104 protein-coding genes, 1 tRNA gene, 3 pseudogenes, 1 riboswitch and 1 other annotated feature (1 of these 110 only partly in view) are annotated in these 115,343 nt (G+C 67.0%); of the genes and pseudogenes, 66 read left to right on the top strand and 42 right to left on the bottom strand.

The genetic code is table 11. The annotated features are described in order from the left end of the window. The first annotated feature begins 38 nt into the window (after window positions 1–38). Window positions 39–857: an MBL fold metallo-hydrolase gene (locus BLU62_RS21260; protein ID WP_074851960.1), complete on the top strand. Its 819-nt coding sequence runs from the start codon at window positions 39–41 to the stop codon at window positions 855–857. 101 nt (window positions 858–958) lie between these two features. Here BLU62_RS21260 and BLU62_RS21255 read toward each other — a convergent pair whose 3' ends face one another. Both BLU62_RS21255 and BLU62_RS21250 read right to left on the bottom strand, forming a co-directional pair. Then, entirely contained in the window at window positions 959–1,633 is a 675-nt protein-coding gene (locus BLU62_RS21255; protein ID WP_005194565.1) for a Crp/Fnr family transcriptional regulator, read from the bottom strand. 233 nt (window positions 1,634–1,866) lie between these two features. Then, window positions 1,867–2,139 carry a hypothetical protein gene (locus BLU62_RS21250; RefSeq protein WP_074851959.1) on the bottom strand — a complete coding sequence of 91 codons (273 nt, stop codon included), beginning with the start codon at window positions 2,137–2,139 and terminating at the stop codon, window positions 1,867–1,869. 323 nt (window positions 2,140–2,462) lie between these two features. On the opposite strand from BLU62_RS21250, the gene nth reads away from it, so the two are divergent. From nth to BLU62_RS21230, 4 genes are read left to right on the top strand one after another with little or no spacing between them, the layout of a single operon-like run. Then, a complete protein-coding gene (nth, locus tag BLU62_RS21245; RefSeq protein ID WP_244278378.1) occupies window positions 2,463–3,152 on the top strand; it encodes an endonuclease III in 690 nt (229 codons plus the stop codon). Further along, window positions 3,149–3,889: a TlpA family protein disulfide reductase gene (locus BLU62_RS21240; protein WP_074851957.1), complete on the top strand. Its 741-nt coding sequence runs from the start codon at window positions 3,149–3,151 to the stop codon at window positions 3,887–3,889. Before nth ends, BLU62_RS21240 begins: the two co-directional genes overlap by 4 nt. Beyond that, the gene (locus BLU62_RS21235) at window positions 3,886–4,695 is read left to right on the top strand and encodes an NUDIX hydrolase (RefSeq protein ID WP_074851956.1); all 810 of its coding nucleotides are present in this window, start codon (window positions 3,886–3,888) and stop codon (window positions 4,693–4,695) included. The genes BLU62_RS21240 and BLU62_RS21235 overlap by 4 nt, the downstream gene beginning before the upstream one ends. After that, a complete protein-coding gene (locus tag BLU62_RS21230) occupies window positions 4,695–5,888 on the top strand; it encodes a MarP family serine protease (protein ID WP_074851955.1) in 1,194 nt (397 codons plus the stop codon). Before BLU62_RS21235 ends, BLU62_RS21230 begins: the two co-directional genes overlap by 1 nt. Here BLU62_RS21230 and BLU62_RS21225 read toward each other — a convergent pair. The 3 genes from BLU62_RS21225 to acs form a co-directional block, all read right to left on the bottom strand. Next, complete coding sequence (locus BLU62_RS21225; protein ID WP_074851954.1) at window positions 5,803–6,867, bottom strand: alpha/beta fold hydrolase; 1,065 nt, start codon at window positions 6,865–6,867, stop codon at window positions 5,803–5,805. The genes BLU62_RS21230 and BLU62_RS21225 overlap by 86 nt on opposite strands. A 3-nt stretch (window positions 6,868–6,870) precedes the next feature. Then, on the bottom strand, window positions 6,871–7,407 hold the full coding sequence (locus BLU62_RS21220) for a phage holin family protein (RefSeq protein ID WP_074851953.1): 537 nt from the start codon (window positions 7,405–7,407) through the stop codon (window positions 6,871–6,873). Between the two features lie 167 nt (window positions 7,408–7,574). Then, a complete protein-coding gene (acs, locus tag BLU62_RS21215) occupies window positions 7,575–9,518 on the bottom strand; it encodes an acetate--CoA ligase (protein WP_074851952.1) in 1,944 nt (647 codons plus the stop codon). A gap of 421 nt (window positions 9,519–9,939) precedes the next feature. Between acs and BLU62_RS21210 the strand changes: the two genes are divergently transcribed. The 9 genes from BLU62_RS21210 to BLU62_RS21170 all read left to right on the top strand — a co-directional run bounded on the left by BLU62_RS21210 (window position 9,940) and on the right by BLU62_RS21170 (window position 17,127). Further along, complete coding sequence (locus BLU62_RS21210) at window positions 9,940–10,695, top strand: Fic family protein (RefSeq protein ID WP_074851951.1); 756 nt, start codon at window positions 9,940–9,942, stop codon at window positions 10,693–10,695. Between the two features lie 1,019 nt (window positions 10,696–11,714). Beyond that, window positions 11,715–12,773: a septum site-determining protein Ssd gene (ssd, locus tag BLU62_RS21205; RefSeq protein WP_074851950.1), complete on the top strand. Its 1,059-nt coding sequence runs from the start codon at window positions 11,715–11,717 to the stop codon at window positions 12,771–12,773. Continuing rightward, on the top strand, window positions 12,770–14,005 hold the full coding sequence (locus tag BLU62_RS21200; RefSeq protein WP_074851949.1) for a TadA family conjugal transfer-associated ATPase: 1,236 nt from the start codon (window positions 12,770–12,772) through the stop codon (window positions 14,003–14,005). Before ssd ends, BLU62_RS21200 begins: the two co-directional genes overlap by 4 nt. Next, a complete protein-coding gene (locus BLU62_RS21195) occupies window positions 14,002–14,865 on the top strand; it encodes a type II secretion system F family protein (RefSeq protein ID WP_074851948.1) in 864 nt (287 codons plus the stop codon). The genes BLU62_RS21200 and BLU62_RS21195 overlap by 4 nt, the downstream gene beginning before the upstream one ends. Then, window positions 14,862–15,476, top strand: coding sequence for a type II secretion system F family protein (locus tag BLU62_RS21190; protein WP_074851947.1), 615 nt, complete (start codon window positions 14,862–14,864; stop codon window positions 15,474–15,476). The genes BLU62_RS21195 and BLU62_RS21190 overlap by 4 nt, the downstream gene beginning before the upstream one ends. A 116-nt stretch (window positions 15,477–15,592) precedes the next feature. After that, window positions 15,593–15,970, top strand: coding sequence for a VOC family protein (locus BLU62_RS21185; RefSeq protein WP_074851946.1), 378 nt, complete (start codon window positions 15,593–15,595; stop codon window positions 15,968–15,970). Between the two features lie 172 nt (window positions 15,971–16,142). Then, on the top strand, window positions 16,143–16,358 hold the full coding sequence (locus tag BLU62_RS21180; protein WP_074851945.1) for a DUF4244 domain-containing protein: 216 nt from the start codon (window positions 16,143–16,145) through the stop codon (window positions 16,356–16,358). Beyond that, the gene (locus tag BLU62_RS21175; protein WP_074851944.1) at window positions 16,358–16,759 is read left to right on the top strand and encodes a TadE family type IV pilus minor pilin; all 402 of its coding nucleotides are present in this window, start codon (window positions 16,358–16,360) and stop codon (window positions 16,757–16,759) included. Before BLU62_RS21180 ends, BLU62_RS21175 begins: the two co-directional genes overlap by 1 nt. Next, on the top strand, window positions 16,756–17,127 hold the full coding sequence (locus tag BLU62_RS21170) for an Rv3654c family TadE-like protein (protein WP_074851943.1): 372 nt from the start codon (window positions 16,756–16,758) through the stop codon (window positions 17,125–17,127). Before BLU62_RS21175 ends, BLU62_RS21170 begins: the two co-directional genes overlap by 4 nt. A gap of 10 nt (window positions 17,128–17,137) precedes the next feature. On the opposite strand, the gene BLU62_RS21165 is transcribed toward BLU62_RS21170, so the two are convergent. Beyond that, entirely contained in the window at window positions 17,138–17,689 is a 552-nt protein-coding gene (locus BLU62_RS21165) for a hypothetical protein (RefSeq protein ID WP_074851942.1), read from the bottom strand. Then, window positions 17,682–20,009, bottom strand: coding sequence for a DEAD/DEAH box helicase (locus BLU62_RS21160; protein ID WP_074851941.1), 2,328 nt, complete (start codon window positions 20,007–20,009; stop codon window positions 17,682–17,684). Before BLU62_RS21160 ends, BLU62_RS21165 begins: the two co-directional genes overlap by 8 nt. Window positions 20,010–20,344: 335 nt before the next feature. Between BLU62_RS21160 and BLU62_RS21155 the strand changes: the two genes are divergently transcribed. The 3 genes from BLU62_RS21155 to topA all read left to right on the top strand — a co-directional run bounded on the left by BLU62_RS21155 (window position 20,345) and on the right by topA (window position 24,542). Next, on the top strand, window positions 20,345–20,548 hold the full coding sequence (locus BLU62_RS21155) for a cold-shock protein (protein ID WP_004022110.1): 204 nt from the start codon (window positions 20,345–20,347) through the stop codon (window positions 20,546–20,548). 159 nt (window positions 20,549–20,707) lie between these two features. Next, on the top strand, window positions 20,708–21,292 hold the full coding sequence (locus tag BLU62_RS21150; RefSeq protein WP_074851940.1) for a hypothetical protein: 585 nt from the start codon (window positions 20,708–20,710) through the stop codon (window positions 21,290–21,292). 184 nt (window positions 21,293–21,476) lie between these two features. Further along, window positions 21,477–24,542: a type I DNA topoisomerase gene (gene topA / locus BLU62_RS21145; protein ID WP_074851939.1), complete on the top strand. Its 3,066-nt coding sequence runs from the start codon at window positions 21,477–21,479 to the stop codon at window positions 24,540–24,542. A 192-nt stretch (window positions 24,543–24,734) separates the two neighbouring features. On the opposite strand, the gene BLU62_RS21140 is transcribed toward topA, so the two are convergent. Next, a complete protein-coding gene (locus BLU62_RS21140; protein ID WP_074853079.1) occupies window positions 24,735–26,249 on the bottom strand; it encodes an adenylate/guanylate cyclase domain-containing protein in 1,515 nt (504 codons plus the stop codon). 118 nt (window positions 26,250–26,367) lie between these two features. On the opposite strand from BLU62_RS21140, the gene BLU62_RS21135 reads away from it, so the two are divergent. The 8 genes from BLU62_RS21135 to BLU62_RS33070 all read left to right on the top strand — a co-directional run bounded on the left by BLU62_RS21135 (window position 26,368) and on the right by BLU62_RS33070 (window position 32,464). Then, on the top strand, window positions 26,368–27,654 hold the full coding sequence (locus BLU62_RS21135) for a DNA polymerase III subunit delta' (RefSeq protein WP_074851938.1): 1,287 nt from the start codon (window positions 26,368–26,370) through the stop codon (window positions 27,652–27,654). 66 nt (window positions 27,655–27,720) lie between these two features. Then, window positions 27,721–28,089 carry an ArsR/SmtB family transcription factor gene (locus tag BLU62_RS21130; protein ID WP_074851937.1) on the top strand — a complete coding sequence of 123 codons (369 nt, stop codon included), beginning with the start codon at window positions 27,721–27,723 and terminating at the stop codon, window positions 28,087–28,089. Next, window positions 28,086–28,607, top strand: a complete 522-nt coding sequence (locus tag BLU62_RS21125) for an SRPBCC family protein (protein WP_074851936.1) — start codon at window positions 28,086–28,088, stop codon at window positions 28,605–28,607. Before BLU62_RS21130 ends, BLU62_RS21125 begins: the two co-directional genes overlap by 4 nt. A gap of 64 nt (window positions 28,608–28,671) precedes the next feature. Further along, window positions 28,672–29,517 carry an ABC transporter ATP-binding protein gene (locus BLU62_RS21120; RefSeq protein WP_074851935.1) on the top strand — a complete coding sequence of 282 codons (846 nt, stop codon included), beginning with the start codon at window positions 28,672–28,674 and terminating at the stop codon, window positions 29,515–29,517. Beyond that, the gene (locus tag BLU62_RS21115) at window positions 29,510–30,283 is read left to right on the top strand and encodes an ABC transporter permease (RefSeq protein ID WP_074851934.1); all 774 of its coding nucleotides are present in this window, start codon (window positions 29,510–29,512) and stop codon (window positions 30,281–30,283) included. Before BLU62_RS21120 ends, BLU62_RS21115 begins: the two co-directional genes overlap by 8 nt. Further along, complete coding sequence (locus BLU62_RS21110; RefSeq protein WP_074851933.1) at window positions 30,280–31,113, top strand: ABC transporter permease; 834 nt, start codon at window positions 30,280–30,282, stop codon at window positions 31,111–31,113. The genes BLU62_RS21115 and BLU62_RS21110 overlap by 4 nt, the downstream gene beginning before the upstream one ends. 52 nt (window positions 31,114–31,165) lie before the next feature. Next, window positions 31,166–32,227, top strand: coding sequence for an ABC transporter substrate-binding protein (locus BLU62_RS21105; protein WP_074851932.1), 1,062 nt, complete (start codon window positions 31,166–31,168; stop codon window positions 32,225–32,227). A 60-nt stretch (window positions 32,228–32,287) separates the two neighbouring features. Next, window positions 32,288–32,464: a hypothetical protein gene (locus BLU62_RS33070; RefSeq protein WP_167544024.1), complete on the top strand. Its 177-nt coding sequence runs from the start codon at window positions 32,288–32,290 to the stop codon at window positions 32,462–32,464. Window positions 32,465–32,534: 70 nt separating this feature from the next. On the opposite strand, the gene BLU62_RS21100 is transcribed toward BLU62_RS33070, so the two are convergent. After that, complete coding sequence (locus BLU62_RS21100; protein ID WP_074851931.1) at window positions 32,535–33,377, bottom strand: alpha/beta fold hydrolase; 843 nt, start codon at window positions 33,375–33,377, stop codon at window positions 32,535–32,537. Window positions 33,378–33,521: 144 nt separating this feature from the next. Between BLU62_RS21100 and BLU62_RS21095 the strand changes: the two genes are divergently transcribed. The 3 genes from BLU62_RS21095 (at window position 33,522) to BLU62_RS21085 (ending at window position 35,816) form a co-directional block, all read left to right on the top strand. Beyond that, window positions 33,522–34,094, top strand: coding sequence for a TetR/AcrR family transcriptional regulator (locus tag BLU62_RS21095; protein WP_074851930.1), 573 nt, complete (start codon window positions 33,522–33,524; stop codon window positions 34,092–34,094). A gap of 245 nt (window positions 34,095–34,339) precedes the next feature. Beyond that, window positions 34,340–34,906: a hypothetical protein gene (locus BLU62_RS21090; protein ID WP_074851929.1), complete on the top strand. Its 567-nt coding sequence runs from the start codon at window positions 34,340–34,342 to the stop codon at window positions 34,904–34,906. A 361-nt stretch (window positions 34,907–35,267) separates the two neighbouring features. Continuing rightward, complete coding sequence (locus BLU62_RS21085; RefSeq protein WP_244278280.1) at window positions 35,268–35,816, top strand: hypothetical protein; 549 nt, start codon at window positions 35,268–35,270, stop codon at window positions 35,814–35,816. A 19-nt stretch (window positions 35,817–35,835) separates the two neighbouring features. Here BLU62_RS21085 and BLU62_RS21080 read toward each other — a convergent pair whose 3' ends face one another. From BLU62_RS21080 to BLU62_RS21055, 6 genes and pseudogenes are all read right to left on the bottom strand, one after another. Continuing rightward, the gene (locus BLU62_RS21080) at window positions 35,836–37,260 is read right to left on the bottom strand and encodes a hypothetical protein (RefSeq protein ID WP_074851927.1); all 1,425 of its coding nucleotides are present in this window, start codon (window positions 37,258–37,260) and stop codon (window positions 35,836–35,838) included. Window positions 37,261–37,572: 312 nt separating this feature from the next. Then, a tRNA-Thr gene (locus tag BLU62_RS21075) sits at window positions 37,573–37,648 on the bottom strand. Between the two features lie 169 nt (window positions 37,649–37,817). Beyond that, window positions 37,818–38,672 carry an esterase/lipase family protein gene (locus tag BLU62_RS21070; protein ID WP_074851926.1) on the bottom strand — a complete coding sequence of 285 codons (855 nt, stop codon included), beginning with the start codon at window positions 38,670–38,672 and terminating at the stop codon, window positions 37,818–37,820. A 49-nt stretch (window positions 38,673–38,721) separates the two neighbouring features. Next, window positions 38,722–39,146: pseudogene (locus BLU62_RS21065) on the bottom strand (VOC family protein). A 60-nt stretch (window positions 39,147–39,206) separates the two neighbouring features. After that, window positions 39,207–39,701 (bottom strand): helix-turn-helix domain-containing protein, encoded by a 495-nt coding sequence (locus BLU62_RS21060; RefSeq protein ID WP_074851925.1) that lies wholly within the window; start codon window positions 39,699–39,701, stop codon window positions 39,207–39,209. Window positions 39,702–39,752: 51 nt separating this feature from the next. After that, on the bottom strand, window positions 39,753–40,334 hold the full coding sequence (locus BLU62_RS21055) for an ASCH domain-containing protein (RefSeq protein ID WP_074851924.1): 582 nt from the start codon (window positions 40,332–40,334) through the stop codon (window positions 39,753–39,755). Between the two features lie 653 nt (window positions 40,335–40,987). Between BLU62_RS21055 and BLU62_RS33960 the strand changes: the two genes are divergently transcribed. The 4 genes and pseudogenes from BLU62_RS33960 to BLU62_RS21035 all read left to right on the top strand — a co-directional run. Further along, entirely contained in the window at window positions 40,988–41,434 is a 447-nt protein-coding gene (locus tag BLU62_RS33960) for a DUF8176 domain-containing protein (protein ID WP_244278279.1), read from the top strand. A gap of 48 nt (window positions 41,435–41,482) precedes the next feature. Continuing rightward, window positions 41,483–42,676 (top strand): hypothetical protein, encoded by a 1,194-nt coding sequence (locus BLU62_RS21045; protein ID WP_425284577.1) that lies wholly within the window; start codon window positions 41,483–41,485, stop codon window positions 42,674–42,676. Window positions 42,677–42,752: 76 nt separating this feature from the next. Continuing rightward, the gene (locus tag BLU62_RS21040) at window positions 42,753–43,238 is read left to right on the top strand and encodes an enoyl-CoA hydratase (RefSeq protein ID WP_074853077.1); all 486 of its coding nucleotides are present in this window, start codon (window positions 42,753–42,755) and stop codon (window positions 43,236–43,238) included. Between the two features lie 73 nt (window positions 43,239–43,311). Beyond that, window positions 43,312–44,244 (top strand): annotated as a pseudogene (locus tag BLU62_RS21035) (hypothetical protein); the annotation flags it as partial. On the opposite strand, the gene BLU62_RS21030 reads toward BLU62_RS21035, so the two are convergent. After that, window positions 44,245–45,545, bottom strand: a protein-coding gene (locus BLU62_RS21030) for an IS3 family transposase (protein WP_099047828.1) whose coding sequence is annotated in 2 segments (ribosomal slippage) — window positions 44,245–45,272 and window positions 45,272–45,545 — 1,302 coding nt in all. Because the reading frame shifts where the segments join, the coding sequence is not laid out codon by codon here. After that, window positions 45,142–45,273 (bottom strand) — a sequence feature (AL1L pseudoknot). It overlaps the preceding gene by 132 nt. A 45-nt stretch (window positions 45,546–45,590) precedes the next feature. On the opposite strand from BLU62_RS21030, the gene BLU62_RS21020 reads away from it, so the two are divergent. From BLU62_RS21020 to BLU62_RS20985, 6 genes are all read left to right on the top strand, one after another. Beyond that, a complete protein-coding gene (locus BLU62_RS21020; RefSeq protein ID WP_244278278.1) occupies window positions 45,591–45,866 on the top strand; it encodes a hypothetical protein in 276 nt (91 codons plus the stop codon). Window positions 45,867–46,502: 636 nt separating this feature from the next. After that, complete coding sequence (locus BLU62_RS21010; protein WP_074851921.1) at window positions 46,503–47,711, top strand: hypothetical protein; 1,209 nt, start codon at window positions 46,503–46,505, stop codon at window positions 47,709–47,711. Between the two features lie 667 nt (window positions 47,712–48,378). Further along, window positions 48,379–49,575: a hypothetical protein gene (locus tag BLU62_RS21000; protein WP_244278277.1), complete on the top strand. Its 1,197-nt coding sequence runs from the start codon at window positions 48,379–48,381 to the stop codon at window positions 49,573–49,575. 73 nt (window positions 49,576–49,648) lie between these two features. Continuing rightward, window positions 49,649–50,134: an enoyl-CoA hydratase gene (locus BLU62_RS20995; RefSeq protein ID WP_074851918.1), complete on the top strand. Its 486-nt coding sequence runs from the start codon at window positions 49,649–49,651 to the stop codon at window positions 50,132–50,134. Window positions 50,135–50,182: 48 nt separating this feature from the next. Next, window positions 50,183–50,890 (top strand): hypothetical protein, encoded by a 708-nt coding sequence (locus BLU62_RS20990; RefSeq protein WP_074851917.1) that lies wholly within the window; start codon window positions 50,183–50,185, stop codon window positions 50,888–50,890. A gap of 106 nt (window positions 50,891–50,996) precedes the next feature. Beyond that, window positions 50,997–51,668, top strand: coding sequence for a VOC family protein (locus BLU62_RS20985; RefSeq protein ID WP_074851916.1), 672 nt, complete (start codon window positions 50,997–50,999; stop codon window positions 51,666–51,668). 66 nt (window positions 51,669–51,734) lie between these two features. Here BLU62_RS20985 and BLU62_RS20980 read toward each other — a convergent pair whose 3' ends face one another. After that, on the bottom strand, window positions 51,735–52,931 hold the full coding sequence (locus BLU62_RS20980) for an NAD(P)-dependent malic enzyme (protein WP_074853069.1): 1,197 nt from the start codon (window positions 52,929–52,931) through the stop codon (window positions 51,735–51,737). Between the two features lie 281 nt (window positions 52,932–53,212). On the opposite strand from BLU62_RS20980, the gene BLU62_RS20975 reads away from it, so the two are divergent. The 4 genes from BLU62_RS20975 to BLU62_RS20960 all read left to right on the top strand — a co-directional run bounded on the left by BLU62_RS20975 (window position 53,213) and on the right by BLU62_RS20960 (window position 58,282). Continuing rightward, window positions 53,213–53,863, top strand: coding sequence for a GntR family transcriptional regulator (locus tag BLU62_RS20975; RefSeq protein WP_074851915.1), 651 nt, complete (start codon window positions 53,213–53,215; stop codon window positions 53,861–53,863). Then, the gene (locus BLU62_RS20970) at window positions 53,860–55,122 is read left to right on the top strand and encodes an MFS transporter (RefSeq protein ID WP_074851914.1); all 1,263 of its coding nucleotides are present in this window, start codon (window positions 53,860–53,862) and stop codon (window positions 55,120–55,122) included. Before BLU62_RS20975 ends, BLU62_RS20970 begins: the two co-directional genes overlap by 4 nt. Before the next feature lie 101 nt (window positions 55,123–55,223). Then, the gene (locus BLU62_RS20965; RefSeq protein WP_074851913.1) at window positions 55,224–57,326 is read left to right on the top strand and encodes a DUF6541 family protein; all 2,103 of its coding nucleotides are present in this window, start codon (window positions 55,224–55,226) and stop codon (window positions 57,324–57,326) included. Between the two features lie 119 nt (window positions 57,327–57,445). Beyond that, window positions 57,446–58,282 (top strand): MBL fold metallo-hydrolase, encoded by an 837-nt coding sequence (locus tag BLU62_RS20960; RefSeq protein ID WP_074851912.1) that lies wholly within the window; start codon window positions 57,446–57,448, stop codon window positions 58,280–58,282. Window positions 58,283–58,286: 4 nt separating this feature from the next. On the opposite strand, the gene galE is transcribed toward BLU62_RS20960, so the two are convergent. Then, window positions 58,287–59,306, bottom strand: a complete 1,020-nt coding sequence (gene galE, locus BLU62_RS20955) for a UDP-glucose 4-epimerase GalE (RefSeq protein WP_074851911.1) — start codon at window positions 59,304–59,306, stop codon at window positions 58,287–58,289. A gap of 157 nt (window positions 59,307–59,463) precedes the next feature. Continuing rightward, window positions 59,464–60,468 (bottom strand): dTDP-glucose 4,6-dehydratase, encoded by a 1,005-nt coding sequence (gene rfbB / locus BLU62_RS20950; protein WP_074851910.1) that lies wholly within the window; start codon window positions 60,466–60,468, stop codon window positions 59,464–59,466. Window positions 60,469–60,580: 112 nt separating this feature from the next. On the opposite strand from rfbB, the gene rfbA reads away from it, so the two are divergent. Both rfbA and BLU62_RS20940 read left to right on the top strand, forming a co-directional pair. Next, window positions 60,581–61,456 (top strand): glucose-1-phosphate thymidylyltransferase RfbA, encoded by an 876-nt coding sequence (gene rfbA, locus BLU62_RS20945; protein WP_074851909.1) that lies wholly within the window; start codon window positions 60,581–60,583, stop codon window positions 61,454–61,456. A gap of 28 nt (window positions 61,457–61,484) precedes the next feature. Continuing rightward, window positions 61,485–62,105, top strand: coding sequence for a dTDP-4-dehydrorhamnose 3,5-epimerase family protein (locus tag BLU62_RS20940; RefSeq protein ID WP_074851908.1), 621 nt, complete (start codon window positions 61,485–61,487; stop codon window positions 62,103–62,105). Between the two features lie 40 nt (window positions 62,106–62,145). Here BLU62_RS20940 and BLU62_RS20935 read toward each other — a convergent pair whose 3' ends face one another. Both BLU62_RS20935 and BLU62_RS20930 read right to left on the bottom strand, forming a co-directional pair. Beyond that, window positions 62,146–62,499, bottom strand: coding sequence for a DUF2304 domain-containing protein (locus BLU62_RS20935; RefSeq protein ID WP_074851907.1), 354 nt, complete (start codon window positions 62,497–62,499; stop codon window positions 62,146–62,148). A gap of 7 nt (window positions 62,500–62,506) precedes the next feature. Further along, on the bottom strand, window positions 62,507–63,208 hold the full coding sequence (locus tag BLU62_RS20930; RefSeq protein ID WP_074853066.1) for a glycosyltransferase family 2 protein: 702 nt from the start codon (window positions 63,206–63,208) through the stop codon (window positions 62,507–62,509). Window positions 63,209–63,297: 89 nt separating this feature from the next. Between BLU62_RS20930 and BLU62_RS20925 the strand changes: the two genes are divergently transcribed. Together BLU62_RS20925 and BLU62_RS20920 are read left to right on the top strand one after the other, a co-directional pair. Then, complete coding sequence (locus BLU62_RS20925) at window positions 63,298–64,143, top strand: glycosyltransferase family 2 protein (protein ID WP_074851906.1); 846 nt, start codon at window positions 63,298–63,300, stop codon at window positions 64,141–64,143. A 246-nt stretch (window positions 64,144–64,389) separates the two neighbouring features. Continuing rightward, complete coding sequence (locus tag BLU62_RS20920) at window positions 64,390–65,718, top strand: IS110 family RNA-guided transposase (protein ID WP_159441570.1); 1,329 nt, start codon at window positions 64,390–64,392, stop codon at window positions 65,716–65,718. A 309-nt stretch (window positions 65,719–66,027) separates the two neighbouring features. Here BLU62_RS20920 and BLU62_RS20915 read toward each other — a convergent pair whose 3' ends face one another. Together BLU62_RS20915 and BLU62_RS20910 are read right to left on the bottom strand one after the other, a co-directional pair. Next, complete coding sequence (locus BLU62_RS20915) at window positions 66,028–67,329, bottom strand: lipopolysaccharide biosynthesis protein (RefSeq protein WP_074851904.1); 1,302 nt, start codon at window positions 67,327–67,329, stop codon at window positions 66,028–66,030. A gap of 8 nt (window positions 67,330–67,337) precedes the next feature. Beyond that, complete coding sequence (locus BLU62_RS20910) at window positions 67,338–68,705, bottom strand: M1 family metallopeptidase (RefSeq protein ID WP_074851903.1); 1,368 nt, start codon at window positions 68,703–68,705, stop codon at window positions 67,338–67,340. A gap of 227 nt (window positions 68,706–68,932) precedes the next feature. On the opposite strand from BLU62_RS20910, the gene BLU62_RS20905 reads away from it, so the two are divergent. Continuing rightward, window positions 68,933–69,361 carry a DoxX family protein gene (locus BLU62_RS20905; RefSeq protein ID WP_074851902.1) on the top strand — a complete coding sequence of 143 codons (429 nt, stop codon included), beginning with the start codon at window positions 68,933–68,935 and terminating at the stop codon, window positions 69,359–69,361. Window positions 69,362–69,368: 7 nt separating this feature from the next. Here the strand turns inward: BLU62_RS20905 and BLU62_RS20900 are convergent, their stop codons facing one another. Beyond that, entirely contained in the window at window positions 69,369–69,941 is a 573-nt protein-coding gene (locus BLU62_RS20900) for a hypothetical protein (protein WP_074853063.1), read from the bottom strand. A 154-nt stretch (window positions 69,942–70,095) separates the two neighbouring features. On the opposite strand from BLU62_RS20900, the gene BLU62_RS20895 reads away from it, so the two are divergent. Further along, on the top strand, window positions 70,096–70,590 hold the full coding sequence (locus tag BLU62_RS20895) for a DUF5709 domain-containing protein (RefSeq protein WP_074851901.1): 495 nt from the start codon (window positions 70,096–70,098) through the stop codon (window positions 70,588–70,590). Between the two features lie 37 nt (window positions 70,591–70,627). On the opposite strand, the gene BLU62_RS20890 is transcribed toward BLU62_RS20895, so the two are convergent. Beyond that, window positions 70,628–71,401: a Clp protease N-terminal domain-containing protein gene (locus BLU62_RS20890; RefSeq protein WP_074851900.1), complete on the bottom strand. Its 774-nt coding sequence runs from the start codon at window positions 71,399–71,401 to the stop codon at window positions 70,628–70,630. A 179-nt stretch (window positions 71,402–71,580) separates the two neighbouring features. Here BLU62_RS20890 and egtB point away from each other — a divergent pair, with 179 nt between their 5' ends. Both egtB and egtD read left to right on the top strand, forming a co-directional pair. After that, window positions 71,581–72,888 (top strand): ergothioneine biosynthesis protein EgtB, encoded by a 1,308-nt coding sequence (egtB, locus tag BLU62_RS20885; RefSeq protein WP_074851899.1) that lies wholly within the window; start codon window positions 71,581–71,583, stop codon window positions 72,886–72,888. Continuing rightward, window positions 72,885–73,820, top strand: a complete 936-nt coding sequence (egtD, locus tag BLU62_RS20880; RefSeq protein ID WP_074851898.1) for an L-histidine N(alpha)-methyltransferase — start codon at window positions 72,885–72,887, stop codon at window positions 73,818–73,820. Before egtB ends, egtD begins: the two co-directional genes overlap by 4 nt. 12 nt (window positions 73,821–73,832) lie before the next feature. On the opposite strand, the gene BLU62_RS20875 is transcribed toward egtD, so the two are convergent. Next, window positions 73,833–74,888 (bottom strand): LLM class flavin-dependent oxidoreductase, encoded by a 1,056-nt coding sequence (locus BLU62_RS20875; protein WP_074851897.1) that lies wholly within the window; start codon window positions 74,886–74,888, stop codon window positions 73,833–73,835. A 190-nt stretch (window positions 74,889–75,078) separates the two neighbouring features. On the opposite strand from BLU62_RS20875, the gene BLU62_RS20870 reads away from it, so the two are divergent. The 6 genes from BLU62_RS20870 to BLU62_RS20845 all read left to right on the top strand — a co-directional run bounded on the left by BLU62_RS20870 (window position 75,079) and on the right by BLU62_RS20845 (window position 81,756). Then, window positions 75,079–75,468 carry an SHOCT domain-containing protein gene (locus BLU62_RS20870; RefSeq protein ID WP_074851896.1) on the top strand — a complete coding sequence of 130 codons (390 nt, stop codon included), beginning with the start codon at window positions 75,079–75,081 and terminating at the stop codon, window positions 75,466–75,468. Between the two features lie 48 nt (window positions 75,469–75,516). Next, on the top strand, window positions 75,517–76,500 hold the full coding sequence (locus tag BLU62_RS20865) for an ABC transporter permease (protein ID WP_074851895.1): 984 nt from the start codon (window positions 75,517–75,519) through the stop codon (window positions 76,498–76,500). 1 nt (window position 76,501) lies between these two features. Beyond that, a complete protein-coding gene (locus tag BLU62_RS20860) occupies window positions 76,502–77,500 on the top strand; it encodes an ABC transporter permease (RefSeq protein ID WP_074851894.1) in 999 nt (332 codons plus the stop codon). Then, the gene (locus BLU62_RS20855) at window positions 77,497–79,554 is read left to right on the top strand and encodes an ABC transporter ATP-binding protein (protein WP_074851893.1); all 2,058 of its coding nucleotides are present in this window, start codon (window positions 77,497–77,499) and stop codon (window positions 79,552–79,554) included. Before BLU62_RS20860 ends, BLU62_RS20855 begins: the two co-directional genes overlap by 4 nt. A gap of 32 nt (window positions 79,555–79,586) precedes the next feature. Next, window positions 79,587–81,203, top strand: a complete 1,617-nt coding sequence (locus BLU62_RS20850; RefSeq protein WP_425284607.1) for an ABC transporter family substrate-binding protein — start codon at window positions 79,587–79,589, stop codon at window positions 81,201–81,203. A 199-nt stretch (window positions 81,204–81,402) separates the two neighbouring features. Then, entirely contained in the window at window positions 81,403–81,756 is a 354-nt protein-coding gene (locus BLU62_RS20845; protein WP_074851891.1) for a DUF1801 domain-containing protein, read from the top strand. 40 nt (window positions 81,757–81,796) lie between these two features. Here the strand turns inward: BLU62_RS20845 and thiD are convergent, their stop codons facing one another. Both thiD and thiC read right to left on the bottom strand, forming a co-directional pair. Then, complete coding sequence (gene thiD / locus BLU62_RS20840) at window positions 81,797–82,654, bottom strand: bifunctional hydroxymethylpyrimidine kinase/phosphomethylpyrimidine kinase (RefSeq protein WP_074851890.1); 858 nt, start codon at window positions 82,652–82,654, stop codon at window positions 81,797–81,799. Beyond that, window positions 82,651–84,327, bottom strand: a complete 1,677-nt coding sequence (gene thiC / locus BLU62_RS20835) for a phosphomethylpyrimidine synthase ThiC (protein WP_074853060.1) — start codon at window positions 84,325–84,327, stop codon at window positions 82,651–82,653. The genes thiD and thiC overlap by 4 nt, the downstream gene beginning before the upstream one ends. After that, window positions 84,319–84,433: riboswitch (TPP riboswitch) on the bottom strand. It overlaps the preceding gene by 9 nt. A 193-nt stretch (window positions 84,434–84,626) precedes the next feature. On the opposite strand from thiC, the pseudogene BLU62_RS20830 reads away from it, so the two are divergent. Further along, window positions 84,627–84,973, top strand: a pseudogene (locus BLU62_RS20830) (GNAT family N-acetyltransferase). A 32-nt stretch (window positions 84,974–85,005) separates the two neighbouring features. Here BLU62_RS20830 and BLU62_RS20825 read toward each other — a convergent pair. After that, window positions 85,006–86,673 (bottom strand): (2,3-dihydroxybenzoyl)adenylate synthase, encoded by a 1,668-nt coding sequence (locus tag BLU62_RS20825; RefSeq protein WP_074853059.1) that lies wholly within the window; start codon window positions 86,671–86,673, stop codon window positions 85,006–85,008. 152 nt (window positions 86,674–86,825) lie between these two features. Between BLU62_RS20825 and BLU62_RS20820 the strand changes: the two genes are divergently transcribed. From BLU62_RS20820 to BLU62_RS20790, 7 genes are all read left to right on the top strand, one after another. Beyond that, window positions 86,826–88,196 carry a salicylate synthase gene (locus BLU62_RS20820; RefSeq protein WP_074851889.1) on the top strand — a complete coding sequence of 457 codons (1,371 nt, stop codon included), beginning with the start codon at window positions 86,826–86,828 and terminating at the stop codon, window positions 88,194–88,196. A 47-nt stretch (window positions 88,197–88,243) separates the two neighbouring features. Continuing rightward, window positions 88,244–88,492 (top strand): acyl carrier protein, encoded by a 249-nt coding sequence (locus BLU62_RS20815; RefSeq protein WP_074851888.1) that lies wholly within the window; start codon window positions 88,244–88,246, stop codon window positions 88,490–88,492. A gap of 14 nt (window positions 88,493–88,506) precedes the next feature. Beyond that, the gene (locus BLU62_RS20810; protein WP_074851887.1) at window positions 88,507–89,673 is read left to right on the top strand and encodes an acyl-CoA dehydrogenase family protein; all 1,167 of its coding nucleotides are present in this window, start codon (window positions 88,507–88,509) and stop codon (window positions 89,671–89,673) included. A gap of 23 nt (window positions 89,674–89,696) precedes the next feature. Next, window positions 89,697–91,001 carry a wax ester/triacylglycerol synthase domain-containing protein gene (locus tag BLU62_RS20805; protein ID WP_074851886.1) on the top strand — a complete coding sequence of 435 codons (1,305 nt, stop codon included), beginning with the start codon at window positions 89,697–89,699 and terminating at the stop codon, window positions 90,999–91,001. Window positions 91,002–91,135: 134 nt separating this feature from the next. Then, complete coding sequence (locus BLU62_RS20800) at window positions 91,136–91,948, top strand: MTB12 C-terminal domain-containing protein (protein WP_074851885.1); 813 nt, start codon at window positions 91,136–91,138, stop codon at window positions 91,946–91,948. A gap of 25 nt (window positions 91,949–91,973) precedes the next feature. Next, window positions 91,974–92,945: an ABC transporter substrate-binding protein gene (locus BLU62_RS20795; protein WP_084811841.1), complete on the top strand. Its 972-nt coding sequence runs from the start codon at window positions 91,974–91,976 to the stop codon at window positions 92,943–92,945. Window positions 92,946–93,126: 181 nt separating this feature from the next. After that, the gene (locus BLU62_RS20790; protein WP_074851884.1) at window positions 93,127–94,434 is read left to right on the top strand and encodes an ISL3 family transposase; all 1,308 of its coding nucleotides are present in this window, start codon (window positions 93,127–93,129) and stop codon (window positions 94,432–94,434) included. 296 nt (window positions 94,435–94,730) lie between these two features. Here BLU62_RS20790 and BLU62_RS20785 read toward each other — a convergent pair whose 3' ends face one another. The 8 genes from BLU62_RS20785 to BLU62_RS20750 all read right to left on the bottom strand — a co-directional run bounded on the left by BLU62_RS20785 (window position 94,731) and on the right by BLU62_RS20750 (window position 109,148). After that, complete coding sequence (locus tag BLU62_RS20785) at window positions 94,731–95,807, bottom strand: IS110 family RNA-guided transposase (RefSeq protein ID WP_074851883.1); 1,077 nt, start codon at window positions 95,805–95,807, stop codon at window positions 94,731–94,733. 430 nt (window positions 95,808–96,237) lie between these two features. Beyond that, on the bottom strand, window positions 96,238–97,554 hold the full coding sequence (locus BLU62_RS20780) for a lysine N(6)-hydroxylase/L-ornithine N(5)-oxygenase family protein (protein WP_074851882.1): 1,317 nt from the start codon (window positions 97,552–97,554) through the stop codon (window positions 96,238–96,240). Continuing rightward, complete coding sequence (locus tag BLU62_RS20775; protein WP_074851881.1) at window positions 97,551–99,095, bottom strand: pyridoxal phosphate-dependent decarboxylase family protein; 1,545 nt, start codon at window positions 99,093–99,095, stop codon at window positions 97,551–97,553. Before BLU62_RS20775 ends, BLU62_RS20780 begins: the two co-directional genes overlap by 4 nt. 67 nt (window positions 99,096–99,162) lie before the next feature. Further along, a complete protein-coding gene (locus BLU62_RS20770; RefSeq protein WP_074851880.1) occupies window positions 99,163–100,638 on the bottom strand; it encodes a condensation domain-containing protein in 1,476 nt (491 codons plus the stop codon). Beyond that, window positions 100,626–102,962 carry a penicillin acylase family protein gene (locus tag BLU62_RS20765; protein WP_074851879.1) on the bottom strand — a complete coding sequence of 779 codons (2,337 nt, stop codon included), beginning with the start codon at window positions 102,960–102,962 and terminating at the stop codon, window positions 100,626–100,628. The genes BLU62_RS20770 and BLU62_RS20765 overlap by 13 nt, the downstream gene beginning before the upstream one ends. Continuing rightward, window positions 102,959–104,761, bottom strand: a complete 1,803-nt coding sequence (locus BLU62_RS20760) for an IucA/IucC family protein (protein WP_074851878.1) — start codon at window positions 104,759–104,761, stop codon at window positions 102,959–102,961. The genes BLU62_RS20765 and BLU62_RS20760 overlap by 4 nt, the downstream gene beginning before the upstream one ends. 4 nt (window positions 104,762–104,765) lie before the next feature. Continuing rightward, window positions 104,766–105,374, bottom strand: a complete 609-nt coding sequence (locus BLU62_RS20755; protein ID WP_074851877.1) for a GNAT family N-acetyltransferase — start codon at window positions 105,372–105,374, stop codon at window positions 104,766–104,768. 57 nt (window positions 105,375–105,431) lie between these two features. After that, complete coding sequence (locus tag BLU62_RS20750; protein WP_074851876.1) at window positions 105,432–109,148, bottom strand: non-ribosomal peptide synthetase; 3,717 nt, start codon at window positions 109,146–109,148, stop codon at window positions 105,432–105,434. Window positions 109,149–109,537: 389 nt separating this feature from the next. On the opposite strand from BLU62_RS20750, the gene mbtM reads away from it, so the two are divergent. Further along, window positions 109,538–111,202, top strand: a complete 1,665-nt coding sequence (gene mbtM / locus BLU62_RS20745) for a long-chain-fatty acid--ACP ligase MbtM (protein WP_074853055.1) — start codon at window positions 109,538–109,540, stop codon at window positions 111,200–111,202. Further along, on the top strand, window positions 111,199–111,951 hold the full coding sequence (locus BLU62_RS20740) for a siderophore-interacting protein (protein ID WP_074851875.1): 753 nt from the start codon (window positions 111,199–111,201) through the stop codon (window positions 111,949–111,951). The genes mbtM and BLU62_RS20740 overlap by 4 nt, the downstream gene beginning before the upstream one ends. A 124-nt stretch (window positions 111,952–112,075) precedes the next feature. Here BLU62_RS20740 and BLU62_RS20735 read toward each other — a convergent pair whose 3' ends face one another. The 5 genes in view from BLU62_RS20735 to BLU62_RS20715 are tightly spaced (at most 29 nt apart) and all read right to left on the bottom strand, a layout consistent with a single transcriptional unit that may run on beyond the window. Next, a complete protein-coding gene (locus tag BLU62_RS20735; protein WP_074851874.1) occupies window positions 112,076–112,861 on the bottom strand; it encodes an exodeoxyribonuclease III in 786 nt (261 codons plus the stop codon). Beyond that, entirely contained in the window at window positions 112,862–113,371 is a 510-nt protein-coding gene (locus BLU62_RS20730) for a barstar family protein (RefSeq protein ID WP_074851873.1), read from the bottom strand. It abuts the gene before it with no gap. Further along, entirely contained in the window at window positions 113,368–113,928 is a 561-nt protein-coding gene (locus BLU62_RS20725; protein WP_074851872.1) for a guanyl-specific ribonuclease, read from the bottom strand. The genes BLU62_RS20730 and BLU62_RS20725 overlap by 4 nt, the downstream gene beginning before the upstream one ends. Further along, a complete protein-coding gene (locus BLU62_RS20720; protein ID WP_074851871.1) occupies window positions 113,928–114,953 on the bottom strand; it encodes an N-acetylglutamate synthase, CG3035 family in 1,026 nt (341 codons plus the stop codon). The genes BLU62_RS20725 and BLU62_RS20720 overlap by 1 nt, the downstream gene beginning before the upstream one ends. Before the next feature lie 29 nt (window positions 114,954–114,982). Further along, window positions 114,983–115,343 carry the 3' portion of a peptide deformylase gene (locus tag BLU62_RS20715; RefSeq protein ID WP_074853054.1) on the bottom strand. The gene runs 254 nt beyond the window's last position, so only the last 361 of its 615 coding nucleotides appear in the window; its start codon lies off the right edge, out of view; it ends in the stop codon at window positions 114,983–114,985.

Genomic DNA, 115,343 nt, shown 5'->3' with positions numbered 1-115,343 from the left:
GTGTGACCCGGGTCGCGGGCAGTCGATAGGCTCGGACCATGAGCACCCCGAACGATGCCGCTCCCACCCATCCCGCCTACGGGATGCTCCGGGAGATCACGCCCTTCGCGTCGGTCCTGCTGTGTGACAACTCCGGGATGATGGAGCTCGACGGCACCAACACCTACGTGCTGAAGGCACCGGGCAGCGACGAGTGCGTGGTCGTCGACCCCGGTCCGCCGAAGTACAAGCACCACGCCCGACGCCTCGCGGAACTCCCCGTGGCGCTGACACTGGTGACGCATCGCCATTTCGACCACACGGGCGGGATCTCACGGTTGCACAAGCGAACCGGCACGCCGGTTCGTGCGCGGCTCGAGAAGCACTGTCGCAAGGCTGCGCCGCTCCGCGACCGGGAGGTCATCGAGATCGCCGGCCTGCGCATCACGGTGCTGGACACGCCCGGGCACACCGGGGACTCGGTCAGCTTCATCGTCGAACACGAGGGGCAGCGGGCCGTCCTGACCGGCGACACCATCCTCGGAAGTGGCACGACCGTCCTCGACCCTTCCGACGGCGGGCTGCGGGACTACCTGAACTCGCTGAACCGGCTCATCGTCGAAGGCGAAGGGGCGGCGCTGCTTCCCGCGCACGGCCCCGACCACCCGGACCTCGGCCCGGTCGCCCGCTTCTACAAGGCGCATCGTGAGGAGCGGATCGATCAGATCGTGGCCGCCCTGGATGACATGGGTGTGTCGCCGCACGAGGTCAAACCGATGAAGGTGGTGCGGCGGGTCTACTCCGACGTCGACAAGAAACTGTGGCCGGCCGCGCGGATGTCGGTGAAGGCGCAGCTGGAGTATCTGCGGCAGGCGTGACCCCTTGCTCCCCGAGGAGCCCGGAGCTTGCGGAGGGCGTCTCGAAGGGCCGAAAGCAAGAGCCGCTCGCTCCCGGAGGAACGAGCGGCTCTTGTGGTTCGTCAGCGTGCGCGACGCGCGAGACGCTCGGAGTCGGCGATCAGGACGCTCTTGCCCTCGAGTCGCAGCCAGCCGCGCTGGGCGAAGTCGGCGAGTGCCTTGTTCACGGTCTCGCGCGAGGCGCCGACCAGCTGGGCGATCTCTTCCTGGGTCAGGTCGTGGGTGACGCGCAGGGCGCCGCCCTCCTGGGTGCCGAAACGCTGCGCGAGCTGCAGGAGCTGCTTCGCGACGCGACCGGGCACGTCGGTGAAGATCAGGTCGGCGAGGTTGTTGTTGGTGCGGCGCAGACGACGTGCCAGCACGCGGAGCAGCTGCTCGGCGATCTCCGGACGGTCCTTGATCCACGCACGCAGGGCGTCACGGTCCATCGACACCGCGCGGACCTCGGTCACCGTCGTCGCCGACGAGGTGCGGGGGCCCGGGTCGAAGATGGAGAGCTCGCCGAACATGTCCGACGGTCCCATGATCGTCAGCAGGTTCTCACGGCCGTCGGGTGAGCGTCGGCCGACCTTCACCTTGCCGGACATGATGATGTAGAGCCGGTCACCGGGCTCGCCTTCATGGAAGATCACGTGTCCACGAGGGAAATCCACGGGCTGAAGCTGCTTGGTCAGCGCCGCGACGGCAGAAGGCTCGACCCCCTGAAATATGCCTGCCCGCGCCAGTACTTCTTCCACCTAGGGAACCTTTCTCGAAATCTTTGCTACAGCCACGTGTGAGATCGCGCCCTTGGATACGCTACCCCGCGCACCAGCATATGTGTTGAATGGGTCACTGACGGCGCATTGGGTGTGTGTGTCTGACCGATCAGAGGTAGCGACATCGGCGATGTCGGGCCGTCGATGGTTCGGACCGCACCGAGAAAGGCTCGTCCGGGCGGACCGGACGGTGAGCACGGGTGGCCGGTGGATCAGCTGGCCCGCTGCGGCGTGGCGACGCGTTCGGCGTGATCGACGGCTGCCGGTTCGTGACCCGCGAAGCGATGCGGGCGCAGTTCGTGGAGCTCGGCGGGTGCGGTGTCGCGCGGCGGCTTGCCGGCGTTCTGGGACCCCGTGCGGTCGATGAAGTCGTCGACCTCGTCGTTGGAGACGGACACGCGGTCGATCCGGTTCTGCACCTTGTCCATGCCCATGGCGAAGAGCATGAGTACAGCGGGGAACAACAGTGCTGCGAGACCATGCATGGGGACAAGTAAACACAATCGACCCCTCAGAATCCTCATCGGACAAGGCGACGTCACTGACTTGTTACCTGACCGTAGGTTGCGTGCCTCGCTTCCGCCGATGGGGAAGGGCAGGTCACATCGCCGGCGTTATTGCGGCCCTGAGCTGCGCAGATTCTGTATCGCGGGCGATGCGGCGCGGCCGCCGACGGCTGTGGTGAGCGGAGTTCGCGCAGGACATCGCTAACCTGAATCTCGTGAGCGCACGTAAGGCTGCGTCCGTGGGCCAGGCCCCGGCCCGCAAGCAGGAGACCCACCTCGGGCTGGTCCGGCGCGCGCGACGGATGAACCGCACCCTCAAGATCGCGTTTCCGCACGTCTACTGCGAACTCGACTTCACCGATCCGCTCGAGCTGTCGGTGGCCACGATCCTGTCGGCGCAGTGCACCGACGTACGGGTCAACCAGACCACTCCGGCACTCTTCGCGAAATACCGCACCGCCCGCGACTACGCGGAGGCCGACCGGACCGAACTCGAGGAGATGATCCGCTCCACCGGCTTCTACCGGAACAAGGCGAACTCGATCATCGGCCTCGGGCAGGCCCTGGTGGAGCGGTACGACGGTGAGGTCCCGAACAAGCTGAAGGACCTGGTCTCGCTCCCCGGATTCGGACGCAAGACGGCCAACGTCGTCCTCGGCAACGCGTTCGGCGTCCCTGGAATCACCGTCGACACGCACTTCGGGCGTCTTGTCCGCCGCTGGCAGTGGACCGAGGAAGAAGATCCGGTGAAGGTCGAGCACGCCGTGGGCGAGCTGATCGAGCGCAAGGAGTGGACCGACCTGTCCCACCGGGTGATCTTCCACGGCCGGCGTGTGTGCCATGCCCGCAAACCCGCGTGCGGGGTCTGCATCCTCGCCAAGGACTGCCCGTCGGTGGGCACGGGTCCGATGGACAAGGCCGAGGCCGCCGCGCTGGTGAAGGGTCCCGAGACCGATCACCTGCTCCGATTGGCAGGACTCGCCGCGCCGTGAACGACAACGCCACCGAATCGGCGACTCCGCAGCCCGCCGATTCTCCTAAACCTCCCGCGCCGCCGAACTCCCGTTTCCCGGCCGCCGCGCGCTGGACGCTCGTCTTCGTCATCGTGATGATCGCGCTCATCGTCGCGATCTGGCCCCGCGGCGACGCCCCGTCGCCGACCACCGGCGCGCCGCCGTCGGCCAGCGGTCCGCGCCCCCTCGACGCACCGGTCGACGAAGCCCGCGTCGCGCAGGCGCGGGCCGGCGCCGCGCTCGCCGACTGCCCGGTCACCGGCTTGCCGGAGAACCCGGATTCGGTCCTGGCCGGCATCGTCGAACCGTGTCTGGGGACCGGCGCGCCGTATGACGTCGGCGCGGCCACCGCCGGCAAACCCCTGGTCATCAACGTGTGGGCGCAGTGGTGCGGACCGTGCAAGACCGAGCTGCCCTACTTCGAGGAGTTCGCGGCCCGCGCCGGTGACCGCGTCACGGTTCTTGCTCTGCATGCCAAGGAGGGCGGAACCAACCCGTTCTTCCCCCTGACATTGCTCACCGAGATCGGAGTTCGCATGCCGTCCGTCCTCGATCCCGACGGCCGGGTGGCCGCCGCGATCACCGCGCCGCGTGTCTTCCCGTCGACCGTCTTCCTGCGTCCCGACGGTTCGATCGCCAAGGTGTACCCCGGCGTGTTCGACAGCCCGCAGGAGATCGCCGATGCGGTCGACGAGTATCTGGGCGTGACGGTATGAGCGACGAACAGCACGTCGGCCCGCTCGTGCACCCCGACGAGATCCCGCCGTGGCTGCACGCGCTGACCGGCGACGTCGCCGCAGTCACCGAGAGCGTCAACAACCGCGGCGGCGACCGCACCCGCTGGGCCCAGATGTTCCACCGCGACCGTCGTCCGGCCGCGGTCCTGGTGCTGTTCTCCGGTTCCTGGGAGCCCGCCGACGATCATCCCGGCGGTGTCCCGGCCGACGCCGAGGTACTGCTGACCGAACGCGCCTCGACGCTGCGCCAGCACAGCGGGCAGGTCGCATTCCCAGGTGGTGCCGCCGATCCGGGTGACGACTTCCCGGTCGGCACCGCGCTGCGCGAGGCGCGTGAGGAGACCGGCCTCGACGCCTCGGGCGTGCACATCGTCGCCAATCTGGCGAGCTTCCCGGTCCCGCCGTCGGGATTCGACGTCGTGCCGGTGATCGGCTACTGGCGCGAGCCGAGTGCGGTGCGCGTCGTCGATCCGGGGGAGACCGCCCGCGTCGACCGCATCAACCTGCGTGAACTCCTCGCTCCCGAGAACCGCTTCCAGGTGCGTCGCTCGGTGATGGGCGGCCGCCTCTATCAAGGGCCGGCCTTCTTCGTCGACGGCCTGCTGGTCTGGGGGTTCACCGGCGGGCTGCTCGCCGCCATCAGCGATGCGTCGGGCTGGGACCGGCCGTGGGACCTCAACGATGTTCGACCCCTCGACGAGATGATCGAACGCGCCGGCAACCGTCAGGAATCTGGATTCAGCGCGGTCCACCCGCGCGGGCTGACCGACCCGGGTGCGGGCTGATGACCGGGTCCACGTGGGTCGATGTCATCGTCATCGGCATCGCGCTTCTCGCCGCGATCAGCGGTTACCGGTCCGGTGCGGTCGCCTCGGCGCTCGCGTTCATCGGCGTCGCGCTCGGGGCGGTGGCGGGTTTGCTGCTGGCTCCGCATCTGATCGAACGGTTCGACGACCTGCAGGTCCGTGTCCTCGTCGGGATCCTCGTCCTGGTTGTGCTGGTGGTCATCGGTGAGGTCGCCGGCATGGTGCTGGGACGGGCCGCGCGCGGCGGTATCCGCTCGCCGGGACTCCGGGCGATCGACAGCGGCGTGGGTTCGGTGCTGCAGGTGGTGGCCGTGCTGCTGGCCGCGGGCCTGCTGGCGATTCCCCTGCGCGGTTCCGCCGACCCCGCCATCGCCGGTGCGGTGCGCGATTCGAAGGTCCTGACGGGCGTCGAGGTGCTGTCGCCGCAATGGGTCAACGATCTGCCCGGCGACTTCAAGGCACTTCTCGACAGTTCGGGGCTTCCCAAGTTCCCGTTCGTGAGCACGCCGTCGACCAATGTCGATCCGCCCGACCCGGCACTCACCGACCTGCCTGTGGTGCGTCAGGCCCGACCGAGCGTCGTCAAGATCGAAGGCGTCGCACCCAGTTGCCGCCAGGCCCTCGAGGGCAGCGGATTCGTCGTATCGCCCGAGCGCGTGATGACCAACGCGCACGTCGTGGCAGGTACCGAACGCCTCGAGGTCGAGACCTCGACCGGGGCACGGCTTCCCGCGAAGGTCGTCCTCTTCGACAGCGAGAACGACATCGCCGTCCTCGACGTCCCCGGCCTGCGGGCGCCCGCCCTGAAATTCGCCTCACGGCCGGCATCGACCGGCGACGACGCCATCGCGCTCGGCTTCCCCGAGGCGGGCCCGTTCTACGTCAGTCCGCTGCGTGTCCGGTCGACGTTCATGCACACCGGTGACGACATCTATCGGACCGGTCAGGTCACCCGCGAGGTCTATGCGGTCCGTGGTTCGATCCGGCAGGGCAATTCCGGTGGGCCGCTGCTGAACTCGGACGGCGAGGTGCTCGGCGTCGTGTTCGGTGCGGCGGAGAACGCGGCCGACGAGACCGGCTTCGTGCTCACCGCCCGCCAAGTGCGCGCCGACTTCGACGAATCCGAGCGGCGAAGCGAGCGGGTGAGTACCAAGAGGTGCGTGCTGGCCTGATCCGCCGCGCCTTTTTTGCGGCCACGTCGTTGGTCGCCTCCGGTTCGGTCCGGAGGAACTCGAGGATCGCCTCGGTCACCGCCGCGGGCTGCTCCTGGTGCGCGAAGTGTCCGCTGCCCTCGATCTGCCGGTAGGTCTGGTGCGCCGCCCACCGATGTCCGTCGGCCATGGCTTCGCTGAGGATGTACGGGTCGTCCCGGCCGCGTAGCGCGAGGACCGGCAGGTGGAGTCGCTGGTCCATGAGTTCCATGAATCGCAGTCCGTCGGGCCGGAACTGGGAGCGGAACGCCCATCGCCGGTACTCCAGACTGCAGTGCGCGACATACGGGATCAGCATTGCCGACCGGTTCAGTTCGACCGTCTGCGCATAGTCGGGTTCGGCGCGCCAGGACGACGACGACCGCTGCGCGAAGTAGTCGGCGATGAACACGGCGTCGTCCCGCGTGACCTGCCGTTCCCCGAGGCGCGGGATCTGATTGCGCAGGAAGGGGGTCAGGAACTGCGACCGCTGGGCACGATCGCGCAGCGTGCGTCGGCGCAGGGCCCGTGGGTGCGGTGACGCCACGACCACGATCCGGTCGACGACGCGGGGATGCAGGGTCGCGGTGGCCCAGCAGACCAGACCGCCGTCGGAATGCCCGATCAGCGTCGCGCTGGTGTGCCCGAGGGCGCGGACGAGACCGTTGGCGTCGCCGGCCAGGGTCCAGCCGTCATAACCGCGCGGAGGTTTGTCGGTGTCGCCGTACCCGCGCAGATCGACCGCGACGGCGCGGAAGCCGGCCGCGCTGAGTGCGGTCAGCTGATGCCGCCAGCTCCACCAGAACTCGCCGAAGCCGTGGAGCAGCAGTACGAGCGGCCGGTCGCCGGCGGGAACCCCCGCCGGTTCGACAGCGTGGAACCGGACACCGTTGGCGCGGACGTCGAGGTGTTCCCAGTCGCCGGGAAGACGAACGCTCGAGGGGTCAGGTGCCTCGGTCAAAGCTCATCCCTCGCGGGCGGGAGGAATCCTCGGATGCGCCGGGGCCTGCGGATGACCGGGGCCGCGGTTGGGCAGCACGGTCGACAGCTCGTTGACCGTCTCGATCGTCTTCTTCGGACCGCGGACCTTCTTGAAGAAGATGTATCCGACGAAGGCCGCGATGCAGGTCACGACCACCAGGATCAGGAAGACGATGAGGAACGCCAGCCAGCGCCAGACGAATTCGTCGAGCAGTTCGGCCAGGAAGAAAAAGAAGAAGAAGCTGGAGTACAGCGCCATCACGCCGGCGACGATCAGCAGACCCGTACCGGCGCCCGCCTTCTTGGCCTCGCCGACGAGTTCGGCCTTGGCCAGGGCGACTTCGGACCGGAACAGGGTGGAGACACTCGCGGTGGCGTCTTTGACCAGGCTCCCGATGCTCGGCTCACCGCTCGGACCGGCGTTGGCGTCGGACAGAGGGATCGAGGGGACGGAGTCCCGCGGGATCGACGGGACGGAGTCCCGGCCCGCTTCGGGCAGGCCGTGCTCGTTGGGGCTCACAGAATCCTCCGTTGTTCGGCTGATGGCCATATGTTGCCATGCCCTGGGTCATGAGGTGGCGGCCCCACCCGGCGAAACGTCGAGGAAGTCCCCCGAATGCGCGATGCACCACCGGTGATGAGCTCACCGGTGGCGCGTCGACTGCGTGTCCTCCCGCTCTCGGAGCGTCAGACCTTCTTCGCCCGGATCGCCTCGAAGACCGACGGATCGACGAGCGTCGAGGTGTCGCCGAGCTCGCGGCCCTCTGCGACGTCCTTGAGCAGGCGCCGCATGATCTTGCCCGAACGCGTCTTGGGCAGCTCGGGCACGACGTTGATCTCGCGCGGCTTGGCGATGGGGGAGATCTCCACCGACACCTGCTGGCGCAGCTCGGCGATCAATGTCTCGCCGGTGTTCTCGACGCCCTCCCGGAGGATGACGAAGGCGACGATGCCCTGGCCGGTGGTCTCGTCGGCGGCGCCGATGACCGCGGCCTCGGCGACGCCGGAGTGTCCGACGAGGGCCGACTCGACCTCGGCGGTCGAGATGCGGTGGCCGGACACGTTCATCACGTCGTCCACGCGGCCGAGGACCCAGAGGGCATGATCCTCGTCGTAGCGCGCGCCGTCACCGGCGAAGTACCAGCCCTGGTCGGCGAACCGCGACCAGTAGGTCTCGCGGAACCGTTCCTCGTCGCCCCAGATGCCGCGCAACATCGACGGCCACGGCTGATCGAGGACGAGGTATCCCTGTTCGCCGGCGCCGACGGGGTTGCCCTGGTCGTCGACGATGCTCGCGCTGATGCCGGGCAGCGGCCTCATCGCCGAGCCGGGCTTGGTCTCGGTCACGCCGGGCAGCGGCGAGATCATGATCGCGCCGGTTTCGGTCTGCCACCAGGTGTCGACGATCGGTGCCCGGCCGCCGCCGATGACCTCGCGGAACCACTTCCATGCCTCGGGGTTGATCGGCTCGCCGACGCTTCCGAGGAGGCGGATCGACGACAGGTCGTGCGCTTCCGGGATCTGCTGGCCCCACTTCATGAAGGTGCGGATCAGCGTGGGCGCGATGTAGTAGACGGTGACGCCGTACTTCTCGATGATCTCGAAGTGACGGTGCTCGTTGGGTGAGTTCGGGGTGCCCTCGTAGACCACCTCGGTGGCGCCGTTGGAGAGCGGCCCGTAGACGAGGTACGAGTGGCCGGTCACCCAGCCGATGTCGGCGCCGCACCAGAAGACGTCGCGGCCTTCCTTGTGGTCGAAGACGTAGTGGAATGTGTAGCTGGCCTGGGTGAGGTAGCCGCCCGAGGTGTGCACGATGCCCTTGGGCTTGCCGGTGGTGCCCGAGGTGTAGAGCAGGAACAGCGGGTGCTCGGAGTCGAAGGCCTCCGGCTCGTGGACGTCGGACTGCTCGTCGACGGTGTCCTCCCACCAGACGTCTCGTCCTTCGACCCAGTTCAGCTTGGGGTCGTGATCGGTGCGACGCACGACGAGGACCTTCTCGACCGACTTCGCGGCGCCGGCGCCGGTTCCCAATGCCTCGTCGACGTTGGTCTTCAGCGGTGCCGGCTGACCGCGGCGGTACTGGCCGTCGGTGGTGATGACCAGCTTGGCCTCGGCGTCGTCGACGCGGGAACGCAGCGCGCCTGACGAGAAGCCGGCGAACACCACGGAGTGGGTGAGGCCGAGGCGCGCGCAGGCCAGCATCGAGATCAGGGCCTCGGGGACCATCGGCATGTAGATGGCGACGCGGTCGCCGGCCTGCAGGCCGATCGAGGTGAAGTAGTTGGCGGCCTTGCTGACCTCGGCCAGCAGCTCGTTGTAGGTCAGGTCGCGGCTGTCGCCGGGCTCGCCGACCCAGTGGATGGCGACGCGATCGCCCTTGCCGGCGGCGACGTGGCGGTCGACGCAGTTGACCGCGACGTTGAGCTTGCCGCCGACGAACCACTTGGCGAACGGCGCGTTCGACCAGTCGAGGGTGTCGGTGAAACTGGTGGCCCAGTCGAGCCGACGCGCCTGTTCCGCCCAGAACTCGAGTCGGTCGGAGTCGGCGCGGTCGTAGAGCTCGGCGGTGCCGTTCGCCTGTGCCGCGAACTCCTCGGACGGCGGGAACGCCTGGACGGTGGTGGAAGACATCGGTGAAATGAGCCTTTCGCTTCTCGACGGCGGGTCAAAAACCACAGTAAGGGTGACCCGACTGGTTCACGGATCGCTGGTGTGAGCGTAGTCACGCCAGGTTGCAACCGGGTACCGGTGCTCGGACGAGCGTGATCGATTCGCGACGAACGGCGTCTTTGCCGCGATGAGCGGTCGCTCGACCATTCTTCATGTGCGGTCGGCGCCCCGTTCTGTCGCCCACGGGAATGGATGAAGGCGATTATTCGAAACCGTCACTAACAATAAGCGAACTCATGGGTTTGTGTGAGTACTTCGGATCGTCTTCGGGATCGTCAATCTGTCGGACTCCGTCCCGTCCCCGCCCGGTCGCCGCGATGGCTGACCGATCCGAGCGGGGTCGGCAGCGCGCACGACGAGCGCTCACAACTATCGTCGGGGCGTGACCAACGATCCTTTGGCTCCCCTGCTGGACCTCCCGGGCGTGGCCGATGCCGCCGATCGGGCGCGTGACGCGTTGTCGGCAGTTCACCGGCACCCCGCCAACCTGCGCGGATGGGACAAGACGGCCACCGAGGCGTCGTGGCGCGCGGGCCGTTCATCGGCCGCGATCGACGGGGGAAGCGTCGAACTGCGTCGCGACGGCGACTTCGACGACCCGATCCTCGCCGGTGCCATGCGCGTGTCGCAGGCACTCGACGGCGAATCCCTCGAGATTCTGACCGGCGTGATCCGACGAGCCCCAGCTCAGGCGCTTGCGCGGCTCCACACACTCGCGGCCGCCGACCTCGTCGAGGATCCCGACCAGCTCGGCCGACCGCGACCTGAGACGGATGTCGCAGAGCGTCTCGATCTGTTGGGGCAGTTGATAACCGGTGCGACGTCGGTGCCGGCGCCGGTGCTCGCCGCGGTGGTGCACGGCGAGCTTCTCGGGCTCAAGCCGTTCCCCTCGGCGAATGGAGTGGTCGCGCGCGCCGCGTCCAGGCTGGTGGGCGCGGCGACGGGCCTCGACCCGCACTGTCTGGGTGTTCCGGAGGTCACCTGGTTCAAGCGTGCGGCCGAGTATCGGTCGTTGTCTGCGGCATTCGCCTCGGGTGGTCCGGACGGACTGCGGGACTGGCTCGTGTTCTGCTGCGAGGCGCTCGAAGCCGGTGCGGCGGAGGCGAAGTCGATCGCCGATGCGGCCCGCGCGGGGTAGGTGGGAAGACCCCGGACAGCACTGCGGGCGGCCTCCTGCGTCGTTACCGACGAGGTTGCCGCCCGCGTAGCACGGACCCAAGTTACCAAGCGTGCTCGGTGGGTTGTGGTCACCGCCTCGGCGAGGGAAAGCGAGTCAGGTCGCCCGTACCGTCCACGTGCTGCCATCTCGAGGGCCGTTCTCCCCGGGCTCCTTGCCTGCGGGGGAAGGCAGTGGCGCATCTAGTGTGGCGGTCGTTTCTCCTGGACGCAATTTCGCAGGCGCACAACACTTTTGCCTTTATGCGGCGTGCTCCGCGTGGGTGCTTGCCGCCCGTGCTGGGAAGTGCTCGGCGTGGGGGCCCGGGTCCTTCTCTTCCGGATCGGGCTTGGCCTTCCGAACTTCCGTACCACTGTTGTACACCGTGATCGCGGTCACATCAAGTGATCGGTGTCCGAATGTCGAACGACTTCCCGTGATGGTCGGGAACTACTGTGGGGCAGCGCATTCGCTGTCCGGCGCGGACGGTCCGCCGCCCTCGGGTGCGTGTTCGGGTGGGTGTGTCGTGGTGCCTGGGGATCGTCGGCGGAGGCGGGTTCGTCATGATGAACGGGCTGTGCGACTGCTCGCTTCGACGGCCACGGTCCCGATGTCCGAGATGTACCATCTGCAATTTTCCTTGAGAAATCGCGGTCGCCGATGTGGCGCGTATTTGCCTCCGCGGTGACCGATGAATCAGAACGGACATTTGCGAAAAGCGATTGTTGTACTTGCAAAGAATCCGACGCCGTGTGTATAGTCATCGGTACCCGGTTCTGATACCGGCGCCTTTCAGCCCGACCCCCCGGGGCTGAAACGCGACAACCCCGGCCTCCTCCCCCCCTGGCCGGGGTTGTCTTCTATCTACAGGTCTTTTGCCTGGAATCAGTTGTACCCCGCCCGGTCCTACCGTTGTGGATTCCTTCCACAGGTGGTTTCTCCTCTCCACAGATACTGCCGACGGCCTCTGATGGGCTCATCCGGGCGTCATCATCGACGCCATGCCCGATGACCTGCTCGTTCTCGTCGACCCGGACCTGCACGACGACGTCGCACGCTGTGCGGCGGCCGCCGGATACCGCACCACGGTCGGTCGAGCCGATGACTGCCGCCGCGAATGGCTCACCGCTCGCGCCGTGGTGGCCGATCCGGCCGCGATCGCCGTCCTCTCTCTGATACGTCCACCGCGCCGCGACGGACTGATCCTGATCAGCAGCGACGAGCCGCGCGCCGACACCTGGCGGATGGCGATGGACCTCGGCGCCACCGACGCGGCGGCGCTGCCGGCCGACGAGAACCGCCTGGTCAGAACACTGACCGAAGCGCGCGTCCCGCGCCGCCGACGCGCGGGCGTCGTGGCGATGATCGGCGCCCACGGGGGAGCCGGCGCGTCGACGCTGGCTGCCGCGGTGGCCCTGACCAGCGTCAGCCGTGGATCGCCCACCCTGCTCCTCGATCTCGACGACGTCGCGCCCGGAGCGGACCTGTTGCTCGGGATCGAACAACGGCCGGGCCTGCGCTGGCAGGACCTGTCGCTCGACGGCGGGGTCGTCGGTGGCACGGCGTTGCACCATGCGCTCCCGCGCGCAGAGAGCGGTCTGGCGGTGTTGACCTCCGAGCGCCTACCGACGCGGAGACCGGGCACGGACGCGGTCGCCGCAGTCATCGACGCAGGTCAGACCCATGGAGATCTCGTGGTGCTCGATCTCCCTCGTGCCGACACCCCGGTTGTCCGCACGGCGATCGCTTCGGCGGATCTCGTCGTGATGGTCTCGGCACCCTCGGTCGGCGGTTGCGCCGCCGCGCGCCGGGTCGTCGGGCGTCTCATCGGTGACGAGGCGTCCGTCGAGCTCGTGGTCCGAGGCCCGTCGCCGGGCGGGTTGCGGCCCGCCCAGGTCGCCGACGCGATCGGGGTACCGCTGATCGCCGCGTTCCGGCCGGATCCACGTCTTCCGGTGCGTCTGGAAGGCGGACCCCTCCGCGTACGACCCCGCAGCCCCCTCGGCCGTGCGGCCCGGGCAGTCCACACGCGGGTGACCGGACAGGGGAGAGCGGCATGACACCGGAGCGCGCCGACGACGATCTCCTCGAACGCGTTCGGTCCCGGCTGGCCGCCGACGCCGCCGACCCGAGCCCAGCGGTCATCGCCGAGGCGATCCGGGCCGAAGCCGGTGGCGTGCTCGGCGACACCGACCTGCTCGCGGCACTCCGTTTCCTCCAGACCGAGCTCACCGGTGCCGGGAAACTCGAGAGCCTGCTCGCCGAACCCGACATCGCCGACATCCTGGTGGCCGGGCCCGACGACGTGTGGGTCGACCGCGGACGCGGACTCGAGACGACGACGATCCACTTTCCCGACGAGGCTTCGGTCCGGCGTCTGGCGGGACGCCTCGCGTTGAGCGCGGGGCGCCGCCTGGACGACGCACAGCCGTGGGTCGACGGGCAGTTGTCCGATGTCGGCCGTCGCGGGTACACGGTCCGGCTGCACGCGATAATCCCGCCGCTCGCCGCCGACGGCACCTGTATCTCGTTGCGGGTGTTGAGGTCGGCGACCAAGGATCTCCCGAGTCTGATCGAGAGCGGTGCCATACCGTCGGAGGTGGTCGGGACCATCGGGGACATCCTCCGGCATCGGTTGTCCTTCTTGGTGATCGGAGGTACGGGTTCTGGCAAGACGACACTGCTCAACGCCCTGATCGGCGCAATGGACCCGCGTGAGCGGATGGTCTGTGTCGAGGATGCCCTCGAACTCGCGCCCCGACATCCGCAGGTGGTTCGGCTCGTGGCGCGCGCAGCGAATGTCGAAGGCGTGGGCGAGGTTCCGGTCCGCGCACTCGTGCGGCAGGCGCTCCGGATGCGGCCCGACCGGATCGTCGTCGGGGAGGTGCGGGGCGGTGAGGTCATCGATCTGCTCACCGCCCTCAACACCGGACACGATGGCAGTGCCGGTACGGTGCACGCGAATTCGACCTCCGAGGTCCCCGCCCGGATGGAAGCGCTTGCCGCTCTGGGTGGGATGGGCCGGGATGCGTTGCACAGTCAGTTGGGTGCCGCTCTGCAGATGGTGCTCGGTGTCGCGCGCAGGGCCGATGGGTCGCGTGGACTCGTCGAGATCGGCGTCGTGCGGCGTGCACCTGACGGCCGGATCGACATCGTGCCGATCTGGTTGCGAGACAACGGGTTCACCGGACATCGGGCCCTCTTCGACGCGATGCTCTCGAGTCGTCGCGGACCCCACGACGAACCCACCGACGAGATCGGGACCGAGTCCGCCCGGCGGCGGTCGGCGTGACGTCATCGATTCCACCGCTGGCCCCGGTGGTCGCGGCGCTCGGGTTCGGCGTCCTGCTGTGGTCGCCACGGCGCGCTGACCTGCGGCTGCGGGTGGTCGTGGACCGACCCCGCGTCACCCGGCCGTCGAACCCGCGGGCCCTGCTGGCTGCGGGTGCGCCGGTCGCGGCCCTTGCGGTCGGCGGGTTGCCGGCTGCCGTCTCGGCGGGGATCGTCGTGGCCCTCGCGGCGTGGATTCGACGACGCCGACTGGCGGAGAGAAGGTTCGATCGTCGGCTCGACGATCTGCTGCTGGCGCTGTCCCTGATGATCTCGGAGCTCTCTGTCGGGGCACCTCCGGTCCACGCCTGCGAGGTCGCGGTCGCGGAACTGCGACGCCGCATGTCCGGCGACGGGCGGGGTTCTTCGGAGATCGCCGACGGCCTCGAGGCAATGGCGTCGCGTGCATCGCTCGGCGGGTCGGCGATCGGGGGAGGGGATTCGGAGCCGAATGGCGCACCGGGTTCGGAGATCGAGTCGGATGCTGCGTCGTGGCGTCGAATCGGGGTCGCCTGGCAGACCGCGGAACAGTACGGGCTCCCCATGGTCGACATGCTGGCCGCGTTGCGGTCCGACCTCCGGTCGCGCCGGGGGTTCGCCGACCGTACACGTGCCGGCCTGTCGGGGCCGCGCGCGACCGCGATGGTCCTCGCGGGGCTGCCCCTGCTCGGGATCGCGTTGGGCCAGGCGACCGGTGCGGGCCCGATCCAGGTGCTTCTCGGTGGCGGTCTCGGCGGCATCCTGCTGATGGTCGGGACGGCGTTGGCCGCGGCCGGAGTCGCGTGGTCCGAACGCATCACCGGGAAGGTGCTGGCCCGTTGACCGTCGTGGCAGCCGCGGTGGCATCGCTGGCGGCGGCACTGGTGATCTGGCCCGAGCCACGCTGGAGGCTGTACCGGGTCGTCGACCCGCCGCCGGGTCCCGACCGCTCGCCGCGATGGCTGGGTGCGGGTCCTCCGCGCGAGGATCCGTTCGCGGTGGCATCGGCCTTCGACCTCTTCGCCGTATGCCTGCGGGCGGGCCTGCCGGTGGGAGTGGCGGCCGCGGTCGTCGCAGGTCGTGCCCCGCCGTCGCTCGCCGGGCCGCTCTCGCGTGTCGCAGATCTTCTTCAACTCGGGGCCGACCCCGACGCGGCATGGTCGGCCTTGCTCGACGATGCTCCCGACGCGAAGGCGTCGGGTGACGACCATCTCGAGGCCCTCGCGGCGCTGGCCAGACGCTCGGCCCGGGCGGGTTCGTCGCTGGCGGGCGGGCTCGCCGAACTGGCGGACGATGTTCGACGCCGTGCTCACGACGATGCCCTGGCGGCGGCGGAACGTGCGGGCGTGGCCATCAGTGGTCCCCTCGGGCTGTGCTTCCTGCCGGCGTTCATCTGCCTCGGGATCGTGCCGGTGGTGGTGGGTCTGGCGTCGACGGTCCTCGGCTCGTTCTGACCGGTCCGCAAACCCACCACTTTTCGGCAAACCCAGCACCGTCGTGGGTGGTGATTCTGCGGAAAAGGGGTGGGTTTGCGGGGGCGGTTGTCGGTGCCCGCGAGCACACTGGGCTCATGACTGACAACGGACATCGACACCACGCGATCGACTACATCGAGCTCACGGTCACGGACATGGCGGCGGCGCGCAGGTTCTACGGGGACGCGTTCGGCTGGGAGTTCAACGATTACGGACCCGGATACTCGGGAATCGTCGGACCGGGTGGGGCGGATTCGCCCGAGGTCGGCGGTCTCGCGCTCAGTGGGTCGGGCCCGGCGCCGGGCGGGCCGCTGGTCCTGCTGTACTCCGACGACCTCGACGCCACGGTCGAAAAGGTACGCGCGGCCGGCGGCGAGATCGTCAACGGTCCGTACGACTTTCCCGGCGGTCGTCGCTTCCACTTCACCGACCCGAGCGGCAACGAGCTCGGGGTCTGGTCGCCCGGTCAATAGCCGTCTCCGCATACCCACCCTTCTTCGGCAGAATCACCACCCTCGACGGTGCTGGGTTTGCCGAAAAAGGGTGGGTTTCCGGAGGCCGGAAATCAGTGGGATCCAAGCGGCGGTCTGATGCGTCCAAGTAGATGCAGGAACCGGATGGTTATTCATCTCGACAGGAGATCCCATGACACACAACCTTTCTCGATTCATCGATCGCGCCGGTGCACACGCCGCACGACTGATCACCGACGAGGACGGGATGAGCACGGCAGAGTATGCCATCGGGACGATCGCGGCCGCGGCGTTCGGCGCGATCCTCTATACGGTCATCACCGGTGACAACATCGTGAGTGCGCTGACCGGCATCATCGGGAAGGCGCTCAACACATCGGTGGGCTGATGACTCTGCGCGCGTTGCGGATTCGTCTTACAGGGATCGGCAAGGACGAGTCCGGGATGGTGACGGTCGAGGCGGCGTACGCCGTCGCTGCGATCGTGGTCGCGGTGCTGCTCGCCGTCGGTGCGATCGGCGGCGTGACAGCTCAGATCCGTTGCACCGACGCCGCGCGCGAGGCGGCACGATTGACGGCAGCGGACGACGACTCGGCGCGTGAGGTCGCGAAGCGGATGGCGGGCGACCGAGCCGTGGTGTCGGTTTCGGTTCAGGGAGAGCGCGTCGTCGCGCAGGTGCGGACGTCGGTGACGTTGCTGCCTGGGCTGACGCTGTCGGCACAGGCCGTCGCCGCGAAGGAGCCGCGTGGTGAGGATCAGGTGGTCTTCGCGCCCGGCGTCGAACCATGAGAAATGTCCGCGGGGTGGTCGGCGACGATCAAGGCAATGCGACGGTGCTGGGCGCGTTCGCGATTGCTGCCCTGGCAGCGGTTCTCGTCATGGTCATCTTCGTCGGCGCCGCGGTGCTCGCCCGGCATCGTGCTCAGGCGGCGGCCGACCTGTCCGCATTGGCCGCGGCCGCTGACCATGTGGCGGGGAACACCGATCCGTGCGCGGCTGCTCGCGCAGTGGCGGCAGCGCAACGCCCCTCCACGGAGGTGGTCTCGTGCCGCCTCGACGGCGAGGACGTGCTGGTGTCGGTCCGTGTCCCGGTCGACCTGGGCAGCTTCGGGGTGCGAGCGGCCACGGCGTCGGCGCGTGCCGGACCGGTTGACTAGCCTCTCCGCGCTATCCGCGGCTGTCCTCGTCGACGACGATCCGTTTGGGATAGACACGCACTGATTGCATAGGAGCAAACCATAATTGGTGAAAGTGCACATTCGCGTCGCCGCGATAAGCGAGCTCGAATGCCTCGGTCCCGGTGTTCAGCGGAATCCAGGGTCGTACGGCACGGACGAACGACGACCAGTGGATCAGTTCGCCCTCGGTGAGGAACCCGCCTGCCGCAGCCCAGGTTTCACCCGACTGCGCGTCGGACGAGGCCAGGTACACCTCGCCGAGGGAGGGCGTGATCCGCGGGCCGACCATCGCCGTCTGCAGATACCACTGGGCGGTGGTCACCACGGACGTGAAGCCGCCGGATCGGGCCGCGCACCACCCGTAGTGGAGGTCGAGGGCGTCGAGTGCTGCCTCCTCGGAGAAGAACACATCGCGTTCTCCGATGGAGGCGGGCAGATTGTCGGTGTTCTGGGTCGGACGCGCGAGCAGGAAGAAGGCGCGCGCCGGCCGGGTCACCAGCCGCTTGGTTCCGATCCCCCGGTCGGATGCCTCATCATGCATCAGCCAAGTATTGCCGAGACAGCAGCTCGAGGACGGCTACTGCGCCATCTTTGTCCAACGGATCATTGCCGTTGCCACACTTGGGGCTCTGCACACACGACGGGCAGCCGCTCTCGCATCCGCAGCTCGCGACCGCGTCCCGGGTGGCGTTGATCCAGGTGAGGAAGGCGGAGTGCCCACGCTCGGCGAACCCCGCCCCGCCCATGTACCCGTCGTAGACGAACACGGTCGGCAATCCGGTGTCGGGATGGAGATCGGTGGACACGCCGCCGATGTCCCAGCGATCGCATGTCGCCACGAGGGGGAGCAGGCCGATCGCCGCGTGCTCGGCCGCATGCAGCGAACCGGGCAGTCGCGTCTCGTCGATCCCGACCTCGTCGAGCACCTCCGGCGTCAGCGTGTACATGACGGCCCGGGTGTGGAGAGTCTGCTCGGGCATGTCGAGTTCGACGGCGTCGAGGACCTCGCCGGTCCGCAGCGTGCGGAGGTACCCGACCACCTGATGCGTGACGTCGACCTCGACGAATGCAACGGTCAACGCGCCGAACCGTCGGCTCTCCAGGGTCGCGGTGATCGAGATGTCGGTGGTCTCGCGTGCCGATGTCGTCCAGTCGGGGTCCTCGGGATGTGCCAGGGCCAGACCGTCATCGAGGTCGAGTTCGTCGACGAGATAGGACTCGCCCTGGTGGATGTGCACCGCCCCGGGATGCACCGTCGACATCGCGCGTCCGGTGTCGACGGTGCCGAGCACCTGCGAAGTCGTCGTGTCCACGATCAGGACCTGCCCGCCGATGCCACCGCGGATGTCGATCTCGGCGTGCGGTTCGACGCCGGCGGCGACGTACCAGCCCGACTTCCGTTTGCGCAGCAAACCTTCCGCTGCCAGATCCTCGGCCACCGGCCGCGCGTTCCAGGCGTCGATCTCGTTCTCCGACAGCGGCTTCTCCGCTGCGGCGCACAGCAGATGCGGACCGAGGATGTACGGGTTCGCCGGATCGGTGACGGCGGCCTCGACCGGTTTGCCGAGGAGTGAGTCGGGATGGTGCACGAGGTAGGTGTCGAGGGGATCGTCGCGGGCGACCAGAACAACCAGCGAATCGCCGGACTCGCGTTGCCGCCCGGCCCGGCCCGCCTGCTGCCAGAACGACGCGACCGTGCCCGGGTAGCCGCTGACGATCACCGCGTCCAAACCGCTGATGTCGACGCCCAATTCGAGTGCGTTGGTGGTGGCGACACCGAGGAGTTCGCCGTCGGAGATCGCCTTCTCGAGCTTGCGTCGATCATCGGCGAGATATCCCGCGCGGTAGGCCCCGACCCTCGACTCGAGTTCGGGTGCACTCTCCGACAACAGGTTCCGTGCAGACAGTGCGGTCAGTTCGACTCCGCGCCGACTCCGCGCGAAGCACAATGTGCGTGCGCCCTCGACGACGAAATCGGCCAGCAGGCGGGCGGATTCGGCGCCGGCGGAGCGTCGTACCGGGGCGCCGTTCTCACCGGTCACCGCCGGCAGGAAGTCCGGTTCCCACAATGCGACGGTGCGTTCCCCGCGCGGCGAGGTGTCCTCGGTGACGGCGACGGCTGGCTCACCGATCAAGCGGCCCAAAGCCTCCGCGGGTTGCGCGACCGTCGCACTGGCGCCGATCACCGTCGGGTTCGCGCCGGCCGCGCGCGCGATCCGGAGGAGCCGACGCATCACGAGCGCGGTGTGCGAGCCGAATACGCCGCGATAGTGGTGGCATTCGTCGACCACGATGAAGCGGAGATGGCGGAAGAACTGACGCCACCGCGCATGGTGCGAGATTATGCCGATGTGCAGCATGTCGGGGTTGGTGAAGATCCACCGTGAATGCACGCGCGCCCACTGTCGGATCTCGGGGTCGGTGTCCCCGTCGTAGGCGCAGGGCTGCAGATGCCCGAACTCCGGGCGGCCGGCGATGACCGACGAGACCGCCCGGATCTGGTCGGCCCCCAGTGCTTTCGTCGGGGCGAGATACAGCGCCGTCGAATTCTTTTCGTTCAACAGGGTCGAGAGAATTGGCATTTGGTAAGACAGGGATTTACCCGATGCGGTGCCCGTGCAGATGGCGACGTGATTTCCGTGGAATGCTTCGTCGGCGGCCCGGGCCTGGTGTGTCCAGATACGGTCGATCCCGTTGTCTGCGTAGGCGTCGAGCAGAGGTTTCGGCACCCATTCCGGCCACTCGGCGAAAGTCGCAGGGCGCGATGGGATTACCGACAGGTGGGTCAGTGGGGACTCGTCGGGGTCGGTGCCTGCGAGTGACCTCGTGAGGAGGTCTGTCCCGAATGTGGAGTACTGCATTTTATGGAGGAAACTCTTCAAATTGGTGTCGGCGCGGGCGGTCTGGGGAGGTCGGGATGTTACCGACGGATGTCATGTTGCTGAAGTTTGGCGAGGTTTTTGCTCATCTTGGTTGATGCGACTATCGCAACCGGGTTGGACATGATTGACTGGGTGCGGCCGCAGCTTTCGCAACCCGTCGAGGCGGGCGACAAGCGTGTTGCAGCCGTGGTACTGAGGTTAGTTTGGCGGATCGAAGCTGATCTTCGCGGGGCTCTTTGAGGTATGGCGGTCAACCGGCCACGACGCGATGACCCATCGTGTCGCGACAGTTGATATGTAAAGGATTGCAAGACATGGCACAGGGAACTGTGAAGTGGTTCAACGCGGAAAAGGGCTTCGGCTTCATCGCGCCTGACGAGGGCTCCGACGACGTGTTCGTCCACTACTCCGAGATCCAGGGATCCGGTTTCCGCACCCTCGAGGAGAACCAGCGGGTGGAGTTCGAGGTCGGCCAGGGCACCAAGGGCCCGCAGGCCACCGGCGTGCGCGCGGTCTGAGACCACCTGCGCAACTGCAGACGCAGATTGCCGACAACCGCTCCCGTCTCGATTCGTCGAGGCGGGAGCGGTTTGTGTCCGGGGGGTGTCGGATACCCACGACGCGAACCGCCGCCGGAAAGGCCGGTTTCCGCGACCCGGACCACCTAACCTCGATCTGTGGGCCAGTTGTCGTTTTTCTCCGCGGAGACCGAGGAGCCCGCGTACTCCGATCTCGCGGGTCTACTCGCGGCGCACGGGCAGGCCGTCCGATCGGATTCCGGTACGCGGGTCTCGATCGTCGTCCGTGATCGATGGCGCGCGGAGCAGATCGTCGTCGAGATGCAGGCCTCCGGACTGAACTCGGAGGTCACCACCTCGGACGAGGGCACTCCGCTCGCACGCACCGCGTCGTGTCATGAGCTCGATGCGCTCCACTCGGCCTGGTCGGCCGGAGCGGTCAAGGCGATGCCCGCCGGATGGATTCCGTCGTACAGGGCGCTGCGACTGTGGGTGATCGCTTCCGGTCATTCCGACGTCGGTCGCTACCAGCTGGGCCTGGACCCGCACGCCCCCGACACCCACGCGGCCCTCGCCACCGCCCTGATGCGGGTCGGCATCGCTCCCACTCTGGTCGGGACGCGAGGCAATTCACCTGCACTCCGCATCGCGGGACACCGGCGTCTCGTCCGTCTGCACGAGTACGTGGGTCCGCCGCCCGTGGCCGCCGCGGCGCCGGATTGGCCGCCTGCGGACGTACATTAGTGATCTCGTCGAGATTTCTCTGACCTGGGAAGATGCTGCCCGTAAACGCGGTATGGGTCACATCTGACGCCACGACATGGAATTCAGATGTGCAAACGGCGCTATACATAAGGTACAAACCCATCGAACACACCTGAATCGACACGCAGGCAGTTCTCCACCCAGTCAAGCAAAGGACGCCCCGGTGGCCGAGACCAGCACCGCATCCCGCTCTAGTGGGGGAATCAGACGACTCGTGATCGTCGAGTCCCCTACAAAGGCGCGCAAGATCGCCGGTTACCTCGGCCCCAATTACGTGGTGGAGTCCTCCCGCGGCCACATCCGTGACCTGCCGCGCGGCGCCGCCGACGTGCCCGCCAAGTACAAGGGCCAGCCCTGGGCTCGCCTCGGTGTGAACGTGGACGACAACTTCGAACCGCTCTACGTCGTCTCGCCGGACAAGAAGACCACCGTCAGCGAGCTCAAGTCGCTGATGAAGGACGTCGACGAGCTCTACCTCGCCACGGACGGTGACCGCGAGGGGGAGGCCATCGCCTGGCATCTCCTCGAGACGCTCAAGCCCAAGATCCCGGTCAAGCGGATGGTGTTCCACGAGATCACCGAACCCGCCATCCGGGCTGCTGCCGAAAACCCTCGTGACCTCGACATCGACCTGGTCGATGCCCAGGAAACCCGCCGCATCCTCGACCGCCTCTACGGCTACGAGGTGTCGCCGGTGCTGTGGAAGAAGGTCATGCCGAAGCTGTCGGCGGGCCGCGTGCAGTCCGTCGCGACGCGCATCATCGTCGAGCGTGAACGCGAGCGCATGGCGTTCGTGTCCGCCGAGTACTGGGACATCGCCGCGACCATGGACGCGGGTGCCGAGGCCAGCCCTTCGACGTTCAAGGCCCGCCTGGTCAACGTGGACGACGCACGGGTGGCCACCGGACGCGACTTCGAGGCGACCGGCGAGCTGAAGAAGTCCGACGGCGTCGTCGTGCTCAACGCCGACCGCGCGGAGAGCCTGGCCGCAGGCCTGCGCGGTGCCGCCATGACCGTGACGTCGGTGGAGGAGAAGCCCTACACCCGTCGTCCGTATGCGCCGTTCATGACCTCGACGCTGCAGCAGGAGGCCGGCCGCAAGCTGCGGTTCACCTCCGACCGCACCATGCGCATCGCGCAGCGGCTGTACGAGAACGGCTTCATCACCTACATGCGTACCGACTCGACGAGCCTTAGCGAGTCGGCGATCAACGCCGCCCGCGCGCAGGCCCGTGAGCTGTACGGGGACAGTTTTGTCCACCCGACGCCGCGTCAGTACACCCGCAAGGTCAAGAACGCGCAGGAAGCACACGAGGCGATCCGTCCCGCCGGCGAGACCTTCCGCACTCCCGGCCAGGTCGCCGGCCAGCTAGAGGCCGACGAGTTCCGCCTCTACGAGCTCATCTGGCAGCGCACCGTCGCCTCGCAGATGGCCGACGCCAAGGGCACCACGCTGAGCCTGCGTATCGCGGGCACCGCCTCCTCCGGCGAGCGCGCGACGTTCGCCTCGTCGGGCCGTACCATCACGTTCCCCGGCTTCCTGTCGGCCTATGTCGAGACCGTCGACGAGCAGGCCGGCGGCCAGGCCGACGACGCCGAGAACCGCCTGCCGCAGCTGACCGAGGGGCAGTCGCTCACCGCGACCGATCTCACCGCCGACGGCCACTCCACCAACCCGCCCGCGCGATTCACCGAGGCCTCGCTGGTGAAGGTCCTCGAGGAACTGGGCATCGGCCGTCCGTCGACCTACGCCTCGATCATCGGCACCATCCAGGACCGCGGCTACGTCGTGAAGAAGGGCAACGCCCTGGTCCCGTCGTGGATCGCCTTCGCGGTGGTCGGGCTGCTCGAGGCGTATTTCGAGAGCCTCGTCGACTACGACTTCACCGCAACCCTCGAGGACGACCTCGACCAGATCGCGACCGGCAACGAGAACCGGACCCAGTGGTTGTCCGGCTTCTACTTCGGTGATGACCTCGCCGGGGCCGAGGGTGAGAGTCGATCTGCGCATTCGGCGATCGCCCAGCACGGCGGGCTCAAGAAGCTCGTGGGCGTCAACCTCGAGGAGATCGACGCTCGGAAGGTCAACTCGATCAGGCTCTTCGACGACGAGGAGGGCCGCCCGATCTACGTGCGCGTCGGCCGCTTCGGTCCGTACCTCGAGCGCGACGTCAACGCGAACAAGCCCTCCGACGCCGATGCGGAACCGGATCTGCAGCGCGCCAACCTGCCCGCCGACATCACCCCCGACGAGCTGACCCTGGCCGTCGCGGAGAAGCTGTTCGCCACGCCGCAGGAGGGACGCTCGCTGGGCGTTGACCCGCTGAGCGGTCACGAGATCGTCGCCAAGGAAGGACGCTTCGGTCCCTACGTGACCGAGATCCTGCCGTCCGACGACGACGATGACGACGGGGACGCACCGATCACCATCCCCGCGGGTCCGACCCCGCGTGACGGCGGATCTCCCGGTGCCGGCGGTACGGAAGCCGGCGACGCCGACGTCGTCCCGCTCGACACCCCGGGTGGCGGCACCACCACCAAGACGAAGCCGGCCGCCAAGAAGGCCGCCAAAAAGGCGGCGAAGAAGGCCGGCCCCAAGCCGCGCACCGGCTCGCTGTTCAAGTCGATGGACATCTCGACCGTCACCCTCGACGATGCGCTGAAGCTGCTGTCGCTGCCGCGCGTCGTCGGCGTCGACCCGGAGTCCGGGGACGAGATCACCGCGCAGAACGGCCGCTACGGTCCGTACCTGAAGAAGGGCTCCGATTCGCGGTCCCTCGGCAGCGAGGAACAGCTCTTCGACATCACCCTCGACGAGGCCCTGAAGATCTACTCCGAGCCCAAGCGTCGCGGACGTCAGGCCGCCGCGCCGCCGCTACGCGAACTGGGCAAGGACGACGAGGTCAGCGGCAAGCCGATGGTCATCAAGGACGGCCGTTTCGGCCCGTACGTGACCGACGGCGAGACCAACGCGAGCCTGCGGAAGGGCGACGAGGTCGACTCGATCACGCCCGAACGCGCGATGGAGCTCCTCGCCGATCGTCGTGCCCGTGGTCCGGCCAAGAAGGCGGCGAAGAAGGCAGCCAAGAAGGCCCCGGCCAAGAAGGCTGCGAAGAAGACGGCCGCCAAGAAGACCACCGCGAAGAAGGCTGCCGCCAAGAAGACGACGGCCAAGAAGACCGCAGCAAAGAAGACTGCCGCGAAGAAGACGGATTCGTCGGAGGACTGAGCCCTTCGAGGCTCGCTCCGCTCGCACCTCAGGGAGCGGTGGTTGGCGCGTCCGCACCTCAGGGAGCTGGACGGCTGGCTCCGCTCGCACCTTCAGGGAGCTGGGCGGCTCGCTTCGCTCGCCCTCAGGGAGCGGCCCGCGACCTCCGCCGGCCGAGTAGGTCCGAGGGGCTACCCGAGGACCGTATCGAGGTCAGTCCCGGCGGTACGGTTCCATGTGCGGGCGGGCGAGGAGCGTCTCGATCCCGCGTCCGCGCAGTTCGACGCCCTCGCCGATCTCCCAGTGCTCGGCTTCCTCATGCGAGGCCAGGAACACCGCACGAGCCGATCCGAGGACGCGGGTGGGTTCATCCTTAGCGAGCTCGGTCAGGCGCGCCGCCTCGTTCACCGGGTCGCCGATGACGGTGTATTCGAGGCGTTGTTCGGCGCCGATGTGGCCGGCGATCGCCTTACCTGCCGAGACGCCGATACCGATGTCGGTGTCGCCGAGGGTTTCGTACAGCTCGGCGCGCAACTCACGCGCGGAGGCCAGGGCCCGGCCGGCGAAGTCGTCGAGGTCGAGGGGCGCGCCGAAGATGGCGAGGGCCGCGTCACCCTGGAACTTGTTGACGAAGCCGCCGTGGCGTCCGACGACCGCGACGACGACCCGGAAGAACTCGTTGAGCAGTTCGACGATCTCGCGTGGCGGCCGGTTCACGGCCAGTCGCGTCGAGCCCACGATGTCGACGAACAGCACGCCGACGTAGCGCTCTTCGCCGCCGAGCTCGGTACCGGTCTCGATGGCGCGTCGTGCGACGTCTTCGCCGACGTAGCGACCGAACAGGTTGCGGAGTTCCTGTCGTTCGCGCAGGTCGGCGACCATGTCGTTGAAGCCGGCCTGCAGCAGGCCGAGGTCGCTGCCGTCGTAGATCTTCACCGCGACGTTCAGGTCGCCGTCACTGACCTTGGACTGCGCCCGCCGAAGCTGTTTGATGGGGTCGTTGATGGCGGCCACCACGCGCACGATCGCGATGACGCTGAACGCGAGGGCCGACACCGCCATCCACAGGATCGGCCGTTCGAGCCCGGTGGAGTCACCTTCGAAGATGCCCAGTCGGTGCAGCACGATCAGCCCGATGATCACCAGCATCGGCGAGACGACGCTGATCACCCAGAAGGCGGTGATCCGGGTGGTGACGCTCGGGGCGATCGCGTGGTCGGGGTTGTTGGCCATCGCGGCGACCGTGATCGGCCGCATCACCTTCTCGGCCTGCATGTAGCTCAACGCGCAGGTCACCATCGCGCCGATGGCGCTCGCGATGGCGACGATGAACGCATTCTTCGACGACACCGTCAGGTTGACCAGGGTGAAGAGCGTGCCGCCCACCACCCACAGGGCGGCGTTGACGACGGTCAGCAGGGTGGGGAGGGCGAGCGCGCGGCGTCGGGCCGCCTCGTTGTCGAGCCGCGTACGTCTGCGGTGCCACACGAGCACGGGCAGCGACAGTTGGATGCTCGCGTAGCCGCCGATGACCATCGCGATCAACAGATAGGCTGCGAAGATCACCTGATTGAGCGCGGTGATCTCGTCGAGGCTGATCGAGTCCTGGAGCGGCATCCCGAAGCGGAGGAATGCGAAGGTGAACAGTGCGCCGACGAGGTTGGCGCGGAGCATGTCCAGCGCGAGGATCGGCCAGGGCGTATGAATCAGCCACCGGCCAAGGTGCATCACCTTGGACCACCGCGACCGCTGTTCCACCACGGTGACTACGGTAGCTGGCTGCTTGCAATCGTTAAACACGGTTCCGGCCCGTTGGCGTGTCCGAGCTGCGGTTTAGGGTGTCGTTGTGACCAATGTCTTTGATCGGCTGACCGGCCAAGAGGCGATCGCTGACGATCTACGAGCTGCCGCACGCGCCGCGCGGGTCCTCGCGCACCGCCTCGACGCGGGTGCCACCGACGGCCTGTTCGTGCCCGACGACGAGATCCCCGGCGTCGACGCGGGTTGGTCACGCGCGTCGATGACGCACTCCTGGCTCTTCACCGGCCCGCCCGGAAGCGGACGATCGGTGGCCGCGACCTGTTTCGCGGCCGCGCTGCAGTGTCAATCGCCCGACTCCTCCAACGTCGGCTGCGGTGAATGCCGGGCCTGCGTCACCGTCATGGCCAAGACGCACGCCGACGTCCGGCACGTGGTGCCGGAGGGTCTGAGTCTCGCCGTCGGCGCGATGCGCGACATCGTGCAGGCTGCCGCCCGACGCCCGGGAACCGGTCGTTGGCAGATCGTCATCGTAGAAGACGCCGACCGGCTCACCGAGCAGGCGGCGAACGCGCTCCTGAAGGTCGTCGAGGAGCCGCCACCCCGCACCGTGTTCCTCCTGTGTGCGCCCTCGGTGGACCCCGAGGACATCTCCGTGACCCTGCGCTCGAGGTGCCGGCACGTCGCCCTGGTGTCGCCGTCGCCGGCAGACATCGAACGCGTCCTCATCGAACGCGACGGCCTCGACCCCGAGCAGGCGCACTGGGCGGCGTCGGTCTGCGGTGGCCACATCGGCCGCGCCCGACGCCTCGCCACCGATCCCGACGCGCGTTCCCAGCGTGAGAAGGCGTTGTCACTGGCACGGGCGGCGTCCCGGGATTCGACCGCGTACGCCGCGGCCGAAGAACTGGTGCGGTCGGCGGAGGCCGCGGCCAAGGCGATCAGCGCCGAGCTCGACGAGGCCGAGACCGAGGAGATGAAGACCGCACTGGGTGCGGGCGGCACCGGCAAGGGGACCGCCCGGATGCCCCGCGGCAGCGCCGGCGCGCTGAAGGAACTCGAGAAGCGTCAGAAGTCGAGGGCCACGCGCGTCGGGCGCGATGTGCTCGACCGCGCACTCGTCGACCTCGCCGCCCTGTTCCGTGACGCGCTCGTCGTCGGGGTCGGCGCAAAGGTGACCGCGATGCATCCCGACAAGTCCGACGACATCTCCATCCCCCTGGCCGGCTACGCCCGTCCCGAGCAGTTGCTCTCCTGTGTCGAAGCGGTTCTCGACTGCCGCGAGGCGCTGGACATGAACGTCAAACCCAAGTTCGCGGTCGACGACATGGTCGCCCGGATCGGTCTGGCACTCAAGCGCAAGGTCGACGCCTAACGGTCGGCCCTCCCGAGGTCTCGCGAAAGCACCCACTATTGGTAACTGATGTGTTACCAATAGTGGGTGGATGCATTCGAGGCGATCGCCGACCCGACTCGTCGGGCGCTCGTCGCACGTCTCGCGCAGCGCCCCGCCCGCGTCGTCGATCTCGCCACCGAACATCCCGTCAGTCGACCCGCGATCTCGCGGCACCTGAGAGTCCTCGGCGAGGCCGGCGTCGTCTCGGCCGTCGACCACGGCCGCGAACGGCACTACGAACTCGTACCCGGGGGATTGGCGGCCGTCCGCGATTGGCTTGACGGTCTCCCCTCAGGGGCAGCGCCGCCATTCGGCGAGCATCATCTCGAGGCCCTCAACCTCGAGGTCCGACGCACCGTGCGGGAGCTCGACGACTCGGGCAACCAGAGCAGCGAACAGAAGGAGGCAGGATGAGTGTCACGCCGACCGGCCGTCGGGAGATCCGCGACGGAGTGTCCTACGTGGTCCTCGAGCGCACCTTCGACGCGCCCGTCGACGCGGTGTGGGCCGCGATCACCGAACCGGTGCGACTCGAACGCTGGATAGGTACCTGGGCAGGGAATCCGGCCGACGGTTTCGTCGACTTCCGGATGACCGCCGAGGGCGACGACGCGGAGGCGGAGCGAATGTCGATTCTGGAATGCGACCCGCCGAACCGTCTCGTCGTCGAATCGAAATCGCCCGATCCCGAGGGTGGGGCCGACGACGTGTGGCGGTTGGAACTGGATCTCACCGAGGCCGACGGGACGACCACACTCACGTTCGCGCAAGGACTCTCACGCCCCGAGATGGCCGAGAACGTCGGTCCCGGGTGGGAGTACTACCTCGACCGGCTCGTCGCGGCCGAGTCCGGCGGCGGCGTCGAAGCGGTGGACTGGGATGCCTACTATCCGGCGCTGTCGGCTCCGTACGCGCAGACGTTCGCCGACTGACCACGTCGCGACTCTTACGCGACGGTAATCAGGTTGCAACACGGCCTCTTTAACGTCTCCGGTCATGACACGCCCCCTGGGTACGGGGATCAACATCTCTGGACTGACCAAGACGTTCACCTCCCGCTCGTTGCGCGGGAGTTCGACGGTGACCGCGCTGTCCGACGTCTCGCTGAGCACGTCGGAGGGCTCCTTCCTGTCGTTGCTCGGTCCGTCGGGTTGTGGCAAGTCGACGGTGCTGCGCATCCTCGCCGGCCTCGAGGGCGCTACCTCGGGGACCGCGCTGATGAACGGGCAATCGCCGCAGGACCTTCAGCGAAATCATGAGCTGGGCATCGCCTTCCAGGACTCGGCACTGCTGCCGTGGCGATCGGTGGAGTCCAACATCAGACTGCCGCTGCAGGTCGGCGGAATGCCGGCCGACGACGGTCTCGTCGCGGACCTGATCGAGCTCGTGGGGCTCAAGGGTTTCGAGAAGTCCAAGCCCGCGGTGCTCTCCGGCGGTATGCGCCAGCGTGTCTCGATCGCTCGCGCGCTGGTCGTGAAACCGACTGCGCTGCTGCTCGACGAACCCTTCGGAGCACTCGACGACATGACGCGGCAGCGGCTCAACGTCGAACTGCTGCGTATCTGGACCGAGAAGCCGGCGACCACGCTGATGGTCACGCACGGCATCGCCGAGGCGGTTTTCCTTTCCGACGTGGTGGCGGTCATGAGTCCGCGGCCGGGCACGGTGGTTGAGGTGGTCCCCATCGATCTGCCGCGGCCACGTGTCCCGGAGATGATGCGCACCCCCGAGTTCCATGCGATCCACGACCATCTCTCCGGGCTCCTGTTCGGCAAGCAGTCGAACCCCAAGCCGACCGAAGATGTTGCGCCGGAACCCGTTGCGGAGGGCGTGAGTGGCTAGATTCGGATCGGTCCGATGGCTGGCCGGTCTCGGAGGCATCGTCGGGCTCGTCGTGGTGTGGTGGATCGTGGGTGCGCTGGAGCTGTTCGGCGGAACGATCCCGACGCCGTGGTCGGTGCTGGCCGAGATCGGCGAGACCGGGTCCACCTACTACGTCGACAACTTCTCGCTGACAGTCGAACTCGCGTTCCGCGGATTCCTGTGGGGCAACGGCCTCGCGATCGCGCTGGCCATCGTCGTGATCCTGTTCCCGCCGGTTGAGGGGCTGGCGACCCAGCTCGCGATCCTGTCGTACTGCACGCCGATCATCGCCGTCGCGCCGATCATCCAGGTGGCCTTCGCCGAGGTGACGACCATGATCGTTTTCCTCGCGGCGATCTCGGTGTTCTTCACGACGATGATCGGGACGTTGTCGGGTCTGCGGTCGCCGCACGCCGGCAGCCTCGACCTCATCAAGGTCTACGGCGGTGGCAGGTTCGCGCAGCTCTGGCGGGTGCGATCGGTCGCCGCATTACCGAATACGCTCGCAGCCATCAAGATTGCCGCTCCGGCGGCGGTACTGGGTGCCGTGCTCGGTGAGTTCCTGGCGATGCCCGAGACCGGGGCCGGTCCGGCGATGATCATCGCCCAGCAGAGCGGCAACATCCCGCAGGTGTGGGCCATTGCCCTGATCAGCGGAGCGGTCGCAGGTCTCGGTTACGCCGTGGTCGCGGTGATCGCCAAGTATGCGACGAACTGGTCGAGCGGAACGGCGGCGGGACGATGAGCGCCGAGGTGAGGACTCTCGGAGCAGGTGGGATCGGAACCGGTGGTCTGTGGGCGGCGGGGCGTTTCCTCGGCTCCCTGCTGTTGTCGTTCGCGTTGATTTTCGTGATCTGGTGGTTGTTCCTCCTGGCCTTCCCCGACATCGGGCCGATCATCGGACGCACACCGGTCGATGTGTTCAACTACCTGTTCGTCGACGCCGACGCCCCGGCCAATCGCGCCGAGATCTTCGACAATCTTTGGATAACGCTGCAGGACGCGGCGATCGGGTTCGTCTCCGGCATGTCGGCCGCGATCGCCACGGCTGCGATCTTCGTCGTATCGCGCTCGGCAGCACAGACATTCATGCCGATCGCGATGCTTCTCCGGTCGGTGCCGCTGGTCGCGATGACACCGCTGATCACCGTCATCGTCGGTCGGGGCGTCGCGGTTGTGGCGGTCATGGGTGGCATCGTGGTGTTCTTCCCCGCCCTCGTGATGATCATGACCGGGCTGGCGAATGCCCCGCGGCAGATCACCGATGTGATCAGCGTGTACGGCGGCGGACGCTGGACGGCGTTGCGGCGCTCGGCGATTCCGTCAGCGGTCCCGTCGCTGTTCAGCGCGGCCAAGGTGTCGGTGCCGGGCGCGCTCATCGGCGCGACCGTCGCCGAGTGGTTGGGGACCAACAAGGGCCTCGGTGCGACATTGCAACAGGCTCTACCGGCGGCGGCCTACGACGAACTGTGGGCCTCGGTCCTCGTCATCACCATCGCATCGATCGTCATCTACGCCGTGGTGGGTGTGATCGAGACTGTCGTCCTGTCGCAGATGGGAATGCAGCAAACCTGAGGTCGTGAAAATGGCGCGACCGGATCAGCTCCTGGCGAAAGGTAACTCTCTCATGGCAAACTCCTTCGACCGACGGTCGTTCCTGCGCTATTCGATGATGGCCGGCGGCGCGGCCGGCGCAGTGGGTCTCACCGGTGCGCTGTCCGCCTGCAGCAGCGGTGGCAGCGCGAGCGGGGGAACGACCTCGACCAACCCGAAGGTGCAGCTGTCGTGGCAGAAGAACATCGAGTTCGCCGGTGAGTACTTCGCCATCGAGAACGGTTACTACGCGGCCGAGGGCCTCGGAACACCCGAACTGATCACCGGCGGCGGAGCGGGCACCGGTGTCGAGACCGGCCTGACGTCGAACAAGGTGTGGATCGGCATGAGCGCCCCGCAGCTGACCGCGCCGGTCATCCTGCAGGGCGCCGAGCTGATGACGGTGGCGGCGACCTTCCAGCGCAACCCGTTCTGCATCGTGTCCTCGGCCGGCAAACCGATCCTCAGTCCCGAGGAGATGAAGGGTCGCAAGATCGGCGTCCAGGCCTCCAACGAGAACGTCTTCAAGGCGCTGCTCACCGCCAACAACATGACCGAGGCCGACGTCCAGAAGATCACCGTCCAGTACGACCCGACGCCACTGAAGAACGGTGAGGTCGATGGCTGGGTCAGCTACGTGACCAACGAGCCGATCACCCTGGAGGAGAGCGGCTTCCCGAATGCCAACTTCCTGTTCGCCGACTTCAACCTGCCGCTCGTCGCCGAGACCCTCGTCGTCCGGCAGGACACCATCGACAACGAGCGCGACAAGGTGAAGGCGTTCCTCAAGGCCGACATCAAGGGCTGGTACGACGCGGTCGCCGATCCGGCGGGGTCGGCGAAGCTCGCGGTCACCAAGTACGGCAAGGATCTCGGACTCGACGAGGCCGAGCAGACCAAGGAGGCCATCGCGCAGAACACGCTCGTCGTCTCCGAGGACACCAAGGCCAACGGTCTGCTCACGATGACAGACGATCTCATCGCGCAGAACATCGAGGCTCTGGCCAAGGCCGGCTACGACATCAAACCCGAGCAGATCTTCGACATGTCGCTCATCAAGGAGGTCTACGAGGAGAACCCCGATCTGAAGAAGTGACCCGCCCTATCATGGGTGGACGGTCGCAGGCCGTGCAGTCGATGAGCGAGGGAGCAGGCGATGTCGGACTTCATCCGCAAGATAAGAGAAGAGGCCAAGGCTGTTTCGGCCGCCATCGACCAGGAGCTGACCGTCCTCGAAGGGGTGCCCGGGTACGACCCGCTGGCCGATGACACGGACGTGGAATCCTCCGAGGAGACCGCAGCCGTCGAGGCCGAGGACGAGACGACCAAGTAGAGGGACACGACGCAGCGGCCGCCGGGTGGGATGTCCCGCCCGGCGGCCGTCGTGCGTCAGGCGCGCGTGCTCACTTCGCGACGAACCGCAGCAGAGCCTCGTTGACCTCGGCGGCATGGGTCCACAGCAGGCCGTGGGGAGCGCCCTCGATCTCGACGTATTCGGCCTCCGGGACGGCGTCGCGGAAGCGGCGACCGGTGGCGTCGATCGGCAGGATGTTGTCGGCGGTGCCGTGCAGGATCAGCGTCGGCTTCCCCGAATCACGGACTGCGACAACGTCTGTGCGGAAGTCCTCGATCCAGGTGGGGACCACGGCGTACGCCGCGACCGGCGCGCTGCCGACTGCGGTGTTCCAGTTGGCGTCGACGACCTCCTGGGTGATCCGGCTGCCGAGGGTGTCGTCGAGGTTGTAGAAATCCTTGTAGAACTGCGTGTACCAGGCGTACCGGTTGCTCTTGGCGGCCTCGGCGATGCCGTCGAAGACCGCGGCGTCGACGCCCTCGGGGTTGTCGTCGGTCTTGACCAGGAACGGCTCGAGCGAGGCCAGGAAGGCGAACTTGGCGATCCGCTCGGTCCCGTACTTGCCGGCGTAGCGTGCGAGTTCGCCTGTGCCCATCGAGAATCCGACCAGGATGACGTCACGCAGGTCGAGGGTCTCGAGCACGGTGTTCAGGTCAGCGGCGAAGGTGTCGTAGTGGTAGCCGGTGCCGACCTTGCTCGACTTGCCGAACCCGCGACGGTCATAGGTGATGACCCGATAGCCGGCGTCGAGCAACTCCCGTGTCTGCAGCTCCCAGCTGTTGCCGTCGAGCGGATACCCGTGGATCAACACGACGGGCTGCCCGGTTCCGTGGTCCTCGTAGTACAGCTCGATGTCGGTGGTGTTCTCGGTGCCGACGGTGATGTAACCCATTTCGATCACTTCTCTCTTGTGCAGCGCCCCGAGGGGTCTTGGCGGAGCAGTGGAGAACGGGCGTTCTCCGTGCTGATTGCTACACTAGAGAACGATCGTTCCCCGCGCAAGGGGTAACTCGGAACCCGGTGAGGACGGTGTGTTGTGGCAGCTTCGAACGGCGTTGCGGTTGACCCTCGTGAGCAGGTCATTCGCGCCGCGGATGAGCTGTTCAACGCCCATGGCGTCCATGCGGTGGGAATGGACAAGGTGCGCGACGCGGCGGGTGTGTCGCTGAAGAGGATCTATTCGCTGTTCCCCTCCAAGGAGGCGCTGATCCTCGCCGTTCTCGAGGATCGGAGCAGGCAGTGGAATGCGGGTATCGCCACCTGCACGGAGGGCCTGTCGACGCCGCGGGAGAAGCTTCTCGCGATCTTCGACTTCCTGCTCGGCTGGTTCGGAACCGACGAATTCCGGGGTTGCGCGTTCATCAACGCGTATGGCGAACTCGGCGGGGAGCTGCCGTCGGTTGCCGAGGCGGTGCGCAAACAGAAAAGCGATTTCCAGGACTACGTGTCCGGCCTGGTCGCCGAGCTCGGCGGACCACCACACCTTGCTGCGCAGCTGTCGATCCTGGCCGAAGGGGCGCAGACGACGGCGGCGATCGCGGGAACCGCTCAGGCCGCCGAAGATGCACGGAATGCTGCCGAGATCCTGATCGATCAGGCACTCAGGTGAATTGTCATCCGTTTGAAGGAATGTCCCAATCTGTATTGTTAGTGGGTCATCTGAACCAATTGTTGAGACATTTGTTCTGATTAATCTCGCTTGAACAAAATTGAGTCATGCTTTCGGTTGGAAAATAGGATTTCGGTTTGAATCGGTATTTCGACCTGCTAATGTCCCCGCAGAATCATTCCATTGATGCGTCCGAGGGGTACTGCCTGACGCACAACGGATCACGGGCTGGGGAAAGGTACACAATGCGATTCACCAAGATGGCTATGGCGGGATTCGGGCTGGTGGCGGGGGCCGCGATGGCATTCTCCGGGTCGGGGGAGGCATCGGCGGCGACGCTCCTGCCGTCGTATTTCCCTCACACCCAATCCCTCAGCGACGGAATGGTGACCGTGAAGGTGTCCAACGGGACGTCGAAGACGACGAAGTGCCAACTGTCCGTTCATGAGGCATCCAAGAAGTCGCAGCTCGAGGCGCGCGCCACCGCGGTGAATCTGCTCCTTGCGGCCGGCATCGAGAGCTCTGTGCTCGCCGACGCCCGCCAGGATGCTGCGGCCGGTGCGCTCAAGGTCGTGTGGACCAACAAGTCGATCTCGAAGGACGGCTCGGCCACCGCGACGTGGAAGTCCGGTCGGACCGACACGTCGTACACGATCTACCAGGAGTGCACCTCACCTGACCCGCTTCTGGGATTGACCGTGAACGGTGTCGCGCAGGTCTACACCGTGACCGGTACCGGTAAGTCCCCGGATTCGCCGGACGATTCGGGCAACGGCAGCCTCGGCGGTCTGTTCGGCGGACTGCTCGGATAGTCCCCGCCGCCACACGCGTACTCGTGGCGAGTATGAGGTGATCGAGCCGTAGGCGCGTGCCGCGCCGGCGTCGAATCACGTTGCTGCTCTGGGTGCATCGTTGTGCCCGGACGAAGTCAGAACTCTTGATCCCCGACGTCGTCGATTCGTCGGGCGCACCCGCGACACAGGTTGTCGGGCAATGAAACACATTTACGGAGGGGAAAACATGCGGTTTTCGCGTTTGGCACTGACAGGAATCGGAGTGGCGGCTGGTGCCGCGGTGGCATTCACCGGGAGTGGCGAGGCGTCGGCAGCACTGCTTCTGCCGGCTTCATACCCCCACACGCAGTCTCTCAGCAATGGAACTCTGACCGTCACGGTGCAGAACGAGACGTCGAAGACGGCGACATGCTGGATCTCCGTCCACGACGCGAGCAAGGAGACTCAGCTGAATCTCCGCGCCGCCAGCGTCAACGCGCTCATCGGCGCCGGTATCGAATCCTCGGTGCTCGACAACGCCCGCGATCAGGCGGCTGAAGGCGCACTCAAGATCGTGTGGAACGGGCAGACCATCGCCAAAGACCTCTCGTCGACCGGCACGTGGGTCTCGAACCGGACCGACACGTCGTATGCGATCTACCAGGAATGTACGACGCCCGATCCGATCCTCGGGTGGACTATCAACGGTCTCGCGCAGGTCTACAAGGTGACCGGCACCGGCAAGCCTGCTGACAACCCGGGCGGCGCCGACAACGGCGGCGGTGACACCGGCGGTGGCGATAACGGCGGTGGCGACAACGGCGGTGGCGACAACGGGGGCGGCGACAACGGCGGTGGTGACAACGGCGGCGGTGACAACGGTGGACCCGGCGACACGGGCGGAGACTCGGGCAACGGCAGCCTAGGAAACCTGTTCGGCTCCAGCTAGCCCCACGGCCGGTGGGGGATCAGGCGGCCTCTCGGTCCGTCGAATCCCCACCGGCCGAACTCTTTTCAGAAGAGTCCGACTTCTCCTGGTCGTAGCCGGAGCTGCCGCCGGGTGAGTCGTCACCGTCGGTCGAGGCGGAATCGCGGGGTCCGCTGTCGCCGGAGTCCGGTTTCTCCGAACCCGAACCCGAACCCGAATCCTCGGAATCCGGCTTCTCGGAGCCATCGGGCTGGTCGCCGGCATCTTCGGAGCCGGGCTCGTCCTCGCCGCGGTCGCCTGCCGGTGCACGATCGTCCGTGGGGACCCCGGAGTCGTCGTCGACCGTCGGCGGCACGATGCCGACCGGGACGATCCCCCCGGTCTCCGGTGGAGCCTCGGGCTTCTCCGCGCCGGTGGCGACCTCGGAGGGAACGGTGACGGTGTATCCGTCGCCCGGCTGGTCCTGCTTGACCGAACCGACCGCCGTGACCGGCACCGCGGCGGTGTCGGCGTTCGGTGCCTGGGTCGGGTAGTAGGCCTCGGCCAAGGCATCCCAGCGAGCGAGATCGTCCTTGTCGTAGGTGATCCCGAGCGAGTCGTAGACGGACGCCAACAGCAGCGCCAGGGGATGCGCGGCGTCGTAGACGAGGTACGTGGTGGTTCCGCTGGAGTATTCCTTCGGATCACCCAGACGCTCGACCTCGCCGTACGTATGCGGTCCGGTACCCGAGTGGATGGTGAGGAAGCCTGCCGCGTTGACGATGAGCGAAGCGATCGGCCGGTACGACACCCATTGGAAGTTGCTGACGGGGTCGCCGACGATGATCACCGACACGACCTTGATCTTGGTGGCTTCCGGGTCGCGAGCGCCGTTGGGGTCGATCCCCGCGGCTTCCACGATCGGCTTGAGCCACGGCATGGTGTCGAGCCAGGCCTTGATGCCCCAGGGACTCCGTGGGTCGGAGACCAGGACGACCATGTCCTTGCCCGGCACGAAGAAGTCGTTGTCGTAGGTCCGCGGGTTCTCGGCTGCATCGCCGAGCGCGTCGGCGCCCTGTGAATAGCCGGTGTAGACGACGAACGGGCGGCCCTCGCCCATGTCGGCGAACGCGGCCATGACGGCCAGGTTCTGGTTCATCGCATGTTCTTTGGACTCGTCGTAGCCCGGGGAGAACGGTGCGATCGTGTTCGACCGGCCGGCGATGACGGGTCCGAAGGATTCGGGGTAGTTGATGATGAGGGACTGTCGCTGCCCGATGTACGGCAGATTGCGCGAGATCAGGGTGGTGTCGTCGGTCCCCGGGGTGACGACCATGATCGTGCCGGCCGGCAGGTCGGCGAAGATGTCGCTGGTGTTGTCGTGCTGGGTGGCTTCGCGGACGACGTCGCGGTCGACGAGGGATTCGACGACGGCGGCGGCGTTGGTCGATGCGACGGCGATCGGCACGACGGTGCCGAGAGACAACGCGCTGAGCGCCAGCGATGTGGCTGTCGCGCGCGAGTGTCTACGAGAAGATGTGGCAGGCCGCGCCGGTTGAGACCGGTGCTTTCCTCCCCGACGTGCCCCCAACTTGACCTCCTACAGTCGGATGGAGTGTAAGGAGCGAGGGGCTGCGTGCGTGTCATCCGATTGGAGTAATGGGACAATCCTGGCACTGAATTATCTTTGCGTAGCTAAGCGTTTGGTGTAGGCGATTGCCCCGGTGAGTACGGGGAGACAGGCTGTATCCGCGCCTGCTGCGGAGCGTCGAACGGCGGTTGAATCGCACGATCCTGGTGGAGCCGCCCAGGGGAATCGAACCCCTGACCTATTCATTACGAGTGAATTGCTCTACCGACTGAGCTAGGGCGGCGTGCTACGCGAGGCAGCGGAAACGAGTCTAGCGAGTCCATCGTCCGCAACAAAAACCGGCTCCGCCTGTGCGCCTCGACGGGTCCCCGCGCGGAAGGGCCACCTCCGCTCACGTGCGCTGATCGGGGCTCGCGAATGTGCCTTGAACTGGGGATTTCGCGGTCGCGGCGTCAGAACGGGTAGTCGGGGCCGCAGACCACCGGCACCCGGTGGGCGGGGTCGAGCGCGTTGCGGACGAGAGCGGCGACGGTCGGGGAGTACGCCATGCCGACGTGACCGATCTTCGACGCCGGGCACACGTCCTGGACCAGCGTGTTGACGACGTTCGGGCCGGGTGTCATCAGGGTGTTCGTGTACGGCGTCGAGATCTCGTCGTATCGGGTCGCGAAGTTGACGTAGTCGATCGACGGGTGCCGCGGACCCCAGTAGCTCTGGCCGGGGGCACGCGCCGGGAGTCGGTCGGTGATCGAGCCGACGCGCGAGTATCCCTGGTGCGACGCCGACAGCGAGACGACGGTGTCGATCTGGGCGACGCGGCCCGGGAGCTGGGTCACCAGCTGCGCGATCGCGCCGCCCTGGCTGTGTCCGACGAGGTCGACCTTGGTGGCATCGGTGGCGGCGAGCACCTTGTCGATGAAGGGCGCGACCTGACTCGCCGCGGACCGCTCCTTGTTGCCGAGGCCGCCGGTGTTCCCGCTCCACGACGCCTGGCCATAGGTCAGGCTGAAGACGCAGTAGCCGGCGTTGGCGAGGGTCGGGGCGAGGTACGCCCAGTTGGCGCTCTGGTTCATCGCGGTGGCGTGCAGCAAGACCACGGGATCGCGTCCCTCTCGATCGCGGCAGTCGAAATGATTGCTTCCGGCGGGAGATTCGGATGCGGGGCTCAGATAGTGGTCGGCGATGGCCTGGTTCGCGTCGGTGGTGACGGGGAACGGCGCGGCCTGCGCGGTGCCCGGGGCGAGCAGCACGCAGGCCGCGGCACACGCGGTCGCGACGGCGGCGAGGCCTGATCGGAAACGGCTCATAGGAGCATTGTCGCCCACGACCGGCGGCGCGACAGGGGCTCTCGGCGACCTACGCCAGAATCTCGGCCATCTGCGTCAGGCGGATGCTGTTGCCCGACGGATCGCGGAAACCGGCATCGATCCCGTACGGCCGCTCCTCGGGCTTCTCGGTGAACTCGACGCCGCGCGCGGACAGTGCCTCGTAATCGGCCCGGCAGTCGTCGGTGGTGAGGAAGACGGTCGCCGCGAACCCATTGGACATCAGGCTGTGGATCTCCTCCGAGATCGCGGCCTCGAAGGCGGGCGGGCCGGGGATGTCCATCAGCACGATGGAGACGTCATCCTGTCCGGGAGGCCCGACGGTGGCCATCGGAATCCGCCCATCTCCGGCAGGGAGACGTCCGAGCGGACCTCCATCCCGACCTTCGTCGTCCAGAATTCCAGGGCCTCGTCCTGGTCACGTACCCACAGTTGAGCGCTGGCGATTCGAATCATGATGTCCACCTTCTGAATTGGGATTCTCCGGGCCTGGTTTGCCCTCCGGTGGAACCAAAGCTACGTGCGGACGGGTGTGGCGGTCTTCTTCCCGTGTGCTGTCTTCTCGGGTGCCTGAGCAGGTGGCTCGGCCGGCGCGGATCGATCGACGCGACTGGCCGGTCCCGGTCGCGAATAGGCGCGGAGCACGCATGCGGGAACGTGTGCGTACGTCGCGGCGGGCGGGAACGAATCCCGGTAGGCGGTCGGGGTCTTGCCGAATGCGCGGGTGAAGCTCGTGGTGAACGAGCCGACGCTCGACAGTCCCACCGCCATGCAGATGTCGGCGACGGTTCGATCCGTCCCGCGCAACATGGCCGCTGCCCGTTCGAGCCGGCGTGTCTGCAGGTAGGAATGCGGGGACTGCCCGAATGCGGCGGTGAACGCGCGCGAGAAGTGGGCCCGGGACAGCTTTGCCGCAGCGGCCATGTCGTCGACGGTCAGTGGTTCGGCGAACCGGACGTCGGCGAGATCCTTGGCGCGCAGCAGATGGCGCGCCGGATGTGCGCTGGGCATGGACTGATTATGCCGACGTCGGGCGGGCCTCGCGCGCCGTTCGGGCGTTCGCTATGTGGCATCGCGACGGAGGAATTCGACGCCGCGCGGGGAGAGTTCGTAGCCAACCTCGAGGCTCTCGGTCAGCCCCAGTTTCTTCAGCTTGGTGACGTCGTTCTTGAAAGCGGTGCGCTCCCTGCCGAGTTCGGCCGCGAGCTCGGTGGACACGACGCCGGGCCGACGGCCGATGATCTCGAGTACCGCCCGCGTCCAGGGGCCCTTGTTGGAGCGAGAATCCATTCGATCGAGCCGCGAACCGAGGTCGGCGACGTCGTCGTCGGACAGATCGTCGTCGGCGCGGAGGGCGATCCGGGGGTCCTCGCCGATGCATCGGAGTCCGATCCGATAGGTCGGGTTGTGGGTGTTGACGCACAACGTCGCCCGAAGCTCGTCGACATTCTCGTAACCGGCCCGACGGGCGTCGTCGGAGGAGATCTGTTCGGGATCGACCCGCTCGAGCGAGGTCACCTCGATGACATGCGTCAGCGCGATGAAACTCGATCCCGGGCGGATGCGGGGATGCGCCCAGCGTCGGAAGGCGAGGTCGACGGAACCCTCGGCAACCCCGTTCGTCACCGCTGCTGTGAGAAGCACATCTCCGACCGTAGCGAGGGTGTTGTGGGTGCGCAGAGAGCCGGGAGAAGGGCCTGTCCTCCTTGTGGACGACATCTGAGATGTTCCTGAGAGCTGTTGTAGGGTGACCCGAGATCAGCGACGGCAGTGCCGGCGCCCGGGGGGATCTTCCTTTTGGTGTCGTGTCGTCGCGTGCACAACTGACGACGACGATCACCAGCCGGGGGGGGAGGGGGTCTCATGGTGCCGCAGCGTCCGCAGTCCCTGTGGTTCCCCGACGTTCCCGCGTGGCCGTCCTCAGGTAGTACACCGGCGGTCGATCTGGCCGCTCACCTCGCTCGATTCCGTTCCGTCGATGCAGCTCAAGGCAATGTCGGCGGCACCGCGGTGGCAGTTCTCGACGCTCCGGCACCGCCCGTCGAGCCGCCGCTGCCGAGGGGGGAGTACCTGCTGTCGCGCTCCCCGAGAGGTCGTCATCCGATCTCGACTCCTTCCTCGCCGAGGCCGAGGAGTCGGTCCGCGCGAAGCGAAAGACGGTGTCCGGCACCGCCCCTGGCTGGCGCCGATTCCTGGGTTCGGGTCCGCGGATCGCGGGTGCGGCAGCCGCAATTGTTGTGATTCTGGCCACAGTTGTTGTCTCAATTTCCCTCGCCGGCCGCGGCTCGGACCAGCCGGTGGTCGCCGCAGATGCCACGCAGTCGACCGTGCCGACCGACGAGCCGTCGACGTCCGGCGTCGCGAGCCACCCGGCGTGTGCGCAGCGTCCCGTCGGGTCGGGGACCACGGTGTCGAACGACGACGAGAAGGGCGACCAGGAGTCCGGTCCGGGTGCGATCCGCGCGTTCAACCACGGCTACTACGTGCTGCGATCAGCGAAAGCCGCTCGCGCCGTTGCGGCCCCGGGTGCCGTCGCCTCCGAGTATGTGATGCAGCAGTACATCGATCAGCGCCCCATCGGCACGCGCCACTGCCTGAGGATCACCGAACAGGCTCCCAACGAGTACTCCGTGGTGCTCACCGAGCTGCAGCCAGACGCCGCTCCCATCACCTATCGCCAGGTCATCCGCACGTCGACGACGGGCGGCAAGGCCTTCATTCAGTCCATCAAGTCCGTCGAATGAGTTCACGCGCATTGCCATTCACCAGTGGCACAGAAAGGTAGTATCGAGATGACGCAGAGTCGGGGTCGGCATCGTAGGCGGCGGTCGCCTAGTGGGCCGTTGTTGTCGGTGACGTCTGCTGTTGTGGCGGTGTCGATTTCTGCTGGTGCTGGTGCTGGTGTGGCGTTTGCGGTGCCGGAGCAGGGTGGGACTGATCCGTCGGATTCGGCTCCGGGTCAGGGTGGTACGAGTCCGTCTGATGTTGCGCCGGGTGGGCCGGGGCCGGGTGATGCGGTGGTGCAGCCGGTTGTTGTGCCGGGTCCGGGTTCGATTCCGGGTCCGCCGGTGGAGGCTCCGTATCAGTCGTATGACGAGTCGTTGTCGCAGAGTTATGATCAGCCGTATTCGTCGGTGATCACCAATCCTGTTGCGCCGCGGGTTGCTCCGCCGGTGCGTCCGATTGCGCCGCCGCCGGACAAGATTCGTGTGGGTAACTTTGTGGCCGATATTCCGCAGGGGTTGTCGGCGAGGGATGTCAATTCGATCAATGCGTGGTCGGCGTATGGTGAGGCGAAGATTGCTCAGGGTTTGATTTCGGTGGGTGTGCCTGAGGATGAGGCGAGTCGTCGTGCTGCTGCGACGATCATCGGTGTGATGGCTGGTGGTACGGCTGGTGCTGTGGCGCTGGGTATTCCGTCGGCGGTGGTCGGTGCGGTTGGTGGCGCGGTTGTCGGTGCAGGAGTGGGCGCCGGCTTCAGCTACGTGACCTCTGGCCTGATCCGGGCAGGATTCGATGTTCCGGTCGGCGCCGGAATCGGTGCTGCAGTGGGTGGCATCGGTGCTGGTGCTGCAGGCGCGGCACTTGGCTTCGCTATCGGTGGTACCGCGGGCGGACTCCTTGCCTACTCGCTGGGGGCCGGTGATCCTGGTGCCAACCCGGACGAGCCGTGGCGCAAGGACGGTCCTCGGCATTCCGCACCTGAGACGGGCCCGAATCAGTTCGAGTTCCACCTCTCGGCGGAGGATGCTCGTCGTTCAGGCCTTCCCGCAGTGGATTACGTGGTCAACAATCGTGGAAATGTGGACCTCAAGGTTGGGTCTTCGATCCACAGATGGTCTGGTGAGCAGGCGCGTTCGCCGTACGCGGTCTTCGGCTCGGGCGCGGAGAAGTCCGTCCGGGACTGGACTCGGGCACGGTCGGACAACCTGATGAACGCAATCCCGGGCAGCGAGGTCTTGTGGCCGGCGGAAGCTACGCAATAGTTCATTCTCGGACGAACCGGGCCACCCCCGAACGGGATTCCCAACTTTCATTTCGCAGTCAAGAGTGAGGCCTTCGATGAAGAAGCTTGTTGTAACCCTTCTGGGTCTGGCGGTTGCGACGGTAGCCGGGCTGGCCGGCGCCGGTGACGCATCTGCGGCGCCGCTTCAGCAGATCAACACCAACGGAAACACCCATGTCAACTTCGGAGATCACTCGTTCTGTAGGGGTGCAGTCACCTACAAGCTTGACGTTCCGGCGAGGAAGCGTGGAGTTGTCCGGGTCACTGCGATCTCTCACGGCTTCAGAGGGGAGGGCGCCACGTGGAAGCGGAACCCTAAGTGCACTTTCCGTATCCGCTCCGGTTACACGAGTGCTCGCGGCATTGAGATGGAGAAGTGGAACCGAGTCTCGTTCGGACCGCGTCCCGGGGAGAAAAAGTCATGGGAGGTCACGACTGGTTCTGGGCTTGCGACGATGGCGGTCACGACGTGGGCGGTGAACACCCCGGTTCGTATCTCACAGTCGGCTTCTGGTGCCACTTTCTTCTTCATCGTTCCGTAGGTGCTTTGTCATATCGATGGCTGCGGGCGTCTCCGAGTCGAGGCCCGGCGGGACATAGGGAGGTGGTACCGAGATGACGCAGAGTCGGGGTCGGCATCGTAGGCGGCGGTCGCCTAGTGGGCCGTTGTTGTCGGTGACGTCGGCTGTTGTGGCGGTGTCGATTTCTGCTGGTGCTGGTGTGGCGTTTGCGGTGCCGGAGCAGGGTGGGACTGATCCGTCGGATTCGGCTCCGGGTCAGGGTGGTACGAGTCCGTCTGATGTTGCGCCGGGTGGGCCGGGGCCAAGTGATGCGGTGGTGCAGCCGGTTGTTGTGCCGGGTCCGGGTTCGATTCCGGGTCCGCCGGTGGAGGCTCCGTATCAGTCGTATGACGAGTCGTTGTCGCAGAGTTATGATCAGCCGTATTCGTCGGTGATCACCAATCCTGTTGCGCCGCGGGTTGCTCCGCCGGTGCGTCCGATTGCTCCGCCGCCGGACAAGATTCGTGTGGGTAACTTTGTGGCCGATATTCCGCAGGGGTTGTCGGCGAGGGATGTCAATTCGATCAATGCGTGGTCGGCGTATGGTGAGGCGAAGATTGCTCAGGGTTTGATTTCGGTGGGTGTGCCTGAGGATGAGGCGAGTCGTCGTGCTGCTGCGACGATCATCGGTGTGATGGCTGGTGGTACGGCTGGTGCTGTGGCGCTGGGTATTCCGTCGGCGGTGGTTGGTGCGGTTGGTGGGGCTGGGGTCGGTGCGATTGCGGGAGCGATTGTGGGGACCGCACCCCCGTACTTTGTCTTGGGTCCTGAGTTCGCTGGGATCGGGGCTGGAATCGGCGCAGCGGTCGGCGGTGTCGGTGGTGCTGCAGCGGGTGCAGCGGTCGGTTTCGCGCTCGGTGGCACCGCTGGTGGTTTGCTCGCGTACTCGTTGGGTGCCGGTGATCCCGGAGCCGACCCGGATGAACCGTGGCGCGAGAGCGATCCTCGGCATGCGGTTCCTGAGACTGATGGAACAAATCAGTTTGAATCACCCTAGGTTTTGTGCCGCCTCCAATGTGGGCTGGTCCTCGGGGCCGAGGCCAGCGTAGTGGAGCGTTTCGAACTCGGTCGGGGGAATCTGGCCAATACTCGAGTGCAACCTGCTGTTGTTGTACCAGTCGACCCAACCAGCGGTCGCGAACTCGACGTCGGAGATCGTCCGGTACGGGCCGGAGTGGAAGATCGTGGTCCGGATGCACTCGGTCTTGTACAAGCCGTTCACCGACTCGGCCAGCGCGTTGTCGTAGGCGTCCCCGACCGATCCGATCGACGCTGCGATGTCTTCGAGTCGCAGACGCTCAGTCAGTGTAACCGATGTGTACTGACTTCCGGCATCCGAATGATGAATAAGCTCAGCAGCTTTCACCGGATGCCCTTCCCGATTGCGCTGCCACAGTGCCATCCGAAGCGGGACTGTCACCAACTCCACCGACTTCGATGTCGAGGCATGCCATGCCACGATTCGACGGGAGAACACGTCGATGATGAACACCACATACACCCACCCAGCCCAGGTCCGGCAGTAGGTGAAATCGGTCACCCAAACCCGGTTCGGTTCGGCAGCACTGAACTGTCGGTTCAACAGATCCTCCGCGCGGACACCATCAGCGGATCTGACGGTCGTTCGGACTCCCTTCGACCGTCGAATTCCTTGGTGGCCTAACACTTTCATCGCTCGATCAACGGCGCCATAGGACACCCCAGGCAGAGTTGTGCGATGCAGATGGGCGCGCATCTTCACCCGCCCGTAGAGGCCCTCGGGAGTCATCTTCCGCCGGCCGTCGTCACCGGTGCGCCAGACGACAGTGCGCACCGCATCGACGACGTGGGCATCAGAGACCGTCCGTGCGGCAGGCGTGCGTGATCGCCATGCCCGGTAGGTTCGTGCGGCAATCTGGCAGCCCTGCCCACGCAGGACCCGGCAGATCGACTCGACCGCAAACCCGTTGGCGCGCATTTGATCTATGAACGCCACGATCATCGGTTGCGGGGGTCGAGTTCCCCCGCGAAGAAAGTTGTCGCTGCTTTCAGAATGGCAACGTCTTCTCGTAACTGCTTGTTCTCGGCCTTGAGGCGCTTGATCTCGGCGGACTCCTTCGTAGTGGTCCCGGAGCGGGCGCCGGCATCGATCTGGGCTTGTACGGCCCATCGACGTACCGTCTCCCCGCCGACACCGACCTGCTTGGCGATCGCTTCGGCCGCGGCAGTCAACGACGTGTACTCGCCGCCGTGGGTCTCCAGCAACCGCAAGGCCCTCGAACGGACCTCCGGGTCGATTTTCTTAGGCATGTGCTCATCCTTCCTGACTCAGAAGGAAGCGGTATCAAACCTGGGGTGATTCAGTTCGAGTTCCACCTTTCCTCAGAGGATGCGCGGCGTTCGGGTCTTCCCGCCGTCGATTACGTGGTCAACAACCGTGGAGACGTGAACGTCAAGGTCAACTCATCGACCGTCAAGTGGTCTGTTGAGCAGGCGCGTTCACCGTATGTGGTTCTCGGTCCCCAAGCGGAGAAGTCCGTCCGAGACTGGACTCGGGCGCAATCGGACAACTTGAAGAAGGCGATCCCGGGTAGCGAGGTGCTCTGGCCGGCTGAGGGTAGGGCCTGGTAATCGCGCCATACCCCTGAGCGCTTGGGGCCTGCAGCCAGCAGCAAGTGTTCAACCGGTTGTTCAAAGAACGATTATAGCTACTTGGACTCAAGGAGACTTCGTATGAGAAAGCTTGTGACAGCAGCGATCACGGCGGCATTTGTAGCAGTATGCCTGGTTGGGGGAGCGGGAGCCGCAACGGCAGCTCCTATTCCGCAGGTCACATTCACCGGATACAACTTTGGGGCAGTGGGCGATCATTCGTTCTGTCGCGGTGCGATGAATGTGTCGGTGGACACTGTACCCAGGAAGCGCGGAGTCCTGCGTGTGACGGCACGTTCATTTGGATTCTCAGGTCAGGGTGCGACCTGGAAGCGGAACCCGAAGTGCAAGTTGCTGTTATGGAATGTCTACACGAGCACACGCGGACTCAACAAAGAGAAATGGGTGACGGTTTCTTTCGGGCCACGGCCTGGAGAAAAGCGGACGTGGGAGATTCCATCCGGGTCAGGGCCGGTCAGTCTGGGAATAGGCGCGTTCGCGCCCAATAACCCGGTTCGTGTGCCCGCCGGTTACGGATCGACCATCTACATGGTTGTTCCTTAAGGTAATTCTACCTGTCGATCTCAGTGCAAGGGAACGGAAGGCAGTACAGAGATGACGCAGAGTCGGGGTCGGCATCGTAGGCGGCGGTCGCCTAGTGGGCCGTTGTTGTCGGTGACGTCTGCTGTTGTGGCGGTGTCGATTTCTGCTGGTGCTGGTGCTGGTGCTGGTGTGGCGTTTGCGGTGCCGGAGCAGGGTGGGACTGATCCGTCGGATTCGGCTCCGGGTCAGGGTGGTACGAGTCCGTCTGATGTTGCGCCGGGTGCTCCGGGGCCGGGTGATGCGGTGGTGCAGCCGGTTGTTGTGCCGGGTCCGGGTTCGATTCCGGGTCCGCCGGTGGAGGCTCCGTATCAGTCGTATGACGAGTCGTTGTCGCAGAGTTATGATCAGCCGTATTCGTCGGTGATCACCAATCCTGTTGCGCCGCGGGTTGCTCCGCCGGTGCGTCCGATTGCTCCGCCGCCGGACAAGATTCGTGTGGGTAACTTTGTGGCCGATATTCCGCAGGGGTTGTCGGCGAGGGATGTCAATTCGATCAATGCGTGGTCGGCGTATGGTGAGGCGAAGATTGCTCAGGGTTTGATTTCGGTGGGTGTGCCTGAGGATGAGGCGAGTCGTCGTGCTGCTGCGACGATCATCGGTGTGATGGCTGGTGGTACGGCTGGTGCTGTTGCGCTGGGTATTCCGTCGGCGGTGGTTGGTGCGGCTGTAGGAGCGCCGATCGGTGCAGGCATTGGCGCAGCGATCGGCTCCACGCCGTTCTTCGGTGGCGTGGCGGGCGTTCCTGGGGCTTACATCGGCGCGGCGGCGGGTGCCGCAATCGGTGGCATCGGCGCAGGGGCCGCCGCGGGGGCACTTGGTTTCGCCGTTGGTGGTACTGCCGGCGGTCTTCTTGCGTACTCGCTGGGTGCAGGCGACCCCGGCGCCAATCCGGATGAACCGTGGAAGATGAACGGACCCCGTCACGCGCTGCCGGAGAACGACGGCTCGAACCAGTTCGAGTTCCATCTGTCTCCCGAAGAGGCGCGGCGCTCGGGGTTGCCTGCAGTGGATTACGTCGTCAACGGCCGTGGGGACGTGACCGTCAACGTCGGTTCGTCCAAACTCCAGTGGTCGGGCGCACAGGCGCGATCGCCGTACGCGGTGCTCGGACCTAATGTCGAGAATTCTGTTCGCGGTTGGACCAGGGCGCAGTCGGACAACTTGAAGAAAACCATCCCGGGCAGCGATGTTCTCTGGCCTGCGGAGAACCCGTCGGCCTAGTCGGGTCGAGCCCATAGACGAGTCGGCGTGCTGAATAGCGTGCTCGCCGAATGTTTGAGCAAATAGGAGAACTGAGTCAATGAAGCGCTTGGTATGCGTCGTCCTCGCCGTGATCGTCGTAGCGGCCGGCCTGGTCTTGGGTGGTGGGCAAGGTTCCGCTGCACCGCAGCTGCCGAGGATCACGGTCACGGGTGACAATATGGGCACGTTCGGAGACCACTCGTACTGCCGAGGCGTCTTGCACGTCGGTCTGACGGCAGCCCCCAGTAAGCGCGGTGTTGTTCGCGTGACGCTCACCTCATCGGGGTTCACTGGCAACGGCGCAGGGTGGAAGCGAAACCCCGTGTGCAAGCTACTGATTGGCACTGTCCACACCAGTGGTATTGCCTACGCGAAGTGGAACTTCTTCAATGTCGACTTTGGTCCGCGGCGTGGTCAGAGGGTCGTCCACGACATTCGAACGGGATCTGGTGTCGTTCAGTTCCAGGCAGTTTCGTACGCGCGCAATAGTCCTGTTCGCGTGATGCAGTCGTACGGTGTCTCGCACTACATGCTGGTTCCGTAGTCGAAATCCAGCAATGAGTCGAACGTCGTCCCAGCTTGAGTTTCGATCGCGACGGCGTTCCGCGTGGCGTAGAGGTCCCCAGCACAGAAAGGTAGTACCGAGATGACGCAGAGTCGGGGTCGGCATCGTAGGCGGCGGTCGCCTAGTGGGCCGTTGTTGTCGGTGACGTCTGCTGTTGTGGCGGTGTCGATTTCTGCTGGTGCTGGTGCTGGTGTGGCGTTTGCGGTGCCGGAGCAGGGTGGGACTGATCCGTCGGATTCGGCTCCGGGTCAGGGTGGTACGAGTCCGTCTGATGTTGCGCCGGGTGGGCCGGGGCCAAGTGATGCGGTGGTGCAGCCGGTTGTTGTGCCGGGTCCGGGTTCGATTCCGGGTCCGCCGGTGGAGGCTCCGTATCAGTCGTATGACGAGTCGTTGTCGCAGAGTTATGATCAGCCGTATTCGTCGGTGATCACCAATCCTGTTGCGCCGCGGGTTGCTCCGCCGGTGCGTCCGATTGCGCCGCCGCCGGACAAGATTCGTGTGGGTAACTTTGTGGCCGATATTCCGCAGGGGTTGTCGGCGAGGGATGTCAATTCGATCAATGCGTGGTCGGCGTATGGTGAGGCGAAGATTGCTCAGGGTTTGATTTCGGTGGGTGTGCCTGAGGATGAGGCGAGTCGTCGTGCTGCTGCGACGATCATCGGTGTGATGGCTGGTGGTACGGCTGGTGCTGTGGCGCTGGGTATTCCGTCGGCGGTGGTTGGTGCTGTTGGCGGTGCCGGGGTCGGTGCGCTCGCTGGTCTGGGAGTCAGCTGGGTCACTACCGCTGGTGCAACAGCTTTCTTTGATGTGCCTGTCGGGGCTGGAATCGGTGCTGCGGTTGGCGGGATCGGCGCTGGCGCAGCCGGTGCAGCGCTCGGCTTCGCGATCGGTGGCACCGCTGGTGGTCTCCTCGCTTACTCCCTCGGGGCTGGTGATCCAGGTGCCAACCCGGATGAGCCATGGAGGCAGAGCCGCCCCCGGCATGCGGCGCCTGAGGTAAACGGAGAGAATCAGTTTGAGTTTCACCTCTCGCCGGCCGAAGCACGTCGCTCTGGCCTCCCGGCTGTCGACTATGTCGTCAACAGCCGCGGGGATGTGAACGTCAAGGTCGGACCCTCAACCCACAAGTGGTCTGGTGGCCAGGCTCGTGCACCGTACGCGGTGTTCGGTCCGCACGCGGAGAAGTCAGTCCGAGACTGGACCAGGGCGCAATCGGACACCTTGAAGAACGCAATCCCGGGCAGTGAAGTGTTGTGGCCTGGGGAGGAGGCGAGGTAGTCCTGTCGGATTACTGACGCAGCCCGAAGCGGGAGCCATTCGTAAAGAGCCGCAACATCAATTGAGGATTCAAGTGAAGAAACTCGTAGTAACCCTGCTGGGTGTGGCAATCGCAGTGACTGCTGGGTTTGCAGGTGCCGGTGAAGTTTCCGCCGCGCCGCTTCCACAGATCAACACCAACGGCGATACCGTTGGCACCTTCGGAGATCATTCCTTCTGCAGAGGTGCTGTCGCCTTCAGAATTGCGGCCGCGGATAAGAAGCCCGGAGTTGTCCGCATCACGGCGATTTCACGTGGCTTTCTCGGCGAGGGCCCAACCTGGAAGCAGAATCCCAAGTGCACCTTCCGTATCCGCTCTGCCTACACGAGTGGCCGAGGATTGGATCTCGAGAAGTGGACCAGGGTCTCGTTCGGACCGCGCCCCGGGGAGAAGAAGACGTGGGACGTCGTGACTGGATCGGGCCCGGCCACGATTGGGCTGACCACATATGCGATCAACACCCCCGTGCGAGTTCTCCAAACTCCTAAGGGTTCGACATTCTTCATGTTGGTCCCTTAGCGCGAGGCGAATGGGTACGGCCCCTCCGTTCTGGTTCCATAAGGACTGATGACTGCTTCAACAACGCCTCGCGACGGCGACCCGCAGATCTGGGATGAGCGGGCCGCCGTCGTCTGCGGAACCGCCGGCGGGGTCGGCACGTCTGTCGTGTCGGCCCTCCTCGCCGAACATCGCGCTGCGTCGACGCTCGGCCTGCTCTCGTGGTGGGTCGATGCGTCGGGTAGCGACTGCGACATCGAACTCCGCCTCCGCGGAACCGGCAACGAAGAGTTGCTGCGCACCGCGTCGGGCACGGGTCTCTGGCTGCCGCCCGACGAGGCGGCGGTCACCGACGCCGTCGTGGAGGTATGGCGCCAGGGGGCTGTGCCGGTGATCGACGCCGGGGCGCACCCGCTGACGCTGCTGCCCGAACTCGCCGAAGACGACCTCCCCAACCTCACGCCGGTCCTCGTGATCAGCCCACGGCCGGATCTGCTCAACCGTGCGCGGGTGATCTTCACCGAGTGGGACCGCGCCGGGGTGCTCGAACACACCGTCGTCGTGATCGCTTCCCAACTGCCGGTGCCGCAGCAGGAGGGCCTCGCCGAGATGCTGGTCGGCGTCGTCTCCGGGGCTGTCGGCACGGTCATCGGCCTCGACTACGACCCGGTTCTCGGCGCCGGGACCTCGCTCGATTCGGACGCTCGACGCGGGCTCCTGCCGGCGACGGTCGAGTCGATCGCGAAACTGGCCGCAGCGACGTCGAATCAGCGCTGAACGTATTTCCAGAGTGCGGGCTGAGTACCGGAATCCGGCACTCAGCCCGCACTCTGTGTGGGTACACCCTTTCGCATCTCCGACCGAACAGGCAGCATGGGGGAGTATGACCGGGTCCACGCGCGCACCGCTCACCGCCAATCAGGCCACCGAGGTCGTCGACGACCCGTGGCGAGTCATCGCCAATCAGAAACTCGCGGCGGCCTATCGCACCAGGTCGATGGTGCGAGGCCTCGAGTTCATCACCAAGATCGTCGACGCGGCTGAAGAGGCCAATCATCATCCCGACGTCGATCTTCGTTACGGATCAGTGCATCTCGTCCTCACGACGCACAGTGCGCACCAACTCACCGAAGCCGATGTGGCCCTGGCGAACCGTATCTCGACCATCGCGTCCGACATGGAACTCGAGAAACTGGCGTCGCCCGTCGCGCAGGTCGACCTCGGTATCGACGCCCTCGACATCGCGGCCATCCGGCCGTTCTGGAAGGCCGTTCTCGGATACAAGGACGCGGACGAGAGGGAGGCCGTCGACCTGGTCGACCCGGACGGACGACTCCCCGGCGTGTGGTTCCAGCAGATGGATGGGCCTCGCCCGCAACGCAACCGGATTCACTTCGACCTCTGGCTGCCCCACGACGAAGTGCACGAACGTCTCCAGGCGGCGATCACCGCGGGCGGTCAGTTGCTCTCGGACGAGCACGCGCCCGCATGGTGGATTCTCGCCGACGCCGAAGACAACGAGGTCTGTCTCTGCACCTGGCAGGAACGGGACTGAACCGCCTGCGCATATGAGACAAGCCAGTTCGATCGCGGGGATCGAACTGGCTTGTGACACAAAAGCTTACGAGCAGAGACCCTCGTCCTGTGCGGCCTTGGCGACCGCGGCCGCGACGGCCGGTGCGACCCGGTCGTCGAGCGGGCTGGGCACGATGCGATCGGCACGCAGATCCTCGGAGGCCACCGAGAAGATCGCCTCTGCCGCAGCGATCTTCATGCCCTCGCTGATCCGGCGCGCACCCGCGTCGAGCGCACCCTTGAAGACACCCGGGAAAGCGAGCACGTTGTTGATCTGATTCGGGAAGTCGCTGCGCCCGGTCGCGACGACGGCCGCGTACTTGGCGGCGGCCTCCGGGTGGATCTCCGGATCGGGGTTCGACAGCGCGAACACGATCGAGTCGTCGTTCATCGAGGCGATGATCTCCTCGGGGATGAGGCCGGCCGAGACGCCGATGAAGACGTCTGCGCCGTCGAGTGCCTCCACGGCGCCGCCGACCAGGCCCCGCGGGTTGGTGCGGCTCGCCAGCTCGGCCTTCGACTCGTTCAGTCCGTCGCGACCCTCGGAGACGATGCCCTTCGAGTCGAGCACGATGACGTCGGTGATGCCGACTGCCAGGAGGATGTTGGCGCAGGCAACACCCGCGGCGCCGGCGCCGGAGATGACGACGCGCAGGGTGGTGATGTCACGACCCAGGTGCGTCACCGCGCCCTTCAGGGCGGCCAGGACGACGATGGCGGTGCCGTGCTGGTCGTCGTGCATGACCGGGCAGTCGAGGGCCTCGATCACGCGACGCTCGATCTCGAAGCAGCGCGGTGCCGAGATGTCCTCGAGGTTGACCGCACCGAAGCTCGGACGCAGACGGATCAGGGTCTCGACGATCTCGTCGGGGTCCTTGGTGTCCAGGACGATGGGGATCGAGTTGAGCCCGGCGAAGCTGCGGAACAGGGCGGACTTGCCCTCCATGACCGGCAGCGACGCACGCGGGCCGATGTCACCGAGGCCCAGCACGGCCGATCCGTCGCTCACCACGGCCACCAGACGGTCGGTCCAGGTGTACTTGTTCACCAGGGTGGCGTCGGTCTCGATCGCACGCGACACCTGGGCGACGCCCGGGGTGTAGGCGATCGACAGGTCGCGCTGGGTGTCGATCGGCGCGCGCAACTCGACGGACAGCTTGCCGCCGGCGTGCGCCAGGAAGATCTCGTCGTCGGTGATCGGCAGATCGGCAATGGTCGGTTCGGTGATCGGGGTGTCGCCCATACGTGTGTCCCCCATGCGTGTCTCCTCCGTGCTTGTCACGGTCGGGTCCTCCTGAATGCCGCGAAACGCGGGTTGCATCGTCTCGCCGGCCACGTTGCCCGCGAGCTATCGAGATCCGCATCGACGCGAGCGGGTGGCTCAGCGGACGCGATCAGGGCCCGTGAGCGAGGGTGACGCTCGTTACGGCCGTATTAAGTGTCTCACCGATGAGGACCGTCGCGGAAGGCGGGTCGTGCCTGGTGACGGCGTCATCGAGCACTGGTAAGGTACAACTTGTGTCTATGTCGCATACCTCTGCAGAATCCGCTGCTGAGCGGGTATACGCGGAGGTCAAAGAGCAAATCCTCACAAACGGGATCGCCGGCGGTGAGCTGATCAGCGAGGGTGAGATCGCCACGAGGTGCTCGGTCAGCCGCACTCCCGTGCGGGAGGCGTTTCTGCGTCTCGAGACCGAGGGATGGATGCGGCTCTACCCGAAGCGCGGAGCGCTCGTGGTGCCCATCGGCGACCGTGAGAAGCGCGACGTCGTCGACGCCCGACGCCTCCTCGAGGGCCACGCGGTCCGATCGGTCACCTCCCGGCCCGGCGCAGCCGCGGAACTGGCAAGGCGTCTGGCCGACAACCTCGAGGCCCACCGACGAGCCGACGCGGCCGACATCGCGGGGTTCTCGCGGCTCGACGCGGAGTTCCACCAGTTGATCGCCGCAGCCGGCGACAACCCGCTCCTCGCCGACTTCTACACGACGTTGGGGGAGCGCCACCGGCGCATGACGATCGCCTCGGTGCATCGGGACGCCGGGGTGGCGGCGCGCATCCTCACCGATCACCTCGACCTCCTCGGCGCCATCGAGGCCGCCGACGCCGACCGCTTCGAACACCTTCTGGCGGGGCACCTCGCCGGTGTCCACGACCTCCCGGGAGAACCCGCATGACCGACAAACGTGCCCGCTTCGGATGGCCCGCGGTGTCGCTGGCCGTCTTCGCGACCGCGTGGGGCGGCAACGAGTTCACCCCGTTGCTGGTCATGTACCGGCAGATCAGCGGACTCTCTCCGGTCGTCGTCGACGCGCTGCTGTTCGCGTATGTCTTCGGCATCGTGCCCGCACTGCTGATCGGCGGACCTCTGTCGGATCGCTTCGGTCGCCGTCCGCTCATGCTCCCGGCGCCCGTGTTCGCGGCGCTGGGCTCGCTGTTGCTGGCCGCCGGCTCGGAGTCGGTGGCGTTGCTGACCGCGGGACGCGTCTGCAGTGGCATCGCGCTCGGTCTCGCGATGGCGGTCGGCGGCAGCTGGATCAAGGAGCTGTCCGACCGCGACGGTGCGCGAGCCGGGGCAGGCGCAGGACGAGCGGCGATGAGCCTGACCGCCGGCTTCGGTGTCGGTGCAGGCGTCGCCGGTGTGCTCGCGCAGTGGGGGCCCTGGCCGCATGTACTGCCGTACGTGGTGAACATCCTGGTCGCGGTGTGTGCGGGCGCTCTGCTGACGGTGGTTCCCGAGACGAGGTTCCGGCAGGCGACACCGGGTCGTCTGCGTGACGACCTGCGCATCCCGGCCGCCGGTCACCGACGATTCATGCTCGTCGTGCTCCCGGTCGCACCGTGGGTGTTCGGTGCTGCCGCGTCGGCGTACGCGATCATCCCGGCGCTCATGTCGGACCGGACCTCCGGAGCGCCGATCGCCTTCGCCGCCCTGTGCTGCGTCCTCGGACTCGGCGCCGGGTTCGGCATCCAGTCGGTGGGTCGTCGCATCGACGTGCCCGGCAGTTCACGCGGCGTGGTGGTCGCCCTCACGACGCTCGTCGCGGGCATGATCGTCGCGGCGATGGCGGCGCACGTGCTGACGGTGTGGCTGTCACTCGTAGCCGCAACTCTGCTGGGCTGCGGCTACGGCATGGCGCTGATCGCCGGACTGCTCGAGGTGCAGCGCATCGCCGGGCCCGACGACCTCGCCGGACTCACCGCCGTGTTCTACAGCGTGACGTACCTGGGCTTCGCCGTCCCCGCGGTCCTCGCCTGGATCGCCGAGACCTGGACGTCCATCACCTACACGGAGATGTTCGGGTTCGGTGCAGTGGCGGCCCTGGCCTGCCTCGCCGTCGCCGCGGCCGGGCATACGCGGCACCGTCCGGAAGTCCTCCCGATGGCCGTAGAGCCGATGCCGAACGAGAGCGTCGTCACCGGACAGTCGCGCTGAGACGACGCCGGGTACCCTGCTGAGTGTTTGGTCGGGCCCGGCAGGGAGTGGAGACGGGCCCCACCGCGGGGTGACGGGCGAGTGTGGAAAGGCGCGGGGTGATGGTGCTGGCTGCGTGGGTCGTGATCGTGTCCGCGCTGGTACTGATTCTTCCCGGTGCCTTCGTGGGCCGGCGGATGAACCTGCCCTGGCCGGTGGCGTTCGCGGCCGGACCGGCGATCACCTTCGCGCTGGTCTCCATCCTCACCGTCCTGTACTCGGCCGTCGGCTTCGTGTGGAACCCGGTCTCGGCGCTCGTGGGACTGGTGCTGGCTCTCGCCGGGGCCTGGGTGTATTCGCGACTGCTGCGCACGGGAATCGGTCGTCGACTCGCGCCGGTGCCTGCGGATACAGGCGAACCACGAGTCGGACGAACCGCGATCCTGCGCGCGGGTGCCGGCCTCGGCCTCGGTGGACTGATCATCGCGATCACCTGCATCCGGCCGGTGGCCAAGACCGCCTTCGCGGGACTCGACAACATCCCGCAGGTGTGGGACTCGTTGTGGCACGCCAGTTCTCTGCGATGGATCCACGAGACCGGGATCGGTTCGGCCATGCGCATGGGCGAGCTGATGAACTACGACACCCACGGGTTCAACTACTACCCGAACACCTGGCACGCCCTGGGCGCCTTGCTGTTCCCGCTGACCGGCGCCAATCCGGTGGAGCTGTACAACACGTATTCGCCTGCAGTGCTTGCCGTGACGGTGCCGCTGGGTGTGGCATCGCTGGGCTACTGGTTCGCCCGCCATCGTTTCGACGTCGACACCTCCGCACTCATCGCGGGTACCGCCGGTGCCGTCGCGGCATTGTTCCCATCGCTGCCGTACGTCGAGGTGCAACTGACGTCGGTGCCGAATGCCGTCGGCGTCAGCCTCGCTCCGGTCGCCGCGGTCCTGGTGCTGAGCGTCGTCCGGGACCGGTCCCGAGTACTACCGGCTGCGCTCGCGGTGGCCGGTGTGACCGCCACCCACCCCTCCGGTCTGATCCTGGTCGGCGTCATCGTCGGACTGTGGTGGTTGTGCGAGGGGCTGTGGCGACCGGCGGCGAGCCGTCTTACCGACCTCGCGACGTTGGCCGTCACCGCGGTCCTCACCCTGATCCTGATCTTCCCGGTGGTACTCGGCACGATCCGCGTCGCCGACACCAACGAACTCCCGTTCTTCGACTTCCGCGAGGAAGGGATCGGAGTTCTGCGCGGCCTGGCGCAGGGTGCCTTCAACGGCACGATCCCGCTCGAACTCAACCACTTCCCGGTGTGGCCGCTGATCATCGTGACCGTTCTCGGCCTCGGAGTCCTCGCGTGGCTGCGGTGCTGGGCCGGACTCGCCGCCTGGCTGGTCTTCGCGCTCGTGACGACCAATTCGGTGGTGTCGCTCGGCCCGCTGTCGTACCCGCTCGGCGCGATCGGCGGCTACTTCTACAACTCGCCGCACCGACTCACCTTCGTCGTCGCCATCTTCTCGGCCGCGGCCGCGGGCGTCGCGATCGGCGTTGCCGTGGTCGCGCTGATCGGTGTCATCGGGAGGCGGCTCGGGCAGTCCGACGAGGCTCCCGCCAAGGGCACGAGTCGGGCGGGGTGGCTGGTCGCCGCCACGTACGTGGCGCTGCTGGTCCTGATCGCCGGCGCCGCGGTGGTCCGCTACCCGCCGAATGCGCAGATCGCATCGAAGGAGCGGGGCGGCAAATATGTCGGTCCCGACGACCTCGCCGCGTATGCGTGGCTCGCCTCGCAGCCCGACGCCCAGGACGTGCTCGTCCTCAACAACCTCGACCAGGGCACCGGCTGGCTGTACCCGGTCACCGGCGTCACCCCGATGTTCCCGTTCTACCGCGCCAACGAGTTCTCCGATCGGCAGCGCGACGTCTTCTGGGGTGTTGCGAAGATCGGCGCCGACCCCGCGATCGACCAGATCGTCCGGGACATGAACGTGCACTACGTGATCGACTCCCCGACGAGCTACTGGGAGTTCCAGCGCGGCCGACCCGACCCCGAGAACGGGCACCAGGGCGACCCGTTCCTGGAGCTGCGCGAGAACGGCGCACCCGGCCTGACCGAGGTGTTCCGCCAGGGCGAGGCCGTCGTCTACCGCGTCAACGACCTGGTTTACCCACCGGCGCCGGTCGAAGGTGTGCCGCCGGTCGAGGCCCCGCCCGCCGGCTGACCGATTCGATTCCCGCGTTCCGGTTTTCCCTCCCGCTGGTCGGATCCAATAGTGCAAGGGAACAGAACCACGGAAGGGAAGCGCACACGCGGCAATCGGACCCGCGCTAGCGTCGAGACATGCAGTCGTGGATGTGTGTCTTCTGCGCAAACGAGTTCGCGCCCGACGCGGACCTCCCGGAGGTCTGCCCGATCTGCGACGACGACCGGCAGTGGATTCCGGCGAGCGGGCAGCAGTGGATGCGGCTCGACGAGAACGCCGACAACGCGCTCGATGTTGCCGAGGTGGAGCCGGGTCTCATCCGGCTTTCACTGCGACCGCCCGTCGGCATCGGTCAGCAAGGATTCCTGGTGGCCACTTTGAACGGGAACATCCTCTGGGAGCCGCCGGGGTTCATCGGCCCGTCCCTCGTCGGCTGGCTGGAGGAACACGGCGGTGTCGAGGCCATCGCCGCCAGCCATCCGCACCTCTACGGCGCCAGTGTCTCGCTCAGCCACCGGTTCGGCGGCGTCCCGGTCTTCTACAACGATCTCGATCGTCGATGGTTGACCCGGCCGGACCCGGTGGTCGAATTCTGGTCCGGCGAGGCCGAGGTTCTCGGCGGAGTGCGACTCGTCCAGTGCGGCGGTCACTTTCCCGGCAGTGCGGTGCTGCACCTACCGGACGCTGCCGACGGCCGGGGAGTGCTGCTGACCGGCGACACGGTCAAGGGCGTCATGCAGCCGGGGACGGTGACGTTCATGCGCAGCTACCCGAACATGATCCCGTTGTCGCCCAGGCTGGTTCGTCAGATCGTCGACCGGGTCGCGGAGCTACCGTTCAACCGGCTGTACGACGCGTTCGGGGTGGTCGTCGACGCGAATGCGCGCGAGGTCGTCGAGACGTCGGCCCAGCGCTACATCGGCTGGGCCACCGACGAGATCGTCGACCCCGACGATCCGTTCGCCGCTCGGTGACCGCTCAGGCGTCCGGATAACCCGTCGGATTCCCCGACTGCCAGCGCCAGGTGTCGGCGCACATGTCGTCGATCGTCTTGGTGGCGTGCCAGTTCAGGTCGGCATTCGCGCGGGTGGGATCGGCGTACGACGCGGCGATGTCGCCGGCACGGCGCGGGGCGATCTCGTATGGAATCGGCTTGCCGCTGGCCTTCTCGAAAGCGTGCACCACCTCGAGGACCGAAACACCTTGCCCGGTACCCAGATTCCAGGTCGACATGCCGGTGTCGGCGGTGCTGATGCGATCAAGCGCGGCAACGTGGCCGGCGGCGAGGTCGTCGACGTGGATGTAGTCACGGACGCCGGTGCCGTCGGGGGTGTCGTAGTCGCCGCCGAACACGGACAGCTTCTCGCGACGGCCGACCGCGACCTGCGCGACGAACGGCATCAGATTGTTCGGGATGCCTGACGGATCCTCACCGATCTGACCGCTCGGGTGCGCACCCACCGGGTTGAAGTAGCGCAACGCGGCGATCCGCCAGGCGTCGGAACTGGCCGCGACGTCGCGCAGCACCTGCTCGATCATCACCTTGGTCCAGCCGTACGGATTGGTCGCCGAGGTCGGGAGGTCCTCGGTCATCGGCAACTCGGGGTCGGCGCCGTAGACGGTCGCCGACGACGAGAACACCAGCGTGTGCACGTTGTGGCGCTCCATCGCCCGCAACAGCGAGAACGTGGTGCCGAGGTTGTTCTGGTAGTAGTCCAGCGGCTTGGCCACCGACTCGCCGACCGCCTTGTACCCGGCGAAATGGATGACCGCGTCGATGTCCTCGTGGGCGAAGAAATGCTCGGTCTTGTCCACATCCGCGAGGTCGAAGGCGTGCACCGGGACGGACCGACCGGTCAACGCCTCGAGCCGACCGACGACGGTGGGCTTGGCATTGCTGAAGTCGTCGACGATGACGACGTCATGTCCGGCGGAGACCAGCTGGATGACGGTGTGCGAGCCGATGTAGCCCGCGCCGCCGCTCACGAGTACGCGCATGAGAACACCGTAGGCCGCGGAACTGGGAGAACGCCAAACGGCGGGGCCTCCCCCTTGCCGCCTGAGGTGTGAGGAGCGCAAGCCGCCGGGCTGAGTAAGCGACGAAGGAGCGCATCGAAGTCGACGAGCCACGAAGGCCTGGTGACCTCCGTCGCGGCTAGCCCGTCACGCGTTCGGTGGTGGCGTATTTCTGTTCGACGGCGTCTTTGGCGGGTTGCCACCAGTCGGTGTTGTCGCGGTACCAGTCGATGGTGGCGGCGAGACCGGCGCGGAAGTCGACATACTTCGGGGTCCAGCCGAGTTCGGTGCGCAGGCGGGTGGAGTCGATGGCGTAGCGGCGATCGTGGCCGGGGCGGTCGGTGACGAAGTCGAACGAATCTTTCGGTTGGTCGAGGAGTTCGAGGATGGTTTCGACGACGGTGCGGTTGTCGACCTCGCCGTCGGCGCCGATCAGGTAGGTTTCGCCGATCTGGCCGTTGTCGATGATGGTCCACACGGCGTCGTTGTGGTCGTCGACGTGGATCCAGTCGCGGACGTTGCGGCCGTCGCCGTAGAGCTTGGGTCGTACTCCGGACAGGACGTTGGTGATCTGGCGGGGGATGAACTTCTCGATGTGTTGGTACGGGCCGTAGTTGTTGGAGCAGTTGGAGATGGTCGCGGCGACGCCGAAGGACCGTACCCAGGCGCGCACGAGGAGGTCGGAGCCGGCTTTGGTCGAGGAGTAGGGGCTCGACGGGTTGTAGGCGGTGGCTTCGGTGAAGCGGGCCGGGTCGTCGAGGTCGAGGTCGCCGTAGACCTCGTCGGTGCTGATGTGGTGGTAGCGGACCTGGTGGGCGCGGACGGCTTCGAGCAGGGTGTAGGTGCCCACCAGGTTGGTGTGGACGAAGGCCGAGGGGTCGGCCAGGGAGTTGTCGTTGTGGGATTCGGCGGCGAAGTGCACCACCAGATCCGCTTCGCCGACCAGGCGGTGGACCAGGGCGGCGTCGGCGATGTCGCCTTCGATGAGCTCGACGCGGTCGGCGACCGGGGCCAGGGTCTCGGGGTTGGCGGCGTAGGTGAGTTTGTCGAGCACGCGGATCGAGGCGTCGGGGCGGGTGGCCAGGGTGCGCAGCACGAAGTTGGCGCCGATGAAACCGGCACCACCGGTCACGAGAACACGCACGTGTCGATTCCTTCCGCCCGAGGACTGGTGGACGTCACTCTACCGAGGCACCGGGTGGGCGCCCAGGGTGTGCACACGGTGGGCCGGATCGTCGGGCACTAGGCTGAGGCGCATGCGAGGGATCATTCTGGCCGGCGGTACGGGCACGCGCCTGCATCCGATCACGCAGGGTGTGAGCAAGCAGCTCGTCCCGGTCTACGACAAGCCGATGATCTACTACCCGCTCTCGACGCTGATGCTCGCCGGCATCGGCGACATCCTCGTCATCACCACCCCGCACGACGCGCCTGCCTTCCAGGGACTACTCGGCAACGGTGACCAGTTCGGCATCAACCTCACCTACAAGACCCAGCCCTCACCCGACGGTCTCGCCCAGGCCTTCACCCTCGGCGCCGATCACATCGGCGACGAGTCGGTGGCACTCGTGCTGGGCGACAACATCTTCTACGGGCCTGGTCTCGGTAGTCAGTTGCAGGGTTTCGAGAACGTCGATGGCGGTGCGGTCTTCGCCTACTGGGTGTCCAATCCGGAGGCGTACGGCGTGGTCGACTTCGATGCCGACGGGACGGCGATCTCGCTGGAAGAGAAGCCGGCACAGCCGAAGTCGAATTTCGCCGTCCCCGGCCTGTACTTCTACGACAACGACGTCGTCGAGATCGCCCGCGGGCTGAAGCCCAGCGCCCGCGGCGAATACGAGATCACCGACATCAACGCCCACTATCTCGAACGCGGCAAACTGTCGGTGACCGTCCTGCCGCGCGGCACCGCGTGGCTCGACACCGGAACCTTCGACAGTCTCCTCGATGCCGGCAACTTCGTTCGCACGGTCGAACAACGTCAAGGCCTCAAAATCGCTGTGCCGGAAGAGATCGCGTGGCGTCGTGGATTCCTCGACGACGACGCCCTCCGTTCTCGCGCGGAGAAACTGCGCAAGTCCGGATACGGTGACTACCTGCTCGAACTCCTGCAGCGAGGCAAGGGATTTTGAGTTCACATCAGATGCGAAAGGCTCATCCATGAAGGTGCGACCGCTCACGATCGACGGCGCGTGGGAACTCACCCCGGTCCAGCACGGCGACGCACGCGGGCTGTTCGCGGAGGCGTTCAAGGGTGACCTGCTGGCCGAGGTGATCGGGCACCGCTTCGATCTCGCCCAGGTCAACCTCTCGGTGTCCGCGGCGGGCGTGTTGCGCGGCGTGCACTTCGCCGATGTGCCTCCGGGACAGGCGAAGTACGTGACCTGCGCGACCGGAGCGATCCTCGATGTCATCGTCGACATCCGTGTCGGTTCGCCGACGTTCGGCACCTACGACACCGTCCTGCTCGACGACGTCGACCGTCGCGCGGTCTACCTGTCGGAAGGACTCGGACACGCCTTCTGTGCGCTGGCCGACAACTCGACCGTCACCTACCTCTGCTCCACCGGCTACAACCCGTCCGGTGAGCACGGCATCAACCCGCTCGACCCCGACCTCGGTATCGAGTGGCCGACACACGCCCGTGACGGATCGCCGCTGGAGTACGAACTGTCCGAGAAGGACACCACCGCACCGGGTCTCACCGAGGCGCGGGAATCGGGACTGCTGCCGGACCACGCCGACGTCGCCGCCTACCTGCGGGGACTCGCCGCGGAGTAGCGAAGTTCCAGAGTGCGGGATGAGTGCCGGAAAACGGCACTCATTCCTCACTCTGAGGAGGTGCCGGCTTCTCGGCGTTCTGCAACGCGATCGCGCGGGCCAGGCGCGCGTACTTCACCTCTAGGTCGCGGAACCGCAGGTACGTCGACACCGTGGTGAACGCGAATGCGATGACCAGCAGGAACAGTACGAGGTCGAGCCCTCGCTGGATGCCGATCTTGTTGGCGACCCAGGTGACGTCGTCCTGGCGCAGCATCGCGTAGAGACCGAAGCCCACGAACGCGACGAACAAGATCTTCACACCGGCCGACGATCGTGCGGTGCCGCGGTTGACGACGAAGAAGCCGACGAGCGCGAGCAGTCCGATGATCGCGAGGATCTGGAACCAGATCATCGAGTCCTCACTTCCTCATCCGGGTGTGGAACAGGCCGTCGGCGACGATGTTGACCCCGTTGATCAGCGACTGTCCCTTCGCGCGTGAGTATTCCGTGTAGAGGATCGTGACCGGTTGCTCGGCGACCCGCCACTTGTGGTGGTCGATGAGCGCGATGAACTCCGAGGCGTGACTCATCCCGCTCATGAGCAGGTCGAGGTCGTCGGCGACCTTCTTGTTGAAGACACGAAGCCCGTTGTGTGCGTCGGACAATCCGAGCCGACGCGTCCGCGGGCTGAGGAAGACGATGGTGCGCAACGCCATTCGGCGCAGCAGCGGGACCGATTCGCTGCGGCCCTCGGCGAAGCGGGTGCCGACGATGATGTCGACGGGCTCGGTCCGCAGGCGGGCGACCATTGCCGACACGTCGTCGACCTGGTGCTGTCCGTCGGCGTCGAAGGTGACGAAGAAGCGGGCGCCGGGCTGCTTGCGGGCGTATTCGACGCCGGTCTGGATCGCGGCGCCCTGCCCGAGGTTCACCGGATGCCGCACGAGGTGAACGCCGGCGGCCTTGATCTCCTCGGCCGAGTCGTCCGACGAGCCGTCGTCGACGCAGACGATGTTGGGGAAGGTCTCGCGAGCTTTGGCCGCGACCTCCCGGATCACCTGTCCCTCGTTGAAGACGGGTACCACCAGCCACACGTCGGCATTGGTGATGGGGTCGGCCATGGTGAACAACCCTAACCCGGCCGGTCGTGGCGCTCCCATTCACCGGCCACGGAGAGTCACCGCCTGGCACGCCCGGCTAGTCTTGTCGGGTGCCGATCGACGTGATGATGCCCTTCTACGGCGACGTCGCGCAGTTCCGCGAGGCGGTGACCAGCGTCCTCGACCAGAGCGACCCGGACCTTCGGCTCGTGGTGGTCGACGACTGCTATCCCGACCCGACTCCCCGCGAATGGCTGGCCTCGCTGAACGATGCGCGCGTCCGCTACCTGCGCAACGACACCAACCTCGGCGTCAACGGCAACTTCCGACGCTGCGTCGACCTCGTGAAAGCCGACTGGTTCGTCGTGATGGGTTGCGACGACGTGATGCACGCCGACTACCTGGCGACGGTCCGCACCTTGACCCTGCACCACCCCGATGCTTCGGTCATCGCGCCCGGCGTCGATGTCATCGACGAGAACGGCCGGACGGTGCGCCCGCTGGGCGACCGCATGAAGAACGTGCTGGCTCCCTCCCACGCGACCGTGCTGTCCGGCGAACGTCTCGCGACCAGCCTCTATCACGGCAACTGGACCTACTTCCCGTCGTTGCTGTGGCGCACCGCCGCGGTGCGGGCGGTGGGGTTCCGGCCCGGGCTGGAGATCGTCCTCGACCTCGCGCTTCTCGTCGACCTCGCCGCATACGACGGCTCGCTCGTCTACGACCCCGAGGTCGTGTTCTCCTACCGGCGCCACAGCGCCTCGGTGAGTTCGGTGCAGGCCGTCGACGGACGACGCTTCGACGAGGAGAACCGCTTCTTCGCCGCCGAGGCCGAACGATGCGCGGCACGCGGCTGGCCAAGAGCGTCCAGGGCGGCACGCCTACACGCGACGTCGCGGCTCAATCACCTGCAGGCGCGGGTGGGGGCTCAGGTCGGCCGGTTCAGCCGCGGATAGGGCTCTCCCGACTGCTCCCTGAGGTGCGAGCGTAGCGAGCCACGACTGCTCCCTGAGGTGCGAGCGTAGCGAGCCACGAAGGGCTGCCGACGCCGTCTCACCAGGCCCTTCGAGGCTCGTCGCTTGCGCTCCTCGCACCTAGTAATAGCTGGAAGGGCTGGTAACTGGGACATCCTCCTGTTGTGGTCGTAAGGGCTTGGTTATCCCAACCACAAAAGGAGGATGTCAATGTCTCAGGCTAGTCGTTTGAGTCGAGGAGACAAGCGTCGTAACGATCGGATCAGTCGATTCCGTGGCATCGTGCGGCGCGACTACGCGGTCGTCGCGATCGATCTGGCCGCGAACAAACAAGTCGTGGCTGTCACCGATCACGACTCCCGCATCGTGGCACGCAGAACCTTTCACTGTGCGCCACGGCAGTTGGCCACCGCGATCGAGTGGAGCCGCACCCATGCCACCGCTGCCGGGTTCGCCGGCATTGTCCTCGCGTGTGAGCCGACCGGGCATCGCTGGAAAACGGTGCGCGACCTTGCTGCTGCGGTCGGCGTGGCGGTGGTGTGTGTCCAACCGATCGCCGTCGCGCGGGCTCGTGAGACCGAAGACTTCACCCACGACAAATCCGATGACAAAGATGCTCTGCTGATCGCGCGATTGACCACTCAACTCCACATCTATCTGCCCGAGCCGGCCGAGGAACAGTGGACCCGGCTCCGTCACCTCGGCGTGCGCCGCGCTCAACAACTCACCCGCCGAGGCGCAGCACGCCAACAAGTCCGCGACATGCTCGACAGTGCCTGGCCGCACGCCCTCGACTGCGCCCGCCGGCCGCTGGACTCGGCGACCTGGCTGGCCACGATGGCCGTGAGCGGCTGCGACCCGACCGCGGTGACCTCGCTGGGAGACCGCGACCACGCCGCCACCCAGTTGCGTGAACGGGTACGCACCGAACTGCCCCACTGGGGTGCCCGCCGGATCAACAACCGCATCCTGACCGCGATCATCGACACCGCCTTCGACATTGGTAACCAACCGATCGAGGCCGGGGCGCTGGAACGGGCCCACTACGCCCTCGGCGACTACCAGCACGCCGCCACACAATGCGACACCGCCGAAACCCACATGCTCGCCGTCCTCACCGACCTCGGCCTGGACGAGTTGGCCGGTTCCATCCCCGGCGTCTCCAAAGTGTCGGTCGCGGCGATCCTCGCCGAAACAGGCAACCTCGCCCGCTTCGATTCCGCACGCGCGGTAGTCAAACACGCCGGCCTGTGCCCCCGGGAAAACTCCTCCGGCGCCTACCGCGGCACCACCACCATCAGCGGCCGCGGCCGACCACTGTTACGAGTCGCGGCCTGGCGAGCGGCGTTCGCCGCACTCACCCACAACGAGGTCTACGCCACCCGCTACCGACACCTGACCAACCGAGAAACCAGCACACTCAAACCCAACCAAGCCCGGGTAGCCATCGCCGCAGCACTGCTCCGCCAACTGTTCGTCGTCATCACCACCGCCACCCCGTGGAACCCCGACATCGCCGCCGGCCGTACCCGACCCGCAGAAAGGACCGCCGCCTGACCCTCACCCCTTGCGACCGGGACAAGCTCGCCGCACCTTGGGAACAAACCCGACCCTGAGCCTGAGCAGTCCCCGCCCGGCGTGAACCAAGCTCGAATGAAGGCTGTTGGGTACCAACCCGTTTGCCCGCTAGGTAGAGCACACGCCCGGCATACGACCCCGGCCGATCAAACCTCACCCCGCCACACCACCCGCAGCCACCCAGGCCGACGGGACACACCCCCACGCCCACACCCACCACAGGACCCAATTGACACAACCCTCATAGGCTGCTCAGGGAGCGAAATGAGGTACGCGCCCGGCCCTCACTTACTGAGCGGAGGTGGCCGGCCGCCGCAGCACCCCGACGACGTGCACGCCGAGGCCGACCAGCGGCCCGACGACGAGGGCGACGCAGGTTCGGATCTCGATGTCGGCCGGGATCAGCAGCATCCCGACCGCGACCAGCGTCGCGACCCACCAGCCGGCGGCATACCAGCGATGAGCCCCCGCGGCGATCGCGGCCGCGCCGGTCACGGTCAGCAGGGCCAGGCACATGGCGCCCGCGGTCAGCAGTGCGACGACGATGCCGGCGAGGTCGAAGTCGGCGCCGAAGACCGATCGCAGCAGCCAGGGCCCGACCAGCCATGCGGCCACGATCCCGACGCCACCGATCACGCCGACCACGCCGAGCGGCGCGGCGAGCGCCGCGATCCGACGGTCACGGCGGTCCACGAAACGGGAGATGAGCACGCCCTGGAAGCTGTTGAGCGGCACCAGCAGCGGCGCGCGCGTGAGTGTGACCGCCAGGATCAGCGCGCCGATCACCCGAGCCTCGTCGGCGTCGGGGGTCCCGCGCAGGTTGGCGGTCAGGTTGATCAGCACCGGGAAACCCATGACGAGCACGGCACTCGCCGCGGCGGCGGCCATCGCGGTCAGGGTGTTGGTGGTGAGACGACGCGGGGGCACGTCGCCGCCGATCCCGACCGCGCGCCGCGCAGCCGATGATCCGAGCAGCAGCAGGCACCACGACACCGAGCCGACGACGGTGATGATCAGGAAGGCCGTCGTACCCCAGCCGGCGGCCACCGCGATGACGGCACCGGCCAGGCGGATCAGGGCGTCGACCGACAACAGCACGGCGAACGACGACCAGCTCAACATCCCGGACAGCGCGCCGCACAGGTGCGCGTACACCGCGAAGCTCGTAACGCCGACCGCCAGCAACGCCACCGACAGCCAGCGCTGATCGGTGAACACCTCGCCGCTCCACAGCGGCGACGTCGCGGCCACGAGCACGGCCAGGCCGACGCCGATCCCGACGTTCACCACCAGCGGCCGCGACCGGGCATCACCACCGGATGCCGCCCGAACCGCACGCGTCGTCTCCTGCAGCTGACCGTTCTGGGCGCCGGTGACGAGACCGTAGGCCGCCCAGAACACCGCGAACACGCCGTACCCGATCGCGCCGAGATGGCGAGCGGCGAGCAGCAGAACCAGATACCCCGAAGCAGCGGCGATGAGCGTCGCGATCGTGACGCGCCCCAGCGAACGCGCGTCGGTGTCGGTATCGGTTCGTCGGGGCGTGCCGGAAGGCGTGTCCGGCGTCGGTGCCGGCATGTCCGTCGTCATGGACGGTCTCAGGACGGGCCGGGGAACGGCGGCAGCTCCGGGGTGAACAGCCAGGCCTCCCACAGGTCCTTGAGCGGCTTCGACGAGTGGTTGGCGGCCAGTGCCATGAAGTCCTCGGTGGTCGCCGTCCCGTAGCGGTACTTCTCGGTCCAACGACGCAGGAGCGCGAAGAAGTCGCCGTCGCCGACCCTCAGACGCAGGGCGTGCAGCGTGAGCGCGCCGCGCTTGTAGACCCAGTCGTCGAACATCTTGCGCGGGGTGGGATCGGCCAGCGGCACGCGTACCGGTTCCGCGTCGAGCTTCTCGTAGTAGTGGCGCGCCCACTCGTCGGCGCTGCGACCGCCCGACCGCTGGCTCCACAACCACTCGGCATAGCAGGCGAATCCCTCGTGCAGCCAGATGTCGCGCCAGCGCGCAGCGGTCACCGAGTTGCCGAACCACTGATGGGCGAGCTCATGGGCGATCAACCGGTCGGCGTGCCGGCTGCCGTCGCAGTGGTTGGCGCCGAAGGTCGAGAAACTCTGTGCCTCGATGGGGATTTCGAGGTCGTCGTCGGTGACGACGACGGTGTACCGCGGGAACGGATACGGTCCGAACATCTCGATGAACACCGAGATCATGTCCGTCTGCGGGCCGAAGTCGATCCCGAAGTTCTCCTCGAGACGGGAGGGGATGAGGCCGGTCACCGGAAAAGGCTTGGTGGCCAACGAGACCTGCTTGTACTGGCCGATCTGGATCGAGGCCAGATAGGTGGGCATCGGCTCGACCTGCTGATAGACCCACGTGGTCTGCGCGGCGCGGACCCGCTTGGACTCCAGGACGCCGTTGGCGAGCGCGTGATACGGGCTGTCGGTGGTGATCGAGATCCGGTACGGCGCTTTGGCACTCGGATGGTCGTCGCACGGGAACCACGACGCCGCGCCGTTGGGCTGGTTGGCGCACAGCGCACCGTCGGTCAGTTCTTCCCAGCCGACCTCGCCCCACGGGCCGCGGATCGGGCGTGGACTGCCGTGGTAGCGAACGGTGATGGTCATCGCGCCGCCGGGCGGCACCGGGGTGTCAGGGGTGATGGCCAGCTTGTTGCGCCGATGGCTGTACCGGGCGCGCTTGTCGTTGACCGAGACGCGCTGCACCGACATCGAGCTCGCGAGATCGAGGGTGAAGCGCTTGAGTTCCCGGTACGACGTCGCGGTCAGGACCGCGGTGCCCTCGAGTCGGTTGCTCGACACCTTGTACTCGAGTTCGAGGTCGTAACGCGAGATCCGGAAGCCGAGATTCCCGTTGTCCGGCAGGTAGGGATCGAGGACGTCGGACGGTGCGCCCAAGACGGGCTGCCCGGCATTTCCGCGTGACCCCAGGCCAGACTTTCCCGGCACTCTCGACTCCTGCTCCGTTCTGCCATATGGCATGTTCGCCGCCGGCCGGGTGGCCGCACACCCCGGGCTCCGACGATGCGGTGCCTTTGATCACGGTGCGGTTGCGGTTGGGTGGCGATGACTCGATTTCGGCGTATCGCCCGCGACGAGGCGATGTCGTCGCAGACACTGTGAGAGTACCTGGCGGCGGGGATCCGGGCCCGCCCGACGATGCGAGGAGCAGAGTAATGAGCGGATTCGGCAGTGTCGCGCAGTTTCTCGCGCGACTGATACTCGGCATCATCTTCATCGCCCACGGTTGGCAGAAGCTGATGACACAGGGCATGGACGCCACCAAGGTCGCCTTCGGCCCGGCCGGCATGGACGTGCCGTTCCCGGATCTCGCCGCCTACTACGCGACCTGGGTGGAACTGGTCGGCGGCATCCTGCTGATTCTGGGCCTGCTGTTGCCCATCGTCGCCACCTTGCTGATCGCGGACATGATCGGCGCGATCGTGTTCGTGCACTGGGATGCGGGCTTCTGGAACGCCGACAGCGGTTACGAATGGCCGCTGGCGCTGATCGCCGGTCTGCTGGCGGTCGGGTACACCTCCGCCGGACGTGCCGCCGCGGACAGCTACATCCTGCGACGGCGTCGTCGAACAGACGTGGTCTGAGACCCGGTCAGGCGATCGCGAGACCGTCGATGGTGGCCGAGCTCCTCGACGCGGTGTCCACGTCGGCGAGTTCGGTCACCAGACGCGAGATCACGGTGCGCTCCTCGTCGGCGTGGTGGAGCCCGACTCCGTCGATGACGCCCGGCGTGAGGATCTCCAGGGGATCGGTGTCGTGCCGGTGGATCACCGCCGCGCCGAGGAGGCGCTGTGCCTGACCGGGATCGATGTCCCAGAGGGCGTCGGCGGTCATGAGGTAGAGGCGGATCGCCGGCGGATAGTCGTGGAGGTTCACGAGCGCCCACGCCCAGTGTTTGGCGACGTCGACGGTGTCGGCCTCCCCGCGGCCGTGGGTGCGCACATACTTGCCGTGCAGTTCACTGCAGAGGTAGTTGGCATCCGTCCACAACTGCAGGTGCGACATGCATCGGACGCAGTCGTGGAGGTTGGACAGATACTTCGTCGAGTATGGTCCCTCGCGTCGAGCCCTGACCTCGCGGAGGACGGAGAATGCGGCCAGCGCATGCTCGTATTCGCCCGCGGAGAGGAGCGCTTCGGCCTCGACCTGCAATTCCTCGATCATCTTCGTCATTGTCGTCGATCCCGCTGACGGTTACCGGTGGTTTGACCGAACCGGGACAACGCGGCGTCGTGTCGGGGAGTCGTGGTGCAGACAGGTCGGCGGCGAGTGCGCAGATACCTGGCACGGGCCACGATCGGCTGGCATCGTGACAAGGATGAAGGACGACATCGGCAGCACCCCCGAAGGCTCCGACGGCGAGTTCAGCCTCGACCCGGACGATCAGCTCCAACCCGAAGACACGCTGGACGACCGCGGCGTCGACGACGTCCTCGACGAGGGCTACTCACCACCCGACTACCCGCCCAAGGGGGCGATCCACGGCCTCACGGCCCGCGAACAGCGGGACGGGGAGAGCCTCGACGAGCGGCTGGCCGAAGAGGTACCCGACGTCGGCGCGGCCGATCCGCTCGATGAGATCACCGCCGACGAACGCGCCCGAACCGATTGGCGGGCCCACGATTCTGATCGCAGCGACGAGTTCGACGAAGATGACGAGGTCGGTGACCGGCGAGCCGGGCGGCTGATCGCACCGGACGAGGGTTCCGGGATCGACACCGAGTCCGAGGCCATTGCCGCCGATGCGGGCATCGACGGCGCGGGGGCCTCCGCGGAGGAAGCGGCGGTGCACTACATCGACGATCAGGAGTAGGGGGACCTCGATACGGCCCTCGGGTAGCCCCTCGGGCCTACTCGGCCGGCGGGGGCCCGGCGGGCGGGGTGTCCACGAACTGTGCCAGCGTCTCGACGATCTTGTCGCGGATCGCGCTCTTGTCGAGTCCGACGCCGGTGAGGGCGCCGGCCACGGCGTCGTCGGCGAACAGACCGAGCAGCAGGTGTTCGGTGCCGACGTAGTTGTGCCCGAGGTCGATGGCGACTCCGACGGTCGCCTCGAGGACGGCTTTGGCAGCGTCGTCATAGGGAACGACGGTCGACGCCTCGGAGTCCGGGACGTCGCGCGGCGCCGGCACGAGCGGTGCCACGGCCCGCGCGAACTCATCTGTGCCGACACCGAACTCCCGCAACACCACGAAGACCAGGGCTGCGGGCTCGGCGGTCATCGCCGCCGCCACGTGGGCCGGGGTCACGTGCTCGGCGCGGTCGGCGGCGGCCGCACCGTTGGCCGCCATCAGCACATTCGCCGTCCGGGGCGTGAACCTGGAGAACGGGTTCGGCTCGGTGGCCAGGCCGCCCTCGGCCGCGGGGGCCGCAGCCGACACCCGATCGACGAACCGCTTCTGAGCGGCCTGTTTGCTGACGCCCATGCTGGAACCGATCGCGGTCCAGGAGGCGCCCGAGCGACGAGCCTGGTCGACGAAGTGGCCGATCAGGCTGTCGGCGACCTCGTCGAGATGAGCCGCGGCGAGCACCGCGTCGGACAGTTGGTCGAGGGGGTCGTCGTGCACCTTGCGGATCGCGGAGATGAGGTCGTCGAGGCGGACGGGGACGGAGTTAGCTGTCATGCGTCAACCGTAGGTTGACGACCCCAGATCGTCAACCCGTTGTTGACGATTGCCTCGTTCGAGGATCGGACGCAAGGCTGACCATCGTTGACAGGGATGGGAACCGTCGTAACGATGGATCCGGAGATCCGCCGAAGACGCCGCCGCACACTCCTTCGTTTGCCACGGGAGGTTTTCCAGTGAGCATCACCGAACCCATCCTCCGCCCCGACCCGCGATCGGACGCCGAGTCGCCGGACGACGTCTCCACGAAAGTCGATCCGGGAGGCGGTTCGGACACTGTTCGCCGGTTCCTCGAGGTGCGGTCGCTGACCGATGCTCTCGCCGAACGACTCTCGCCGGAAGACCAGACGCCGCAGTCGATGACCGAGGCTAGTCCCGCGAAATGGCATCGGGCGCATGTGACCTGGTTCTTCGAGGAGTTCATCCTCCGGCAGGACCCGGACTACGCGGTGTACGACGAGACGTTCCGGTACCTGTTCAACAGCTACTACGAAGCCGTGGGAGAACGTCATCCGCGACCCGACCGCGGGCTCGTCACACGACCGGGCGTGCGCGACGTGACGCGGTATCGCGAGCATGTCGACGCGGCGATGGTCGAGGCCCTCGAGGCCGGACGACTCGACGACGCGGCGCTCGGTCTGGTCGAACTCGGCTGCAATCACGAACAGCAGCACCAGGAATTGCTGCTCATGGACATCAAGCACCTGTTCTCGACGCATGCGTTCGGTCCGGTCTACGTCGATCGCGAGCCCGATTCACCCGGTGACCCCGCATCGATCGGCTGGCGGGAGTTCGCCGGTGGCGTGCACGAGATCGGTGCGGTGGGAAGCGGATTCTCCTACGACAACGAGGGCCCGCGACACCGTGAGTACCTCGAGGACTTCGCCGTGTCCGACCGGTTGGTGACCAATGCGGACTGGCTGGAGTTCATGGCCGACGACGGCTATCGGCGTCACGAGTTCTGGCTCTCCGACGGGTGGGCCAAGGTCAACGAAACCGATTGGCAGGCACCGGGTTACTGGCGCGAAGAGGATGACGGCGGGTGGACCACCTTCACCTTGTCCGGACGCCGGCCCGTCGTGCCCGACGAGCCGGTGACCCACGTGTCCTTCTACGAGGCCGACGCCTACGCGCGGTGGGCCGGCGCGCGACTCCCCACCGAGTTCGAATGGGAGGCAGCGGCCGGCACGCTCGGCGACGCACGCGGGCAGCTGCTCGATCCCGGCCGATGCCACCCTGGTCGGGCCGGCTCCGCGATGGTCGGTGACGTGTGGGAGTGGACGGCCAGCGCATATCTGCCCTACCCGGGATTCGTCCCCGCGAACGGAGCAGTGGGCGAATACAACGGCAAGTTCATGTCCGACCAGCACGTCCTGCGCGGCGCGAGCGCGGTGACCCCGATGGGACACGAGCGGATCACCTACCGCAATTTCTTCCCCGCCGCGTCGCGGTGGGTGTTCTCGGGACTGCGACTCGCTCGATGACCCTTGCCTCAGACGCGCTCTCGGGACTGTGGCAGGACCCGCCGACGCTACCGACCAAGTGGCTCTACGACGAGCGCGGAAGCAGACTCTTCGACGAGATCACCCGGCTTCCGGAGTACTACCCGACGCGTCGGGAGACCGCGATCCTGCGTGCACGATCCGATGAGATCGCGGCCGCCACGCAGGCGCAGGTGATGGTCGAGCTGGGTTCGGGTACCTCCACCAAGACACGCCTGTTGCTGGACGCGTTCAGCGCCGCCACGCCCGACACCGAGCGGTTCACCTATGTCCCGGTCGATGTCAGCAGCGAGATGCTCACGGCCACGGCCGATGTGCTGTCCGCCGATTATCCGGGCATCGAGGTGGTCCCCGTCGTCGCGGATTTCACCGAACCGGATCTCCGTCTCCCCGACGCCGACGGCCCCCGTCTCGCCGTGTTCCTCGGCGGGACCATCGGGAACTTCGATCCCGAGGCCCGGCGCGGGTTCTATCAGGGCCTGGCGAAAGCACTCGCGCCCGGCGACTTCTTCCTGCTCGGCACCGATCTCGTCAAGGACACCGGCCGCCTCGTGGCCGCATACGACGACAGGGACGGCGTCACAGCGGATTTCAACCGCAATCTGATCGAGGTCCTCCGGACGGGGCTCGACGCCCGCGGGCTGTACGCCGACGACTTCGAACACATCGCGCGCTGGAACCCGGGCGAACACCGCATCGAGATGTGGCTGCGTGCCCGCCGCGACATCGACGCGTACTTCGAGGCTCTGGGCCGGGCATGGCGGCTGCCGGCCGGTACCGAGATCCATACCGAGATCAGCACCAAGTTCGAGCCGGAGGCACTCCGCGACGAACTCGAATCCGCCGGATTGCAGGTGGTCACCGTCTGGACCGACCCGGCAGGCGATTTCGCGCTCACGCTGAGCCGGCGCTGACCTCCGTCGCGGTCACCCCTCGGCGAGCAGCTCGCGCACCCGCGGGATGACCTGCGTGCCGTAGAGCTCGATGCTCCGCATCTGCTCGGCATGTCCCAGGGTGCCGTGCGAGTACTTCATGTCGAAGCGACTCAGCCCGAGTGCCTTCGACGTCGACGCGATCTTGCGGGCGACCGTCTCCGGCGACCCGACGAACAGCGCACCGTCGGGTCCGGTCGATCGCTCGAACTCGATCCGCGTGGGCGGCGGCCACCCGCGTTCGCGCCCGATCCTCGCCACGTACCCGCGATAGTGCGGCCACAACTCCTCACGTGCCTGCGCGTCGGTGTCGGCGACGTGGCCCGGGCAATGGACCCCCACCGGGAGCACGTCCTTCTCCATCTCGGCGAGCGCGCGGTGATACAGGTCCACGTAGGGACGGAAACGGAGCGGGTCGCCACCGATGATGGCCAACATCAGCGGGAGTCCGTACGACGCGGCTCGCACCACCGATTCGGGGCTGCCGCCCACCGCGATCCAGGTGGGCAGCGGCGGGTTCTCGAGCCGGGGATAGACCTGCTGCGCGTGTAGCGGTCCGCGCGTCGAGCCGGACCACGTGACCGGTTCGCCGGTGCGGAGTTCGGCGAAGAGCGCGAGCTTGTCGGTGAACAGTTCCTCGTAGTCGGACAGGTCGTGTCCGAACAGGGGGAACGACTCGGTGAACGAACCGCGGCCGAGGATCACCTCGGCCCGGCCCGAGGACAGGGCGTCGACGGTCGAGAACCGTTGGAACACGCGGATGGGATCGTCCGAGCTCAACACGGTGACCGCGGAACCGAGGCGGATTCGGCTGGTGCGTGCGGCGATGGCGCCGAGCACCACCTCGGGTGCCGACACGGAGTAGTCGGCGCGGTGATGCTCACCGACACCGAGGAAGTCGACGCCGACCTCATCGGCCAGGACCGCCTGCTCGAGCACGTCCCGCAGGGTCTGCGCATCCGACCGCGGGGTGCCGTCGGGTGCAGCGGTGATGTCGCCGAAGGTGTCCAAGCCCAGCTCGAGTTCACGCGTGGCCGTTTGCGATTCCATGTCGTCTCTCTTTTGTCGGTTCGTGGCACAACTTCTCTTACGCGGCAAAAGGTGCACGCCCGCCGCCGTGCTACTACTTCTCAGGCAACTTTCGCCTGACAGAGCAGTACCGAGGGTATTGCTATGCCATGCTTCTATCCGTCAGGGGACCATTCGGGTGGTCCTTTTCTTCTAGAAAGAGGAGACCTCCATGTGGGACTCATTCTGGGATTTCATCTGGTACACCATCGTCATCTTCGCGTTCGTCGCGTACCTGATCATCCTGTGGCACATCATCACCGACCTGTTCCGTGACAAGAAGGCATCGGGCTGGCAGAAGGCCGCCTGGGTTGTCTTCCTGATCATCTTCCCTTACCTCACCGCCATCGTGTACCTGCTGGCGAAGGGCAAGGGGATGGCCGAGCGTCAGCGTGAGGCGTACACCGAGGCCAAGCAGGCCTCCGACGAGTACATCAAGTCGGTCGCGGGAACCTCTCCGACCCAGCAGATCACCGAGGCGAAGGCCCTTCTGGACTCCGGTGCCATCACCCCCGAAGAGTTCGAGCACCTCAAGTCGAAGGCACTCGGCGGAGCGGCCTGAGTCGCGATACGGTCGGTGAAACCGGCCTGACGACGACCTGGAGCCGCGGTGATCGGATACCTGTGTAAACGCATCGCGGCCTGGGCCGTCCTCGTCTTCATCGCAACCAATCTGACCTACTTCCTGGCCACTTGGTTCCTCGACCCCCGATCCAATTACGCGATCCGGCGGCCTCCGCTGCCGGAGAGCGTAGTCGACACCACGCTGTCGTCCTACAACCTCAACGACAAGACCCCGCTGGTCGAACGTTGGTGGAACTGGCTGACCGGCGTGGTGTTGCACTGGGATTGGGGGTCGACGCCGGTCGGTGAGAGCGTCAACACCGAGATCGGCTTCCGCCTGGTCTCCTCGGTGCAGCTGCTCGCCGCCGCGACGATCATCTCCACTCTGCTGGGCATCGCGCTGGGCGTCTACACCGCCCTGCGCCAGTACAGATTCGCCGACCGCGCGTGGCAGTTCATCTCGATCGCGATGATCAACCTGCCGGTGCCGGTCGTCGGCCTGGGCATCGTGCTCGCGGCCATCTCGCTCAACCAATCCCTCGGCCACAGCCTGGTCTACGTGTCCGGCGCGTCGAGCGTCGGGGTCGAGGGCTTCTTCCCGGTGCTGTTCGACCGCATCCAGCACCTCATCCTGCCGACGATCACCCTCGTCGTGATCCAGTACGCGGGACTGCATCTCCTGCAACGGTCGATGGTGCTCGACACCATCAACGCCGACTACGTCCGCACCGCGCGTGCGAAAGGGCTCACCCGAGGAGTCGCCGTGCGCCGGCACGCATTGCGCACCGCCATCATCCCGGTGGCCGTCGGCGTCGCGTTCGCGATCCCCGCGGTGTTCACCGGCGCGGTCCTCACCGAGACCATCTTCGGCTGGGAGGGGATGGGCCGGTACTTCGTCACCTCGATCAACACCAACGACGTCCACGGTGTGGTCGCGGTCGCGGCGTTCGGCGCGCTGGCGACCGCCGTCGGTGCGATCCTCGCCGACCTCGCCGTGGTCTACCTCGATCCGAGAGTGCGGGTGAGCTGATATGGCGATGATGCCGCCGGAACCGCGCGGCCCGCAGTCCGGGCACCTCGACGCCACCGCTCCGATCATGGGCGAGACCGGTGGGCTCCTCGGTGAGTCGGACACCGCGTCGGCGCCGCCGGCGAGGCGTCGTACCGGTCGGGCAGCGATCTTCGCCAAGCGCTACGCGCGCAACCGTTCCGCGCTGCTGGGCCTGGCCGTCTTCGTCCTGCTCGTCCTGTTCGCGCTCTTCGGCGGGTTGTTCACCGCCTACTCCTACACCGACACCGACTTCCTGGCGATCGGCTTCCCGCCGACGACGGAGGGCTCGGACGGCGCGCACTGGTTCGGCACCAACGACGCCGGCAACGACCTGTATGCGCAAGTGGTGCACGGACTCCAGCGCTCGCTGACGATCGCGCTGATCGTGTCGGTCGGCACGACCGCCATCGCCGCGTTCCTCGGCGGGGTCGCCGCCTACTTCGGCGGCTGGGTACAACGCGTCGTCCTCGGCGTCGTCTACCTCCTGCTCGTGGTGCCGACCTTCCTGATCCTCGCTCTGGTCTCCAACAGCACCGGCGGGGACTGGCGGTGGCTGATCGTCGTGCTCATCGCCTTCGGGTGGATGATGCTGGCGCGCGTGATCCATTCGCTGGCGATGACCGTCCGGGAACGCGATTACGTCACCGCCGCAAGGTATCTAGGCGTGTCCCCGGTGACGATCATCCTGCGGCACATTCTTCCGAACATCGCGTCGTTGCTGGTGATCAACTTCGCGCTCGGCGTGGTGGCCACCGTGCTCGCCGAAACCGGGCTTTCGTTCCTGGGATTCGGGGTGAAGATCCCCGACGTCACCCTGGGGTCTCTGCTCCAGGCGGGCGCCGGGACGCTGGCCGCATCGCCGTGGCTGTTCTGGTTCCCCGCCGCCGTGCTGGCGCTGCTGACGGTGTCGATGGCACTCATCGCCGACGGCCTGCGCGACGCCTTCGATCCGACGTCGAGTGGAGGTGCCCGCCGATGACGATCTCGTCCGATCCGGTGCTGACGGTCCGCGACCTCAGGGTGGACTTCGGCAGTGAGGCGGGGGTCGTCGACGCCGTCCGCGGACTCGACTTCGACCTGTATCCCGGACGGACCACGGCCATCGTCGGTGAATCCGGTTCGGGGAAATCGGTGTCGGCCCTGGCCGTTCTGGGGTTGCTCCCCGACACCGCGCGGGTCACCGGTTCGGTCGCACTGCGGGGCCGCGAACTGATCGGGTTGTCGGACAAGGAGATGTCCGCGGTCCGGGGTTCGGAGATCGCGATGGTCTTCCAGGACCCGATGTCGTCGTTGACCCCGGTGTTCACCGTGGGAGCGCAGATCTCCGAGGCACTGAGGGCCCATCGGTCCATCACCGCCAAGCAGGCCTGGGCACGCTCGGTCGACCTGCTCGACCTGGTCGGCATCGGTGATCCGCAGCGACGCGCCAAGGCTTTTCCGCACCAGCTGTCCGGCGGGATGAGGCAGCGCGTGATGATCGCGATGGCGATCGCCAACGACCCGTCGGTGATCATCGCCGACGAGCCGACCACCGCCCTCGACGTGACCATCCAGGCCCAGATCCTCGACGTGCTGGCCACCGCCCGCCGGGAGACCGGTGCCGCGATGCTGCTGATCACCCACGACCTGGGGGTCGTCGCCGGACACGCGGACGACGTCGCGGTCATGTACGCCGGCCGATCGGTGGAGACGGCCGACGTCGACACCCTGTTCGCCGGGCCGCGGATGCCGTACACCATCGGACTGCTGGGGGCCGTGCCGCGGGCCGACCGTCGGACCGACGCGTTGATCCCCATCCCGGGCACGCCCCCGGTCCTCATCGACGTGCTCGACCAGTGCCAGTTCGCGCCCCGGTGTCCCGTCGCGATCGACGACTGCCGTCGGGGCGAACCGGCGCTGGCGGACGTGACCGACGACCATCGGGCGGCGTGCGTCCGGGTCGGTGAGATCGACGCCGGTGGCGAGATCGCCGGTGAGCCGGTGTTCGGCGTGCCCGAGGTGCCGACCTCGCCCGTTGCCACCGTCGCCCGAGAGGAACGACCGCCCGTTCTCGACGTGGAGGACATGACGAAGGCATTCCCGCTGACCAGCGGATTCCTCAAGCGCCGAGTCGGTTCCGTGCGCGCGGTCAACGGGATCAGCTTCGACATCCGGCGCGGCGAATCGATGGCCCTCGTGGGCGAGTCGGGCAGTGGGAAGTCGACGACCCTGCTCGAGATCATGGACTTCGCGCAACCGGCCGGCGTCGTGCGGATCGGCGGGGTCGATCCGGCATCGGTACGCGCGCGTGAGGCCCGCGCGCTGCGCCAGAAGGTCTCGATCGTCTTCCAGGATCCGTCGGATGCCCTGGACCCGAGGTTCACCGCCTTCGACATCATTGCGGAACCGCTTCGGGCGTTGGGGGTCTCGAAGCCGGAGACGGAGGAGAAGGTCGCCGGTCTTATGCGACGGGTCGGACTAGATCCCGTGCACGCCGACCGGTTTCCCGGCGCCTTCTCCGGCGGGCAACGTCAGCGACTCGCGATCGCGCGGGCTCTCGCCACCGATCCCGACCTGATCATCCTCGACGAACCGCTGTCGGCCCTCGACGTCTCGGTGCAGGCGGACATCGTCAACCTGATCCGTCGACTGCAGGCCGACGGCGACATCGCGTACCTCGTTGTCGCCCACGATCTCTCCGTGGTCCGGCATCTCGCCGACCGCGTCGCGGTGATGTACCTGGGGGAGATCGTGGAGTCCGGGCCCACCGAGTCGGTGTTCGCCGACCCGGCGCACCCCTACACTCGCGCGCTGCTCTCGGCGGTGCCGGTTCCCGACCCGCGCGTCGAACGCGAACGGCAGCGGATCGTCCTGCACGGCGAACAACCCAGCGCGACAGACGAGATCGTCGGGTGCGGTTTCACCAGCCGTTGTCCGTTGCACGCGCGGCTCGACGACGAACGCCGTGAGCGTTGCCGGACGGTGATCCCCCGACTCCGGCCGGTCACGGCGGATCATCGTGCGGCATGCCATTTCCTGGAGGAGGACCGGTGATCCGCTGGTGGAGGCTGATCGCGGCGATCGCGATGACCGTCGCGTGCGTGAGCGGCTGCGGTGCGGCAGTGGACACCGGTGCGGTGAAGACCGAGGGTGCCTCGCTCAATCTGCAGCCCCGGGAGAACCTGAGGGACGGCGGAAGTCTCACGACGGCCATCACCGAGGTGTCGCCGCAGTGGAACACCTTCCACGCCGACGCCACTCTCTACACGCTGGCCCTGTGGCGCTGGTACAACCCGGTTCTCGCCTACTTCTCACCCGAAGGCGAGTACTCGCCCAACCCGGACTTCCTGACCGATGTCCGCACCGAGACCGTCGATCAGAAGACGGTGGTCACCTACACCCTGAATCCGAGGGCGTACTTCAACGACGGCACACCGATCGACTACCGCGCCTTCGTCGAGACGTGGCGCACCAGCAGAGGCGTCGACGACCGCTACATCGCCAGTTCCACCGACGGCTACAACCAGATCGCCTCGATCACCCGCGGCGTCGACGACCGCCAGGCGGTCGTGCGGTTCGACGGCGTGTACGCCTGGCCCGACGGGCTGTTCAACGTCGTGCTCCATCCGAAGGCAACCGCCCCCGACGTCTACAACAAAGGCTATGTGAGACAACCACACCCGGAATGGGGGGCGGGGCCGTACACGATCGGCTCGTACGACGCCGACAACGGCACCGTGGTCTTCGAACGAAACCCCAAGTGGTGGGGGAGACCGGGCAAGCTCGACCGCCGAGTCTTCCGGCAGATGGAGTCGCAGGCGGCGCTGAACGCCTTCCAGAACGGCGAGATCGACGCGACCGGGGTGGCGGCCAAGGACGCCCGTGCGCGGGTCCTCACGATGAACGGGATCGACATCAGGACCGCCGCCTCACCACAGCAGGCGCTGCTCGTCCTGAACCTCGATGCGCCGATCCTCTCCGACCGGACCGTCCGGCAGGCGGTGTTCACCGCGATCGACCGGGAGACGCTCGCGCGCATCAGGTTCACCGGGCTCAACTACACCGAGGAGCTCCCCGGATCGTTGTCGCTGTATCCCTTCCAGCCGGGGTACGAGGACAACCTGGCGGGCGTGGTGTCCTACGACCCCGCCAAGGCTGCCGAGCTGCTCGAGGGCGCCGGGTGGCGCGCGGGGGACGACGGTGTGCGCAGCAAGGACGGCAAACGGCTGTCGCTGGTCCTGCCCAACGTCGGCGACGACACAACCTCGCTCAACCTGTCACGTGCGCTGCAGGCGATCCTGGGCAAGGTGGGCATCGATCTGGTTGTGCAGCAACGCCCCTCGGCGGACTTCTCGGCAGTCATCGTCAACAAGGAATTCGACCTGTTCATGATGGGGTTCTCCTCGAGCGACCCGTTCGGCATGGCCTACTTCTGCCAAGTGTGGTGCAGCGACTCGCAATTCAACCCGGCCGGCGCCGGATCGCCGGAACTCGACGCCCGGATCGAGGCGATGGCGCGGATCGGCGACCCGATGGCGCAGATCGCGGCCGGGAACCGGATCGAGCGAGATGCGTTCGCGCAGTTCTCCAACCTTCCCCTGTTCAACGGCCCCGCGATGGTCGCGGTGAAAGAGGATCTCGCCAACTACGGTGCCGGGCAGTTCTACGTCGGGCCGATCGAGGACATCGGCTGGGAGAAGTGAGGTCCTGATCCGGACATGATGGTGATACGGTCAGCTCGTTGCGACATCGGTGTCGCTCCCTGCGCTTCCAGGTGACTTCGTCATCTGAATCATCGCGGAGAGGCCTGACTTCTCAGACCACGTCCGGATGGGGTGCTGCACAGCCGGATCGCCATGCGATCGGAGCTGCCGCGCGGACCGCAGAAAGGGTGAGACGTCAATGACCGAGAAGGACGAGAAGAACCTCCAGCAGGTACTGGACAAGATCGCGAGTATGGACGAGCCGAGGCGAGGCGTGATGCGTCGAGTGCACGAGGTCATCGTCGCCGCCGCTCCCGAACTCAAACCGCGGATCTGGTACGGGATGCCCGCATACGCCAAGTCCGCGAGCACTCCGGCGCTGATCTCGTTGCGAAACGATGAGCTGATGAACCTGAGTCTCACGGAGAAGGCGGCCATCGAGCCGGCCGGTGGCCGCGACGGTCTCCTCTCGCCGTCCGCGTGGTACCTCGAGGACCTCGACGAGGCCACGGAAGCACGTATCGGCGAGATCGTTCGAGCGGCGGTGCGGTGATGCCGCCGACGTGCGCCGGCCGGATTCGGTCGGCTGCGCGTCAGTAAGGGCCGCTCACCCGCCACAGCGGGTTCACCGGGCCGTGGCCGGCGCCGAGCGGGTAGGCGGCGGCCAGGCCGCGGGTGACCCATTCCTTCGCGAACGCGACGGCGTCCGGCACCGGGAAACCGTGTGCCAGCGCGGAGGTGATCGCCGCGGCGAGCGTGTCGCCGGCGCCGTGGTCGTGGGCGGTGTCGATCCGGCGGTGGGTGAGTTCGACGAACTCCGCGCCGTCGTAGAGCAGGTCGGGTGAGTGGTCGCAGGAGCGCAGGTGCCCACCCTTGACCAGCGCCCACGCGGGTCCGAGATCGAACAGCGCCTTCGCCGCGTCGCGCTGGGAATCGACATCCACGACGTCGATCCCGGTGATGAGCCGCACCTCGTCGAGGTTCGGCGTCACCAGCGTGGCGAGCGGGAAGAGGTTGTCGCGCAGCGTGTCCAGTGCCGAGTCGGCCAGCAGCTGGTTCCCGTGCATCGACGCACAGACCGGGTCGACGACCAGCGGTGAAGAACCGTCGCGACCGATGCCGCTCTCGGCGCACTGGGCGACGACGGCGTCGATGATCTCCGCCGAGGCCAGCATGCCGGTCTTGGCGGCCCCGATGCCGATGTCGTCGGCGACCGTGCGGATCTGGGCGGCGACTGTCTCCGGTTCGATCTCCTGGAAACCGCTGACGCCCAGCGAGTTCTGGACGGTCACCGCGGTGACCGCGACGCAGGCATGCAGGCCGAGCAGCGCGAACGTCCGCATGTCGGCCTGGATACCGGCGCCGCCACCGGAATCCGATCCGGCGATGGTCAGGACGCGGACCGGCGTCGAACCCGGCGTCGCGACGGGCAGCAACTCGAAGCCGGTCACGCAGAGCCTCCTGCGCTGCTCTCGAGGGGCAGGTAGACGCGGTTGCCGGCCTCGGCGAACTCGGCCGATTTCGCGGCCATCCCCTCGGCGATCTTCCGGTCGATGTCCTCGGCGGTCACCAGGTTGTTCTCCTCCGCGTAGGCGCGTACGTCGGCGGAGATCCGCATCGAGCAGAACTTGGGACCGCACATCGAGCAGAAGTGGGCGGTCTTCGCCGGCTCAGCGGGCAGGGTCTCGTCGTGGTACTCGCGGGCGGTGTCCGGGTCGAGGGCGAGGTTGAACTGGTCGATCCACCGGAACTCGAAGCGGGCCTTGCTCAATGCGTCGTCCCGTTCCTGTGCGCGGGGATGTTGCTTCGCGAGGTCCGCGGCGTGGGCGGCGATCTTGTACGTGATGACGCCGACCTTCACGTCGTCGCGGTCGGGCAGCCCCAGGTGCTCCTTGGGCGTCACGTAACAGAGCATGGCCGTTCCCGCCTGGGCGATCATCGCCGCACCGATCGCGGAGGTGATGTGGTCGTAGGCGGGTGCGATGTCGGTGGCCAGCGGGCCCAGCGTGTAGAAGGGCGCTTCTTCGCAGAGCTCTTCCTCGAGACGCACGTTCTCGGCGATCTTGTGCATCGGGACGTGCCCGGGACCCTCGATCATCACCTGCACGCCATGGGATTTGGCGATGGTCGTGAGTTCGCCGAGGGTGCGCAGTTCGGCGAACTGGGCCTCGTCGTTGGCGTCGGCGATGGACCCCGGTCGCAGACCGTCACCGAGCGAGAAGGTGATGTCGTACCGCGCGAAGATCTCGCACAGATCGTCGAAGTGGGTGTACAGGAACGATTCCCGGTGGTGTGCCAGACACCAGGCGGCCATGATCGACCCGCCCCGCGAGACGATGCCGGTGACGCGACGGGCCGTCAGCGGTACATACCGGAGCAGCACTCCGGCGTGCACCGTCATGTAGTCGACGCCCTGTTCGGCCTGCTCGATCACCGTGTCGCGGTAGATCTCCCACGTCAGGGCGACCGGATCGCCGTTCACCTTCTCGAGTGCCTGATAGATCGGCACGGTGCCGACCGGAACAGGGGAGTTGCGCAGAATCCACTCCCGCGTCGTGTGGATGTCGGCGCCTGTCGACAGGTCCATGATGGTGTCCGCGCCCCATCGGGTGGCCCACACCATCTTCTCGACCTCGTCGGCGATCGAGCTGCGCACCGCCGAATTCCCGATGTTCGCATTGACTTTCACCGCGAACCTCTTGCCGATGATCATCGGTTCCGACTCGGGGTGACGATGATTCGCCGGTATCACCGCGCGACCGATGGCCACTTCGGAGCGGACCAGTTCGGCGTCGACGCCCTCGCGTGCCGCGATGTACCGCATCTCGTCGGTGATGATCCCGGCGCGGGCCCAGGCGAGTTGCGTGCTCGCGCCGTCGACCGGAGCCGGGCGGTTCCACTCCTCGCGGATCGGCGACAACCCGCGCTCGACGTCGATGACGGCCTCGGTGTCGGTGTACGGCCCCGAGGTGTCGTAGACGTCGAGGTGTTCGCCGTTGGTGAGGTGGATTCGACGCTGCGGGACGCGCAGGTGATCGACGGTGAGGTAGTGCTTCGAACTTCCCTCGATCGGTCCGGTGGTCAGACCTGAAGTCGTGGGTGCGGTGGATAGACGTGTGCCCATGATGGTTCTCCCTACGCCGGCATTACCCGGACAGGTTCGAGCGGTCGGCGACCGCCCGTCGCCATCTCAGCCCTCGGTCATCGTGAGAGCCCCCGCGGTGTGTAGTTGTGTTGCGTCCGCCACCATACAACGTCTCGAGGCTCAGGACCTCGCGCCGGGGATCCGCTCCAGGACTCAACGGTTACGGATCCGTAATGTAGGCTGTGACCCTAGTCACATGGGTCCTTGTCACAGAGGTCTGGCGTCGAGAAGCGGCGCATGCCGGTGACCTCACATGACGACCACGCGAGGAGGTGTAGGTGCTACGCAAGAACCGGCATCGACCGCCGCAGTCGGCGAGATCCATCCTGCAGCAGATCGCTCAGGTGGTTCACAATCCCGACCGCGACCGGTTCGAACTCTGGGTCGCGGGGATCTCGTCGGCGTACTCGGATATTCGATGGAGACCATCGACGGCCAGACCACCATCACCGTCCTGCACACCGTGCTCTACGACGAATACAGCGGCCACGGGCTCGCGACGCGTCTCACCCGGACGGTCATCCACTTCGCTCGTGAACGGAACGCGCGGCTCCGGCCGGTGTGTTCGTTCACCAAGAGCTACCTCGACCACCACCCGGGGATCGTGACGCTCGCGCCGGTGTGATTTCGACAGGCTCAATCAGCGGTGGAAGGGGCTCAACCAGCGGGGGAGTCCAGCAGCGTCGTACGCAGGACCTTCTTGTCGATCTTGCCGACGGCGGTGACGGGCAGGGTCCGCACCACGCGGACCGTGTCGGGGAGCTTGAACGACGCCAGGCCGCGGTCGGCGAGGAATGTGCGCAGCGTGGCCAGCTCGAGTGGCTGGGCCGGCGGATGGTCGTGCGAGAGTACGACCGCGGCGCAGATCTTCTCGCCCAGTGCGTCGTCGGGCAGTCCGACGACGGCGACCTGCCGCACCGATGGGTGTGCGAGCAGGTTCTCCTCGACGTCGTCGGCGGCGACGTTCTCGCCGGCCCGGACGATGGTGTCCTTGATGCGTCCGGTCACCGCGAGGTGCCCGGACGCCAGGCGGGTCACCTTGTCACCCGAGCGGTAGAAACCGTCGGGGGTGAAGGACTTCTCGTTGTGGGCCTGGGCCCGGTAGTAGCCGCGGATCGTGTACGGACCGCGTACCAGCAGTTCGCCTTCTTCGCCGTCGGGGACGTCGGCGCCCTGGTCGTCGACGACGCGGACCTCGTCGAACTCCGACATCGGTGAGCCCTGCACCTCGTGGACGAGGTCGCGCGGTTCGTCGGTCCGGGTGTAGCAGACGAGTCCCTCGGCCATGCCGAACACCTGCTGGACCACGTCGCCGAGCGCCTCGTCGAGGGCGACGGCATCGGGATGGGCGAGTTTGGCGCCGCCGACCTGCAGGAGTCGCAGCGAGCTGATGTCCGCGGGCTCCCATTCGGTGGCCGCGCACCACAGCTGCGCGAGGGCGGGGACCAGGGCGGTCACCGTGACGCGGTGGCGTTCGATGAGATCGAAGGTGTTGTCGGGGCTCGGATTGTCGGCCAGGACGACGTGGCCGCCGACGCCAAAGACGCCGAGGATGCCCGGGCAGCACAGCGGGAAGTTGTGTGCCGCGGGCAGTGCGACGAGGTAGGTGTCCTCGGCGGTCAGATTCGCGACATCGGCCGAGAGTCGGGCGTTGAGGTCGTAGTCGTCGTGGGTGCGCGCGATCAGCTTCGGCAGGCCGGTGGTGCCGCCGGAGACCAGGAACAGTGCCGGGATTCCGGCGTCCGGCGAGGCCGGGAGGTCTACCGCCGCCGGGTCGGCATCCGGGGCGACGGCGAACGGCCCGGGATCGCCGGAGATGAAGACGTGCTCGACCTGGGGGACGCGCGCCTGCAGCTCGGTGGCGAGATCCCGGAAGTCGAAGCCTCGCCGCCCGTCTTCGCCGATATAGGCCACGGCTCCGGCACCGGCTGCCAGGTGGGCGATCTCGGTGATCCGGTGGGCGGGCAGGGTCATCACCGGCGCGACGCCCGCGCGCAGCAGGCCGAGCAGGTTCACCACGAACTCGAGCGAGTTGTTCTGCTGCAGGACGACCCGCTGGCCGGGGCGGAGTCCGGCATCGACGAATCCTGCCGCCCGCCGGAGCGATGCGGTGCGCAATTCGGAGTAGCTGAGCGTGAGCGGCCCGTCGGTCGACGCATCGGTGACGGCCGGGGCGTCCGGGGTGCGGTCGGCGCTGGCGCCGAAGCCCGCAAACAGCGGGAGACCGCGGAACAGTCCCGCGTCCCGGTAGCGGTCCGCCTGGGCGTCGGCGTACGGGGTGAAACCGTCGAGCAGGTCGGTCGCGTGGTCCAGATGCGTCGGCATGGGACCCATTCAAACACAGGCAGGATAGGGTAACCTTACCGGTCGGTCGGGTTGTGTGATGCGCGCCATCGACCGCGAGGAATTGTTTGCTTAGGCTGTCCTAATATCCCTAGGATCACTGGTGCTGCCGCCCACGACCGGAGGACAAGGACATGTCGCTGACGACCGATTCGCCGACCTCGAAGCTCAATGCTGCGGCGCTCGGCCTCGAGGGGTTCGAGCGCCTGATCACTCCGGCGACGCCGTTCAGCGAGGCTGTGGCTGCCGAGATCACGGCAGCGTGGGCGGGCTCGGGAGAGTTCGGCGACCACGTCGTCTACGAGCGCAATCGGCGCTGGACCTTCGCGGCGGGAGTCCGCGCGCGAGTCGTGGTCACGCGCGGCGAGATCATCGTCGACGACCGGGGGAGTCGGACGGTCGCCGCGTGGCACGGTGACCCCGCGGATGCCCTGGCCGCGGCGACGGCGTCGCTGTCGATCGACGACTGGCGCCTCTACGGCTGGGTCGGCTTCGACTTCTGCGCGCCCTACCACGGCATTTTCGACCGTGTTCCCGACGACACGGTGCTCGCGCACCTGATCGTCCCGGAGTTCGAGGCCTTCGTCGGCGCGGACGGTGTGGACACCGGCACCGCCGATCCCGAACGTGCGCGCCTCCTCCTCGAGATCGCTTCCACGGCAGGCGCTCCCGGTGAATCACGTCCCGTCGATGTGCGAGTCGACACCGAGGACTACCGCAGTCGTGTCGCCACCGCCGTCGGCGAGATCGCCGCGGGTCGCTATCAGAAGGTCATTCTCTCCCGCGCGGTCGACATCCCGTTCCCGGTCGACATCGCCGCCACCTACGCCCGGGGGCGAGCCGACAACACCCCGGCCCGTTCGTTTCTGCTGTCGCTCGGCGATCTCGCGGCCGCCGGGTTCAGTCCCGAGCTCGTGGTCGCGGTTCACGACGACCGGACCGTGGTCACCGAACCCCTCGCCGGTACAAGGGCGTTCGGGATCTCTGCCGATCACGACGCGGCCGCCCGTGCCGAACTCCTCGCCGACGCCAAAGAAGTCGCCGAGCATGCGATGTCGGTGCGCGCCTGCTACGACGAGATCGCCTCGATCTCGGCCGCGGAGACGACCGCGGTCAGCGCGTTCATGGAGGTACGTGAGCGCGGCAGCGTCCAGCACCTGGCCTCGACGGTGAAAGGCACCCTCGCCGACGATGAGAGTCCCTGGCGTGCACTCGAAGTCGTATTCCCGTCGATCACCGCCTCGGGAGTCCCCAAGTCCGCGGCCGTCGAGGCCATCGACCGGCTCGAATCCCGGCGTCGCGGCCCGTATTCCGGTGCCGTCCTCGTCGCGTCGTCGTCGGGGGAGCTCGAGGCGACGCTCGCACTGCGCACCGTCTTCTCGTCGGGAGACAGGGCATGGCTGCGGGCGGGTGCAGGCATCGTTGCGCAGTCGACTCCCGACCGCGAGTTCGAGGAGACGTGCGAGAAACTCGGCAGCGTCGCCCCGTATGTGATCCCCCGCTGACCACCGGTTACGTTCAACCCATCACCCTTCATCACAGGAGTCACCACATGTCCGACAACATCACCGAAGCGCTGCGCGGCATCCTCGAGGAGGACCTCGACCTCGCTCTCGGCGACGTCACCCGTGAGTCGAGGCTGATCGACGACCTGGGTCTCGATTCGGTCGCGTTCGCGATCGGCGTCGTGGCGATCGAAGAGCGGTTGGGCGTGAAGCTCACCGAGCGTGAACTGTTCGAGTCCAAGACGGTCGGCGACCTCGAAGACCTGGTCCGCGCGAAGGCCGGAACCGCGGTCTGAGGGGCTACGGGGGGATGGGTGTGGACACCGGAGTGCAGACGTACGCGGAATTGCTCGATGCCGCGTTCGACGAGCAGGTCACCGCGTGGACGGCGCAGGCCGAGAGGGACCATCGCTTCCCTCGTCCGTTACTCGAGCATCTCGGTGAGGCAGGAGTTTTCACCCAGAAGTGGGCTGATCGCAAGCACACCGATCTGCATGATCACTTCGCTCTGGGCCGCCATCTCGGATCGCTGGGTTCGGCTGCCATCGGCGTCGGAGTCAGTCTGCACGATTCGGCGATCGCGATTCTCCGTCGCTTCGGCCGCAACGACTTCCTGAAGGACCTCGCGCAGCGTGCGATGACCACCGACGCCGTCCTGTGCATCGGTGCTTCCGAGGAGCAGGGCGGGTCCGATCTGCAGAACTCCGAGACGCGGATCTTCGCCGAGGACGGCGGATACCGGGTCGTGGGGCACAAGAAGTTCGTCTCGCTCTCGCCGGTCGCCGACTACATGTTGGTCGTGTGCCGCGGCGTCGAGGACGGCCCCGACACCGGCGGAAACGTCGCACTGGCCGCCGTGCCGATCGACAAGGTCCGCGTCGGTGTGCCGTACGAGAAACTCGGCGCAGGACCGCTCGACACCGCCCCGGTCACCATCGACGCCTGGATCCCCGAGGAGGCGCTGATCGCGCGCCCGGGAACGGGTCTGGCCGTCATCAGCTGGGGCCTTGCGCACGAACGGTATTCGGTCGCCGCTCAGATCGCGGCCGCCTGCGATGTGATGCTCGGGGTGACACTCGCCCGCATGATGGAGCGCACGCAGTTCGGCAAGAAACTCTACGACCACCAGGCACTCCGGCTGCGGGTGGCGGATCTGCAGGCCCGCGTCGACGTGCTGAGCTACTCGCTCGAGGGTGTCGCGGCCGGCGGCAAGATCAACCTGCGGACTGCCGCGGCTCTCAAGGCGACCGCGGCGAACCTGGGCGAAGAGGTCGCCTCGGAATGCCTGCACATCTTCGGCGGTATCGGCTACCTCGAGACCGAGACCCCGATCGGACGCTGGTGGCGCGACATGAAACTCGCGCGCGTCGGCGGCGGTACCGACGAGGTGCTCTGGGAATTGGTCGCTGCGGCCATGAAACCCGACACCCGGCGTTACCAGCAATTCTCTTCCGGTTCCGACAACCCGACGCCCTGAGCGTCCCTCATCCAGGCGGTCATATGAACAGCCCAGTCACTTCCCCGGCAGACGCGCGCGTCACCGAACTGGCACCCCCCGACCACACCTACCTGCACATGGACACCGACAGCCGGCCCATGCACTGGTCGATGTTCCTCGAGATCGACACGCAAGGAACGCTTCTCGGCGTAGACGAGGTTCGGGCGCGGGTCCGGGAGCGGGGCCGGCTGTTCGAGATCTTCCGACTCGGCGTCAAGAACGGCCGGTGGCGAAAGCCCGAGGTTGTTCTCGCCGACGAGAACTGGGACGCGGGCGAACACGTCTCGGAGCTGGGCTTCACCGACCGTGACCACCTGCAGCGTCGTGTCTCCAAGCTCCTGGAGACGCCGTTGCCGCGGCCGCGGCCGTTCTGGGACATCACCCTGTTCACGCCGTCGGCAGGTGCCGAGGGTGTCGGCCAGTGGGTGCTGCTCCGGGTGCACCACAGCATCTCCGACGGCATCGCCGGTGCGGCCTTCGCGGCGCTCCTCGCCGACGGGGAGCCCGAGGATCTCGCCGAGTTCGAGCGTTTCGCGACGAGCCCCCGGTTCCACATCAGCGGCATCGACCCGGAGAAGCTGGGCGAGGCCAAGGCGGCGTTCAACGAACAGCACGCCGCCGGTGGTGGCAAGAAGCGCGCCTGGCCGAGCCTGACGAAGTCGGGACGCCGCGAACACGCGCTGTTCAGCACGTCTACCCGCACGCTCCGCAAGGCGGCGAAGGCCAACGGCTCCAGCGTGCACGAGTTCGTCCTCGGGGCCATCGGCCGCGCGCTCAGCATCGACCCGCCGGCAGCGCCGCAGGCCGACGTCCTGCGCGTGACCCTCCCGGTGACCCTCGACGAGGAGTTCCGCCACACCGGCAACGCCGTGTCCGTGGCCCTGCTCAACCTGCCCGGCAACGAGACCGACTTGTCGCAGCAGATCGAACGCGCGCGGGGTGAACTGAAGACCATCGCCGAGCGGCGGCCCGAGCTCTATCTGGCCGCAGCCGACGACCTGCCGCGTGCGCCTCTCTGGGGCCTGCAGCGGGCGATCGTGAACGCCTCCATGGGACACATGCACCCGGACATCCACATCGGGATCAACCCGGGCTTCTCTCGGGTGCGGTCGGTGCTGGGCAAGCCGATCGTCGGCCTCACCCCGCTGTCGCCGCTGGCCGGTTACTCGTTCTCGGTGACGATCCTCATCCTCGGCACCACCACGACGTTCGGCATCGTCACCGATGCCGCGGCGCTCCCCGGATACGCGGACAAGTTCGTCGCGACATTCGACAAGGTGCTCAACGAGGCCCTACCGTCGGCATGAGCTCGATGCAAGCTTAGGCTTGCCTAGTAACTGGTTCGAGACCGCGAACGATGCAGTACGTGGCGAACGTCCGTCAGGCGAGGACCACGTTCGACAAGTGAACACGAAACACAGAAGAAAACACGGAGAACACCATGCAGAACGATGTCGGCTACCAGGACCCGGGGTACGTGGGTGAGACCCACGAACCGGAGACGGGTTCGGAGAAGCGCTCGGGCGGGGTCAACATCCCGACCGTGCTGGCATCGGCAGGTGTTGCGGCGGTGATCTCGGCGATCATCGTCACGATCGGCGTGGTCGGCCTCATGGTCGGCGAACGCAACGATTCGGCCAACGCGGCACAGCCGACCGTCGTGAACCTCGGTTCTGCGCAGACGCCCCAGCAGCAGGGCCTGGTCGGTCCGGCGGCCAATCAGCCGCCGGCCGCCGCGCCCGGACAGCCCGCTCCTGCGGCAGCGCCCGCACCCGCGGCCACCGAGAACGTGCCGGAGAGCGGTGGAACGGTGGGAGCGGGCCCCGATGCCGCGGCACCCGCACCGGCTCCCGCCCCGGGCACCTCCGCGGCTCCCACGCAGCAGCAGGCCGCAGCGGCCCCGACGGCCCTCACCCCCGGCCAGCTCAACACCAAGGTCAAGACGGTCATGAACTCGCGTGGCAACCGTGCCGCCCGGGCCGCCGAACTCGAGGGCGGCGAGCGCGCGCTGCGTCAGATCGACGCGGTCGCCACCGCGATCACCACGTACGGCAACGTCGGCCTCAGCTACCAGATGGTCGGTCCGGTGCAGATCAGCGGCAACAAGATGACGGCCCCGCTGCAGATCAGCGTCGTCGGCCGGGGTAGCCAGAACCGTGCCATGACCTGGGTCTGGAGCGGCGACAAGTGGAAGCTGTCGAACGCCAGCGTCTGCCTCATCGCCAGCTTCGTCCTGCTGCCCTGCTCGCTCTGACACCCGACCGTTCTGGAGAACTGACGTGAAAACACGACTTCGTCTGGGTGCGCTCCTCGCGGGTGTGCTCATGTCCGCCGGCCTTCTCGCCGGATGCTCGAGTTCGGATGAGTTAACCGGTGGTTCGGTGCAGCTGAACCTGCCCGACGGTCGATCGGTCACCATCCCGGAGACGCCGAAGCGCATCGTGACGCTGGGCGACCAGTGGACCGACGTGGCGCTCTCGTTCGGCGTGACCCCGGTCGGCTACTACGACTACTCCAAGTCCGCGACCGGCGAACTGCAGCCCTGGTACGGCCAGAAGCTCGCCGACTCGACGTTCATCGACCCGACCAAGGGCGACGACGCGACGACCATCGCCAAGCTCGATCCCGATCTGATCTTCGCCCCCGGATTCGCTTCCAACAGCCCGGAATTCGAGCAGATCGCCAAGCTCGCGCCGACGGTCAACTCGATCAGCGGCCAGGAGATCGATCCCTGGGAGGACATGGTCACCGTCATGGGCACCGTCCTGCACCAGCCGGACAAGGCCACCGAGATCATCGACGACACCAACGCGAAGATCGCCGCCGTGGGCGAAGAGTTCCCGGGACTCGCGGGCAAGACCTACGCGCTGGCCTTCATGTACGGCAACGACCAGTTGTCGGTCCTCGGCGACCCGAACGACGGTGCGGCCAAGCTGTTCACCGAGCTGAAGATGGAGATGGCACCGAAGCTGGTCGCCGAGTACGCGCGCACCAGGAACCCGCGCTTTGGGCTGAGCACCGAGAACATCCCGATGCTCGACGCAGACGTGCTCGTGGTCGCCACCGCGACGCCGGAGCAGGCGGAAACCCTCCGCAAGCTCCCGGGTTACAAGAATCTGAAGGCCGTCAAGAACAATGCGGTCACCTTCATGACCCAGTCGCAGATCACCGGTCTCAACGCGCCGTCGCCGAACTCGGTGCCGTACGTGCTGGACCTGCTCAAGCCGAGCTTCGCCGCCGCGACGAACTGATCCTGCCGAGCGAAACGGGCTCTTCCTGATTGACGGTGCGTGGAACAGGTTCTTGCGACCACAAGATGTAGGGGTGAGCAAGATCGCGGGGTGTGGGCGGTGAGCCTGGAGATATAGGCGGGTCCTGTGGTGTGAGGATGAAAGCTCTCACACACCCACCCGGACACCAACAGGACCCACGTTGCAGCGTAGCGCTATTGCCGACACCATCTGCCGCACCATCGAGCTCGGGGTGACGATCACCGGTGCCGCCCTCGACGGCGAGGACCGCACCCACGTGTTCTGCCAGGTCCTGGAACCGAAGAACACATGTCCCGGATGCGGACAGCCGGGTCGGCTGCGTGACCACATCGATCGTGAGGTCGCTGATCTGCCGATCGTGGGGCATCCGACTCGGCTGCATATCGCGGTGCCGCGCCACCTGTGCCAGAACCCGGACTGTGCCACCACGATCTTTCGTGCCGACATCTCGACCATCGTGGCGCCACGGGCCCACGTCACCCGCCGCACCACCACGTGGATTCTGCGGGCGATGATCGTCGACAAGATGTCGGTCAAGGCGGTCGCCGCGGCGGTCGGGTTGGGTTGGAACACCGTCAACACGCTCGCACTCGAGGAGGCCCGCATGCTGGCGTCCGCACCGGCCCGCCTGGACGGTGTGCGGGTCCTTGGGGTCGATGAGCACAAGTGGAAACACGTTCGCGGCAAGGGGGATTCGAGTTTCGTGACCGTGCTCGTCGACCTGACACCGATCGTCGATGGTACCGGCCCGGCACGCTTGCTGGACATGGTCGCCGGCCGCTCCAAAGCCGCGTTGAAGGATTGGCTGACCGCGCGCGATCCTGCATTTCGTGACCGGATCAAGGTCGTCACCATGGACGGGTTCGCCGGGTATCGCACCGCGACCGCTGAAACCCTGGACAAGGCGCGTGCGGTGATGGATCCGTTTCATGTGGTGCACTTGGCCGCAGACAAGCTCACGGTGTGTCGTCAACGCGTGCAACAGGATACGTGCGGACACCGCGGCCGCACCGGGGACCCGCTCTACGGCATCCGCCGCCCTCTGCTCACCCGAATCGGCTTGTTGACCGACAAGCAGAAGACCCGCATCACCAACGGCCTCGAAGCGCGTGAGGAACATCTGGCGGTCGCGGTCACCTACGCCGTCTATCAAGACCTGATTGACGCCTACGGCCAACCGCACAAGCGTGACGGGAAGATCGCGATGTACAAGCTGCTCAAACGCATCCACACCGGCGTGCCGAAAGAACTCGCCGAACTTGCCCAACTCGGCCGTTCGTTGTGGGCCCGACGCAAAGAGATCCTGGCGTACTTCGACACCGGTGCCTCCAACGGCCCGGTCGAAGCGATCAACGGACGCTTGGAACACCTGCGCGGGATCGCGCTCGGCTTCCGCAACCTCAACCACTACATCTTGCGGTCACTCATCCACTCCGGCGGCCTGGCAGAACGCCTACACGCACTCTGAATCAGGAAGAGCCGCGAAACGGCCCGTCCCGCAATGCGGGGCGGGCCGTTTTGTTTGCGGTGATCTCGATGCGCCAGCTGTAGCGATAGGTGTCGCACGGCGATACGTGGTGCTACATCTGCCGCGGCAGCGCCCCCTTGCTCCCTGGGGTGCGAGCGCAGCGACCCCCGGTTCCGTGGGGTGCGGGCGCAGCGACCCCCTGCTCCCCGGGGTGCGAGCGCAGCGACCCTCCTGCTCCCTGGGGTGCGAGCGCAGCGACCCCTTGCTCCCTGAGGTGCGAGCGCAGCGAGACGGTCCTATAGCTTGTCAAGGGTTCCGAGGTCGGTGGTGAGGTCGCGGAACACTTCGCGGGCGATGTAGCGCTTGAGGCAGCGGATGATGTCTTTCTTCGTTTTGTGTTCCGCGGAACGCCGCTCGACGTAGGCGCGGGTGGGTGCGTGGGATTTCATCCGGCCGACCGCGATCATGTGCAGAGCACTGTTGGCTTGCCTGTCTCCACCCCGGTTGAGTGGGTGACGGCTGGTCTTGCCCGAGGATGCCGGTAGCGGTGCGGCGCCGACGAGTTTGGCAAACGTCGCCTCGGTGCGCATCCGCTCCACGTTGTCACCGGCGGTGATCACCAGTCGTGCGGCGGTGACTGGTCCGATCTGCGGTCGGGACAACAGGGTCGGCACCACCGTGGCCAGCAGCCGCTCGAGTTCGCGGGTCAACGAACCGACCTCGCGTTGGGCGAGTCGGTGACGCTCGAGCAGTGAACGTGCGGCACGTACGAACGCCGCGGCCGGCCCGGGCAGCTCAGCGGTGTCCGCTGGTACGGGTAGACCCGCGATGAACGCTGCCCGCGCAGCGATGGTGCGTGCCTGGCGGGCCTGGTCGGCGAACTCCACTGGTGCGGTGGTGCACAGGTCGCGGATCTGGTTACCGATCCGGGTGGCCTCTTCCACCGCCGAAGTCCGTGCCAGGGTGAGCATTCGGATCGATTCGACCGCGCCGCGGGTGTCTTTGGCGACCGCGGTGGCACGCCCGGTGATGACCGCCATCGCCGCGGCGTAGGCGTCGAGTTGATCGGTCTTGCCGTGGGCGTAACGGCGCGGTAGGTCCGGGGTGTTGACCTCGATGACCGTCACCCCATGGTCGGTGAGCATGCGGGTCAATCCGGCCCCGTAGGAGGCGCTGGACTCCACCGCGGCGTGCTCGATCCGGCCGAAACCACAGGCCCACTGCCACATCTCGGTGTAGCCGGCAGTGGTGGTCGGGAACTCGCGATCGGACAGCGGACGGCCGTCGGCGGCGACAATGGCGGCGTGGTGGGTGCGTTGATGGGTATCCACGCCCAGGACAACGACTTGCGTATCGATCATGGTCGGGGTCATCGTGGTGGTGTCTCCTTCACACTCGTGTGTTGGATGACCTCACCGGGGCGGGTGGACAGGACAGTGAAGAGTCACGGCCCACCAGCCAGACAGGGTCCTAATCAAGTCACACCCGCCCCGGCCCTCAGGTCTCATGGCGCGGGTAGCCGACCGCAGGTTCCGGGCCGACACATCTCGCTCATGACAGCAACCGTCAGCCTCGAAGTAAGTCAGACCCAGACCCGGTCGACCACCCACGCCCATTCTCACTGCCTCGAAGGGCTGGCGAGGTCATCTCACCAACCCTTCGAGGCTCGTCGCTTACGCTCCTCGCACCTCAGGGAGCAATGGGGCTCCTCGCACCTCAGGGAGGGGAGGGAGGCGTCGCTTACGCTCCTCGCACCTCAGGGAGCAAGGGGGCTCCTCGCCCGCAGGGAGCGAGGGTTCGTATCTAGCCGACGATGTCGTCGGAGTCGTCGACGCCGAATGCCGTGAAGGCGGTGTCCTTCGGCAGGCGGTACACCTCGCGGCCCATGACGGAGTTGAGGATTCGGGCGTTGCGGACCGCGCCGATGTCGAGGTTGGGGGCCGAGACGCCGACCGCGTGCTCCTCGGCGTTCGCCAGGAACAACCGGTTGGCCAGTGCGGGCTCGGTTTCCACCTGGTGAGCGGCGCCGACGACGAGGCGTCCGCGCGAATCACGGTGCAGCTGCGACTCGATGGGGGTCAGGAACGGGGTCTGGCGGGCGCGGTAACCGGTGCAGGCGATCACCATGTCGGTGGTGTGCGCGAGTTGGCTCCCCGTGTCCAGGTGACGTCCGCGGACGCGGAGCTTGCCGTCGGCGAGGGTGTCGATGCCCTCGACCTCGGTCGAGATACGCAGCTGGGCGGGGTTGAGCTTCTCCCGCAGCTGACGCTGGTACAGCAGCTCGTGCACCCGCTCGAGGGTGTCGGTGGAGACGCCCTTGTGGAACTGCCAGTGCTGCGGGCGGATCCGGTCGCGGGCCTCTTCCGGCAGGCTGTGGAAGTAATCCATGTACGCCGGGGTGGTCATCTCCAGCGACATCTTGGTGAAGTCGAGCGGGGCGAACCACGGGGTGCGGGTCCACCAGCGGACGGCCGGGCCGCCGCGGAGATTCGCCTCGAGCAGGTCGACCACGATCTCCGCGCCCGACTGTCCCGACCCGATGACGGTCACCGAGTCGGCGGCATGAGCCTTGTCCTGGTGGTACAGGTAGTCCGAGCTGTGCACGACCGCCGACGACTCCGACGACAACGATTCCGGCACAAACGGTTCGGTGCCGACGCCCACGACGACGTGGCGGGCGATCACGGTCGACGTCGCGCCGCCGGAGACGAGGGAGACGCGGAAGGCGTCGGCCTCGTCATCCCAGTTGACCTCGGTGACGGTGGTGCCCCAGCGCAGGGAGTCGAGTCGCTCGATACACCAGAGCAGGTAGGCCTCGTACTCGACGCGAGAGGGGTAGAAGCTCTCGCGCACCAGGAACCGGTACATCCGGTCGGTGTCGGCCATGTAGTTCAGGAACGACATCGGGTGAGTCGGATCGACCAGGGTCACCAGGTCCGACAGGAAGCCCACCTGTAGTCGGGCCTCGTCGAACATGAGGCCCGGATGCCACCGGAACTCCTCGCGGGAGTCCACGACGAGCACGTCGAGGTCCTCGACGGTCGACCCCAGCGCGGCGAGTCCCAGATTGAACGGACCGCAGCCGATCGCCAGTACATCTACATTCTCTACTCGGGTCATTCCGACACCCTCACCATTTCTTCACTGTGGGCCTGGCTGCTGGAGACCGAGGTGCTCTCGGATTCCACTTCGATTGCGAGACGGAGGAGTTCGTCGAACAGATCGTCGATGTCGCTCTCGGCGGTCTCGGGGTTCAGAAGGGTCAGCTTCAGGCAGGTCTGGGGTTCGTCCTCGCCGGGCAGCCGTACCTGGGTCCGGCCGATCAGTGCTTTGCCGTCGGTGATGAGTCGGCGCCGCAGTTCGCCGTTGACCGCGTCGAGGTCGGCGCAGCGGTAACGGAAGACGATGGTGGTCAGCGTGACCGGAGCGACCAGTTCCAGCTGGAGTTCGGTGGCCACCCGCTGTTCGGCGTACACCGCGAGGTCGTTGCAGCGGTCGAGCATCGCGCCGAGTTCGCTACGCCCGTAGGCCATCAGGGTGGCGGCGACCTTCAGTACGTCAGGTCGGCGGGTGGTCTGCAGGGTCTGGCCGAGGAGGCCGCTGTAGCCGGCCTCGACGTCGTCGTCCGGGTTCAGATAGGCGACCGAACGATTCAGCGACACAAAGCGATTGGCGTCGGACAGCAGCATGAGGCTGGCGGCCGCGGGCTGCCAGCCGACCTTGTGCAGGTCGAGGGTCACCGAGTCCGCGCGGTCGACGCCCGTCAGAAGCCCGGACAGGCGATCGGAGAACAGCGTGCCGAAGCCGTAGGCGGCGTCGACGTGCATCCAGATCTCATGGCGTTCGGCGATGTCGGCGATCTCGGGCAACGGATCGACGGTTCCGAAATCGGTGGTGCCGGCTGTGGCGACGATCGCGAGCGGGGTGACGTCGCCGGCCTGACGAATCGCGGTCTCGAGTGCCTCCGGGATCATCCGGTGATGTGCGTCGACCTCCACCGGGATGACCGCGGATTCCCCGAGGCCCAGTGCGGCACAGGCACGATGCACGGAGAAGTGGGCGACACGGGAACAGAAGACCACCGGGCGATGCAGTGCGCCGACGCCGTCCTGCCGGACGTCGATCCCGCGCCGGGCGGCAGTGTGATCGCGGGCGATCATGAGCGCCAGCAGATTCGAGATGGAGCCGCCCGGGCTGAAGACACCGCCGGCCTGCTCGCCGAAGCCGGCCATGCGGGCCAGCGACTGCACGGTCCAGGTCTCCAGGGCGAGGGTGGCGGGGCCCGAATCGTAGGTGTCCAGCGAGGCATTGGTGGCGCTGGCGAGCGCATCCGCGGCGACCGCGACCGACAGTGGTGCCGGCTGCAGGTGAGCTGCGGTCAGCGGGTGGGTGAGGTCGAGTCCGAACTCCGCCACCAGGCGCGCCAGCCGGGAGAGGGCCTCCGACTCGCCGATCCCGGAATCGGGGATCGCGTTGCCACCGAGCGTTTCTGTGACCGCAGCCAGTACCGACACCGGATCGCCGGTGGGGAGCGGGGCTCCGTGGTGGTGCGCCGCGACCGACTCGGCGGCCTCGGCGAGACCGCGACCCACGTCCGCCCAGCCGGTCCCGGGGCGGGCGAAACGGGAAGCCCCCCATGCGGACTTGCGGTCTTCGATCACTGAGTTCCCCCTGGACTTTCGGCGGTCGTGCGGTCATGTGCTGAGTCGTCGTGCGAGTGCCGGGCCGTCATGCGGGGACTCGTCGGTCGAGGTACGCGAGGAGTTCGGCGACAGTTCCGGCCAGAGCGGTCGGGATGAGATTTACGAGTGCGGTCAACACCCCGGTTGCGCGGGCGGCGATGTGGTCGGGAACGATTCCGGGCTGGTGATCGACCTCCACGTGGGTGGAGTGGTCGTCGGCCTCGAAGGCGATCGACAGTGGATAGTTGGCGATCCCGTTGAAGACCGAACGGCAGGTGACCGGCGCGTCGTCGGTCTGGGCGATACCGCGCAACGGCGCGGGACGCACCGAGGCCATGATCTCCATGACCGGGAACCGTCCGCCCTGATGGCGGAGTGCGGTGAGGATCGGACCGAAGTCGGTGCCGGAGTGTTCCATCGCCCGGTAGATGACCGAGCCGGCGTCCCGGAGGGTCTGCTCGACGCTCGCGGCCGGGTCGATGCGGAAACGCATCGGGATGATGTTGCCGCAGTAGCCGATGTGCTGCGGTGACTGCGGGCGTCGGCGGTTGTCGGCCGGGACCACGAGCACATGGTCGGGCGACCCGGTCAGCGCGAAGGTGGCCAGCGAGCACACCCCGATGAGGAGCGCATTGGGGGTGGCACCGACGGTCTGCGCGACCCGGTCGAACGCGGTGAGCGATTCGTCGGCGACCGGGGCGGAGACCTTGATGCCCTCGCGGTCGTCCATCGGCGACAACCAGCTCTCGGCCGCGCTCTCCGCGGGCAGTTCGCCCGACAGGGGATGGCGGACGTCCGCTGCGGCCCAGCTCGACACCGCATGCCGAACCGCGGCGTCGGTCGCCTCGGCCGCGGTGGCGTTGTCCGGCGTTGCGGGACGGGCGTCGGCTTCGATGTCGCCGGGCCACTCGCCGGACACCAGGGTGCCGAGCAGCAGCGGCCAGGAGGTGTCGTCGACGGCCAGGTGGTGAACCACCAGGATCATCGTCACCTGTCCGTCTCGTCCCGAGACACGAAGACGCATCGGCACCTCGGTGAACAGATCGAACGGGGTGCGGGTCATCCGGGTTGCCACCGCGTCGATCTCGGCAGAGTCGGATACAGCGCCGTCGTGACCCCAGGTCCAGACCGAACGCGTTGCATCCCAATGTCCTTGGCGCGGTGACGGCACGCGACGCGGTACGCCGGCATCGTCGACCTCGACCACCGACCGCAGCACGTCGAATCGTTCGACGAGCAGTTCGGCGGCGGCGATCACCGACTCGACGGTCCGATCGCCCGCGAACTCCAGGACGAGACCGATGTTGTGGGACAACGATTCCGGATCGAGTTCGTAGATCTTCCACATCCGGCGTTCGGCGATGCCGAACTCTCCGAAGAGTGCGGCGGTCTCGGTACCCGTATCGGGCCGGACCACGCCGGACAGGGCATCACCGGACAGGGCATCACCGGACAGGGCATCGCCGGTTTCCGCGATCCGTCGGCGCAGCAGCGTGAGTCGCGCTTCGGTCAACGTGGGCACGGTTCCCCCTCTGTCGAAGTGGCGGTGGTGGTGGAGTGCTGTGCGCGCAGGGCATCCCAGTCGCGGGCGACCGGGATGAGCCGGCCGTCCGCCCACAGCCGGGCCTGGTCCTGGAAGTGCTCGGAACCCGGGTCGCCGGAGGCTCCGAGCGGCACCACCCAGCGACTGGCGTGCGGGTCGGAGAGATCCCAGACATAGCGTGCTGCGGACCCCGTGATGCACACGTGTGTGCCGACCGCGGATGCATTGGCGAAGACGCATTCCGAATCCCCGGCGAGCGGAAGCGGAGTGGGCCGGAGGGCGGCGAACAACTCCGGATGCGCGGGTGACGCACCGACGAGATCGAAACCGTGGATCGGGGCGAGCACGTGCACGCTGCCCCAGCTCGGGACACGGCCGACCGCCTCGGTGCGCGCGACGACGGCGTCGAGGGCCGCGAGCGCGACCTCCTCGATGTCGACACCGATCAGCCGGGCGTTGCCGATCACCGTGGTGATCGCCGTGGCCAGGCGGGGTTCGGGGACGAACCACGGCTGGAACACGGCGGGGAATCCGTGCGGACCGCGCAGCGGCGCCAGCACGTCGGTACGTGCGACACCGAACACGAGCTGGCTGCGGAACTCGGCGAACAGGAAGGCGTCGGTGCTGTCGGCGGCCATGACGCGGTCCCAGGCGAGGACGCGCTGCCGGACATCCTCGGCGGCAGGGGTGTTGCCCACCACCCGGCCGAGGAGATCCTGGACCACCGCGGCCTGGTCGAGGACGATGTCGCGGTGGATATTCGCGCAGTCCTCGGGACTGACCGCGTCGAGTTCCTCGAGACGAGTGGTGATCCGGTCGGCCCGGAACATCTCCACGCATTCGGTCGTGACCGGTTGCAAGGCGGGAACTGCGGACAGCCGTTGATTCGCGGTCACGGTGACGTCCCCGTCGCCGAGTGTCGCGTCGAACCCGGGATCGCCGAGCGACCCGGTCTCGTAGCCCTGCCACTGGTAGCGCGCGTCCCAGCCGGGGACCGGGAGCCAGTAGTTCTCGGGTGCCCGGACCGGTACGCGGCCTGCGACGTGGGTGGCCGTCGTCCCGTCGACGTGGGCGATGACGGCCCGGTTCACCGGCTCGACCCACGCCGACAGCGCGGATTCGACGTCGGCGACGGATCGGGCGAACAGCAGGTCGAGCGGGGCGTCGAAGGTGACGTCCTCCGACAGCAACGGCGAACGCAGGCTGATCGCGAACGGCTCGTCCGGACCGCCGAAGACGATGGCGCCGTTCGGTGTGGTGATCACCTCGACCGCAACGGGTTCGGCGTTGCGGACGTCGATCTGCTCGAGGCGGACCGACGCCGGGACTCGGCTCCCGCCGGGAACCTCGACGAGGAGCGAGCCCGTCTCGTCGCGGGTCAGGCGCTCGACGTAGAGGTCCTGGTAGTCGGCCATCGCATTCGTGATGCCCCAGGCGATCTCGTCGGTCTGCGCGAAGTGCGGAACACCGGGTACACCCGCGAAGGCGAATCCGGCGATGTCGAAGGACTGCGCCGGGTCGGTCGAGGCCAGGTGGAACTGCTGATAGATCCCGGGCAGCTCGAGGAAACGGTGCGGATCACCGGCGACGATGGGGGAGCCGGTGGCGCTGCGTCCTGCGGACACGCCCCACGCGTTGCTGCCCGACATCGGGTCGCCGAGATCGACGGACTCGCCTGCCGGGGATTCGCCGACCGGTGTGGGCCGGGTGAGGTCCAGGATCTCGCGGAGGAACTCCTCGTCGGGCATCCGCGGCACGGTCGCGTCGTTCTCGCTGTCCTCGAAGGCCCAGAACCGCAACGCATTCAGACCGGTGGTGCGACAGGCGTGGAGGCGGAACAGCTTCGTGGTGAACCGGCCGAACAGCACGTGGTGCATGATGAAGACCGAGATCGGCGTCCACGGCTGCCACGGCTCCGGAGCATGGTCGAGCGCCGCGAGTTCCGGCGCGGGAGCGGTGGTCTCGGTGTCGAAGAGAGTGCTGTTGACGCCGTCGGCATACGCGCGCAGCAGGTTCCGCGTGCGCTCCGACGAGGCGAGGTAGATCCGTTCGGCCACCGCGTCGAGCCGGGCGCGCCGGGCGAAGGTGTCCCACTCGATGCAGGACGCCCCGAACACCTCGGCGGTACGGCCCTCGGCGCGCAGCCGCATGAACTCGATCTGCCACCGGCGATCCTGGCCGCAGGCGCGGCCCTGGCCGTACAGTGCGCCGGCGGGGGTCGAGGCCAGGACGTGCGGGATGCCGTGGGCGTCGCGGAGGATCTCCGCGGTGGGTGTCCCGGATGCCGGGGTCATGACGGTCATCGGCGTCCCCGATCGGCGACGGGATTGACGAGCCGGTGTCCGGCGTCGATGAGTGACGCGTACGAGTCCTCGATGTCGACCATGCGCTTGTTGTTGCGCAACTGCAGACCGTTCATGTGCACCGCACCGAACTCCGGTGCGAACAGATCCCATTTCGCGAACTGCTCGTCGAGATCGGGATGGCCCGCGACGAACTCGCGCAGGCTCTCGGCGACCAGGCCCCAGAACTCATCGTCGGAGACGATTCGATGGGTGTGCAGGATCGCCGCGAGCGGTCGCAGGAAGTCGTCGAAGACATCCGACAGCACACCGAGGTTGCGGATCTCGTCGGGTTCGGTGGTGAGGACGCGGGAGCAGTTCTCCGGTAGACCTTCCGGCTCGCCGAACACCGACACCTCCTCGCCGATGTCCTTGAGGATCGCCCGCAACGGGACCCCGTTGTCGAGGACGAGGATCAGGTTCTCACCGTGCGGGGAGAACTTCAGCTCGTAGCGGTAGAGCAGGTACGTGATCGGGTGCAGGTAGGTGCGTAGGTAACGCCGCACCCACTCGGCCGCGGGGATTCCGGACCTCTCGATGAACGCGCCGACCAGCGGATCCCCGTGGTGATCGAGGTGCAGGAGCGCCGCCATGGTCGAGAGTTGTTCGCCCGCACCGGTGAGCGGGATGGGGCTCTGCCGCCACAGGGCGGAGAGGATCTTGCGGTACTCCGAACCCGGCTGGGTGATCGGGGTGAACGTCGGGCTGCGGTAACCGACGGCCGCGACCTCGTAGATCATCTCGAATCCGATGGCCGACAGGTACGGGTCGTCGGCCACCAGGCCGCGCACCCAGTTGTTGATCAACGGGGTGGTGCGCATGTAGTCGGCGGACATACCGCGGGTGAAGCCCATGTTGACGATCGACAGGGCGACCTTCACATAGTTCCGGGTAGGTGTCGTCGCGTTGAACACGGTGCGGATCGACTGCTGGGCCTGGTACACATCGGGGCTCTCGCCGACCCACACGATGCGCCGATCGGCGATGTCGGCCGAATACAGCTTCTCGACCTTCTCCACCCACTGCCACGGGTGCACCGGGAGGTAGCGGTAATCGTCCGGATCGCAACCGGATTCGCGGAGGACGGCGTCGAAATCCGCGAGGGTCTCGGAGCCCAGTTCGTCGACGAGCATGGCGTCGTAGTCGACGTCGCCGACCGTCGCGACGTCGCAGTCCTCCCGGCGGGCCGCGACCCAGACGAGCCGGAACGGGTTGCCCACCTCCGGCGCGTAGTGCACGACGTCGTCGGCGCTGAACCCCAGACGCCCGGCGTTCGCGACGATGCAGGGGTGGCCCTCGGTCATCGCCTTCTCGATGGTCTGGAAGTCGGCACGTGCGAGATCGGCTGCGCTGATGCGCAGTTCGTCGGGGCGGTCCGCGCTGAGCGCGAGGGTGTTGATGAACTCCTCGAGGTAGTCCGGCAGCGCCTGGGGTCCGATGCCGAGCATCGGCGCGAGGTCGATCACGAGCGCGATCGCATCGACGGGTAGTTCTTCACCGTCGCGAACACGGCGCAGTGAGGACTCGTCGACGGCCCAGTTCTCCAGGGAGAGGATCTCGGCGCGGAAGTGGTATTCGGTGCGACCGTCGGCGGACGCGACCACGTAGCTGCCGGGTCCGGTCGCGACGGGTGTCAGTGCACGTTCGTGAGAGAACTCGGCCAGGATCTTGCGGGCGATCCTGACGTGGTAGGTCTGCCGATGGGACGTCGCCTCGGCTGGCGCCGTTGGCCGCGCGGTGCGGAATTCCTGGATGGTCAAGGGTTTACGCTCCCAGGTCCGTCACCTCGACGGCGCCGACGGTGGTACCGCCGGCGGTGACGCGGACGAAGTCGTCTCGCGTGCAGTAGCTCAGGTGTGCGGTCTTGTTGCCGACCGGGTAGTCGCCGTCGACCTGGAAGCCGACGCTCGCATTGAGCCGGTGAACCGCGGTGTTGCGGACGTCGGGTTCGACGACCACGCGTGCGGCGCCGACCTCGAGGATCGCCGTGCGCATGATGTGCAGCATCACCGCGCCGGTGAACCCGGGCAGGGCCTGCTCGGCGTGCGCGACCAGGAGATGCATCCCGATGTCGCCCTCGGCGTGCACGTAACCGCTTGCCGGGTCGGCGAGTTCGCTGGTCCGCGGATCGTACAGTTCGAAGAGGAACTGCGGGTTCCCGTCGTGGTACCCCAGGCGCATTCCGTAGGGTGTGCCGGCGGTCGCATCCGCGGTGTCGCGGATCATCTTCTCCACATCGGCCACCGAACTCTCGAGCATGTCCCAGTACTTGGCCTTCGGATGGGTGAGCCATCCGTGGACCGTGGCGGCGTGCGACACGTCGTCGAGGTCGACGGAGTTCAGGTCGTACGTGGGTGCCGATGAAGTGGTCATGATGCCTTTGCTGTCGTGGTGTCTGGGGCGTGGTGGATGCGGGGCCGACCGCTTGGGTCAAGTGCCGGCGAGCTCGGCATCCACCTGTTCGTCGGAGAGGGCCACCACGTCGAGGAGCATCTCGGCGACGCGCGTGACGCGGGGACCGTCGAGGGCGGTGAGCCGCTCGGCGAGACCCGCGATGGTCCGGTGGCCGAAGATGTCGGCGACCGAGAGTCGCGGGGCGTCGAGCCACGTGCGGGACAGCGCCACGAGGCGGGTGGCCTGGACCGAGTCGCCGCCGAGGGAGATGAAATCCTCGGTGACGCCGATCGGCCGGACCGGGAGCACCTCGGAGAAGATGACGACGAGCGCCTCCTCGAGCGGCGTGCGCGGAGCGACGACGGTCGGTTCGCTGTCCGAATTGTCGGTCATGGCGGCCAGGGCCTTGCGGTCGTACTTCCCGTTCGCCGTCAGAGGTAGTGCGTCCAGGACGGTGACCGACCGCGGGATCATGTGCGGTGGAAGCGCTTCGGCGAGTCCGGACAGGATCGCGTCCTCGTCGACCCGCGTTGCGGCGGGGACGACGGCGGCACGCAGGTCACGGCCGTCGGACCAGGCGACCGCGGAGCCGACCTCGTCGAGCCCGAGGAGTCCGGCCTCTACCTCGCCGAGCTCCACCCGGTAACCGCGGACCTTCACCATGTGATCGGCGCGGCCGAGGAAGTCGAGGAAACCGCCCGGCAGGTACCTGGCGAGATCACCTGTCCGGTACCACTGTTCGCCGTCGTGGGAGACGAAACGGTCGGCGGTGCGCTCGGGGTCCCCGCGGTAGCCGTCGGCGACACCGGCGCCGCCGATCCACAACTCGCCGGGGACGAGGTCGGGACGATCGCGGCCGGTCTCGTCGACGACCCGGCAACGGACCCCGCGCAGCGGGACACCGTAGGGGACGAAGGCCATCCCGGCCGGTACGTCGGCCGCCTCGCAGATCGTGGAGTGGATCGCGGTCTCGGTGGTACCGCCCAGGCCGGCGACCCGGCAGTCGGGCAATTGTGCGGCAACACGATCGAGCAGCGAGACGTCGACCTTGTCCCCGCCCATGATGATCGTCCGCATCGACGCGGGCAGCGAACCGATGTCGAGGATCATGCCGAGGATCGACGGGACGCAGTTGAGAACGGTCACCGAGTGTTCGGCGAGAAGGCGGACCCAGTCGTCGACCCTGGTGCGCTCGTCGTCGCCGGGCACCACCACGGCTCCGCCGACCGCCAGGAGGCCGAAGATGTCGAAGACGGAGAGATCGAACTCGAGCGAGGACACCTGGAGGCTGCGGTCGCGGGCGTCGAGCGAATAGCGATCGACCAGGTCGGTGATGGTGGCCACCGCGGCTCGGTGCGGAACCTGGACGCCCTTGGGCAGTCCCGTCGAGCCGGACGTGAACAGGATGTAGGCCAGAGCGTCGCCGGACACGGCGGCGGGCCGGGCCGGCGTCGCGGTGCGCGCGTGCGTCATGTCGATGACGGCAGGCCCGTCGGTGCCCGCCCAGGCGTCGACGTCGGCGGTGAGCACGGCGCGCGGACCGGCGATCGACACGATCCGGTCCCGCCGGGAAGCGGGCTGCGTCGGCGCGATCGGCACGTACGCGGCGCCCACCGAGAGCACGGCGAGTGCAGCCACGACCTGGTCTCCGCCCTTGGGCAGGTTGACGACGACGGTGTCGCCGTTGCGGACACCCGCTGCGGTCAGTGCGCCTGCCACGCGGAGCGCCTCGTCGGTGAGTTCGCCGTGCGTCCAGGTGCGGTCGTCGGTGATGACCGCCGGGTCGGCGGGCCGCTCCGCCGCGCGACCGAAGATCGTGCCGTGCAGGGTGCCGTCGAAGGCGTCGGTGTCCGGGAGGGGATTCTCGACCGAAAGGCGTTGTGCGCGGACTTCATCGGCGACCGGATCGGGCGCCGGGACATCCCACTCGCCGTCGACGAGGAGCCCGAGCAGCCGGACGTAGTAGTCGAACATCGCGCGGGCGGTGGTCTCGTCCAGGTCGGACACCCGGACGTCCCAGTTGAGGAGCAGGCCGCCGGCGATCTCGGTGACCTGCGCGTCGAGCAGCACCTGGGGGCCCTGCGAGACGATCCAGGCGGGATCGCCGAGCACGTCGGTGGCCTGCGTGGAGAACAGGTCGCCGAGTCCGAGTGCGCTGGTGAACACGACCGGTGAGACGACGGATTCGCCTCGCGCGCGACCGAGTTCGCGGAGGACGTCGAGGCCGCTCATCGACCCGTGCGCGGCCGCGTCATGCATAGACGAACGCATCTGACGGGCGCGTTCGGCCAGCGTCGCCGATTCACCGAGGTCGACGTCGACGAGGATCGACGAGGTGAAGTCGCCGACCACGCGTTCGACGTCGGCGTGGATCTGCGGACGGTCGAACAACGGAATCGTCAGCAGGAAGCGCGAGTTCGCGGCATGGGTGCCCACGGCCTCGGCGAACACCGCCGCCACCGCCGCCGCCGGCGTCACTCCTCGACGATGCGCGTGCTCTTCGAGGCGCTTCCATTCGGAGGCGGAGACCGAGTGGTGGAGGCGCACACTGCGCGGCTCGACCTCTCCCCGGGCGGCGCGATCGTCGAGCGGGAGTTCGGGCGGTCCGGGCAGATGAGGGATGCGCTCGCGCCACCATGCGAGGTCTTCGTCGCGGACCTCGCGTGAGGTGCGGTCCGCCGTGATCGTCGCGAACGTGACACCGAGTTCGGGCAGGGTCTCGCCGCGGTACAGACGTGCGAAGTCGTCGACGAGCACGCGGTAGCTCATGGCGTCGGCGGCGATCATGTCGACGTCGAGGTGTACCCGGGTGGAGCCGTCGGGGAGCAGGCTCAGCTCCGCGCGGATGACTGCGCCCTCCTCGACAGGGAGGCTGCGATGCGTTCCGTGTGAACGCTTTTCGTTGAGGATCGCCTCGACCATCTCGGCCGACTGGCTGCGGAGGTCGTGGACGGCGATGGCCTCGGGATGCGCGGGTCCGACGACCTGCGTGCCGTCGGGGAGGACGAGGACCCGCAGCATGGGGTGACGCTGCATCAGCTCGCCCATGGCAGTGGTGAAGCGGTCGGGATCGAGGTCGTGGCCGTCGAATTCGATGTAGAGGTGCGCGGCGACGTTGCCGAAGGCATGGCTGTCGGACCGTCCGATCCAGTACGCGTGCTGCATCGGCGCCAGCGGGAAAGGTGCTGTGGGATCGACGGTTTCCGGCGAGCCGGTGGTCTCCGCGGGTGTCGCGGGACCGCCGAGAAGCATCGTCCAGGCGTTGAGGGTGGGTTGGGCGGCGAGGCGGGCGAAGTCGATGTCGATGCCGCGTTTGCGCCAGGTGCCGGCCAATCGCATCATCCGCAGGGAGTCGAGTCCCTGGGCGATGAGGTCCTGGTCGGGGTCGAGTGACTCCGGGGCCACGCCGAGGGCGGTGGCGACTTCACCGCGGATGTCCGGCACCGCGGGGCCCGGGGGTGTGGCCGCGGCGGCGGTCTCCGGGCCCGGTGCGGCGCCGGCGGTGATCATCTCGGTCCAGGCGTTGAGGGTGGGTTGGGCGGCGAGGCGGGCGAAGTCGATGTCGATGCCGCGTTTGCGCCAGGTGCCGGCCAATCGCATCATCCGCAGGGAGTCGAGTCCCTGGGCGATGAGGTCCTGGTCGGGGTCGAGTGACTCCGGGGCCACGCCGAGGGCGGTCGCGACCTCGGCTCGGATGTCGGCTGAACTGGCGCGGTCCGTGATGCGGGATGTCATCTCAGAATTCGTGGCCATCAGCCGATTGCCTCTCGCGGTTCGGGAACATCTGTTACGCAGGTGAACAAGTCAATTTAGGGTAGGTTATACTAACTACTCGCTCGACCCAATGCCCGAGCCCGCGTGATCGACCTGGTCGAGGCCCGTCACTCGGGGCGCCGCGCTTCGGGGCAAACTTAGGTAAGCCTAAGTTATTGCCTGCCATCTCACCAGATGATCTGAATCACGCCGCAACGAGCATCGGTCCGCCTCTTGTGCGTTACAGAGATTAGGCTAACCTACCCAAGGGCGGCGAGGTCAATCCGGCCGCCGCGACCCTTGCGGTCCGCGCGCTCCGGCGCAGTGGACGCCATTCGACAGATGAACGACACAGCCGACGCCGCGGTCGGTGGGAACGGGGAATGAGTATGTCGCAGAGCAGCGTGGTCCTGGAGGAAACCGGTTCGACCAATACCCTCGCAGCCACCGTCCGAGAGGCGATGACGGCCGGGGACACGACGCTGTCTGTGCTGGACTCCGACACCGGCGAATGGGTGACCACTCCCTGGCGTGAGGTCCACGCACGCGCCGAGCAGATCGCTGTGCAGCTCCTCGCGGACAGCAAGCTCCATGAGCCGCTGGCCGTCGGGCTCATCGGCGATCCCACCGTCGACCTGATCGCCGCGGTCCAGGGCGCCTGGCTCGCCGGCGTGCCGGTGAGCATCCTCCCCGGACCCATCCGCGGCGCAGACGAGGACCGATGGGCTGAGACCACCTACTCGCGGTTCGTCTCGATCGGCGTGGGCACGGTCCTGGGAAGCGGCTCCCAGCTCGATCTGCTCGCCAAGGTCGACGGTCAGTTGCAGATCGCCCGGGTCTCCGAGTTCGGTCTCACCGCCGACACCTGCGACTTCGTCGCCCGCAACGTCAACACCAACACCGTCGCGGTCCTGCAGGGCACCGCCGGATCGACCGGTGACCCCAAGACCGCGGTGCTCTCGGCGTCGGCCGTCTACTCCAATGCGATCGAGCTCGTCAGCCGACTGGGCCTGCATCGCACCCGCGACACCGGATTCAGCTGGCTGCCGCTCTACCACGACATGGGACTGATGTTCCTCCTCGCCGGTATGACGTCGGGCATCTCGACCTACATCGTGCCGAACACCGCGTTCGCGGCGGCGCCGTTCAAATGGATGCAGTGGCTGACCGAGACCAAGACAACCGTCACCGCGGCCCCGAACTTCGCCTACGACATCCTCGGCCGCTACGGAAAGCTCCTGCGCGACATCGACCTGTCGAATCTCCGCGTCGCGATCAGCGGCGGCGAGCCCATCGACGCCGACGCCTTCGACAAGTTCCTCGATGCGACCGAGCCGTTCGGATTCAGCCGGTCGGCAGCGGCACCCGCCTACGGCATGGCCGAGTCGGCGTGCGCGGTCACCATGCCCGCCGTCGGCGAGGGTGCACACTACGACGAGGTCACCGTGACCCCGCCCGGCGGCGGCGAGCCCATCCGACGCCGCTACGCGATCCTCGGAAAACCGCTGGGCGGTATGCAGGTTCGGATAGTCGAACCGAATGTTGACGTTCCCACCATCGACGGTCGTTCCGTGGGCCATGTGGAGATCCGTGGCGCCTCGATGATGCGCGGCTATCTCGGCGGCGCCGATCTCGGTGCGGGGGAATGGTTCTCCACAGGTGACCTCGGTTACCTGATCGACGACCGGCTGGTCATCTGTGGACGGGCCAAAGAGGTCATCATCGTCGCCGGGCGCAACCTGTTCCCGATCGAGATCGAGCGCGCGGCGGCCGAGGTCGCCGGCGTGCGGCGTGGTGGCGTGGTGGCGATGGCCCGTGGCGAGGGGTCGTCGCGCCCGGGTCTGGTGATCCTCGCCGAGTACAAGGGGTCGGACCCGGAAAAGGCGCGCGCAGAGGTCATCTCGGAGGTGGCGTCGGCGTGCGGGATCATGCCCGCCGACGTGATCTTCGTCGCGCCGGACTCGGTTCCGCGCACCACTTCGGGCAAGATCCGCCGCCTCGAGACCCGGCAGATGATCGAGGACGGGGCGTTCGAAACGGCCGGGCAGCAGTGAGTCAGGTGGCGACCAGGGGTCGCGGCTGGCAGGGCGCGGTCCTCAAGCTGCTCGGCGGCGACGACTTCGAGCTCACCGTGACCGGCACCGAGGCTGTCACCGATCACTATGTGCGCCTGACGTTCACCGGCGGCGGTCTCCTCGCGAAGCGGGCACTGCACCCCACGATGTGGATCCGGATGTGGTTCGACGACGCGGGCAAACTCCACCAACGGGGTTACACCCTGGTCGACGCCGACCCTGCCGCCGACACCTTCGGCATCGAGTTCGCGATCCACGACGGAATCGCGGCACGCTGGGCGCAGGAGGCGAGGGTCGGTGACACGATCAACGCCACCGTGATGGGCTCGAAGTTCGCGATGCCCGGCGACGCGCGAGGCTGGATCATCGCCGGTGACGCCGCCTCGCTGCCGGCGATCAACTCACTGCTCGACGCCATCGAGGCGTCGGACAACCCGTCGACACCGGCGACCATCTGGCTCGAATACCAGCACGAGAGCGACAAGTCGTTGCCGCTCCGTGTGCGCGCCCACGACACCGTGCACTGGATCGCCCGCGAGCGCGACGGTGCCGCACTCGTCGACGCCGTGCGCGCTGCGGCCTTCGATGCTGCGGACCACTTCGGTTGGGTGGCACTGGACTCGGTCGGTACCCGCGCGGTCGCGAAGGCGCTGAAGGACGAGTACGGCATTCCCAAGAAGTCGGTGAAGGCGCAGGCCTACTGGATTCCGGGCAAGTCCTTCGCCTGAGCTGCCACGGAAACCGCCCCTGGAATGCACCCTCCAGGGGCCGACCGATGACACCATGGCGACGCCGCTATACAGGGCTGTCTTCAGGGGCGGTTAACCGCAGAGCGGTTCAGGCCTCGCGAAACTAGCCGAGGTCGAACACCACCGGGGCATGATCGCTGGCGCCCTTGCGTTTCCGGGCCTCGCGGTCGACCTGCGCGCCCATGACGCGCGTGTCGAGAGCCGGTGAGCAGAACGCGTAGTCGATGCGCATTCCCTCGTTGCGGGGGAAACGGAGCTGCGTGTAGTCCCAGAACGTGTAGCCCGGGGCGTACGGGAGGGCGGAGTCGACCAGACCGCCGTCCAGGAAGCGCTGCACTGCAGCACGTTCCGGCTGCGTGACGTGAGTGCGTCCCTCGAAGTACCCGCGATCCCAGACGTCGTCGTCGGTCTGCGCGACGTTCCAGTCGCCGGCCAGCATCATCTCGCTCGCCGGGTCGTGTGCCAGACGCAGCGCGATGTGGTCGCCGAGGGCGTCGAGCCAACGGAGTTTGTACTCGTAGTGCGGGTCGTCGGGTGTCCGCCCGTTGGGTACATAGAGACTCCATACGCGAATTCCCGCGCACACCGCGGAGATCGCGCGGGCTTCACGGATCGGCTGGCCGTCGACCGGATAGGTGGGCACCCCGTCGAACGAGATCTCCACGGCGTCCAGTCCGACCCGCGACGCGATCGCCACACCGTTGTAGGCGCCCTGCCCGACATGAGCGACGTCGTACCCGGAGGCCAGGAAGCTCATCAGCGGGAACGCGTCGTCGTGACACTTGGTCTCCTGCATGGCGAGGACGTCGATGTCGGACTGGTCCATCCATTCGACGACCGACTCCGAGCGTGCGCGGATGGAGTTGACGTTCCACGTGGCGATCCGCATTCAGTGCTCCCCGAGATCGGCGACCGGCACACCGGCGGCGGTCCAGCGGGCCAGTACCGCCGAGGCGCGTGAGCGGGACGTCGACAGGATCAGCGCGAAAGTCCGTCCGGCATCGCGGTAGTGATCGCGGTAGAAGCCGATCGAGTCGGCGAACCAGGTGAAGGTGGCGTCGTCCTCGTCGAGCAGTCGGTGAGCGTGGGTGATGTGGGTGACGATGACCGTCGGAGTGCGGCCGTCGGCGTCCGGGGTGTCGAGGTCGCGCATGCAGTCGTCGAACGCATCGCGATTGCGGCCGAAGTGATCCGGGAAGTCCCACACACGGGCGAAGGTGGTGTAGAGGGTACCGGTCGTGGTCGCCGCGGTGCCGCTGATCGTGCGCAGGCGGGTGTCCGGACCGAGGTCGGGCAGATCCGGTGAGAGCGTGAGTCCGACTGCCGGACCCTCGTTTCCGGCGCCGTCGAGGAACCGCGCCAGAGAGTCGGAGCTGCGGGAATCGTCGTGCTGGGTCATGACGGTCCTCGAATCAGGATGAACGAGCGGTAGTGATCTGCGGTGTACCAGGCGGTTCCGTCGCTTCCGGTGACGATCCGCTCGGCATCCCGGCTGCGGCCGGGCTCCTTCGGGTTGACGTCCCATTCCCGGTAGGTGATGCGACGTCCGTTCGCATCCGCGGCGGGGAGAAGACGTTCGTTGTTACGGAAGGCGATCCCGCCCTTCGTCCCCGGTGCCCGGGCGGCCTCCGGCCATTCGCCGGCATCGATCAGGGCGAGCGTACGCGTGACTCGCGCGGGGACGGTCGCGGTCGCGGCTGCCGTACTCTTGGAGGCTGTTGTCTTGCGGGCCGACGACCGGGGAGTGGTCGTCTCGGCGGCCGACGTCCGTTCGGTCGAACTCGCCGACGACACGATGCCGGCGGCGGAGGACTCGTCGGCTCCGGAATCGCTGCCGCTGTTGATGAACCAGGTCACCGCGAAGACCACGGCGATGAGGGCGAACGCAGCAGCGGTGATCGCGGCCTGACGGCGGCGTTGTGCGACGGTCGGCGTCGAGCGTGAACGGCTTGGCATCAGTGTTCGCGGAGAGCGGGGTCAGGAGAGGGGACGTCGGGCGTGATGTACCGGTAGGTGTGGTGCAGCCCGAAGCCGAGTCGTCGGTACCAGGCGCCGGCGACTCGGTTGGTGGTCTCGACCTGCAGGTAGGCGGCGTCGGCGCCGTGATCGGCGCCCCACGCCACCAATGCGGCGAGGACCCGCGTCGACAACCCTGATCGGCGTCGTTCCGGGTCGGTCCACAACGCCGACAGTCCCAACCATTTGCGGCCGTCGGGTGATTCGGTGACGACGCCGCGGCCGATCGCGGTGACCGCCGAGGACTCGGCGTCGACGATCGCGGCGAAGATCGGTGGCCCGTCTCCCGCGGTCACCACTTGTCGCGCCGCGTCGGTGTCCCCACCGGATCGGTGACCGGTGTAGGCGGCGAGCCAGTCGGCATCGGGTTCATCGGCGAGACGGACAGCGTCCGAACCGAACTCGCCGAGGCGGCCGGTCAGGACGGTCACGTCGCAGGTGAGCATCTGAACCTCGACGTCCTCGACGCCGCCGACGACGGAGGCCTTCAGCAACCGCTCCGGTAGCGCGAGGAGGGGCCGCAGGTCCCGGTCGGCGTACCACTGTGCGATGCGCCCGAGCGTCGTCGCATCGGGGTGGGCCGACATGTCCAGGGGGATGGCCGAATTCGCGCGGCGGCTGAATCCGTGCCCGGCGCGGACGAACCATCCGGCGATCCACGCCGTCTCGACACCGGGCCATGATCGCGCGGCGACGCCCTCAAGGGCGCGGATCTCCTTGTTGCGCACCGGTTTGGCCGAGAGCAGCTTCACCGAGGTGATGGCGGCAGCCGGGATCGACACCACCTCGCCGTCGCGTTCGAGACGGACCGGGTCGGCGTCGTCGATCAGGAAGCCGGTGACATCGGACTGCGCCGCATCGGGATTGCCCCGCCAGTCCGCGGGCGTCGACTCACCGAGCAGATAGCGCACGACGACGCGGTCGCCGATCACGGCGCCCGATCGGGGCGTGTGCTGCTGGGCCACTTCGTCCGGGCCGGCCTGGTCAGGGGCGGTCAGTCGTCGTCATCATCGTCGTCGTGACCGAACGGGTCGGCGACGGCGCCCGGCAGCCAGGTCAGTCCGGGGACTCCCCACTTGTTGCGCTTGATGGCCTTCTTCGCGGCCCGCGCGTTACGCCCGACGAGCACGTCGACGTAGAGGAAGCCGTCGAGATGGCCCACCTCGTGCTGCAGCATCCGGGCGAAGAAGCCGTTGCCCTCGATCACGACCTCGGCGCCGGTCCGGTCGACGCCGGTGACGCGCGCCCAGTCGGCGCGGCCGGTCGGGAACTGCTCACCCGGCACCGAAAGGCAACCCTCGTCGTTGTCGTCGGGATCGGGCATGGTCTCCGGGATCTCGGAGGTCTCCAGGACC

This window comes from Gordonia westfalica, assembly GCF_900105725.1.
GTDB classification, from domain to species: Bacteria; Actinomycetota; Actinomycetes; order Mycobacteriales; family Mycobacteriaceae; genus Gordonia; species Gordonia westfalica.
The sequence above is the reverse complement of the archived record's forward strand: the minus strand, read 5'-3'. Positions and strand labels throughout refer to the sequence as shown.

Coding starts and splice junctions, on each gene's coding strand:
- BLU62_RS20815 (WP_074851888.1), top strand. CDS start 88,244: ATGTCCGACAACATCACCGAAGCGCTGCGCGGCATCCTCGAGGAGGAC.
- BLU62_RS21090 (WP_074851929.1), top strand. CDS start 34,340: ATGCGATTCACCAAGATGGCTATGGCGGGATTCGGGCTGGTGGCGGGG.
- BLU62_RS20930 (WP_074853066.1), bottom strand. CDS start 63,208: ATGGCCGACCCCATCACCAATGCCGACGTGTGGCTGGTGGTACCCGTC.
- thiC (WP_074853060.1), bottom strand. CDS start 84,327: ATGGGCACACGTCTATCCACCGCACCCACGACTTCAGGTCTGACCACC.
- BLU62_RS21110 (WP_074851933.1), top strand. CDS start 30,280: ATGAGCGCCGAGGTGAGGACTCTCGGAGCAGGTGGGATCGGAACCGGT.
- BLU62_RS20755 (WP_074851877.1), bottom strand. CDS start 105,374: ATGACCACTTCATCGGCACCCACGTACGACCTGAACTCCGTCGACCTC.
- BLU62_RS21100 (WP_074851931.1), bottom strand. CDS start 33,377: ATGGGTTACATCACCGTCGGCACCGAGAACACCACCGACATCGAGCTG.
- BLU62_RS20965 (WP_074851913.1), top strand. CDS start 55,224: ATGGTGCTGGCTGCGTGGGTCGTGATCGTGTCCGCGCTGGTACTGATT.
- BLU62_RS20875 (WP_074851897.1), bottom strand. CDS start 74,888: ATGGAATCGCAAACGGCCACGCGTGAACTCGAGCTGGGCTTGGACACC.
- BLU62_RS21045 (WP_425284577.1), top strand. CDS start 41,483: ATGACGCAGAGTCGGGGTCGGCATCGTAGGCGGCGGTCGCCTAGTGGG.
- BLU62_RS21180 (WP_074851945.1), top strand. CDS start 16,143: ATGACACACAACCTTTCTCGATTCATCGATCGCGCCGGTGCACACGCC.
- BLU62_RS20935 (WP_074851907.1), bottom strand. CDS start 62,499: ATGATCTGGTTCCAGATCCTCGCGATCATCGGACTGCTCGCGCTCGTC.
- BLU62_RS20895 (WP_074851901.1), top strand. CDS start 70,096: ATGAAGGACGACATCGGCAGCACCCCCGAAGGCTCCGACGGCGAGTTC.
- BLU62_RS20825 (WP_074853059.1), bottom strand. CDS start 86,673: ATGCCGACGCATCTGGACCACGCGACCGACCTGCTCGACGGTTTCACC.
- BLU62_RS21175 (WP_074851944.1), top strand. CDS start 16,358: ATGACTCTGCGCGCGTTGCGGATTCGTCTTACAGGGATCGGCAAGGAC.
- BLU62_RS21125 (WP_074851936.1), top strand. CDS start 28,086: ATGAGTGTCACGCCGACCGGCCGTCGGGAGATCCGCGACGGAGTGTCC.
- BLU62_RS20985 (WP_074851916.1), top strand. CDS start 50,997: ATGACCGGGTCCACGCGCGCACCGCTCACCGCCAATCAGGCCACCGAG.
- BLU62_RS20845 (WP_074851891.1), top strand. CDS start 81,403: ATGACCGAGAAGGACGAGAAGAACCTCCAGCAGGTACTGGACAAGATC.
- BLU62_RS21260 (WP_074851960.1), top strand. CDS start 39: ATGAGCACCCCGAACGATGCCGCTCCCACCCATCCCGCCTACGGGATG.
- rfbA (WP_074851909.1), top strand. CDS start 60,581: ATGCGAGGGATCATTCTGGCCGGCGGTACGGGCACGCGCCTGCATCCG.
- ssd (WP_074851950.1), top strand. CDS start 11,715: ATGCCCGATGACCTGCTCGTTCTCGTCGACCCGGACCTGCACGACGAC.
- nth (WP_244278378.1), top strand. CDS start 2,463: ATGAACCGCACCCTCAAGATCGCGTTTCCGCACGTCTACTGCGAACTC.
- galE (WP_074851911.1), bottom strand. CDS start 59,306: ATGCGCGTACTCGTGAGCGGCGGCGCGGGCTACATCGGCTCGCACACC.
- BLU62_RS21105 (WP_074851932.1), top strand. CDS start 31,166: ATGGCAAACTCCTTCGACCGACGGTCGTTCCTGCGCTATTCGATGATG.
- BLU62_RS21070 (WP_074851926.1), bottom strand. CDS start 38,672: ATGAGCCGTTTCCGATCAGGCCTCGCCGCCGTCGCGACCGCGTGTGCC.
- BLU62_RS20855 (WP_074851893.1), top strand. CDS start 77,497: ATGACGATCTCGTCCGATCCGGTGCTGACGGTCCGCGACCTCAGGGTG.
- egtD (WP_074851898.1), top strand. CDS start 72,885: ATGACCCTTGCCTCAGACGCGCTCTCGGGACTGTGGCAGGACCCGCCG.
- BLU62_RS21230 (WP_074851955.1), top strand. CDS start 4,695: ATGACCGGGTCCACGTGGGTCGATGTCATCGTCATCGGCATCGCGCTT.
- BLU62_RS21170 (WP_074851943.1), top strand. CDS start 16,756: ATGAGAAATGTCCGCGGGGTGGTCGGCGACGATCAAGGCAATGCGACG.
- BLU62_RS20980 (WP_074853069.1), bottom strand. CDS start 52,931: ATGGGCGACACCCCGATCACCGAACCGACCATTGCCGATCTGCCGATC.
- BLU62_RS20730 (WP_074851873.1), bottom strand. CDS start 113,371: ATGACCCAGCACGACGATTCCCGCAGCTCCGACTCTCTGGCGCGGTTC.
- BLU62_RS21060 (WP_074851925.1), bottom strand. CDS start 39,701: ATGCCCAGCGCACATCCGGCGCGCCATCTGCTGCGCGCCAAGGATCTC.
- BLU62_RS20820 (WP_074851889.1), top strand. CDS start 86,826: ATGTCGCTGACGACCGATTCGCCGACCTCGAAGCTCAATGCTGCGGCG.
- BLU62_RS20960 (WP_074851912.1), top strand. CDS start 57,446: ATGCAGTCGTGGATGTGTGTCTTCTGCGCAAACGAGTTCGCGCCCGAC.
- BLU62_RS21000 (WP_244278277.1), top strand. CDS start 48,379: ATGACGCAGAGTCGGGGTCGGCATCGTAGGCGGCGGTCGCCTAGTGGG.
- BLU62_RS21140 (WP_074853079.1), bottom strand. CDS start 26,249: ATGCACCTTGGCCGGTGGCTGATTCATACGCCCTGGCCGATCCTCGCG.
- BLU62_RS20850 (WP_425284607.1), top strand. CDS start 79,587: ATGACCGTCGCGTGCGTGAGCGGCTGCGGTGCGGCAGTGGACACCGGT.
- BLU62_RS20990 (WP_074851917.1), top strand. CDS start 50,183: ATGACTGCTTCAACAACGCCTCGCGACGGCGACCCGCAGATCTGGGAT.
- BLU62_RS20890 (WP_074851900.1), bottom strand. CDS start 71,401: ATGACAGCTAACTCCGTCCCCGTCCGCCTCGACGACCTCATCTCCGCG.
- BLU62_RS20750 (WP_074851876.1), bottom strand. CDS start 109,148: ATGGCCACGAATTCTGAGATGACATCCCGCATCACGGACCGCGCCAGT.
- BLU62_RS20970 (WP_074851914.1), top strand. CDS start 53,860: ATGACCGACAAACGTGCCCGCTTCGGATGGCCCGCGGTGTCGCTGGCC.
- BLU62_RS21185 (WP_074851946.1), top strand. CDS start 15,593: ATGACTGACAACGGACATCGACACCACGCGATCGACTACATCGAGCTC.
- BLU62_RS21155 (WP_004022110.1), top strand. CDS start 20,345: ATGGCACAGGGAACTGTGAAGTGGTTCAACGCGGAAAAGGGCTTCGGC.
- BLU62_RS21040 (WP_074853077.1), top strand. CDS start 42,753: ATGAAGAAGCTTGTTGTAACCCTTCTGGGTCTGGCGGTTGCGACGGTA.
- BLU62_RS20900 (WP_074853063.1), bottom strand. CDS start 69,941: ATGATCGAGGAATTGCAGGTCGAGGCCGAAGCGCTCCTCTCCGCGGGC.
- BLU62_RS21200 (WP_074851949.1), top strand. CDS start 12,770: ATGACACCGGAGCGCGCCGACGACGATCTCCTCGAACGCGTTCGGTCC.
- BLU62_RS20975 (WP_074851915.1), top strand. CDS start 53,213: ATGTCGCATACCTCTGCAGAATCCGCTGCTGAGCGGGTATACGCGGAG.
- BLU62_RS21010 (WP_074851921.1), top strand. CDS start 46,503: ATGACGCAGAGTCGGGGTCGGCATCGTAGGCGGCGGTCGCCTAGTGGG.
- BLU62_RS21235 (WP_074851956.1), top strand. CDS start 3,886: ATGAGCGACGAACAGCACGTCGGCCCGCTCGTGCACCCCGACGAGATC.
- BLU62_RS20870 (WP_074851896.1), top strand. CDS start 75,079: ATGTGGGACTCATTCTGGGATTTCATCTGGTACACCATCGTCATCTTC.
- BLU62_RS20725 (WP_074851872.1), bottom strand. CDS start 113,928: ATGCCAAGCCGTTCACGCTCGACGCCGACCGTCGCACAACGCCGCCGT.
- BLU62_RS20940 (WP_074851908.1), top strand. CDS start 61,485: ATGAAGGTGCGACCGCTCACGATCGACGGCGCGTGGGAACTCACCCCG.
- BLU62_RS21165 (WP_074851942.1), bottom strand. CDS start 17,689: ATGCATGATGAGGCATCCGACCGGGGGATCGGAACCAAGCGGCTGGTG.
- BLU62_RS20780 (WP_074851882.1), bottom strand. CDS start 97,554: ATGACCCGAGTAGAGAATGTAGATGTACTGGCGATCGGCTGCGGTCCG.
- BLU62_RS20765 (WP_074851879.1), bottom strand. CDS start 102,962: ATGACCGTCATGACCCCGGCATCCGGGACACCCACCGCGGAGATCCTC.
- BLU62_RS20735 (WP_074851874.1), bottom strand. CDS start 112,861: ATGCGGATCGCCACGTGGAACGTCAACTCCATCCGCGCACGCTCGGAG.
- BLU62_RS20915 (WP_074851904.1), bottom strand. CDS start 67,329: ATGACGACGGACATGCCGGCACCGACGCCGGACACGCCTTCCGGCACG.
- BLU62_RS33070 (WP_167544024.1), top strand. CDS start 32,288: ATGTCGGACTTCATCCGCAAGATAAGAGAAGAGGCCAAGGCTGTTTCG.
- BLU62_RS20905 (WP_074851902.1), top strand. CDS start 68,933: ATGAGCGGATTCGGCAGTGTCGCGCAGTTTCTCGCGCGACTGATACTC.
- acs (WP_074851952.1), bottom strand. CDS start 9,518: ATGTCTTCCACCACCGTCCAGGCGTTCCCGCCGTCCGAGGAGTTCGCG.
- BLU62_RS20800 (WP_074851885.1), top strand. CDS start 91,136: ATGCAGAACGATGTCGGCTACCAGGACCCGGGGTACGTGGGTGAGACC.
- BLU62_RS20805 (WP_074851886.1), top strand. CDS start 89,697: ATGAACAGCCCAGTCACTTCCCCGGCAGACGCGCGCGTCACCGAACTG.
- BLU62_RS21250 (WP_074851959.1), bottom strand. CDS start 2,139: ATGCATGGTCTCGCAGCACTGTTGTTCCCCGCTGTACTCATGCTCTTC.
- BLU62_RS21120 (WP_074851935.1), top strand. CDS start 28,672: ATGACACGCCCCCTGGGTACGGGGATCAACATCTCTGGACTGACCAAG.
- mbtM (WP_074853055.1), top strand. CDS start 109,538: ATGTCGCAGAGCAGCGTGGTCCTGGAGGAAACCGGTTCGACCAATACC.
- BLU62_RS20785 (WP_074851883.1), bottom strand. CDS start 95,807: ATGACCCCGACCATGATCGATACGCAAGTCGTTGTCCTGGGCGTGGAT.
- BLU62_RS21160 (WP_074851941.1), bottom strand. CDS start 20,009: ATGCAGTACTCCACATTCGGGACAGACCTCCTCACGAGGTCACTCGCA.
- BLU62_RS20860 (WP_074851894.1), top strand. CDS start 76,502: ATGGCGATGATGCCGCCGGAACCGCGCGGCCCGCAGTCCGGGCACCTC.
- BLU62_RS20810 (WP_074851887.1), top strand. CDS start 88,507: ATGGGTGTGGACACCGGAGTGCAGACGTACGCGGAATTGCTCGATGCC.